The following is a 115,343-nucleotide window of genomic DNA, read 5'->3' as shown; positions in this document are numbered from 1 at the left end:
ATTGCAAGTATTTTGGAGTTTGGCGCAGAGGACAGGGATGTGGCTGCACATATTCTGATCGAGGTGGTTCCGGAGATTGCACGCAAGCTTGGCATCGACGCAGGTGGATTTCGTCTTGTGACGAATACGGGTGTGGATGGCGGGCAAACCGTCGGGCATCTGCACTTTCACATTCTCGGCGGACGTTCTCTAACGTGGCCGCCGGGCTAATATAAGAATGCATTAGGACAGTGTTATGTCACGTTATATTGTGATAAATACTGTCTTTTTTGTTTAAGTTCCATTGAAACAAAACGATATTAATTGTATAAGATAGAATAGTGTGTCAATATTGATGGGAGGTGTTAGTGATGGTAGAACGTGTTGCGCGCGTAATGCGAACAAAGTCCCTGCGGTTCGATAATGAAGAACTTTTTGAACGGAAAAGAGGATTTGAGGAGCGCGAGCAGGACGAAGCTTTTGCTTCTATTTTCGAAGATGAGCTCGAAAAGAAAAAGAGGAGATCATCGGAAAATGATCCCTCGAGTCGGGCGTATCAACTCGATGTTGGCCGTCCGACACAGTCTCTTTTCTATCAAGGGAAAGTTGATATTTCCGATATGAAGGGAAAACTGCCCCATGCCGGATGATGTGATTGGAATGCGTCTGGCACTGGCAGAAGCAGAGCGTGCGTATGCGCTTGGCGAAATTCCAATTGGTGCCGTTATCTTGAATGATGCGGGAGAAGTCATCGCGAGCGGATATAATCTGCGCGAAACGGAACATGACGCAACTGCTCATGCAGAGCTGATCGCCATTCGACGTGCCTGTCAGGTCCTTGATCGGTGGCGTTTGACGGGACTGACGCTTTATGTCACCATCGAGCCATGTCCGATGTGTGCAGGTGCGATTGTGATGAGCCGTATTAGCCGTGTGGTATATGGAGGAACAGACGCAAAGGCAGGAGCCTGTGAGTCTCTCTTTAACATCATAGGCTGTCCGGCATTGAACCATCAGCCGGAAATGCGCGCAGGCGTATTGGAAGATGAATGCTCCGCGATTATCAAACAGTTTTTTCAAGAACGACGAAAAAATAGAGCCGCACACATATAAAGACATCCACCGCAATATGCGATGGATGTCTTTATATGTGTGCGGAAAATTACTGCAGAGCTTCCTTCAATACCTTCATATTAGCTTTCATCGTATCAATGTACGCATTCTTTGCCTGAGGAGTTGCCTCGCCGGTCACAACCGGGTCGAGCGTATAGATCTTGGCTCCCGTCTCACGTGCGATGGTCTCAGCGGCAGCAGGGGAGTACTGCGGCTCTGTAAAAAGCACCTTGGTCGGAAGAGAGTTGACCTGCTCGATGGTTTCCTGCAGTTCCGTCGGTGTCGGCTCCGTCCCCGGCTCGCGCTCTACTACGCCGATGATGTTCAGGTTAAATTCCTTTGCAAAGTAGGGGAATGCCTCGTGGAACGTAACGATATCCTTGTGCGGAACATTGTCGAGCGCCGCGTGCATTTCTGTTTTGAGTGCCGTGAGCTTTTCGATGTATGCTGCAGCATTCTTCTCATAAGCATCTGCGTGTGCAGGATCGGCTTCCTTCAGCTGATCGGCAATATTGCGCACCTGCGCAATAGCCTCCGTAACGCTCAGCCAGACATGCGGGTTATCTCCCTCTTCGTCGTGGATGAGTTCGATTCCGCGCGAGGCATCAATGACCTTCAGCTTCTTCTGCTGTTCGGTCACCTTTTCCATGAAGTCCTCCATACCCGCACCGTTGATGACAAATGCATCCGCCTTTTCCAGCGTTTTCATATCCTCTGTCATCAGCTGATAGTCGTGCAGACAGCCTGTTTGGGGCTTTGTCATATTGTAAACCTCTACACCGTCAACGCCATCCGTAATGTTGATGGTTGCAACGTACATTGGGTAGAATGAAGTCACAATACGGAATGGCTCCGCTGTTTTCTTTTCCGCAGCCTTATCCGCTCCACCGCATCCGACAAGGGCAATAGAGAGGACAAGGAGGAGAAGTGATAGAACTTTGCTTGTTGTACGCATGGGTAAATGATCTCCTTCGTGAATAATACATTTTGTGAACTGGGTTAGGTTTCACAAATGGAATCATAGCGCATATTGAGATGTATTGTCAACATAAAAATAGAATTTTTTTATTATTCAATCTAATATATAAATAGATGTTCAATTCAACATTTCCTTTTATGTTTACAAGAGCAGATAAATCATTGTTACTCAACAGAACAGGCGGCAATAAACACACATAAAAATATGACCTTACTCTTGTTGTTCACGAGGTAAGGTCATATCATTTGTCCCGCTATCAAAGCGTAAGATTTTTACTTGTTCTGGTCAATGAGCGCCTGAACTTCGGCAGCCTTGCCGTCGGAACCAAGAACCTCTTTGATCTTGTGCGAAACGAGCTCCTTGATATAGCTGCGGCCATCGGTCAGATACTGGCGCGGGTCGAAGTGTCCCGGCTCCTTATTGAAGTGTTCGCGGATACCAGCTGTCATTGCAAGACGGAGATCGGAGTCAATGTTGATCTTGCAGACGGAGGACTTTGCCGCACGGCGCAGCTGATCCTCAGGGATACCGACCGCATCTGGCATATGTCCGCCATTCTCGTTGATGATCTTTACATACTTCGGAATGACGGAGGAAGCGCCGTGCAGAACGATGGGGAAGCCAGGAATGCGCTTCTCGATCTCTTCGAGGATATCAAAGCGGAGCGGCGGCGGTACAAGAACACCGTCTGCATTGCGCATGCACTGATCCGGTGTAAACTTGAACGCGCCGTGCGAAGTACCGATCGCAATTGCGAGGGAGTCGACGCCCGTCTTTTCGACAAAGTCCTGCACTTCTTCGGGCTTCGTATAGGATGCATCCTCAGCAGAGACGTTGACATCGTCTTCAATGCCTGCAAGCTGACCGAGCTCCGCCTCGACGGCAACACCATGTGCATGTGCGTACTCGGCAACGCGCTTTGCGAGCGCGACATTCTCAGCATACGGCAGGTGGGAGCCATCGATCATGACGGATGTAAAGCCGCCGTCGATGCAGGATTTGCAAATATCAAAGTCTGCACCATGATCGAGATGCAGAGCAATGGGGATATCATTGATTTCAAGAGCTGCCTTAACAAGGTGGACGAGATACTCATGACGAGCATACTTGCGGGCACCTGCAGAGACCTGGAGAATCAGCGGGGATTGAAGCTCTCCAGCGGCATCCGTAATGCCCTGAACGATCTCCATGTTGTTGACGTTGAAAGCGCCAATGGCATAGCCGCCATCATAAGCCTTCTTAAACATTTCCTTTGTTCCGACAAGTGGCATATGATTACCCCCTATTGAAATTAAAATTATATCACGAACATTTTCATTATAGCATAGTTTATTTATAGAAGATACCGTTTTTTGAAATTTCCCATCCGTTCTGTTATAATGAGTGAACTAATTTGTAAAGGCAGGTGCGTTGCGTGCAGTTAAAGCGCTTGGAAGCGTATGGATTCAAGTCATTCGCCGAGCGGATTGTCGTTCAATTCGATCAGGGAATCACGGCTGTCGTCGGACCAAACGGGAGCGGAAAAAGTAATATCACGGACGCCGTTCGCTGGGTTCTTGGCGAACAGAATATCCGTATGCTGCGCGGTCTGCGTTCCGAGGACATCATCTTCGCAGGCTCTGCCGTACGACGTGCGCTCAGCGTTGCCGAAGTAGTACTTGTTTTTGACAATACGGACAAGAAACTTCCCATTGACTACGATGAAGTCGTTGTCAAACGTCGTCTCTATCGAAACGGTGACAGTGAAGTATATCTGAATGACTCACGCTGCCGTATCAAGGATATCTATCAGCTTTTTGCAGATACGGGGATCGGGCACGACGGTATGAGCATCATCGGACAGAATCGACTGAATGATATCCTTGACAGTCGACCAGAAGATCGCCGTGTATTTTTTGAGGAAACTGCAGGCATCACGAAATATCGGACGCGTAAGCAGGAAGCGATGCGAAAGCTGAGAGAAAACGAGAGTGATCTCGTGCGTCTGAATGATATTATGTATGCGCATGCGGCAGAACTCGAACCGCTGGCTGCCCAGTCAGAAAAGACGCTGCAGTTTCGTGCACTCGATGCGGAACGCCGGTCGTATCAACTGACGGCGCTGGTGCAGCAATATGACAGCCTCACCAAGGAGCAGGAAAGTGTGAATCAAACCCTGCAAACGCATCGTGATCAAGAGGCAAGTGAAATACGGGTGCGTGCGGAGGCTGAGGGCAAAAAAGAGGAAATTGAGGCTGACATTGCGGTCATTGACCGCAGTATCCAGGCGGAGGAGCAGGAACGTCGGCGTCTGTCAACGGAATTGGACGCACTGCGGCAGGAGAAATCACGCATCAACGGATGGCAGGATCAGCGGAAACAACGCAAAGCGGATTTTGATGGAATGCGTATGTCTGCATCCGCAAAAAAAGAAGCCACGAGACAGGAGATTGCCCAGATCGATGCCCTCTTACAGAAAAAGGGGGCACAGAGTGATGCGAAACAAGAGGAACAGGCGCGTGTTCGGGATGACTCCGAGCGTTTGCGGCTTCAGCTTTCAGATGAAGAAAGAGAGATGGCGCGGCAGGATTCTGCACGTGCTGCCGTACAGCGTGTACTGGCGCGTCTGAGAGAGCAGCTTGCCGTTGCTCGGAACGCTGCACAGCAGGGGGATGAAGGCAAGGCGGAACATGCGGCAGAAATGGAGCGCCGCCGTGCACTCCTTGCATCGATCGAAAATGAACTTGAGGACAAGCGCCAAGAAATTATCCTTGCGGAACAGAATATGCAGGGCATATCGCAGGCACGCGATCGACTATATAGTGAAGCCGAAGAACTGCGCCGAGCAATCGAGGGTGATGAGGTACAGTCGCGTAAATCGGAGGCGGAACTCCTTCGCATCCGTCAGAGTCTCGATTTTCAGCGGCGTGTGCAGGACAGCTATGAGGGCTTTGGACGGGATGTACAGATTGTCCTGCAGGCGTCGGAGGGGTGGCGCAGAGGTGTTGCCGGAACGGTCGCTGATCTCATCCGTATTCCAGAGCGCTATCTTACAGCCATCGATGTTGCGCTCGGCGGGAGCGTGCGGAATGTTGTCACAGAGGATACGGATACGGCAAAGGCTGCTATATCCTATTTGAAGCACAAAAACGGCGGACGTGTCACATTCCTTCCACTGACAACAATTACAGTGCGTCAGCCGCGTGAAATCAATCTTGGCCGCTATCGCGGTGTGATCGGCTGGGCAAATTCGCTCGTTCAGACCGAGGCTAGATTTCGAAAGGTCGCAGATCATCTGCTCTCTCAGACGCTCGTGATGGAAACTCTGGACGAGGCTCTGATCGCGGCGAAACAGGAGAACTACCGTCTCCGCATCGTGACGCTGACAGGAGAATTGCTGAATCCGGGCGGATCGCTCTCCGGCGGCGGACGCAAGAAACAGCAGTCCTCACTGCTGAATCGGCATATGGAAATTGATACGCTAGAAAAAAAACTTAGCACACAGGAGCATGCACATGAAGAAATAAATGCTTCCTTACAGCAGAAAAGGAAGCTTCTCAAGGAGACAAACGAGCACCATGCGGCTCAGAAGGATGCGGCCGAGCGGTTGGCGAAGGAACTCGTCGAAGTACGTGGGAAATGTGATGTCCTGCAGGAGCGTATCGAAGATCAGACAAATGCCCTTCGTACGATGGAGCGTACGGAGGAGGAGCGCCGCGCCCAAGGCGCAAAGCTGCTCCAGAAACGCATGCGCCTCGAGCGCTATATCGCTCAGTGTGAGCAATATGAGGAGAAGTTCACGAAGGCGACTGCGCAGCTGAATGAACGCTGTGTGGGGCTTCGCAATGCGGGCAAAGAACAGGAAGGACACCTGCACGAACTGGACATTGAGCTCACTGCCCTGACTACGGAGATCCAAACGATGACGCGAAACCGTCAATCCCGTGTGCTCGAATATGCAGAAGCGGAAAAAACACTGCAGGATATTACAAAGCAGGATACGCAGCTTGCGGATGAACTGCAAAAGGATATGGCGCGCCTTTCTGAGTTGGAACAGGAAATCGCGCAGCGGGATGCCCTGTTCCAAACACACGAAAAGAACGCTGCCGTACTGAAGGATCAGCGTTTGGCGCACGAGGCAGAGAGCCGTGTGCTGGACGGTGCCGTCAAGAGCGCTGTTGCGCGTCTGGAATCCATCCGTGCAAACCAGAATGAGTGCGATAAGACACTGCAGCGCATCCATATGCGAATGGGCGATTGTCGTGACAGTCTCCTGTCTAACTTCGGTCTGACACCGGAGGCAGCCGCAATAGAGGCACAGGATGTTGCCCCCGATATTCTGGAGGAGCGTCTGCGTGCATTGGAGGATTCCATTCAGTCGCTCGGCTTAGTGAACCCCAACGCTGTTGAGGAATACGCAGAAAAGAAGGAACGATACGAAGAGGAAGAGAAGCAGATTGCGGATCTGAAAGCTGCGAAGCAGGACATCGAGCAGATCATCCAGAAGATCGATCAGGATATGACACGCACCTTTCGTGACGCATTCCATCAGATTCAAGAGTACTTCAATGAAATCTTTGTGCGGCTCTTTGGTGGCGGCATTGCAGAATTGCGCCTGACGGACAAAGAGGATATACTAAGCAGTGGCGTTGAGATCCTTGTGACACTGCCGGATAAGAAGCGGCAGAATCTGTCTGCATTGTCTGGCGGTGAGCGGGCACTCACGGTCATAGCCCTGCTCTTTTCATTCCTGCGCTATCGCCCCTCGCCATTCTCTATTCTGGATGAGATCGACGCACCGCTCGATGAGGCGAATGTATCGCGATTCGGTGATTTCCTGAAAGAATTCGCACGCAACACACAGTTCATCGTTGTTACGCACCGAAAGGGAACCATGCGTGCGGCGGATACCATGTATGGCGTTACCGTTGAGGATGCAGGGGTTTCTAAGGTTCTTTCCATTCGCATGAAGGATTATGACACAGAACAGAGTGCCTGATGTATTGGGCGGAAAGGAGTTATCGTGGGATTCTTTGATCGGCTCAAAAAGGGCTTGACAAAAACGCGGGAAAATTTCACCCATAATATTGAACGACTTATTATCGGATATGCCGATATTGACGATGAACTGATTGATGATCTGGAGGAGACTCTGCTGATGGCGGATGTCGGCGTCAAGACGACAGAGACGTTGATTGCTGCCGTACGCAAGGGGATCAAGCAAAAGGAGATTCGTACGCCCGAGGATCTGATTCCATTTTTGGAAAAAGAGATTGTATCCATTCTCGAAGCGGGCGAAAATACATTTCAGATGGCAGAGAATGGACCAACGGTACTGCTCGTTGTCGGTACGAACGGCGTCGGCAAGACGACGACCATCGGGAAGCTGAGCGCCTACTATCGCAGACAGGGGAAATCGGTTCTCTTGGCGGCAGCCGATACCTTTCGTGCCGCTGCCATCGATCAGCTTGAGATCTGGGGAAAACGCGCCGATGCACAGGTGATCAAACACGGTGAGGGGGCAGATCCCGCTGCTGTTGTTTTCGATGCAATGCAGGCGGCAAAGGCGCGCAATATCGACATCGTTATCGTTGATACGGCGGGGAGGCTTCAGACAAAGTCCAACCTCATGCAGGAACTCGAGAAAATCTACCGTGTGATCGGGCGCGAGATTCCAGAAGCACCGCATGAGACCCTGCTCGTCCTCGATGCCGGTACGGGGCAGAATGCAATCAGTCAGGCAGAGCTCTTTACACAGGCAGCACCTGTGACAGGCGTTGTCCTTACGAAACTGGACGGAACGGCAAAGGGCGGTGTAACCATTGGGATTAAGTCACAGCTTTCGATTCCGATTAAATGGATTGGAGTAGGAGAGGGCATAGACGATCTGCGTCCGTTCCATGCAGAGGATTTTGTGAGTGCCTTGTTTGTAAAACGTGAGGACGAAGAGCAGGAATAAGGCGATGTGTGTGTTCGGTGATAGGAGGATCCACGATGTATGAGGATCTTGTAGAAGTAAAACGCAGCAGTGAGAATATCTTTGACGGAACATTGCTCCATGTGCGTCGCGATATGGTGCGTCTGCCCAATGGGAAGGAATCGGTGCGTGAGTGGATTCACCATCCGGGAGCGGCGGCGGTGCTGCCCCTCCTGCCAAACGGGAATGTAATTCTGGTGCGCCAGTTTCGCTATCCCATCGGGCAGGTGACACTCGAGGTGCCTGCTGGGAAGCTTGATGTGGAGGGGGAGGATCCCCTGCACTGTGCGCGTCGTGAACTGTCAGAGGAAACCGGCTATACGGCGGAACAATATGAAAAACTGACAACGATTGCAACGACGGTAGGCTTTTCCAACGAGTATATTCATCTGTACCTTGCCCGGAACCTATCGGTCGGAAAACAGCATACCGATGAGGACGAGTTTGTCAATGTGGTTCAAATGCCGTTTTCCGATGCGCTGGCAATGGTAAAGTCGGGGGAGATTATAGACTCGAAGACGATTATTTCGCTCATGATGGCACAAGAACATCTGAGCTGTTGATGCACAGGAGATAAAGATGTTCGGATTTAATTTTGAAGAGATGCTGCTCGGAATCCCGGGACTCATCATTGCTATGACCTTTCACGAGTATGCGCACGCGCGAGCCGCTGTGTCGCTCGGAGATTTTACGCCGCGCTTGATGGGCAGACTGACGATTGATCCGCGTGCGCATATCGATCCCATCGGACTGATCATGCTCTTTCTCGTACGCTTTGGGTGGGCAAAACCAGTCATAGTCAACCCGAGTAATTTCCGTCAGCCGAAACGGGATGATATATTGGTGTCTGTTGCTGGACCTGCAATGAACCTCGTCCTTGGCTTTATTGCTTTTTATGCGATCCTCTTCATCCGCTCACACAATCTAGATGTTTCTCCGATTACCTACGGAATTATTCAGATGATCTTCGTCTATAACGTCAACTTTGCAATCTTCAATATGCTCCCGATTCCTCCGCTTGACGGATCGCATATTTTGAGAAACCTTCTGCCGCCTGACCTTGCTTATCGCTACCAATCCATTGAGCGATACAGTTTGCTGATCATGATTGTGTTCATCGCCACGCCGTTGCTCAGCGTTGTTTTAATGCCGCTCTTTCAGTTGGTATATGGGATCTACAAGATCATCGGCAGCATTCTCCTGTTCTAAGGATACTTCATGGCAGCAGATTATCTTGTGAAATTGGATGCGTTTGAGGGGCCGATGGATCTCCTCATGCATTTAATTGAAAAAAACAAAATTGATCTCTACGATATTCCCATTGCCGATTTGACACGACAATATCTTGACCATATCGATACGCTGTACAAGTTCGATATTGAATACGCGAGTGAATTTTTGGTGATGGCGACGGCACTGCTGCGAATCAAGTCACGTATGCTTCTGCCGAAAAGTGACGTGGAAGAAGAGCATGAAGAAGATCCGCGGATGGAGCTTGTGGAGCGTCTGCTCGAATATCGACGCTTCAAAGAGGTATCGTCCATTCTCTTTTCCTTGAATGATGCACAGAGTCCGTATGTGGAGCGGGCGCCGATACCGCTTCCTGCACACAGGCTTCCCGTTACAGGACTGTCGGCAGAGACTCTTATGCGTATCTTTTCGGATGTACAACGCATACGGAAGGAACCCGTCATACCGGCTGTTGTTGTGTCGGCAGAGGAATATCGCGTGCAGGATAAGATGACGGACATCCTCACGCTTCTTCGGCACAGGAATGGCAGGATCAAGCTCAACGACGCCTTCCCTACGGGAACGCGTGAAGAACTTCTCTCGACATTTTTAGCCTTGTTGGAACTTGCAAAAATGCAGATGGTCTATCTCTCACAAGAACATCTCTACTATGAAATCATTATTTCGGAAAAGGAGGGGAGCCGTGCAGTCTCTCAGTAGGGCAAGTATTTTGGAAGCCGTCTTATTCGCTGCCGGTCTCCCGCTCTCCGTCCCCAAACTCTCCGAAATCATAGAGGCTCCCGAATGGGAAGTACAGGAAGCTCTGACACAGCTGGAACATATCCTGTCGGAGCGGGGGAGCGGTATATTTCTGCGCAGATCCGCAGGCGGCTATCAGCTGGTGACCCATCCGAATGCCTTTCCGTGGGTGAAGAAACTCTCGGAGACAGTGCAGCCGACACTCTCCGCTTCTGCGATGGAGACGCTTTCGATCATTGCTTACAAGCAGCCCATTACAAAACAGGAAGTGGAGCATATCCGCGGCGTTCGGGCGGAGCGCTCGATTGGCCGCTTGTTGGAGTTGGAGCTGATTTGCGAAATGGGGCGCAAGCAGGTTGTCGGACGGCCGATTCTCTACGGAACGACGGACTTGTTTCTGCGTGCATTTGGACTCGATCAGATAGACGATCTGCCGGCGCTCCCAGATATGGATGATGTAAAGGATACGCTGGATGATGACCAGCTGCGGCTGTTCGAGGAGATGCGTGCAGCTGTAGATGCGATTGAACATGATAATGTGACTGCCGATATCGGAGCAGAGAGGCCAAATGCTTTGATGTCTTCACACGATACAAAGGATTGAATTCATTGGTGGAATTACTCGCTCCTGCAGGGACGAAGGAAGCCTTTCTCGCCGCTGTTGAAAACGGAGCAAATGCTGTCTATCTTGCCGGTAAGATGTTTGGCGCACGTGCCTATGCCTCGAATTTCGATGAGGATGAACTGGCTGACATAATTCGACATGCACATCTAAAAGATGTGCAGGTACACGTCGCCGTCAATACGATTATCGACCGCGATGAACTCCCGCAATTAAAACAATATCTGTCGTTTCTCTACGATGCGGGAGCAGATGCCGTCCTCTTGCAGGATCTCGGTGCCGTTCGGCTGGCGAAGGAGGTTGTGCCGCAGCTTCCGCTTCATGCGAGCACACAAATGACGGTACATAACCTTGCCGGTGTTCAAGCACTAACGGAACTCGGCTTTTCGCGCATTGTGTTAGCGCGCGAACTCTCCATTGCGGAGATCCGTCATATCTGTGCCAACAGCCGCGTGGAGATTGAGTCTTTTGTGCATGGGGCACTCTGTGTCTGCTATTCCGGTCAATGCTTGATGAGCAGCATGATCGGTGGACGCAGCGGGAATCGTGGGCGCTGTGCACAGCCCTGCCGTCTGCCCTATACATTGGTCGATGCACAGGGGAATGATGCGCTTGGTGAGACGGCGGGTAACTTTCTCCTTTCACCGCGCGATCTGAATGCGATCGAACTCATCCCTCAACTGCTTGATGCGGGCATTGACTCCCTTAAAATCGAAGGGCGCATGAAGCGGCCGGAATACGTTGCGACGATTGTGCATACGTATCGTAAAGCGATTGACCATCATCTTGATGCCCAGCGAGAAGCAATTGATGATTCTGACCGCACCCATCTGGCGCAGGTCTTCAACCGCGACTTTACAACCGCATATATGGAAAAGCGGCAGGGCAGATATATGATGAGTGACCGTCGCCCAAACAATCGCGGTCTTCTGATCGGACGAGTCACGTTTTATGACCGTATCTCCAACATGGTCACGGTGAAGCTGTCCGGAGGACTTGCCGCGCGTGATCAGGTGGATTTCTGGGTGAAGGTCGGCGGTCGTGTCAGTGCTGAGATCGAGTGCCTGTATGACGCACACGGTCAGGAATGCTTTGAGGCAGTCGCCGGAGATACCGTTTCCTTTGCCATTCGCGGAAAGGTACACATACACGATCGTGTCTTCAAGGTCTATGATGCGAAACTCATGGAGGCAGCAAGACACTCTTATGATGAGGAATCCTGCGACCGGATTCCTCTTCGTGCTGTTCTCCACGCAAGACTCGGACAGAGATTGCGTCTCCACGTCGAAGACGACGAGGGGAATCAAGCGGATGCAGAAAGCGACTACGTGGTCGTCTCAGCAAACAATCGTCCGCTTACGGCAGAAACCGCTGAAAAGCAGATGGGGCGCCTTGGTACGACGTTATTTTCCCTTGCGGAACTCTCGTGTGATATGGATGATGCTGTGATGGTTCCGGTCAGTGAACTCAATCATCTGCGACGCTCCGCCATTGCTGCACTGGAAGATTTGCGCACACAGCGCTTTCAAAACAAACGTGTCTCCACCGCACGTTTTACGCAGGCAAATACAGCAACGTCGACGTTCAGTACACCGGATATTTCTTCTCCGCGACCGGCAAGACTCATGGTCGCTGTAGACGACATAGAGGCGATGAAGGCGGCTGTTGCCGCAGGGGCGGACGGGATTTTGTTCGGTGGAGAGTCCTTTCGAGGAACAATGCTCCAATCGAAAGACTATGCAGCGGCATGGGACTATGCGGAGGACTGCGGTATTCGCATCGACTATAACACGCCGCGCATTGTTCGAGGAGATGAGCAGGGGGCGCTGATGCGTCTGTTTGATGGCTTTGGAGAGAAACTGCCTGCAGCCTTGCACGTCCATCACATTGGAACAGCATATCTTGCGCATGAACGCGTGCCCGTGACACTTCATGCGGATTATTCGATGATCTCCTATAATCCGTCCACCCTTGATTTTTTGCATGCACATGGATTCGGTGAGGCAACCCTGTCACCGGAACTCAACGGCAAGCAGATGGAGAGTCTTGTAAAAACAACTCCAATTCCATTGACTGTACTCGTCAGCGGGCGTCTTCCGCTCATGATTTCGGAGTACTGTGTCCTAGGCAGCTTTCTGGGGGATCTGGATACAGGGAAATGTTCCATGCCATGCCGAAAGCGGACATTCTTTCTTCGTGACCGCAAGAATGTGGACTTCCCTGTAGTGACCGATCAGTTCTGCCGTATGCACATACTCAACAGCAAGCAACTGTCGCTGCTGCCCTATGTGCATCAGCTTTTGGGGATGGGGATAGCGACGCTGCGGATCGAGGGGCGCGGGCTTTCGATCAAGGAATTGCAAAGCGTTGTCCAAATGTATCGGAAGGCGATGGCGTATAAAACGCCGCTGAAGGAAGAAGATGAACAATACCTTCGCATGCAGGAGGGCAATGATATTACGCGCGGGCATTATTTCCGCGGAATTTTATAAGAGGTACGTATGGACACTGAGTCATTCAAGGTTTTGGAATACGGAAAAATCGCAAATTGGCTTGCAGCATTTGCCGCCTCCGTGCAGGGCAAAGAACGCTGCCGCAGTGTCGTTCCTTCTGGAGATTACGATGAGGTCGTACGGCTTCATCAGGAGACGGCCGAGGCGGTGCAGATTCTGCAGGTGCAGGCACCGCCGTTCGGTGGAGTCTATGATCTGCGGGATATATTGAAAGCAGCAGCAAGGGGATCCATCCTCGAAATTGATGAACTGCGCTCTGTCATGAGTACGATGGGCGGCATGCGGAATGTGAAGTATTTCTTCCGTGATCTCACGTTGGATGTCCCCCTGCTTAAGGAGCAGGCAAAGCCCATTGAAATCCTCGGCATGGTGGAGCGTCATTTGAAGGATACCATTGACGAGCATGGGAATTTCCGCGATGATGCCAGTCCGGAACTGCGCAGGATTACGCGTGAACTGCATACGGCACAGGCGCATGTGAAGGATCGTCTGTCCGCAATCCTGCATGATGCAGCGAATCAGAAATACTTTCAGGAAGCGATTGTCACTGTACGTGACGAGCGCTATGTCATCCCGGTCAAGCAGGAATACCGAAACTATTTCCCCGGTGTCATTCATGATCAGTCCGCCAGCGGCGCAACCCTTTTTATCGAGCCGCTCGCAACGGTAGAACTGAATAATACGGTGCGGCAGATGGCGCTTGCACGTGAGCAGGAGATCCAGCGGATCCTGCAGAAACTTTCGGCAGAGATTGCCGTGAATGGCTCCATTCTTGCGGCAAACTGCGAGATACTCGCGGCGATCGATCTCATCTTTGCACGCGCAGGACTTGCACGGGAGATGGAGGCGTATCCGCCGACACTGAATCGGGATGGATACGTTCACTTGAAGCGGGCAAGACATCCGCTGCTCCCGAAGGATAAGGTTGTTCCGATCGACATAGAACTTGGGAAGACGTTTTCTATTCTTTTGGTTACAGGACCGAATACGGGCGGCAAGACGGTGAGTATGAAGACGCTGGGGCTGTTGGCGCTTTTGTCACAGATTGGCTGTTTTCTGCCGACTGCCCCAAATTCGGAGCTTCCCGTCTATCGCAATATCTATGCAGACATCGGTGATGAACAGAGCATTGAGCAGAGTCTCTCCACCTTTTCGGCGCATACGCGGAACATTGTCCGCATCATCGAAAAGGCAGAGGAGGGCGATCTCATTCTGCTGGATGAGGTCGGGGCAGGCACCGATCCGGATGAGGGAGCTGCTCTTGCACGCAGCATCATCGAGCATTTTTTACGTCGCAACATATCTGTTGTTGCGACCACGCATTACGCTGCCCTTAAAACCTATGCCTACACCCAGGCGGGCGTGGAGAATGCCTCGGTTGAGTTTGATATGAAGACGCTGCGTCCAACCTATCGTCTTCTGATCGGCATACCAGGGGCGAGCAATGCCTTCTCGATCAGCCGTCAGCTTGGTCTGCCGCAGGATATTGTCGCGCGCGCCGAAATCTATGTCAACGAGGAACATACACATTTTGAGAGGATTGTCAATGAACTCGAACAGGAAAAGAAGGACTACGAAGCAAGGAATCGTGCACTTCATAACAGAGAGTCAGAGATAACAGCCATCGAGACACGTCTGCGCAGTGAACGCGAAGCACTCACTGCATCGCGTCAGGAACTTCTGCACAAGGCGCGTGAGGAGGCAAACAACATTGTCCGAGAGGCGCGGCGCAGTGCAGAGGAGACAATCAAATCCCTCAAGGAGCAGTTTGACGATCACGGTATGAAGGAACGCCGCAAGGCGATTCAGGACGCCAGAAATCGTCTGGATGAAGCATACGTTCAAGGGGGACTCCCAAAGAATGAGGTTGTTGGAGACCCCGTTCGTCCGAATAGTATTCAGGTGGGTGACATCGTCTACATCAAGAGTCTTGCACAGGAGGGCACGGTACTTGCCGTTCAGGATAATGAGCTGACTATTCAAGTCGGCGGACTGCGTACGATTGTCAAGATGAATGCCTGTACTTTCGTGGGACGAAAAAAACATAAGAAGAGCACGAAAGTTCATGTTGGGACTTCGATTTCCAGGAAATCGGCAGAAATAAGACCACAGATCGATGTGCGCGGCATGACCGTCCTTGAGGCCGAAGATGTGATTGGAAAATTTATCGATGATGCCGTATTTACGGGACTCTCCAAGATTCTGGTAATTCATGGAAAAGGGACGGGTGCGCTGCGTCAGGGTCTGCAGAAGTATTTGAAGCAGCATAGATACGTTCTGTCTTTTTCATTTGCCGATATTTCCGAAGGAGGAACGGGAGCTACTGTGGTGGAATTGAAATGAGTTTCATCAATGCAGCCATTTTTGATAAAATTACCTTACAAATTTCCAAGTTTGTGATAAAATAAGGAAATTGGATGATAGAATGACCCGGAGGAGAAGGCTCGAGACAGGAAGGTGTCCATGCAGAAAAGTGAGAAGCAAACGACAAAGAAGGTAAAAAAAAGAACCGTTCTTGGAAAAACAATTCTTGTGGTAGGTCTGATACTGTTTGTTATGATTATTGGTGTTGGTTGTGGTTTTCTTACAGCAAGTCTCAATACTCGGCCAAATTTAGCGGAGGACATTGTTCCACCAGCATCATCACAAATCTACGACATTCATGGTAATGAGATTGCCAATATTCATGCGGCTGAAAATCGACGGCCTGTTGCCATTAATGATATCCCCAGAAATCTTCAAAATGCATTTATTGCAGTGGAAGATAATCGCTTTTATGAACATATTGGAATTGATCCACGCGGAATTGTTCGTGCTGTATGGGCGAATATCCGCGGACGTACAGTCACTGAGGGTGGCTCTACGATTACACAACAGCTGGCAAAGAATGCTTATCTGACACAGGATCGGACAATGAAACGTAAGATTCAGGAGGTATTTCTTGCGCTTCAGTTGGAACGCCAATATACAAAGCAGGAAATTCTTGAACTCTATATGAATCAGATCTACTTTGGTCAGGGTGCCTATGGCGTTCAAGCAGCAGCACGTACCTATTTTGGTAAGGATGTCAAAGATCTGACGCTGAATGAATGCGCCATGCTGGCAGGAATTCCGAAGAGTCCGAACTACTATTCCCCTCTTAATAACATGGAGGCTGCGACACAGCGCAAATCCGTTGTTCTTGATCAGATGGTCAAATATGGCTATATCAGTGAAGGGGAGGCAAACACTGCCAAGAAGGAAGAACTGTCGATCACAAAAATAACAAATGATGGTGTAAAGGGACCTTCGTATTTTGTTGATTATGTACTCCAGCAGATGGCAGAGAAATATGGAGATGATGCTATCTATAAGGATGGTTTAAAGATCTATACGACCATCGATATGGATTTACAAGCAGCTGCAGAAAATGCAATGCAGTATCTCCCAACCTATTTTACTGATGCAAACGGTATTGTGCAGCCACAGGGCGCATTGGTTGCCATTGATCCTCATACCGGATATATTCGTGCAATGGTCGGCGGGCGTGGAACAGATCAGTTCAATCGTGCAGTGCTGGCAGTACGCCAACCTGGCTCGGCGTTTAAACCGTTCGTTTTTGTCGCTGCACTTGAGAACAAATACACACCTGATTCTGTTATTGATGATAAACCCTTAAAGGTCGGTGGATGGGAGCCACAGAATTACAGTCGTAATTTTTCTGGGAAAGTTCGGCTGCGCGATGTCGTACGTTGGTCGTTGAATGTTCCGACCGTCCGCATTGCGCAGGATATCGGCATCGACAAGGCAATTTACTATGCACAGGAGATGGGGATATCGACCTTTGTTCTCGACGGGGCGACAAGCGATCGAAATCTTGCCATCGCGCTTGGCGGCATGACGCGCGGCGTCACACCGCTGGAACTCACGAGTGCATACGGTACCTTTGCAAATCGCGGCATTCACGTCGAACCAGTTGCTATCATCCGTGTTATCTCTCGTACGGGTAAGGTGCTGGAGGAAGTGCAGCGGAAGGAAAAAAGTGTGATTTCTGCCGCAAATGCAGCCACTATGACCGCAATGATGGAGGAGGTCATCCGACGCGGTACGGGAACACGTGCCAACATTGGAAGACCGGCAGCGGGAAAGACGGGAACTACCAGCGACTATCATGATGCATGGTTTGTCGGGTATACTCCAGATCTGGTAGCTGGTGTCTGGATTGGAAATGATAGTGTAAGTGACCTGCATGGTATGGCAGGTGGGATGACTCCGGCTGTGATATGGCAATCTTTCATGCTAAAAGCGCATGCAGGTCTTCCTGTTCGCCATTTTGAGGGATCTCCTGCCTTTGCTGCCTCATCGGATGATCCAATTGAAGATCCAGAGAAAGACAAGGATGGAAAGAAAAAAACGGAGGAAAAAGGGACAGAGTCAGGAAAACCAGCAGGTGCATCAAGTACTAGCAAGGCTGGAGCCGATTCAAATGCTGTCCCATCGCGTGCTCCATCTTCCGTTTCAGAAGAAGCCCCCGAACCTGGAATGGGGGTAGAAAAAGGACAGAATTAAGAAAGAGGTAGCGTATTGAATGCCATTGATATACTGAAGGAACGTGGATTTCTCGCACAGTGTACCGATGAAGCAGGGCTTCGTGAACTTCTCAGCCAGGAGAATGTTTCCTTTTATACCGGTTTTGATCCTACGGCGGACAGTCTTCATGCAGGCCATCTGATTGCGTTGATGGCAATGTCTCATCTGCAGAGAGCAGGCCACCGTCCCATCTGCCTCGTCGGCGGCGGAACTGGAACAGTTGGCGATCCCTCGGGACGCACGGATATGCGCAAGGTCATGACCGATGAGACCATTCGTCATAATTGTGACTGTTTCCGCGCACAGATTTCTCGCTTCATTGACTTCACAAATGACCGTGCGATCATGGTGGATAACGGGGACTGGCTGCGTAAGCTCAACTATATCGACTTGCTTCGAGATATCGGAGCACATTTTACCGTCAACCGCATGCTTGCCGCTGAGAGCTATAAACAGCGCTGGGAGAAAGGGCTTACCTTCCTAGAGTTCAACTATATGATCATGCAGGCGTATGATTTCATGGAGCTCAATAAGCGTTATGGATGTAAACTGGAGATGGGCGGGGACGACCAGTGGTCCAATATCATTGCAGGCGTAGAACTCTGCCGACGCAAGAAGAATATTACGGTATTTGGTCTTACGAATAAACTGCTGACGAAGAGTGACGGTACGAAAATGGGCAAGACGGCAGGCGGTGCGCTCTGGCTCGATGCCGAAAAAACATCGCCCTATGACTTTTACCAATATTGGCGCAATATCGATGACGCCGATGTCGAGACCTGCCTCTCTCTGCTCACTTATCTCCCGATGGATGAGGTTCGTCGCCTTGCCGCTGCCGAGGGGAATGAGATCAATCGCTCCAAGGAGATTCTCGCATATGAAGCGACGAAGATCGTTCATGGAGAGCAGGAGGCACAGAAAGCACAGGAGACGGCAAAAGCACTCTTTAGCGGCGGCATGTCGGCAGAGCTTCCACAGATTCGTGCTGCTGTGGGGGAAAAACTGGTCGACGTACTTACACAGGGCAACGTTTTTGCTTCGAAAGGTGAAGCGCGCCGCCTGATTCAGCAAGGCGGACTCACGCTCAATGATGTGCGTGTCTCCGATGAGCATTATGTCTTGCAGGAAACGGATTTTCCAGAGGGGTCTGCGCTCATCAAAAAGGGAAAGAAAAAACACTACCGGCTTGTATATTGAGAGGCTGTTCTATCGGGAGCAGATCGGGAAGGAGATCACAGGATGTCAGGACATTCAAAATGGGCAAATATCAAACGTAAGAAGGGCGCGAATGATGCGATTCGCGGCAAGATTACAACGAAGATCGGACGTGAGATCACAATTGCCGTTCGCATGGGTGGTGCTGATCCGACCGGCAATATGCGGCTGAAGCTTGCGCTTTCCAAGGCAAAGGCAAACAATATTCCGAAGGACAATATCAATCGTGCAATTCAGAAGGGACTTGGCGCCACTGAGGGCAGCAATTACGAAGAACTTTTTTATGAAGGTTATGGCCCCGGTGGTACAGCTGTTATGCTCGATATTCTGACCGACAACCGCAATCGTACGGCGGCGGATGTCCGTCATCTCTTTTCAAAGTACGGCGGCAATCTTGGGCAGGATGGCTGTGTTGCATGGATGTTTAAGAAGAAGGCTGTTTTCATCGTAGAGCGCGAGGCTTTTGATGATGAGGATGCTCTTCTTGAGATTGTCCTGGAGGCCGGTGCAGAGGATATGCGTTCGGAGGACGATGTCTTTGAGATTGTTGCCGAACCGGAAGCTTTTGAGGCGATTGAGGCGGTTCTCGGAGAAAAGGGAATCGAAACAGCATCTGCCGAGGTAACGATGGTTCCGGATACAACGGTTCATCTTGTCGACAAGGATGCCGAAAAGATGCAGACACTGATCGATGCGCTCGAGGACAATGACGACGTTCAGAATGTCTACAGCAACTATGAAATGGATGAATAAACGGAGGATCACCGATTGGAGTGCAGACGGAAAGTCTGCACTTTTTTAGGGAAACAAGATGTTAGTACTCGGTATCGACCCAGGGACTGCAATATGCGGCTATGGCTTTGTGGAGCTGTCAGGGTCGCATCTGCGCCCGCACGCCTATGGTGCGATTACAACACCATCGAAAATGGCGGTAGAAAAACGTCTTTTGAAAATACATACGGAACTTACATTGCTCATTGAAAAACATTCTCCCGATGCCATGGGCGTGGAGCAGCTTTTCTTCAATCGAAATGTGACAACGGCAATTCCGGTCGGACAGGCACGCGGCATTGTGCTCCTTGCTGCAGCACAGAACAATATTCCTATCGTGGAGCGGACGCCACTGCAGGTCAAGCAGTCTGTGACGGGCTATGGGAAGGCGACAAAAGAACAAGTCATATATATGGTGACGAAGCTATTGAACCTTCCAGAGCCTCCTCACCCGGATGATACTGCGGATGCCCTCGCCGTTGCCATCAGCGCAGCACATTGTGTAGACAGTATTGCATGGCGCAATCGAATATAGATGGGGAGCATAGAGTAGATGATTGGATTCTTGCGTGGAAAAGTTGCATATACCTTTCCGGATTATTGTTTTTTAGATGTCCACGATGTTGGATATCGTGTGTTTGTCTCCCATCAGACGCGCAATCACATTGGTGTCGGCGAAGAAGTCATGCTCTATATTCATACGCATATACGTGAGGATGCCATGCTCCTCTATGGCTTCTTTTCACAGGAAGAGTATGATCTCTTTCAGCATTTGATCGGTATATCAGGAATCGGCCCAAAGGTTGCACAGGGGATTCTTTCGGCAGCTACGGCAAATGAGTTTTATCGACTGATCCATCAAAAAGATGTCAAGGCAATTACGAAGCTCCCGGGGATTGGAAAAAAAACGGCAGAACGGATTATCTTGGAACTGAAGGATAAACTCGCATCCACCTCTTTTGATGATGATTCCTTTGCAGATCATGCAGCTGATTTTTCTGATGGTATGGGAGATAAGATTGCTGAGGCGACAGAGGCGCTCCTCAATCTTGGTTTTGGACAGGGGGAAATTCAGTCCGTGCTGAAGAAAAAGGCCGATTGGGAAAGTACGGAAGAGGTTATTCGGTACGCGTTGGCTGAGCTGCAGCGATTCTGAGAAAGGAGGGATTCGACGTTGGATATGTATGAGGATGAGGAAATTGTTTCTTTCGAGGAACAGACGTCGGACGGCTGGCAGTACAGCCTTCGCCCGCGTCGACTGAATGAGTACATCGGACAGGATAAGGTAAAGTCGAATCTGTCCAAATTCATACAGGCAGCGCTTTCTCGAAACGAGGCGCTGGATCATGTCCTCCTCTATGGACCACCCGGACTTGGTAAGACAACGCTTGCAGCGATCATTGCGAATGAGATGGGCGCCAATTTTCGCCAGACCTCGGCGCCTGCCATCGAACGGCAGGGGGATCTTGCCTCCCTTCTCACGAATCTGCAGGAGCATGATGTCCTCTTTATTGATGAGATTCATCGCCTTTCACATCATGTCGAGGAGATTCTCTATTCCGCGATGGAGGATCATGCCATTGACATCATCATTGGAAAGGGACCCAGTGCCCGCTCCCTGCGTCTCGACCTTGCGCCGTTCACTCTTGTTGGTGCAACGACCAAGACAGGCGCGCTTTCGGCGCCGCTGCGCGATCGCTTCGGTATCCAGTCGCGTTTGGAATACTATACACCGGAAGCGCTTCTGCTCATCATTGAACGTACGGCAGAGATCCTTTCCGTACAGATTGAGAGAGAGGGGGCGCTCGAGATCGCACGTCGCTCTCGAGGAACGCCGCGTGTTGCAAACCGTATCTTAAAGCGTGTTCGAGATATTGCACAGGTGGCTGGTGAGAGCACAATATCGAAGGCTGTCACGATTGAGGCACTGGAGGCACTTGAGGTCGATGCCAAGGGCTTGGAGAACAAGGATCGCTACATGCTGGAAGTTATGATTCAAAAGTTCTCCGGCGGACCTGTCGGCTTAAAAACGTTGGCTGCAGCGCTCAGTGAGATGGTGGAGACCATCGAGGATGTCTACGAACCATATCTGATCCAGCTGGGCTTTATTGCGCGTACGGCACGCGGGCGGATTGTGACGCGTGGTGGATATGAGCATATGGGGATTCCGTTTCCGCAAAACGAAACTAGACAAGGAGAACTACTCTGAGATGAACTTGCTTATGCACATGTGTTGTGGACCATGTTCCTGTTACCCTCTGAAAAAATTGCGTGCCGACGGCATCGAGCCCACAGGATATTTCTTCAACCCGAATATCCATCCTTACAAGGAATGGGAGGAACGTCTGCAGAATGCAAGGAAATTTGCGGAGCTCATGCAGATGAATTTTGTTGCGGATGAGGCGTATGCTATGCGTGATTTCCTGAAAAAAGCCCTTCCGGCAGAGGGAACAAAGAAGGGGCGCTGCCGTATGTGTTATACATGGCGTCTGGAAGAAACAGCGCGGTATGCGGCAGAACACGGATTTGACAGCTTTACCTCGACGCTTTTTTACAGCATCTATCAGCAGCATGACCTCATGCGCTCCGTTGCGGAACGCTTTGCAAAGACCTATGGAATTTCCTTTTACTACGAGGATTTTCGTGTCGGCTGGCAGGAGGGGATTGATCTCAGCAAAGATCTGGATCTCTATCGTCAATCTTACTGCGGTTGTGTGTTCAGCGAGGAAGAGCGCTACAGTCGTGCGCTTCGAAAGCTTCAGCGCAAGGAAAACAAAGAGAAAAAACGTATGCGCCTTATGGCATAATTGAGAATGAGGGCATTGTAATGAAACGTTGTCTTTGGCTATGCTGCTCTTTTTTGTTCGTCGTGATTGCGGTTCTGCCTATACGGGTATTTGCTTCATGGCAGCCGGAAATAACCGTTGGACTAAGTCAGGGTGTATCTGAGGTTCGGATCGCAGCAACTACGGGATCACTCCATGTTTATGAAGATCCAGATAAAAAGCAGCTTTTAGAAGTTCCACCAGGGAAAGAAATTGACATTCGTATACTGCAGGCGCAGTTTCTTGTGAATGGACAGAAAATCAAGGGTGATCGTCTGGTCATCCAGCCGGATGACACAGGATTTGTCAAAGTCAATGGGGCACCGTATCGTGGATACATTACGCTTCTGAAAAAGAATGGATTCACGATCATCAACAACGTACAGGTCGAGGACTATCTCTATGGTGTTGTGCCAAAAGAAATGCCGCCGAATTGGCCGGTGGAGGCATTGCAGGCACAGAGCGTTGCAGCACGTACCTTTGCGCTGAAAAACCGCAAGCGCCACAGTACAGAGGGGTTCGACCTCTGCAATACGTCACATTGTCAGGTCTATGAAGGAATGGCGGCAGAGACAAGAACCACCACAGATGCTGTCAATCATACAAGAGGAGAGGTGATCTTCTACAAAGGAAGTATTATTGACGCACTGTTTCATACGGATTCCGGAGGCATGACGGAATCGAATGAGAATGTGTGGGGGAGTTCTGTACCCTATCTGCATGCTGTGACAGAGGTACAAATGCAGACACAGCCATGGAGCCGCACGGTTTCAGTAGAATCTTTTGTGCAGAGTGTTGAGCAAGATGGAAGAAGTCTTCTTGGAACACTCAAGGAAATTCGGCTCTCTCCTCTCACTGTAGGAAAGGGAAGCGGAGATCGAACTCCGTCTGGACGAGTGCGTTCAGCAGAGTTCGTTGGAACCAAGGGGCGTGTCGTTCTTTCAGGCAATGAATTGCGCTCTATGTTCTCCCTGCCAAGTACACTGTTTTCCGTACGGTTCGACAGGGCAGAAGTTGTCATCAGCGGATATGGTTCCGGTCACGGACTGGGGCTTTCTCAATGGGGCGCGAAGGCTTTTGCAGATAAGGCAAAAAGCTACAAGGAAATCCTCTTTCATTACTATACAGGCGTTACGCTTGAAAAGTTATATTAAGTAAGGTGCACATTTTAGATGAATATTTTGGATTTTGATTATGAACTTCCGGAAGAGCGAATTGCTCAACTTCCTGTCGAACCTCGAGACTCCTCCCGCCTTATGGTACTACACCCAAAGGATCATACGATTGAGCATCATCACTTTCATCAACTGGGAGAGTTCCTAGAAAAAGGAGATGTGCTGATTTTCAACGATACACGTGTCATCCCCGCACGTCTTATTGGAGCACGGGAGAATACAGGTGGGAAGGTGGAGATTTTCCTCCTGCGTCAGATGGATAAACATCAATGGGAGGCACTTGTCAAACCCGGAAAAAAAGTTCGTGTCGGTTCCATCATACGGTTCAGTGAGGAACTGGTCTGTGAGATCATTGATCATACCGATTTTGGCGGGCGTATTGTACGTTTTATCTATGATGGTGTGTTTGAGGAAATTCTAGATCGCTTGGGCAGCATGCCTCTTCCCCCCTATATTCATGAAAAACTCGAAGATCAGGAGCGATATCAGACGATATACAGTCGAGTAAAAGGATCGGCAGCGGCTCCAACGGCAGGGCTTCATTTTACAGAGAGACTCATGGAACGACTTCGTTCAAAAGGGATTCAATTTGGCTTTATCACACTTCATGTCGGACTTGGCACATTTCGTCCCGTTCATGTTGAGACTATTGAAGATCATGTTATGCACCGTGAATTTTATTCCGTTCCTGCTGAGACAGCAAAACTCATTCAAAGAGCGAGAAATGATGGACGCCGTGTTGTTGCCGTTGGAACAACATCCATTCGCACGCTAGAAGCATCGGCCATGCGTACAGGAAACGTCGAAGCAGGATCTGGATGGACGGATATATTTATCTATCCCGGATATCAATTCAATGTTGTCGACGCTGTCGTCACAAACTTTCATCTGCCGCAATCTACACTAATCATGCTGATCAGCGCATTTGCCGGACGTGAGTTTACACTGGCAGCCTATCGAACCGCGGTGGAAGAACAGTATCGCTTTTTTTCTTTTGGAGATGCCATGCTCATTCGATCAAGAGAATAAAAAAACAACGCGATAGATGATCGCGTTGTTTCTATAACTATGGAAGTTCTTGAAAAAGATCACGGTGTTCATTGATAACTTCTGCCATCATACGCTTTCCGTCAATGTCGGGATGTAGTCCATCGGTTGAGAGTCGTGGATTTAGGATTTGCTTTTGTGGATCATAAAAATATGGTTCTACATCGACATAATATTCTTGAGTTCGAATCCACGCATTGACGACAGTCATCTTCCATCGCCACGAGATATCCGTATCTGAATGAAAGGCGAGTGAGATGCGCTCCGGATTAAGTGGCAGAAGCGTTAGGAATATTGGGCGGATATCATGAGCAAGACATTTTTTTTGTAATTCATCCAGATCCTGAATGATCTCCTGCGCCGTTATGCCAGTTGCCCGCAGACTGTTTGATCCCGTTAGTATTAGAAGATTTGCTGGATGCAGAGGCAGCACGTCCTGTTCGAAGCGTTCCAGCGTTGTATGAGAGGTATCGCCACTGCGACCAAGGTTGAGGCAGTCAAACGGCAGATAGGTTGTGTAGCTGTATTCGAGGAATGCGGGAGAATTCGAGATTGCTCCACCTCCGTGCGTGATACTATCCCCGAGTGCTGCCGCATAGAGGCGATTTTCCGATGGAAAATCAACAGTAAACGAGGCGAGATCCGACCATGTTCCTATTGTATTGTTTTCGTCATTCAGTGCACGCACCCGCCAGTAATAGATCCCAGCATAGGGGCGTGCATATTCGTCGTAGATGGCATTGGTGGCGGTAACCGTCTGTGCCCATGCGCGCTTTCGGTCCGGCGCTGTTCCGTGCTCCTCATCGGGAGGCTCCGTGAGCAGTTCCACCTCGTAATGCGTGATACCGTTGAGTGGAATCCATTGATACACAGGATAGAGCGGCTGATGGAAATTCATCACATGATCGAAGGTGTTTGGAATCGGTCGATTGGGAAATGATGCGGATTTATCCAGATACAGCGGTTCGGCCTCTGAAAACTCTCCGATGGGTTCATGGTTGAGCCCAAGGGCGCGTACGCGCCAATATAGCTTTTCATAGGTCGGATACATACGCAGATCTGCCTGCCATCCATTCGTGAAAATATTCCGTGTGCTCATCAGATGATTTGTCGGAGAAAGTTCCGTACCACCTTCTTTTGCCGGAGGTGCAGAGAGAATTTCAACCTCGTATAGTACTGCGTTCGGAATGCTATGCCATACGAGGAAGGGCATGAGGCTGGAAGGGTGTTCCTCTGTATAACGGTAGATTGGAATGGGAGCTTTTGCCATGAAGAACGGTGTTGGAATTGGTGATGAAGGGACTGTTACTGCCCCGAACATTCCATAAGCCGTAATCCGATAATAAAATGGGATGGGGGCGGAGGAGACCTGACAGGAAGGTGTGGCAGTGAACTCTGTCTTTATATGTTCATAGACGGGCTCTCCGGAGATGGTTCCCGTTGTCTTGATATACGTATCAATACGATAATAGCAGGGGTAAGGAGGGGATTCCCACATAAGCGTCGGGATGCCGTTATTCTCGCGAACCTCGGCGGTGATGTCGATCATTCTCAGATTCAGAAGATCGATCTTTTCGATGGTGAAAATACAACCAAGGACGGCAAGAAAAATGATTGCCGTGAAAAAAAAATAATGTTTCATTCATACACCTAATATACTTAGAAAGTTGAGGAACACTATGGAAAACAAAGGGCTCATTATTGTTCATACAGGTGACGGAAAGGGGAAGACAACGGCAGCTCTTGGGATGGCGATACGCGCTTGGGGGAATGACCTGCACGTACTTATCCTGCAATTCATCAAGGGAAGCTGGAATTATGGAGAACTCAAGGCAATCGACGCGCTTGCATCGCTCAATGCCTGCATTGAGATTCGTCAGGGCGGGCTCGGGTTCTCACAGAGAGGCGCAAAAGCTGAGGAGGAACATCAACGCGCCGCCGCAGAACTTTTACAAACCGCTATGGACGAACTTCAGAGTGAGGTGTGGGATATGGTCATCCTCGATGAGTTTAATTATGCCTACTCGTTCGGATTCATCTCTGCGGGGGATTTGGAAAGACTGTTCTCCGCGCGTCCAGATGGCACGCATCTAATTTTTACGGGGCGGAACGCCTCGCAGGAACTCATCGATCGTGCGGATCTTGTCACGGAGATGCATCTTATCAAGCATCCCTTTCAACGGGGGATCAAAGCCCAGAAAGGCGTTGAGTTTTAATCCAATTATAGCATATTCAACCATTGTATGCTATGTAAGATAAACTCTCTTTTGTTAGGCTATTGAAAAAAATTGTGGAATGCGCTAAAATCTCTGTCATGTCTTTGTAAATTATGCCTTTGTTTATGAATGCGTGTATCTTTCATAAACAGTAGTAGATTGGGAGAGTTTTTATGAGAAGTGATGTTGTAAAAAAGGGAGCAACACGCTGTGCACATCGCTCGCTTTTTCATGCAAATGGATATGGTTCTGAGGATCTTAAAAAACCATTGATCGGTGTCTGCAACTCGTTTAATGAGATTATTCCGGGACATTTTCATCTGAACACAATTGCAGAAGCCGTCAAACTTGGTGTAGCTGCCGCAGGTGGAACGCCGATTGAGTTTCCGTCCATCGGTGTCTGCGACGGAATTGCCATGGGGCATACGGGGATGAAATACTCTCTCGCAAGTCGTGAACTGATCGCGGACTCCATCGAGGCTGTTACCATGGCGTCTGGATTCGATGGACTTGTTCTCATTCCGAACTGCGATAAGGTTGTACCCGGAATGCTCATGGCGGCGGCACGCCTCAATATTCCTGCGATTCTCGTCAGCGGCGGCCCCATGCTTGCCGGACGCCATCGCGGACGAGACATCAGTGTCAGTCAGGCTTTCGAGGCAGCCGGGATGTTTGCTGCAGGAAAAATGGATGCCCGTGAGATGACTGCAATCGAGGAGCACGCTTGTCCTAGCTGCGGTTCGTGCTCCGGTCTATTCACAGCAAATACGATGAATTCTCTGACCGAGGTGCTCGGCATGGGACTTCCCGGCAACGGAACGATTCCAGCGCCCTATACTGGTGAGCGCCGTCTACTCGCAAAGCAGGCAGGTACAGTCATTCTCGATCTCGTTGAAAAGAATATATGCCCGCGCGATATCATGACACGTGAGGCATTCGAGAATGCGATCACGGTTGATATGGGGATCGGCGGTTCGTCGAACACGGTTCTGCACCTCACGGCGATTGCCCACGAGGCCGGAATCGAACTCCCACCGCCGCTCTTCGATGAGATCAGTAGGAGAACACCATACATTACGAAATTGAGTCCGGCAGGAACACATCATATGCAGGATCTGAATGAGGCTGGCGGTATCTCAGCCGTAATGAAGGAACTGTCAAAGAAGAATTTGCTGCATTTGGATGCGCTGACCGTTACGGGAACGGTAAGGGACCGTATCGCCAACGCAGAGACTCTGGATCCTACGGTGATTCACAATGTCGAGAATCCCTATCGTCCCGAGGGAGGGCTTGCTATTCTGCGCGGCAACCTCGCACCAGACTGCGCCGTTGTCAAGGCATCGGCGGTTGCCGATGATATGCTTACCTATCACGGTACGGCGCGGTGCTTTAACTCGGAAGAGGACGGTGTCAATGCCATTATGGAGGGGAAGATCCATGATGGGGATGTGGTTGTCATTCGCTATGAGGGACCAAAGGGCGGTCCCGGGATGCAGGAGATGCTCAATCCGACGGCGGTTATCACAGGGATGGGTCTGAAAGTCGGTCTGATTACAGATGGTCGCTTCAGCGGCGCCAGTCAGGGTGCTTGCGTTGGCCATGTGTCGCCAGAGGCAATGTCAGGCGGTCCTATTGCTCTGATCGAGGACGGCGATATGATTACGATTGACATTCCGAATCGTAAACTCGAACTTGAGATCAGTGATGAGGAGCTCGAGAAGCGACGTGCAAATTGGGTTCAGCCAGAACCTAAAATCAAAACAGGTTATCTTGCGCGTTATGCAAAACTGACAACATCTGCAAATGCAGGTGCAGTTTTGCAATAAGAAGAACAATCTCACAGCCCACGGGAGTTTCTGCTTCTGTGGGTTGTTTTTATGCCTGTAATTCGCTATAATGGCGTTGCATTATTTCTGTAATAGAGTGGAGGTTCATACTACATGCACATCGTTCTGGTCGAGCCGGAAATTCCCGGAAACACGGGAAACATTGCACGCCTGTGTGCCGGAACGGGGATTGACCTCCATCTTGTTCGGCCGCTTGGATTTTCAACGGACGATAGACATTTGAAGCGTGCGGGACTGGACTATTGGCATCTTGTCAAGATACATTATCATGACAGTTTCGCTGATGTTCAAAAGCAGTATAAAGGATATCCTTTCTATTTCTGTACAACCAAGGCAGCACATGCCTACTCTGATATTGTTTATACATCGGATTCCTTTCTCGTTTTTGGGAAAGAGACAGCGGGATTACCGGAGGCCCTGCTGGCTGCCAATGAGAAATATACCATTCGCATTCCCATGCATGCGGGGGCGCGCTCTTTGAATCTATCGAATGCTGTTGCTGTTGTTGCATACGAAGCTCTGCGTCAGAACTCTTTTGCCAATTTACGTATAAACGGCTCGGGTTATCATGGGGGATCGGATACCAATGAATAAGGATTTTATTCGTGCTTGCGATGGGGAATTCGACGCAACGCGCCTCTTTGCAGACGCTCCCCTGCGCTTTCATACGACGTTTCGGATCGGCGGTCCTGCGGATCTGCTGTTTTATCCGAGGAATACGGATGAGGTGCAGAAGATTATTTGCATGGCAAAGGAGTACGGGGAACCGATCACTCTACTGGGCAATGGTTCCAATATACTGGTTCGTGACGGTGGCATACGCGGTCTTGTCATACGCTTTGGTCGAAAGATGGCAGACATTAGACGTGAGGGAACGGATATCATCGTTGGTGCAGGAGCACTCCTTCGAGATGTTGCTGCGTTCGCACAAAAGAATAGTCTTTCAGGGCTTGAGTTCGCCTGTGGGATTCCAGGGAGTATTGGCGGCGCCATCTTCATGAATGCCGGAGCCTATGATGATGAGATGAAATCTGTCGTCGTTTCGGTAAAGACCGTTTCTCCAGACGGAGATATTCGCCTTTATTTCTCTGATGAACTCGATTTTGGCTATCGTCACAGTATTTTCCAGAACAGTGATCATGCGATCTGTGAAACACGGCTGCACTTGCGGGCAGCAGACAGGAATACGATCCTGGAACGCATGGAAGATTTGAATTATCGTCGGGAAAGCAAGCAGCCCTTGGCTTATCCAAGCGCAGGAAGCACATTTAAGCGTCCCCCCGGATATTTTGCCGGCACGCTGATTGAGCAAACAGGGCTAAAGGGGCTTACTGTTGGTGGTGCACAGGTTTCGCAGAAACATGCAGGCTTTATCATCAATATTGGAAATGCAACGGCACAGGATGTACAGCAGCTCATAACGGCTGTGCAGAAACGTGTTTCAACCAAACACGGCGTGCAGCTCTTCCCGGAGCTGCGTATCATCGGAGAGCCGTAGTCGAAAACAGGTAGGTTTTTAGGAGAATGCTTCTTCCTTATGGAAAAACATAAAGAGCTTACTGATTTTGTATCAAAGTATCCAAATATCGTAATTGCGCTCGGAATGTTTGATGGTCTTCATATCGGGCATCAGGAGATCATTCGGACGGCTGTACGAAAAGCGCAGGAAATCAAAGGGACTGCGCTTGTTTTTTCGTTTGCAAATCATCCGCGTGCCGTCATTGCTCCGAACGTTGCGCCACATCGTATTTCAAGTGATTCCATACGCCTTCACGTCTTGAGGAATCTTGGTGTGGATGTCTTGGTCGAAATTCCTTTTACCACTGAGTTCGCAGCGACCAGTGCCGATGATTTTATCGGACTCATGCAGCGGTATTTTTTTCCGAAGTATATTGTCGTGGGGGAGAATTATACCTTTGGCAGAGGAGGGGAGGGAACTCCCTGGCTTTTGCGGGAGCGTTCCGAGGTATTTGACTTTCGCCTGATCGTATGCCCCTCCATCATGTGTGATGGAGCAACGGTAAGCAGCACCCGGATTCGCACCTTGATTGCACAGGGAGCGCTGACCAAAGTAAATGAATATCTCGGCTATCCATTTACCATTAAGGGCATTGTGATTCATGGACAGGAACGCGGCCGTAAGCTCGGTTTTCCCACGGCGAATCTTGCGCTACGTGAAGAGTTTGAGCATCTGCCGAACGGTGTCTATGCCGTAACTGTTCTTTATCAGAAAGATCTTTACCGTGCAGTGGCCAACATTGGAAACAATCCTACATTTGGTGTGTGCGACCGACGGTTAGAAGTTCATATCATGGACTTTTCGGGCGATCTTTATGGGAAAGAAATCATGATTTCTTTTTATAAAAAAATACGGAATGAAGAGCGGTTTTCATCTGCCGATGAATTGATTCAGCAGATCGCAGCAGATAAGGATGCGGCCGTAGATGCACTCGAAGAAACTTTTCATTTACAAGAAAATATTTCTATGGTAATATGATGGACACTAACACAACCTTGACTCAGATTACGAGTAATCCGACGTTTTCTTGGTCAGAGGTGCAAATTATGAGGAGGATTCTATATGCTCACACAAGAAAAGAAACAGGAAATTATCAAGGCACATGCAGTACATGACGGGGATACGGGGTCTCCAGAGGTCCAGATCGCTGTTCTTACGGCACGTATCCAGTATCTTACGGAACATCTGAAAGAACATAAAAAAGATCATCACTCACGCCGTGGGCTTTTAAAGATGGTTGGGCATCGTCGTCGCCTTCTGAGTTATCTGTATCAGACAGACATTGAGCGTTATCGCTCGATTATCACGAAGCTCAATCTGCGTAAGTAATATTTCAAGCACAGAGAGAAAAGAGCGGGGGCTTCCCCGCTTTTTTGCTATCGGGACAAGGATTCCAGGATATTTTGTCGAATGCTTTTGTCATATGGAACGAGTAGAAGTAGAGGAACCTAGGAGGATATGTATGCAGTGTTTCGAGATTGAACTGGGCGGACGAAAGCTAACCATAGAACACGGAAAGATGGCAAAACAGGCAAACGGAGCTGTTTTGGTTCGTTATGGCGATACCGTTGTCTTGGTTACGGCAACTGCTTCAAGTGCACCGCGTGAGGGCGTCGATTTCTTCCCTCTGACGGTGGATTACGAAGAAAAAATGTATGCTGCCGGAAAGATCCCCGGTGGATTTATTAAGAGAGAAGGACGTCCAAGCAACGATGCTGTGCTGTGCGCACGGCTGATTGACCGTCCCATCCGACCTCTTTTTCCTGATGGTTTTCGGAATGATGTCCAAATCGTTGCGACCGTTCTTTCGGTTGAACAGGACAATCCGGCGGAGATCGCCGCAATGATCGGTGCCTCCTGTGCACTCACTGTATCCGATATCCCCTTTATGGGACCGATTGCAGGCGTGCGTGTCGGCTATGTCGATGGAGCATTCGTCATCAATCCGACGGAGCAGCAGCGTGCCGTTTCGGATCTGAACCTCACTGTAGCGGGATCCTATGATGCTGTTATGATGGTGGAAGCGGGCGCAAACGAACTTTCTGAAGAAATCATCCTTGATGCGATCTTATTTGGTCATGCCGAGATTCGTCGTCTTGTCGAGTTCCAGCAAAATATCCAAAGCACGTGTGGAAAAGAAAAGATTGTTCCCGCAATCTTCTCTGTTTCTGAGGAACTTGAGTCCAAAGTGCGTGCTTATGCCGAAGATCGTCTCGATGCAGCAACACGCAATAGCGATAAACTTGCGCGTGATGCAGATATCTCCTCCATCAAAGCAGAGACGGTAGAACATTTCGTCGAAGAGTATCCGGACGCCGCGAAGGAGATAGCGCAGATTCTCTACAAGATCGAAAAGGGCATTGTCCGCCACATGATCACGCACGAAAAAATTCGTCCGGATGGACGTGCGCTGGACGAGGTACGTCCTGTCAGCTGCGAGGTTGGAATTTTGCCACGTACGCATGGCTCGGGTCTCTTTACGAGAGGTCAGACGCAGGTACTTACTGTCACTACGCTTGGTTCCATCGGGGATGAGCAGATTATTGACGGTCTCGGTCCTGAAACGACGAAACACTATCTTCATCACTATAACTTCCCGGGCTATAGCGTTGGCGAGGCGCGTCCGATGCGCAGCCCCGGACGCCGCGAGATTGGGCATGGGGCGCTGGCAGAACGCGCTCTCTTTCCTATGATCCCGTCGATTGAGGACTTCCCCTATACGATTCGCCTTGTCTCGGAAATCCTTGAGTCGAATGGTTCTAGTTCGATGGGAAGTGTATGCGGGAGTACTCTATCCCTTATGTGTGCTGGTGTTCCAATCAAGCGTCCCGTTTCCGGCGTTGCAATGGGACTCGTGCGCGATGGGGATGATTACTCAATCCTGACGGATATTCAGGGAATGGAGGATGCTCTCGGAGACATGGACTTCAAGGTTGCCGGCACATCCAAGGGGATTACGGCAATTCAGATGGACATTAAGATTGCCGGGATTACACGGGACATTCTTGCATCTGCGCTGGCACAGGCAAAGCAGGGACGTGCGTTCATTCTTGGGAAGATGCTCGAATGCATTGACAAGCCGGCAGAGGAACTTTCTCCGTACGCACCGCGCGTAGAGACCATCACCATCGACATTGAGAAGATCCGTGATGTCATTGGAACGGGCGGCAAGGTCGTACGTAAGATCATCGATGAAACGGGCGTTGATATCGACATCCATGAGGATGGCAATATCTTCATTACATCGCCAAATACAGACGCAATGGATCGCGCCCGCAAGATGATCGAGGATATTGTGCGTGAGGTAGAGGTCGGAGAGGTCTATACGGGACGTGTCACGCGTTTCCTAAAATTTGGCGCGTTCGTTGAACTCCTGCCCGGAAAAGAAGGACTTTGTCATATCTCACAGCTTGCAAAACACCGCGTGGAAAGCGTCGAAGATGTTGTCAAGATCGGCGATCAACTCGAGGTCAAGGTCATCGAAATCGATGAGAAGGGACGCATCAACGTCAGCCACAAGGCACTCCTCTGATGATTCAGGTCTATACAGGGAACGGCAAGGGAAAGACAACGGCTGCAATTGGTCTTGCCATACGTGCTCTCGGAGCGGGACATCGTGTATTCATGATGCAGTTCATGAAGAGCCTGGCGTATAGTGAGCAGGACATCTTACGCGCAATGCCCAATATGATGCTCGAAACCAGCGGAAAGCCCTTCTTCGTTGCAGAAGAGGGGATGATGGATGAAAAAGCAAAGGAACTTCTAGGAGAGGATGTTGTCATTTTTCCCAAAGGGAAACCTCCTGCGGCTTATGTTACCTTACTTACGTCCGGATTCGAACGTGTGATGGATGTAGCCGCAAAAAAAGAGGCAGATCTCATCATTTTGGACGAGATCAATATTGCTCTTTCATTTGGACTCTTGCAGAGAGCGCAGATGGAAAATTTTCTGCAAATTCTTCCTGATGAAACAGAGCTTGTCTGCACAGGAAGAAATGCACCTGAATGGCTGCTCGAGCGCGCAGATCTTATCACGGAAATGCGTGAAGTGCGCCACTACTACGAACGTGGAATCGGTGCACGCAAAGGAATTGAAAATTAAGGGAGATTTTTATGGAATCAATGATTCGGGATATTAAACTTGCGCCATCCGGTCATGCAAAGATTGACTGGGTCAAGCGCTTTATGCCGGTGATGGCAGCAGCCGATAAGGAGTATTCGGTAACGAAGCCGTTTACTGGTATCAAGATGGTCATTACGCTGCATCTTGAAGCAAAGACTGCCTATATGGCGACGATCTTCAAGCATGCTGGTGCAGAGGTTGCTGTCACGGGAAGCAATCCCCTGTCTACCCAGGATGATGTTGCGGCTGCACTTGTGGAAGAGGGGATTCATGTCTTTGCATGGCATGGATGCACGGAGGAAGAATACTCTGTATTCCTCAACAAGGCGCTCGATATTCAGCCAGATATCGTCATTGATGACGGTGGTGACCTGGTTGATATGCTGCATACGACCCGCCGAGAACTTCTCCCGGCACTTATTGGCGGCTCGGAGGAAACGACAACGGGTGTGCATCGTCTCAAGGCGCTGGAGCGTCAGGGCAAGCTTGAATTTCCAATGATTGCCGCAAATGACGCATACTGCAAGTATCTCTTTGATAATCGCTACGGAACCGGTCAGTCCACATGGGATGGCATTATGCGTACGACGAATCTTGTCATCGCAGGCAAGACGGTCGTTATCGCTGGCTATGGCTGGTGCGGCAAGGGCGGTGCAATGCGTGCACGCGGACTCGGTGCCAATGTCATCATCACGGAAGTGGATCCGATCAAGGCAATCGAGGCGGTCTTTGACGGCTTCTATGTCATGCCGATGGACGAAGCTGCGAAGGTTGGCGATATCTTCCTGACACTTACAGGAAACAAGGACATCCTTTGCAAGCGGCATTTCGATGTGATGAAGGATGGCGCCATGATGGCGAACTCCGGTCATTTTGACGTTGAGATCAACATTCCGGAACTCACGGAGTGCTCCGTATCCAATGGAATAGTACGCGACAATATCAGAGAGTTCGTTCAGCCGGATAGACGTCGGCTCTATCTCTTGGCAGAAGGCCGACTGGTCAACCTTGCGGCAGGAGACGGGCATCCTGCAGAGATCATGGATCTTTCCTTTGGTGTACAGTTCTTCTCTGCGCTCCACCTTGTCCGACATGGAAAAGAGATGCAGAAGGGCGTTCATCTCATGCCGGATGAGATCAATGTCGAGATTGCGAATATCAAACTGAATTCCCTCGGTGTTTCCCTTGATGAGCTGAGTGCAGACCAGAAAGAATATCTTGGCTTGGCATAGGAGAGATTGTTTTGAATACGCTGATCACAAACGTAACCGCTCTTTTGCCCGATGGGACAACATCCGCTGCCGATATTGCCGTTACCGATGATCGGATCACGGCAGTGGGGACCGTTCCTGCCGACTTTCAACCAGATCATACGATTGATGGAACGGCACATCTTGCGATCCCCGGATTTGTCAATGCGCATACGCATGCGTCCATGACACTCCTGCGCAGCTATGCAGACGATATGAAATTGATGGATTGGCTGGAGCAGATGATCTGGCCGATCGAAGCAAAACTTCGCTCTGATGATATTTACTGGGGAGCTATGCTTGCTGCAGTCGAGATGATTCGCAGCGGAACGACGGCATTTGCCGATATGTACGGACCGGATATGGAACGTGTTGCTGAGGTCGTTGAGATTTCCGGTCTGCGCGGTGTGCTCTCAAGAGGTCTTATCGGCGTCGCGCCGGACAGCGAAAAAAAACTCGCAGAAAATGCAGCACTCTATGAGAATTTTCATGGAGCAGCACAGGGGCGTATCACCGTCATGTTTGGACCTCATGCCCTCTATACCTGTCCGCCGGACTACTTGAAGAAAGTCGCCGCGAAGGCACAAGCCCTTGGAGCAGAAATCCATATCCATATGTCGGAGACTGTGGGCGAGGTGGAGAACTGTATCAAGGAGTACGGAAAACGTCCATTTGCACATGTTGCCTCCACGGGGCTGTTTGAGAATGGAACGCTTGCCGCGCACTGCGTGCATTTGGACGATGAGGACCTCGATATCATCAAGAGGAATCATATTCGCGTTGCTCACAATCCGGGCAGCAATATGAAGCTCGCCAGCGGAACGGCTCCTGTGCCGCGCTTGCTGGAGGAGGGGATCTGTGTTGCCCTCGGTACGGATGGTACTTCCAGCAACAATAATCTGGATATGCTGGATGAGGTTCAGCTTGCCGCATTGCTGCATAAAGTACACACGCTCGACCCACTTGCCGTTCCGGCACTTACTGCGGTCAAGATGGGGACGGAGTATGGCGCGCAGGCACTTTCTCTCCATGATGTCGGACGTCTGCAGACGGGTGATAAGGCGGACATTGTACTTTTCTCCATGCATGGAGCAGCATGGACCCCGTGCTATAATCCGGTGTCACTCCTCGCATACTCTGCAAAGTCCTCGTCTGTTGATACGGTGATGGTGGACGGGAGAATCCTCATGGAGAATGGTGTAATCAAGACATTGGATGAAGAACGTATTCTGTTTGAAGCCCAAAAAGTTGCAGATCGGCTGACAAAATAGTATACTGCTGTATTGTAGACAAAGGTGATTTCATTTGCTATGCCTCCGCTCTCTTAGGGCGGGGGCATAATGTGATATGGAGGGATTGTTTTTGGGAAAGAAAAGTTCTGGCCGACGAACGTCGCGGTCTGTCTCTACCAAGCGGAGGAGTACGGCGCAAAACGGATCAGGACGGAAGTATGAACTCATCGGTCTTATCCTTCTTGCTTTTTCTCTGGTTTCGGCGGTTGGTATTCTAGGATTGAATGTCGGCTTTGTTGGCTTCTTTTTTGCGGATTTCTTTCGCTATTTGTTTGGCTGGGGGACTCCCTTCGCTCTTTTGATCATCGCGCTGATCAGCCTGCAATACATCATACATCATCAAGGTTTACTCTATACAAAAAAATTCTTTGGCGTCATTGGATTATTTGTTTCTCTTCTTGCTGTATGGCATCACATTGTTGTGCCCGTTGATGAGGAAATACTTCCGCAGAATCTTGTAGATGGTGGGGGACTTATCGGCGGAGGATTTCTCTTCTTATTACGGGCTTGCTTTGGAGTGGATGGCGCGATCATTCTGCTCAGCACAATCATCGTCGGCTCAGCTCTTTTGGCGACTACATGGTCACTTGCATCCGGCTATTTCAAAACCAAAGAACAGGCAAAGAGAGGGGCAAATGCCGCAGGTGCAGCACTCCAAACAACGCGCGAAAAAGTAAGCGCTACGGCAGAGAAGATTGAAGAGAAGACGCCGATGATCGTTCATGATGCGCTTCCTTTTGTTCCGTATAATCAGGCAAATGATCCGATGTTTGCAAATGAAAAAGAAGAGCATTCTCCATCCAACAAACGGGAGGAAGTTTCAGAAACGACCGCTTCTGAACCAGAAATACAATTTGTTTCAAACGAAGAAAATGAAGTGCCTGAAACAGAGCCTGCACATGAGATAAGTGAGACATTTGTCGCAGAAAAGGCGTCGATTCCTCTCAATGAAGAGGAAACTGCTTCTGTACAGTTCCCATTTAACTATGAAATAGCGTCAGAAACACAGAAATACGACGCAATTATTTCTCCTGTTATGTTGGATGAGCACATGCCTGAGGAGGAGAAATCAAGTGAAGATGTTCCACATAATGAGGATGACTCCATACCTTCCTCGACAGAAGAAAGTCTTCTCGTGCCGATCGCTCAACCCTCTGTGGATCCGATAGACTCCATTGCAGATGAATCGGGCGAGCGCCCCTATGAACTTCCCAAAGTTACGTACATTCTTTCCAAACACATCAAGAAAGAAAACGAGACCTTGGCTCAGGAAATCAAAGAAAATGCACATGTTTTACAACAGACACTCGAGAGCTTCCATGTGAATGCAAAGGTTATCAGCTTTTGTCATGGTCCTGCGGTTACGCGTTATGATCTGGAACCTGCACCAGGGGTAAAGGTGAGCAAGATTACAAATCTTGCAGAGGACATCGCCCTGCAGCTTGCAACCTCCTCGGTTCGCATTGAGCCGGTTCCTGGCAAAGCAGCAATCGGCATCGAGATTCCAAACCGTACATTGGAGAGTGTTCAACTTCGTGAGGTCTTGGAGAATCCTAAGTTTCAAGAGGCATCATCAAAACTCACCGTTGGTCTTGGCATGGATATCAGTGGACAGGCTATCTTTGCGGATATTGGGAAAATGCCACACCTTCTCGTGGCAGGTGCAACGGGTTCCGGTAAATCGGTATGCATCAATACGCTCATATCGAGTATTCTATTCAAGGCAACGCCGGATGAAGTGAAGTTCATCCTGATTGACCCCAAGATGGTCGAACTCTCGAATTACAACGGGATTCCACATTTGATGGTTCCTGTTGTGACCGATCCAAAGAAAGCGTCTTCCGTACTGAATTGGGCAGTGCAGGAGATGGAGAAACGTTATCTGATTTTCGCAAATCACGGTGTTCGTGATATCAAGTCGTTCAATCGTCGTTACCCGGAAGAAAAGATTCCGCTCATCGTCATTGTAATTGATGAGCTTGCTGACCTCATGATGGTTTCACCCAAGGATGTGGAGGATGCCATCTGTCGAATCCTGCAAAAAGCTCGTGCTGCAGGAATCCATATGATTCTTGCGACGCAGCGCCCATCGGTCAATGTTATCACGGGTATTATCAAAGCAAATCTGCCGTCGCGCATTTCCTTTGCTGTTTCCTCACAGGTGGATTCACGTACCATTCTGGATCGAGGCGGAGCAGAGACCTTGCTTGGGAAGGGCGATATGCTTTTCTCACCGCAAGGAGCCTCCAAGCCCATCCGTGTGCAGGGAGCATTTATCAGCGACGAGGAAGTGGAAATGCTTCTGGACTATATCCGTTCACAGGGACAGGAAATCAGTGAGAATGAAGAACTCATTGACTTCATGGAGAGCGAAGCGGCGGAAGATGAGAACGCGGAGGAAGATGCTGGACAGATCAAACAAGATCAGCTTCTCCCAGATGCGGTAGAAATTGTTATGTCTACGGGACAGGCGTCTACATCGAATATTCAACGCAGACTCGGTGTTGGGTATACAAGAGCCGCACGCTTGATCGATACGATGGAGGAACTGCATATCATTGGTGCCAGTGCTGGCGGCAATAAGCCGCGGGAAATCCTCATGACATCAGAACAGGCAAAAGAACTAATAAAAGGCCTTATGTAGTATGAGGAATAGCATCATGTATACCAATTCGAGGATCATAGATTCCTATATTTTTCCTTGATTTTATGCTATACTTACGCACACTCAGTTCCTTACGAACATGGCTTTAGGAGGGCGATTACGTTGAAGTATATGACCGGAAATGAACTGCGAGAAGCATATTTGCAGTTTTTTGCAGAAAAAAAAGATCACCTTCGTTTGTCCAGTTACTCCCTTGTTCCGGATAATGATCCTACACTTCTTTTGATTGGTGCCGGTATGGCACCTCTGAAGCCCTTTTTCACGGGCAAGATGAAACCGCCCAGAAACCGAATCGTAACTTGTCAGCGCTGTGTGCGTACAGGCGATATTGAGAATGTCGGGCGTACAGCGCGCCATCAGACCTTCTTTGAGATGCTGGGAAACTTTTCCTTCGGTGATTATTTTAAGAAGGAAGCGATTCCATGGGCGTGGGAATTTTTGACGGAGGTTGTCGAACTTCCCAAAGACAAACTCTGGGTTTCCATCTATCCGGAAGATGACGAGGCTCGTACCATCTGGCTGGAGCAGACCGATGTATTGCCGGATCATATCGTAGCTTTGGAGGATAACTTCTGGGAAATTGGTCCAGGTCCTTGCGGCCCGGATTCCGAGATCTACATTGATCTTGGTGAGGAGCGCGGCTGCGGTGAGCCGACGTGCGGTGTCGGCTGTGACTGTGACCGCTTTCTCGAAATATGGAATCTTGTCTTTACCCAGTATGATCGCACAGAGGACGGCGAGTACAATCTCCTTGCACACAAGAATATTGATACGGGCTGTGGCTTGGAGAGGCTTGCTTCTGTTGTGCAGAACAAGAAAACAAACTTCGAGACGGATCTTCTCTATCCGATCATCGAATACACATCCAAAATTTCGGGTGTGTCCTATGGTGCAGATCCGAAAAAGGACATTTCACTCAAGGTCATTGCAGACCATGCGCGTTCCGTTGCCATCATGATTATGGATGGAATCCTGCCGTCAAACGAAGGACGTGGATACGTTCTGCGCCGCACACTTCGCCGTGCAATTCGACATGGTCGTATGCTTGGGATAACCAAGCCCTTCCTTGACGGAGCTGTGGATGCAGTCGTTGAGATTTTCCGTGATGCGAAGGATTTCAGCGATATTCTTGCAAAACAGGACTATATCAAGCGTGTTATCCGTGTGGAGGAGGATCGTTTCGCTTCTACGCTGGCACAGGGAATCGAGCTTCTGAGTGATGAGGTTGCGAGTTTGAAGGCTGCCAACGAGACGGTACTCTGCGGCGCCGTCGGATTCAAGCTCTATGATACCTATGGCTTTCCGCGGGAGCTTACCGAGGAGATGCTTCATGAAAACGGAATTACCTTGGACGCTGAGGGCTTTCAGCAGGAGATGGAGAAGCAGCGTACACGTGCAAGAAGCGCACGTGCAGAAAATCAGGCTGTTTCTGTTCCTGATCTCTCAGGGGTGGATACCAGCAGTCTGACCGAAGATGCTGCGGCCACAAAGGCTGTGGTTGTTGCGATCTGGCGTGAAGGAGAACTCGTCGATTCGCTTCGTGATGGAGAAAGTGCCGGAATTATCCTGAGCACGACGCCATTTCATGCGGAAGGCGGCGGACAGGTCGGGGATGAGGGAGTCCTGCGCAGCGATCTTGGATATCTTTCCGTCAACAATACAAAGAGACTGCCCGATGGAACGGTCTATCATCTCGCATATGTTGAGGAGGGGCAGATACAGCGTGGCGACGCCGTAGAAATCTGCCTCGATACAATGAAGAAACTATCGTCTGCGCGGAACCACACGGCAACCCATCTCCTACATGCGGCACTACGGCGCGTTGTGGGGGATCACGTGCAGCAGGCGGGTTCTCTCGTTACACCGGAGCGGCTGCGCTTTGACTTTACGAATTTTGAGCCTGTGAGCGAGCAGCAGCTGCGCGATGTCGAGGAACTTGTCAATGAGGAAGTTTTGCGTTCGAGCGATCTTCATATCGCCACGATGCCGATAGACGAAGCGAAGGCGCTTGGCGCTATGGCACTTTTCGGAGAGAAGTATGGTGATGTTGTCCGTGTTGTCCGTGTTCCAGACTTCAGCATTGAGCTGTGCGGTGGTTCTCATGTGACAAACACCGGACAGATTGGTCTCTTCAAGATTGTCAGTGAATCGGGGGTTGCAGCAGGCGTGCGCCGTATTGAGGCGATTACCGGACGTGCTGCATGCGTGTATGCTGGCGAAATGGCACGGACTGTGCAGGAACTCTCACAGAAACTGAAGACAAGATCGGAAGATCTTGTTGCGCAGGTTGACAAATTCATGACCGAGAGAAAGTCCATGCAGGAACAGCTGCGCAGCTTTGCCGAGTTCCGTGACAAGGCAGATGCACAGAAGCTTCTTATGGGCGTTCAGGAAGTTGGGGAATTCCATGTGGTCGTCGGAAAAGCCAATGTCGATTCCATGGACGAACTGCGTAATATTGCGGATCTGACGTGTGAGAAACTGGATTCCGGAATCGTTGTTCTCGGGGCTGTTATCGATGATAAGGTCAGCCTGGTAGTCAAGGCAGATAAGGCAGCAGTAAAGCTGGGGGCTCATGCGGGCAATATCATCAAGGCAGCTGCAAAAGCAGTTGGCGGCGGCGGCGGCGGACGTCCTGATATGGCACAAGCCGGCGGAAAGAACCCGGAACAACTCCCTCAGGCTTTTGATGAGGCGGTTGCTGTCATACTTCAGCAGGCTTCTGCTTAAATCACGTATTGACCTATGGCTGTCACGTTGTTGACAGCCATATTTTTTTAGGGGGAAACCTATGGAAAACGATATTACAAAACTCCTAAAAAAGAGAATGTATTTATCCATCATCTTTTTTCTGGTCATCGTTTTTTGCGTTTCTTTTATCTTGCTTCATAGAACAGACCGATCGGATGATTTTACAGTAACAAATGCGTGCCTTGTCTATGAACAAAGCCAACTGCAGGCAGCCAATCCGCTGATTGTCCAAGAAATACATATAGAGGAAGGCGCACACGTGATGCAGGGAACGCTCCTCGTCACAGTGCAGAACGTATTTTTAGATGAAGAACTCGATCGTTTGCAAAAGAATGTCGAACTCGCAAAAAAAAATGTCGAACAAATACGATATGGAGCGGCGGTACCTCAGAACACCCCCTCACAAACAGGAGATCTGGATGCGGCTCGAGTACGTATGGAGCGCATGAACGAATTATATGAGATGGGGGCAGTCAGCGCAGCCAAAAGAAATGAGGCCGTTGCGGCATATGAACAAGAAAAAAATACGCTAGCTCGAGGGAGTGGACAGGATGTCAGAGTACAGGATCCAAAAATCATACAAGCGGCGGAAGAGCAGTTGAAAAAAGCGGAGGAGGCCTTGCTAAAGGCGTGTGATAACACAGGTACTATAGGTCTTTTTGCGTCCAGAGAAGGCAATGTGTCGCGGGTTTTTGTAAAAGAAGGGGAACACGTAGAGAACGGGGGTAATATTCTCTCTCTGGATATTGTGGAGAACTGCTGGATTGAGGCAGAAATCCCCGTCGAGGATGTGGATCTAGTTTATTTGGGGCAGATTGTCCGATATGAGCTGAATGGTCTGTCTGTGCAGGGGACAGTAGAGGATATCGTTGATGCTGACACAGAGAACGGTGATAAAAAAAGTGTTCGTATATCTGTTCCTCCTGACATAACAGCAAGGGAAGAGAAGAACATTGTGCTGCATTTTTCCTCTTGATTGATGTGTGTGTTTTCGTATATGCTATTCTGTGCTATACTGTGAACAAACAGACAAGGTAGGATGGGGCGTTCATGAGAGGGATCCGTATATGGTAAATCAGAAATTGAGAGATGATCTGACCGATCAATTGTGTCGTGCAATTCTTTCATTGGATACCATGGAAGAATGCTACCAATTCTTTGAAGATATCTGCACGGTCGGGGAGCTTCGTGCGATGGCACAGCGGCTTGACGTTGCCCGAATGCTATATGCAGGAAACACCTATGACGATATTGTTGCACGCACCGGAGCCAGTACCGCGACCATCAGTCGTGTCAAACGATGTTTGAACTACGGTGCGGACGGATATACGCTTGTGCTGGAAAAGGGTATTGCTGCGCCTCTGACCAACAAGGAGGATCACTGATGAAATCTGAAAAGCTTATTTTGGAAACACCATACGGAACACGAGATCTCCTGCCCGGAGATGCGGCAGAAATGCGCCACATGGAGGATATGTTGTCGCGTTTGTTTTGTACATGGGGGTATGATGAAGTCATTACTCCGACCATCGAGCATTTGGAAACCTTGGCACCACGCATTCCGGAGGAGAATTCTCTCTTCATGCTGCTTGGGAATAAGAATAAACTTCTTGCTCTTCGCAATGAAATGACAACGCCGATTGCAAGACTGGTCAGCAGCCGATTGAAGGATGCACCTGTTCCGCTCAAATTGTCTTATCTGGGTAATGTATTTCGTGTAGAACAGACGCAGATGGGACGTCAATGTGAATTCCATCAGGCGGGTGTCGAACTGATGGGGAGCGATACACCTGGCTCGGACGCTGAGATCATTTCGTTGGCAATCGAGTCCGTTCTTACATGCGGAATCAAGGATTTTCAGATACACATGGGACAAGTCGATTTCCTTGATGGTATGCTGGCATATTATGAGGTCGAGGATGAGCAGTGCAAGGAGTTCAAGTCCGCAATAGAACGTCATGATATTGTCTTCATGAATCAGCTGATTGACGCATTTCCTCTTTCGCTTGAGGATAGAGAAACACTGAAGATGCTGCCGGTGTTGAATGGAAGGGACGACCTTCTAAAACGACTCTATGATCTGCCTCTCAATCCGCAGAGTCGGTCTGCTGTTGACAATTTAGCTGAGATTTATACGCTGATCAAATCCTACGGTTATGAGGAGTATGTCCTCTTTGATCTTGGTACCATTCGAGATTTTAATTACTATACAGGAATGGTCTTTGAGGGTTACTCGATTGGTCTTGGCTTCCCTTTGTGCGGAGGCGGTCGTTACGATCATCTTTTGACCGAATATGGACATCCCATGCCGGCGACAGGATTTGCTCTCGGCATGGAGAGAATCTTGCTGGCTCTTGCACGTCAGGGCGGACAGATCCCACCTGCTTCCAAAAATGTATATATCGGATACGCAGATGCTTCCGTCGACGAGGCAATTCATAGGGCAATGAAATTGCGCCGGGAGGGAAAGACTGCAGAGATCGGAATGCAGGGGCAATCCCGTGAAGAAGCCGAACAATCTCGTGAAACACGAGGATACGAACAGCTTGAGTATTTCGGATGAAACAGCGCATTCATCAGTTTGTACGAGCCCTGTTTGGGCGACTCGATGCGAAAAGTCATATCTTTGTGCAGTCTTATCTCAGTCCTGCCGAGCAAAGGCTTTTCTATGATATGCACGAGGCAGATCAGTATCATGCCTTTCGTGTCGCGCTTACGGCAAAGGAACTATATACAAAGCTTGAATGTATGGATTCGGATACGTATATCCTGCTTATCCGCTGTGCATTGCTTCATGATATTGGTCGCGTGAAGGGGACAGCTGATGTCTGGGGGAAAGTGCTTGCCGTCCTTATGTATCGATTCTGTCCATCCGTGATCTCATCTTTCATTCGAATGAAAGATAGACACGATATTGGTGGAAGAATCGGAATGGCGCTCTACGTCTATGCAAGTCATCCATCTATTGGAGCAGACAAACTGCGCGCGATTGGAGATGCAAAAGAAGCTGAGATTATTCAATACCATCAAAAAAAACCAGCACCAGAGGATTCTCTGGTGCTGTCCATATTAAAGCAGGCAGATGCACAGAATTGAATCAATGCTCTTAGTATCCGCGCTGCTTGTCTACTACGTTGAGCATCCCGATACGCTGCGGGAAGATCTGCAAGTTGTTGCGAAAGATTTTGAGAGATCGATCCAAATACATAGGGGATATTGCCGAATGATGCGGTGTGATGAACAAATTTGGCACACTCCACAGCGGGGAGTCCTCGGGAAGCGGTTCTGTTGTAAAGACATCCAGAGAAGCCCCCCGTATGCGCTTCATCGTAAGAGCCTCCACCAAGTCAGATTCCTCGACCACATCTCCACGGGATACATTGATGAAAAACGCGTTTTCTTTCATCATATTGAATGTATCATGGTTAAATAATTTTTTTGTCTGAGGTGTCAATGGGAGCGTAACAATTACATAATCCGCACAGGAGAGCGCATCAGACAGGTGATCTATCGTGAACAGCTGATCTGCAAATGGCTCTGTGGATGGCTTTTGTTTTACAGCGACAATACGCATTCCCATATTTTTGAGATGTTTTGCAATCTCTCGGCCAATGCTGCCCAGACCGATGATGGCAGCAGTCTTGCCAAACAGCTCATCCGGTTCGGTCAGGCGCTTCCATGTACGTGCCTTTTGATTCTCCCATGCCTCAATGAGACACCGACTGGACGAAAGCATCGTTCCAAGCACATGTTCTGCCATCGGGATACCGTGGATGCCGCGCGAGTTGGTCAGCAATATATCGGATTGAGAGAAGGCGACGTTCGACAGGAGTTTCTCCACACCGGCACTATACGCGTGAATCCATTGGAGATGGGGCATTTGGGGAAGATACTTTTCCATATCCATTTGTGCATCATATCCCAAGAGAATATCCACATTGGAAAGGAAGTCACCGGCTTCTGTGGGGCGTATGCATCTGCACTGACAATGCGGATAGCTTTGATGGATCAGTTCTATTTGTTTATCGCTCAATTTCACAAATGATAATATCTGAAGTGTCATCTGCGACTCCTTTTTGCTCGGATTGATTTTTCATAATAGGACTATTCGCGATAAGAATCAAAAATCCTTTTTGATTGGTTGACCTATTATCTGGAACGTGGTAGTATACGGTCATATTAGTTCTTTAATTGACTAAAGGATAAGAGGGGATCACATGGAAAAATATACTGCGGATTATTTAACGATTGCATTGCCAAAAGGAAAGCTGTTCTCTCTGTCCGCACATTTATTTGAAAAAATTGGAATCACGGCAGATCACATGAGTGAAAAATCGCGTAAGCTGGTGATTTCAAATGATGAACTCAAGGTTCAGTTCATTATTTCGAAAACTTCAGATGTGCCTACGTATGTGGAATATGGTGCGGCGGATATCGGCATCATCGGTAAGGATGTACTCTTGGAATCCGGGCAGGATGTCTATGAGCTGCTGGATCTCGGTTTTGGAAAGTGCCGTCTGATGATGGCAGTTCCAGGCGAAGAGAAGCGTGCACACCTCATGGACTATGCACACACGAGAGTTGCGACCAAGTATCCGCATATTGCGGAGCAGTTCTTTGCACAACAGGGAATGCAGATGGAGTATATCAAGCTGAACGGATCGATTGAACTGGGGCCGATTGTAGGGCTTTCCGAGAGCATTGTCGATATCGTGGAAACAGGGACAACACTGGTCGAGAACGACTTGGAAGAGATTGCGCATATTATGGATGTCAGTGCCCGCCTTATTGTCAATCGCGTGAGCTTCAAGTTGAAATTCGATCGAATTTATAAAATTGTAAACGACCTGAAACAAGTGTTGGAAAGCGGGGAAGTTTGATGAATATCGTTTCTGTTGCAGATATCGGTATCGATGCCGCCGAACGTCTGCTCAAGAAAAAAGCATTTGATGAACTTACGCTGAGCGATCGCATTCGACAGAGCAATATGGAACTCTTCGGGGAGGATCTTTCTCCGACGGCGCTCGTTCATCGTATTGTTCAAGATGTACGATACAAAGGCGATGAGGCGCTTTTTCACTATACAAAGTTACTCGATCGCATTGATCTGACACCAGATAACCTGATGGTGTCCGAGGAGGAATTTCAGGAAGCCGAACGCAGTGCCGATCCCTATGTTGTTGCCTCACTCAAGAAGGCCGCTGACAATATCTTCTCCTATCATGAGGAGCAGAAGCCCCGTTCATGGATGACCTATCGTGCACATGGTTCGATTCTCGGGCAGTCGGTTCTTCCGCTTTCCCGTGTCGGTATCTATGTTCCGGGAGGAACAGCGGCATATCCGTCATCCGTCTTAATGAATGCGATTCCGGCTCTTGTTGCAGGGGTCGGAGAGATCATTATGTCTGTTCCGACTAAGGATGGAGTCATCAATCCCCACGTCCTTGTTGCTGCTCGTTTTCTCGGTATCCGTAAGATATTCAAAATAGGTGGAGCGCAGGCAATCGCAGCGATGGCGTATGGAACAGAATGCGTTCCGCGCGTCGATAAGATTACAGGACCCGGAAACATCTTTGTGACACTGGCGAAAAAAGAAGTATATGGTCATGTTGATATTGATATGCTTGCGGGACCAAGTGAGATTCTGATCCTAGCGGACGACAGTGCATCTCCTTCGTATATAGCGGCTGATCTGCTCAGTCAGGCGGAGCACGATCCACTTGCTTCAAGCATTCTCATCACCGACGACAGGTCATTGGCAGAGCAGTCTATGAATGAGGTGCAGCATCAGCTGAAAAGCCTTCCGCGCAAGGATATTGCAGGAGTCTCAATCGAAAAAAATGGTCGTATCATTGTGACGGAAAATATGGAGCAGGCAATCCACCTTGCAAACATATCGGGACCGGAGCACGTAGAGCTGCTCCTTAGAGATCCGTTCCATATTCTTCCTCAGATCAGATGTGCTGGTGCAGTCTTTATCGGAGAATATTCTCCGGAACCTCTCGGGGACTATTTTGCGGGACCGAACCATGTCCTGCCAACGGGCGGAACAGCACGCTTCTATTCTGTTTTGAACGTAGAGACCTTTATGAAACGTACGAGCATTATATCCTACACGCAGAAAGCACTCGAAGATGTCAGCGATGATATCATTCGTCTTGCTGAAACAGAAGGCCTTGAGGCGCACGCGCGCGCGATTCGGATGAGGAGGGGTGGGAATGCTGAACTATCGTGATGGATTGGCATCAATGCCGCGTTATGATACGAGCGAACAGGATTGGCATATCAAGGTAAATGCCAACGAGTCGAATATCGGGCTGCCACCGTTGGTAGAGGAACGGGTCATGACACGGTTGTCACGCGTCTCGTTTGCACGCTATCCGAATGAGGAATATAATCTGCTTTGTGAACAGATCGGAGCAGCGTATGGCTATCGTCAAGAAAACGTCATCATAGGAAATGGCTCAAGTGAGATTATAGAGAAAGTGTTTTATGCGTTTGGCGGTGATGATACGCATAAAATTGTCTATCCGACGCCATCGTTTTCCATGTACGGAATCTATGCTGCTGCGGCAGATGCTGCTGGCGTGCCAGTTCCGCTGAAAGACGACTATGCGCTTGATGCAGATGCGTTTATTCAGACGGTCAATCAGAATTCTGCATCCCTTGCGGTAATCTGCAATCCGAATAATCCAACGGGACAGCTTATGACAACGGCGGAGATCGAGTACATTGCCAAGCAAATATCCTGTGCATTTCTGATTGATGAGGCATATGCTGAGTTCAGTGAACACAGCGTTTTCCCGCTCCTGAAAAAATATCCGCATATGATGATTGCACGCACTTTTTCAAAGGCGTATGCGCTTGCCTCGTGCCGCGTCGGCTATATGTTGGCACATAGGGACGTCATCGATATGATTGCAAAGACCTACATGCCATATCATATGAATGTTCCCTCATTGGTTACAGCGGACACGGTTTTTCAGATGCGGTCAGAGTTTGACCCGCAGATTCGGATGATCTGTGAGGAGCGTGAGCGTATGCAGGAAAAGTATAAAACACTCGATGCTGTGACGGTTTATCCGTCTCATACGAACTTTATCCTGATTCATTATCCGCATGCAGAAGCGCTGAACAAAGAATTTGTCAAATATGGGATCGGGGTACGAAGTTTTGGAAAAACGACTCAGCTGGAAAATACGCTGCGTATTTCCATTGGCCGAGCGGATGAAAATGATGCGGTGTACCGCGTAATGAAGGCTTTTGTGGAGGGGAATCCATGAGTGAACGCTGTACGGAAATCCACAGAAAAACAAGAGAAACAGATATCTTTGTCTCTATTGATCTGGACGGCACGGGAAAATCCGAAATCGATACGGGGATTGGCTTCTTCGATCATATGCTGATACTTTTTTCCTCGCATGGGCGATTTGATCTGCGTGTGAAGTGCGATGGGGATATTGAGGTCGACGGACATCATTCCGTTGAAGACATCGGCATCACGATGGGGCAGGCATTCCTTTCCGCGCTTGGCGAAAAACATGGAATAACGAGATATGGTTCCTTCTATCTGCCGATGGATGAGACTCTCGTTTTAGTCTCTCTGGATATCAGCGGACGCCCATTCCTTGTCTACGATCCTGGAGATACTCCTATGACACCGATGATCGGTGCCTATGACACAGAACTTACAGAGGAGTTCCTTCGTGCTTTTGCTTTTCATGCCGGCATCACGCTCCATGTGAAGATCCTCTACGGAACGAACTCACATCATAAGGTAGAGGCTGTATTCAAGGCGCTTGCCCATGCACTGAGGATTGCCACAGAAAAAGACGCACGAGTGGGGGACGCAGTTCCATCGACCAAGGGGCTTCTGTAAGGAGTTCATATGATTACGATAATAAACTACGGAGCAGGAAATTTATTCAGTGTTGAAAAAGCATTTGCCGCGCTGGGAGCAGAGGTACGCGTCAGCTCCAACTCCGCAGATATTCTCTCCTCGGATAAAGTTGTATTGCCGGGTGTGGGGGCTTTTGGGGACTGCATGAGCCAACTGCGTGCATCCGGATTGATTCCTGCCATCAAAGAGAGCGTTGCAAAAGGAATTCCCTTGCTCGGCATCTGCGTTGGGCTTCAAATTCTTTTCGAGGGCAGTGAAGAATCCTCCGGCATAGAGGGACTCAATCTATTACGCGGTCGTGTACGAAAAATATCCGCACCACATGAAAAGATTCCGCATATGGGCTGGAACGCATTGGAGTTCGCTGAAAATCATAGGGAGAAGGGGTTATTTAAGGGAATTCCTCAATCTTCGTATGTTTATTTTGTCCACAGCTATTATGCAGTGCCTGAGGATATGTCTATCGTTTCGTCGAGCTGTTTTTATGGTGAGAAAATTACAGCGTCCATATCCACCGACAACATCATGGCGACGCAATTTCATCCAGAAAAATCCGGGGACATCGGACTAAACATCATTCAGAACTTTATTTATAACGGATCGGAGGGAAGCACATGATTATTCTCCCCGCAATTGATTTACGCGATGGGAAATGCGTCCGCCTGCTCAAGGGCGATTTTGCACAGGAAACCGTATACAGTACCGAGCCGGAGGAGGTTGCTCTCCGATGGGCGCGGGAAGGTGCGGAGTTTCTGCATGTGGTCGATCTTGATGGGGCCCTTGCAGGAAAGCCGCAAAATACCGAGGCAATCAAAAAAATCCTCAGCAGTATTCAAATTCCCGTGGAAGTTGGCGGTGGAATACGCACACTTAAAACCATAGATGCAGCCTTAGAGCTCGGTGTATCTCGCGTGATTCTCGGTTCTGCCGCCGTACAGAATCAAGCTCTTGTAAAGGATGCATGTCAGCGGTATGGCAATCGCATTGCTGTTGGAATTGATGCCAAGGATGGAATTGCTTCCATTGACGGATGGGGGGTATCGGGGGGGATTTCTGCCATTGACCTGGCAAAGGAACTTTCCTCGTATGGTTTAGAAACCATCATATACACTGATATATCTCGGGATGGAACGCTTTCCGGTGTTAATGTTGAGGCAACAGCCAAACTGGCATTGGAGTCCGGCGTCAATACCATTGCTTCCGGCGGTGTAAGATCGTTGAAGGATATTCACTCACTGAAAGCACGCGAAGCAGATGGAATCATTGGTGTGATTGCAGGAAAATCCATCTATGAAGGAACGCTTTCTTTACCCGAAGCAATTGCTGCTGCTCGCTGAAAATGCTGCGTTGGAAGGAGAGGTTCTAGTTTGAAGAAAACCTTTGCAAAACGTATTATACCTTGCCTCGATGTCAAAGATGGACGTGTTGTCAAGGGGACAAACTTTGTCGGATTAAGAGATGCTGGAAGTCCGACTGAATTAGCTGAACGCTATGACAAAGAGCGTGCAGACGAGCTTGTGTTTCTGGACATCACAGCTTCCAACGAAGAACGAAATACAATGATTGATGTTGTATCCGACTGCGCCTCAAAAGTGTTTATTCCGCTTACCGTTGGCGGTGGTATTCGGAGCACGAAGGATATGCACCGCATGCTGAATGCAGGAGCAGATAAGGTTTCTGTCAACACATCAGCAGTAAAAAACCCAGAGATTATTCGAGATGGGGCAATACGTTTCGGCAGCCAATGTATCGTTGTCGCAATCGATGCACGACGTAATGGTACAGACTCCTGGGAAGTCTATATTAACGGGGGACGAACACCTACTGGGCTGGACTGTATTTCATGGGCGAAGGATGTTGTCAAACTTGGCGCCGGGGAGATTTTGCTGACCAGTATGGATGCTGACGGTACAAAGAATGGTTATGACATTGCACTTACACGCGCGGTATCAGAAAACGTCAATGTGCCTGTCATTGCTTCCGGAGGTGCGGGCAGGCTAGAGCATTTCTATGATGTGCTTGCTGAAGGGAAAGCAGATGCAGTATTGGCTGCGTCCTTGTTTCATTATGGAGAGCTTTCAATAAAAGAAGTAAAGACTTACTTAAAATCACGAGGTCTGGAGGTACGATTCTAATGAATATTGACATCTCGATGATCCAATTTGATGAGCACGGGCTTGTACCTGTTGTCGTTCAGGAAGAAAACAATCAGGTTCTTATGCTTGCTTATATGAATCGTGAATCCCTTGAAAAAACGATTGATACGGGATTCGCATGGTACTACAGCCGCAGCCGAAAGAAGCTCTGGAAAAAAGGTGAAACCTCAGGGAATGTCCAGCGTGTCCAGGAACTTTCGTATGACTGCGATGGAGATACGATACTTCTCCGTGTTAAACAGACCGGTGTATCCTGTCACACTGGTTCGTATTCGTGTTTTAGCGGTCGAAAACTCTATCGTTCAAGCGAAAACAGTATTGTTCCTGTTGATGCTGGAGATGAGATGCCGCTTGCAGAGATTCTGTCTGATCTCTATCAGGTGATTCAGAGCCGTCGTCTGCATCCAGTCGAAGGTTCCTATACAAATTATCTCTTTGATAAAGGTCAAGACAAGATTTTGAAAAAACTTGGCGAAGAGACGGCGGAGACAATTATTGCCTCTAAAAATAACATCCGTGAGGATGTGCTTTATGAAATGGGAGATCTCTGGTATCATTGCTTGGTTCTGTTAGCTTATCATAATATGACACCGGAGGATTTGCTTGAAGAACTGAAACGCAGACACAACGGCAGCGGCTATCACAAGTTTGCCGGAAAAAACGGAATACGTCCGGATATGTAATTTTTCATAAATTCATCCCCCTCAACTATCCATAATTACCATTATGGATAGTTGAGGGGGTAAAACTCTTCTAGAAAAATGTCTAAAAATATGTGAATTTTATAACTTGTCATTGACAATGGTCATCTTTGAATCTATAATTTATATATTGATCTATATAATTTTTGATTATGTATTTTAATCAAGGAGAGTGTTCGTTTATGGCAAAGAACCCCGTCAAAATTACCGAGACCGTGCTTCGTGATGGTCACCAGTCATTGCTGGCAACCCGCATGAGAATCTCGGACATGCTTCCGCAGCTTGCAGCACTCGACGCCATTGGCTATAACGCTCTTGAAGCATGGGGCGGCGCTACGTTCGACACGTGTCTGCGCTTCCTTGATGAGGATCCATGGGAGCGCTTGGATATTCTGAAGAAAAACCTCAAGACGCCGATTCAGATGCTTCTCCGTGGACAAAATCTGCTTGGCTACAATCACTACTCCAACGACGTTGTGGAGAAGTTTGTGCAAAAGGCCTCCGAGCACGGTGTTGGTGTGTTCCGTATCTTTGATGCTCTCAATGATATTCGCAACCTCAAAGTCGCGATTGATTCGGCTCTCAAGTGTCCCGAAAAGCCACATGTTCAGGGGTGCTTGGTCTATACAATCAGCCCTGTTCATTCGAATGAGAGCTTTGTCGAACTGGCTGTCGAGCTTGAGAAGATGGGATGTCATTCCGTCTGTATCAAGGATATGTCAGGTCTCTTGAAGCCTTATGTTGCAGAGGATCTTGTCAAGAAGCTCAAAGCAGCCGTGAAGATTCCCATCGAACTCCACACGCACTGCACTTCCGGATTTGGTCACGCAACCTATCTGAAGGCAATCGAGGCTGGTGTCGATATCATTGATACAGCACTCGCACCCTTCTCCAGCGACACCTCGCAGCCCTGTACGGAGACGATGGTTGCAATGCTGGAAGGCGAGGAGCGTGACACAGGTCTTGATCGTCAGGCGATGACGCCGATTTCCAAGTACTTCCTCGGTGTCAAGCAGGATCTCATCCAGACTTTCAATCTCAAGGGCTACTTCGATGTGAACCCGAACGTGTTGGACTTCCAGATTCCTGGCGGTATGCTTTCCAACCTTGCGAATCAACTCAAGGAAGCGGGCATGGAAGACAAGTATCAGGATCTGCTGGATGAAATGCCGCGTGTTCGCAAGGATGTTGGCTATCCCCCGCTTGTTACGCCGTCCTCCCAGATTGTTGGTACGATGGCAACCTTCAATGTCATGAGCGGTGAGCGTTACAAAATGGTCCCGAACGAGTTCAAGGATCTTGCACGCGGTAAATTTGGTAAGACACCAGTTGATGTCGATCGCAAGTTCTTGACGGATACGCTCAAAATTGCTCCTGAAGACATCATTGATGATTGCTCCATCGAGGATGCAAAGGCAACGACGTTCGCAGAATTCAAAAAAGAACTCAAAAACAAGGGATATATCAATCCCTCGGATGAAGATGTTCTCTCCTATGCGCTCTTCCCGCAGGTTGCGGAAGAGTTCTTCCAGAAGCATTACAAGCCAATCACGGCATACGTCAAAGAATAAGATATGACCTAAATCTCCCTCACATGCATCAAAAAACCTCTCGATTCAAAGGAACCGAGAGGTTTTTCTTTTATATGTTCGCTAAACAGTTCTCCAAAGAATCCTACAAATTATTTATCAGACTCTTTGGAGTCTTGCTTCATATTTTATACAATCTTTTCATTAGAAACGATATGTCAGCTGCACACGCGCATAATCGCCGAGCTTGAAATCCTCGCTGCCAAAGAGCGTGGCGCGCTTCGCCGTTCCCTTGGCATCGAACGTATAGAAGAAGTCAACGCGCAGATTGTCGATGGGGACATAGCCCGCACCGAGCGTAAAGCTCCGGATGCCGTCGATGTAGCGGTCGGGCAGGGATTCCGTGCCGTTGCCGCCGAGGAAGGAGCCATGCGCGAAACGCTTGTAGTCGAAGAACGCGTTCCAGCTCCCCTTCGTCCAGCTGTCGGGCATCCCGTAGTCGAGACGCAGCACATGATAGGCAGGCGTCGCGCCGCCGTTCAGCCCCTTCGCAAAGCCCGAGGAGTTCTGCCCCCATTCATAGGAGAGCTTCGCCATCGCCCCCAGGCGCAGACTTGCACCGAGGCCGAACACCGAGGCAATTTTCCCGCCGTCAGCCGAATCCTGCAAAGACTTCATATAGTGCGCCTGCACCCCGAGATCGTTCGTCAGGAGATGCTTGACCTGCACATATCCCGCCGTCTTGACGGCAGGCGTCGTATCGCGCATGAGGAGCTGTCCGTCGGGGACAGGAATCACCTTCGGCCCCTTCGAGAGCGGCAGATACGATACGCCGTCCGGATTCCACGTGCTTGATAAATGGAAGAGCATATACCCGATTGTCGTGCTATACTCGCCGCGTTTTGACAAATTATTCGGATCGCCGTTGCTCAGACCATAGTCGGCGAACCAGCGGCGGAAATTCTCCGGCGTAAGATCCGCCGCATGAACGGGCGTATCCCTGCCGTCCTGCAAATAGAGAACGCCGCCATACTCCGCCATCGCTTTCTTTACCCTATTGAGGTATTCCGCACTGTTAAAATAGCTATCGAGATCCTTGGTCGGATCGAAGCTCTCCATACTGATGTTGTGTACGTAGCCGCTGCCAATTTTTGCGAAAAGCCCCGACATCAGTCTAAATCGGTGTTCCTCTTCTGTAACGGAAGGATCGATTTCCTTCAGCATCGTATAGAACTCACGCAGGACCTTCATGCGGTGCGCGACACTGCCGCCGCCCGCCGCTTTGTCCCGCTGCTGGGCATCGAGGAACTTCTGATGATAGTTCATCTTGTCCAGATTCGGCAGAATGATGCGATCGGCTACCGTATTCCCCTCCGAATCTTCAAATATCCACCCAAGCAGCTCGTCCTTCGTCGCACTGCGCAGGAACGCCAGAGGTGAGAGCTTTGTATACGCTGTATCCTTGATGCCCGTCGTATGCGAGAAATCGCCAACGCCTGCACGCACCTGCGTACGATCGCCCGTCCAGACGGCGCGTGCGCCGTCGTAGTCCTTCCCGAAGAAATACCCCGTAAGACCGATGCGCTCCTCCAACCGACCGAGTGAAACATCCACGGCTCCTGCTTGGTGACGCAGCTCTGCACGCTCGATACGCGCCTCATTCAGCCCTTGGCTCGGAGCGATGTCCTCCTGTCCGTCCATGCCGCCCGCCGCGCTGGCAGTAACCGTCGCTGACGTATGCGCACCGAGCCCTGCATCCGCACGCACGCGCAGTCGCTGCGCATAGCCATGTGCAGGATTGTCCTCAAGATTCTTCTGCGCATCGCCGACATCCCGCTTATCCGTGACGCGTACGCCGCTCCGCGCTTCGCCCGTATGACTGTCCTGCCGCAATCGGTAATCACCGGAAACGCGGAACTCTCCCGGGCGGAGCGTTTCCGTATCGCGCTGAATAAACCAATCGGAGCGCTCGGACGAGGAGAGCAGCGAAGCTCCCTCCGGATCCTCCCGCCGCGCCGCAGACCCGCCCGCGCTGTCAAAGGAGAAGTTCATGCCCAAACGATAGACGCGTCCCTGGAATGCACGGTCATCGTCGCGCTTCGCGAAGAGATTGTCCACGCCGATATATGCCATGGCGTCTGCGCCGAACTTCTTCTGCACCATGAGATTCCAGATGCCAAAGCTTTTGCGCTTATAATCTGCAGCGCGCTTTGCTTCCGCCTGCTTGGACATGTCCACAGAATTGCTGTCGAGCATACGCAGGTAGTAATCCGCCCACAGCGAACCGCTCCAGCCCGTCTTTTCATCCATATAGCGGATGCCGAGATCGATCTTGTGGCGCGGACGATCGAGAAGTTCGCGCGGCATGTGATTTTTCTCAGCGTCCTTGTTGATCGCGTGCAGATATGTATAGCCGAGCTTTGTCGACCAATGGCTGCTGATTGTATGATCGAGCTCCGCCTCCAGCCCCGTGATCGCGACATTCCCCAGATTGCGGAACGAGTAGAGCCGATCACGCGAGCTGGGATCGGGCGTGCCGATGCCCCCGGGCGTCGTGGGCGCATTCATCCGCAGATACAGATAATTCCCGCTGAAATAGTGCGTCAGATAGTCCTTGATGCGGTTGTGAAAGATGCTCATGCGCGCAAAGGTGTTCTTCGTTTCCCCCTCGAAGGACAGCGACAGATTTGCGGATTTCTCCGGCCTCAGATTCGCGTTGCCGATCCAGTACCAGCCGGGCGCATGTTCGCTCATCGCGGGATACATCTCCCAGTTGTAGTACAGCTCACCCATGCCCGGCTCTGCATAGCCCGTTCCCAGATTCACCTTGAAGCGGCGGTGGGGATTGCCGCCGACATTGTGCGTCATGCCGATGCCCGCCGTGACATGGCTGCCGAAAAGACTGCTGTGATCGAGGCGCACGATGGGCGTAAGAATGGTATTGCGGTCATACTGCCATGTATCCAGCAAATATGTATGCCATTTTTGGATCTGCGCCTTGCCGATGGTCAGCGTGTTCTGCCGGGCGTTGAACTCCTCCTTGTAGCCCAAGCCGTTGATGCGGGTAAGGTACTGACTTATCGGATTATCCCCGTATTTATAGGCGCCATATACACCGCCGACGCCCAGTGTCGTGAAAGGATCGGCGACTTCTGTCCCCGTCGCTTTGTCGATGACCGTGATATGATTGCCCGGCCGCAGCATATCGCTCGGCTGTACTTCCTTGTAGTTTTCCAGATTCGCCGTCCCACGGTACTCGTATGCCTCATCCCAGTACACATTGCCATTTTCATCGCGGTTGAACTTATAATCGTGGACGTAGGACTTCCCATCCGGAGAAATCAGCGCAGTGCCCGGCACCGATTGATGCCAAAGATTCGAGTCATAATCGTCCGGTCGGATTTTTTTCTTATACGACGTGGGGGCATCCTGAATGCGCGAGCCTTCGCCGCGCTCATCGGAGTAGCCAAATCCGATGGTCAGAAGATGGTCGTCATTGACCGCCGCATTGATTTTCGTGTTCAGATGCCACTGCTGATGTTCCACATCATTCAGGGAAAACAGCATATTGTATCCCGTATACTGCGTGCTCTTCGCCAAGGATAAAATACCGATGTCGTTCTCCGTGCGTTTCCCATAATTATAATCGACAGTCCAGTCATACTTTCCGTTTCGCCCCTGATAGGAAAGATTGTAGGCGTCGCGTGTGATCTTGCGACGTAGATGCTGCTCCGGCTCCTCCTCCTCCGCGCTGTATTTGACCTGCTTCTTCATATCCTCGATCTCTTTGCCCAGAGAGAAGCGGAGTGTCTGATCCCTGCCGAGATCGTACGCCCCTTGGAGACCGACATTCTTGATGCTGCCAAAATAGCGCAGCGACGAGCGAAAGTCCGAATTCCAGTTCGTCGCGACATCCCTCGCGGAATAAATCGGCAGAACGTCACGCTTGCTGCCCCATGCGGCAAGGCTCAGTCTGCCGACCGTCCCCGCATCGGCACGCAGGAAGAAATTGCTGAACGGCGTATTCTCCCTGCCGTCCTGTGCACGCAGCCCCTCCACATTGAGCGCGAGTGCAGGCTTCTCGCCGGCGGACTTCGTGATGATGTTGATGACGCCGCCGATCGCATCCGCGCCAAACTTTGCGCTCGCCGCCCCGCGAATGATCTCGATGCGCTCAATGTTCTCCGCGCCGAGCCGCATCACCTCGTCCCCCGCGCCGCGATACTTCGCGACATCGCCCAGAACCGGATGTCCGTCGACCATAATCAACGTATGACGCGGCTCCGCTCCGCGAATCGACACACCGACATTCCCCATCGCATCGACCGTGCGCGTCACGCCGACCTCGCTGAAGATAATGTCCTCGACCGACTTCGCCTGCTTCTTCGCAATGTCGTCTGCCGTAATGATTGTCGTCGACTGCGACTCATACTTTGCGTCTTCTTTGGCAGCATCAATCTCGACATTGATGTTTTCCGTCTGAACATCGAGCGTCTCCGTACGCTCATTTGCATGTACCGTGTAGAGAGGCATTGCAAAATGCAGTGCAACTGCGAACGCAAGCGCTCGTTCGGAGCTTCGGCGTATCACTTTTTTCATGCTGCGTCCTCCTTGAAGTCCATCCCTGAAAATGAAATTAAATATCTTTCTTAGTATAGCATAAGATAAGAGAAAATCCACTGTTTTCAGAAAAATTTTATGATACATTCATCTTTGCCATTCTAGAGTCCGCTGAAGAATTTCTTACAGTGGTTAGAACGATTGTTATAGAACGAAAAAAGGGATCTGCAGATCTCCCCTGGAGAGCGTATCTGTCGGAATCCCTTTGGTTTCAAGGTTTTCTATGTGCTTTTACTTTCACGTACGAGACAGCAGAACTACCGTCTCGACATGCGAAGTCTGTGGAAAGAGATCCACCGGCTGAACTTCCTGCGCAAGATAACCGAGTTCTTTCAGGATGGCGAGGTCGCGTGCTAGTGTTGCAGGGTTGCAGGAGACGTAGACGATGCGCTGCGGCTTCATATTTGCGAAGGTGCGCAGGACGGTTTCGGTGCAGCCGGCACGCGGCGGGTCGACGACGACAACATTGGGGCGAATGCCCTGCTTGTAGAGCGCAGGCATGACTGCGGTCGCATCGCCAACGATGAACTCGGCGTTCTTTATGTGGTTGTCGCGTGCATTTTTTCGCGCATCGAGGATGGCGGGCTGTACGATTTCGATGCCGTAGACCTTTCGCGCTTTTTGAGCAAGAAACAGCGTAATTGTTCCTGTGCCGCAATAGGCGTCGATGACAGTCTCTGTCCCATGCAGGTCGGCATAGGCGAGTGCCTGCTTGTAAAGGCGCTCTGCCTGTCTTGTATTGACCTGAAAGAAGGAACGCGGGGAGATGTGGAAGTTCAGCCACCCCAAAGAATCGATAATTGTCGGTCGTCCCCAGAGCAGCTGTGTGTCGCGTCCCATGATGACGTTGTTGTGATAGGTCTGGATATTCTGATGGACACTGACGAGGTTTGGCAGACGCTCGCGCATCATGCGAACAAAGTCCTTTGCGCGTGGGAGCTGCTTTGTTGCAGTGACAATGACCGCCATGAGATCGTTGCTGCGTCCGACGCGCCCGACAATGTGGCGCAGAACCCCCTTGTGTGTGTCCTCGTTATAGACCGGAATGTGGAGATGCTCTGCGATCGCACGCACAGCATTTGCAAGGTCGTTGTTCTCCGCACGTTGGATGTGGCAGTTTTCCGTATTGATAATCCTGTGACTGCCCTGTGCAAAGCAGCCAATCACGATCTTTCCGCTATTTCGTCCAATTGGAAACTGCATCTTGTTCCGATAGTTCCACGGTTCTTCTGCACGCAGCGTTTCCATCACGGGAATCTGCGGGAGCTTGCCGATATGGGTCAATGCGTCTACGACCTGTGCACGTTTTGCACGCAGCTGTACCTCATAGGAGAGGTGTTGGAGCTGACAGCCGCCGCATTCCTCGTAGAGTTCACAGAGGGGGGCAACACGATCGACACTCTCATGCAGGATCTGCTTGATGCGTCCGCGTGCATAGCTGTTCTTTACTTCTTCTATGATGACGGAGACGTTCTCGCCCGGGAGCGCATTCGGGACAAAGACAGTAAAGTTGTCATAGCGTCCGACTCCCTCACCGCTCGTTCCGAGGCGGTCAATTTGAAGTTCATAGGTTCGCCCTTTGCAGACGGGAATCGTCTGCGCGGCTTGCTTTATCGTTTTTCTATGTTTCATCGCTCTGCAAACGTCACCTTTTCAAATAGTTCCATCGGATGTGTCAGGAGAACATCTGCCCCATGTGCCACGAGTTCCTCCTCTGGTCGGAATCCCCAGAGAACGCCGACCGCAAACGCTCCTGCATTGCGTGCTGTGTCCATGTCTACGTCTGTATCGCCAAAATATGCGGTTTGCTCTCCCGTAACTCCCAAATTTCTCATGATCTGAAGCACCTTTTGCGGGTCGGGTTTACGCGGCAGTCCTTCCTGATCGCCGATGATTTCCTGAAAAATACCGTGCGGGAAAAGCGTCTTCACAATCATCTCTGCCGCAGACTGATGTTTGTTTGTGCAGACTGCTATCGGAATACCGCGTCTCCGCAGTTCCTCAAGCATCTCCATAATGCCGTCGTATGGCTTCGTCTTTTTGAGCAGATTCCGCGCATAGCGATCCTTGTACTTCGACATAAATTGCTCCACAAAGGTCATATCTGCAGCGTACTCCTGCGGGAGAATGCGTTCCATCAGCTTTCGTGTTCCGTCTCCGACAAAATAGCGATATGCCTCCACCTGATGCATGGGAAAGCTGTGTGCGCGAAGTGTGGCGTTGGCACTGTCCGCCAGATCGTCCAGTGAGTTGACAAGTGTTCCGTCCAAATCAAATACAGCGGCTTTATAGTTCATGGAAATGCCCCCTTTGACAAAAACAGCCTTTCCCTTTCGGAAAAGGCTGTTTGTCTCAGCCGAGTTTTTTTGCCAAGAGTACGTTGACCATCTGTGGGTTCGCCTTACCCTTGGACTGCTTCATCACCTGTCCGACAAGTGCACCGATTGCCTTTTTGTTGCCGCCCTTATAGTCCTCAACGGCTTTTGTGTTCGCTGCGATGACCTGATCGACAATATCCTCGATCTCCTTTGTGTCGGTGATCTGGACAAGCCCCTTGTCCGCAACGATCTTTTCCGGTGCATTGGGCGATATCCACATCTCCTTGAATACGGTTTTGCCGATCTTCGAGGAAATCGTGCCCTTCGAGATGAGCAGGATCATCTCACCGAGACGCTTTGCATCAACGGGTGAATCCTCGATCGTCTTGCCCTCTGCATTGAGGTTCTTTGCGAGATCGCCCATCAGCCAGTTTGCCGCGAGTTTCGCGTCCGCGCCCGTCGCCGTAATGGCATCGTAGTATTCCGCCATCGCACGTGAGCTTGTAATGATGCCCGCATCGTAAGCGGAAAGCCCCGCTTCATCCATCAGACGAGCACGGCGAGCATCGGGCAGCTCGGGAAGCTCCTTGCGGATCGCCTCGATCTCCTCCGCGCTCGTCACAATCGGCGGCAGGTCAGGCTCCGGCATATAGCGGTAGTCATGTGCCTCCTCCTTGCTGCGCATGGAGAGGGTAATGCCGCGCTCTGGATCCCATGTGCGCGTTTCCTGAATGATATGACCGCCGTCCTCGAGCACCTCGGTCTGACGCTCGATTTCGTAGTTGATGGCATCCTCAAGTGCCTTGAAGGAGTTGATGTTCTTCATCTCCGTGCGTGTGCCCAGTTTATCCGAGCCGACGGGACGCAGAGAAACGTTGATGTCTGCGCGGAGATTCCCCTCCTCCATGCGGCAGTTGGAGACATCGATGTACTCCATGATCGTCTTGATCTTCTCCATGTAGGCACGTGCTTCTTCCGCCGAGGACATATCCGGCTCGGAGACGATTTCAAGCAGGGGCACGCCCGTACGGTTGTAATCCACGTTGGACGAGGAGGAATCCTTGATCGTCGTGCCGGAGTGCACGAGCTTCCCTGCATCCTCCTCCATGTGGATGCGGGTCAGACGGATGCGTTTCTTGCCCGCCTCCGTGTCAATATCCACCCAGCCGTGCTCAGCAATCGGGAGGTCGAACTGTGAGGTCTGGAAGTTCTTCGGAAGGTCGGGATAGTAATAGTTCTTGCGGTCGAACTTGCTGTACCCGTTGATTTCACAGTTGGTTGCAAGCCCTGCCTTGATGGCGTAGTTTACGACCTGACGATTGACGACGGGCAGGACACCGGGAAGCCCAAGGCAGACGGGACAGACATGCGTATTCTGATCTGCGCCGAAGCCCGTCGCACAGCCGCAGAAAATCTTGGTCTTTGTCTTGAGTTCACAGTGAATCTCAAGACCGATGACGGTTTCGTATTTCATGCCTTTCCTCCAATCGGCGCCATTTTTGTATGGAAATCATGTGCCTGCTCATAGGCATATGCCGCACGCAGGATCGTCTCCTCCGCGAGCGGACGTCCGATGATCTGCAGTCCGATGGGAAGGCCCGCTGCGGTAAAGCCACAGGGAACGGAGATACCGGGAAGGCCGGCGAGGTTGAGAGGCACGGTCGAGATGTCCTGCAGGTACATCTGCAGGGGGCTTGTCATCTCGCCAATCTTATACGCGGGGGTCGGCGCGGTCGGTGTCATGATAACATCGACCTCCTCAAAGGCACGTGTGAAGTCCTGCTGAATGAGTGTCCGCACCTTGAGTGCCTTGAGATAGTATGCGTCGTAGTAGCCCGCAGAAAGAGCATAGTTGCCGATGAGGATGCGGCGTTTGACCTCCGCACCGAATTTCTCCGTGCGCGTGCGCGTCATCATGTCGACGAGATCTTCCCCATCGACGCGTACACCGTAGCTGACACCGTCATAACGCTCGAGGTTGGTCGCCGCCTCTGCGGGTGCAATCAGATAGTAGGTCGAGACGGCATAGTCCGTGTGCGGGAGTGAAATCTCGCGCACTTCCGCTCCCATCGCTTCAACATCCGCAATCGCCATGCGGACAGAGGCTTCAACATCACTGTCCATTCCCGAGATGAAGTATTCCTTGGGCAGACCGATCTTGAGTCCCTTTACATCATTCTGCAATGCCTTCGTATAGTCCGGTACATCTGCCCTGCTTGCCGTCGAATCCATGACATCGTGCCCCGCAATGACATTCATGAGATGTGCGGCATCCGTGACATCGCGTGTGAGGGGGCCGATCTGATCAAGGGAGGAAGCATACGCCATAAGTCCGTAGCGGGAGACGCGCCCATAGGTCGGCTTCAGACCAACAATGCCGCAGAACGAGGCGGGCTGACGAATCGAGCCGCCCGTATCGCTGCCAAGCGCCCAGATCGCCGTCCCCGATGCAACCGCCGCCGCACTGCCGCCCGACGATCCGCCGGGGACACGCTCCGTGTCCCACGGATTATGGGTCGGGTGATAGGCAGAGTTCTCCGTCGAGCCGCCCATTGCAAACTCGTCAAGGTTTGCCTTGCCAAGGATGACAGCGTCCGCATCATGCAGTTTTGTCATAACCGTAGCATCATAGGGCGGAACAAAGCTCTCCAGAATCTTTGATCCTGCTGTCGTGCGCACGCCCTTCGTACAGATATTGTCCTTAATTGCGCCCGGAATGCCCGCGAGGAAATGAATCTCCTTCCCCGCTGCGATCTTCGCATCCACGCGATTCGCCTCGGCAATCGCCGTTTCACGCATTTCAAGAAGATACGCACCAACCTCATTTTCGACCGCATCTATACGGGAGAGTACATCTTCGGTCAGTTCGCGTGCGCTGATCTCCTTGCGCGTAAGCATATCATGCAGGATATGCGCCGGTTTTTCATATAGACTCAAAACAGTTCCTCCTTACCCCTCGAGTACTTTCGGTACTTTGAAATAGCCGTCCTCTGCAAGAGGGGCATTCGAGAGTGCCGCCTCATTGGAAAGGGACGGGCGCACCTCGTCGGCACGGAAGACATTCTCGATGGGCAGTGCATACGTCGTCGGATGCACATGCTCTGTATCGACATTGGAAAGGTTATCCACATACGTTAGAAAATCCCCCAATGTTTTGAGTGCTTCTTCTTTTTCTTCTGCAGGAATCGTAAGGCGCGAGAGATGCGCCGTTGTCGTGAGATCCTGTTCCGTTACCTTCATGCCTCCACCGTCTTTCTTTGTCATATCCGAATCATTATAACAAATCGCTCCGCAGGTATCAAACGAAATCCTCATACTGTTTGCGGGCGGATAAAATCTGACTCAAGTGCAAGGATCATCTCCCGCAGGAGCTTGAGTGCCGTCGCCGTCGATGTACCGCTCGGATCGAGCGGCGGCGAGAGTTCGACCATATCACAGGCAACGATATGACATCCACGAATCACGGAAAGGGCTGCCTTCATGAGTTCGACAAAGGTCACACCGCCCGCCTCGGGGGTTCCCGTCCCCGGAAATGCCGATGGGTCGAGCACATCGAGGTCTATGGTGAGATATACGGGACGATCCTTGACCTCTGCGATTGCTTCGGAGAGCCCTGCAAATGTAAAAGGGCGAAGATTCGTATGACCCTCGCGTGCCCACTGCCACTCCGCACGTTCACCGCTGCGAATGCCGAACTGATGAATGCGTCCGTCGCCGAGGAAATCCCAAACACGGCGGATAACCGTCGCATGGGAGAGGTGATTGCCGAGATATTCGTCTCTGAGATCCGTATGCGCGTCGAAATGAATCACGACAAGATCGGGGTGTTTTTCCGCCGCCGCCTTGATCGCGGGCAGACTCACAAGATGTTCGCCGCCAATCAGAAAGGGAAGCCGTCCGTCTGTCAAAATATTCTTCGTAAATGTATGGATCATATCCAGCGCACGCTTTGTATCTCCGAATGGGAGCTCCAAATCGCCGCCGTCAAATGCGTGTGCATCCTCAAGATCAAGATCCTGATAGGGGCTGTACGTCTCCAGTCCGTAGGACTCTGCCCGCATGGTACGCGCAGCAAAGCGTGTTCCAGGGCGATAGGATGTCGTCGAGTCAAACGGTGCGCCGAAGATCACGATATGGCTGTCCTCATACGTCCCGTCACATCCGAGAAACGTTTCAATGTTGCGGTTCCACATCTTCGAGTATCTCCTCCACATAGTTCGGCAGGGCAAATGCAGCTGCGTGCAGCTGTGTGTTGTAATAGCGTGTCTTTATGCCGAGCGACCTCCAACGTGCAAAGTCCACGCCATCCACGGGGCGGCGGTTCTTGGACGAGAATCCGAAGAGCCAATGTCCCGATGGATAAGTCGGTATATGTACCTGATACACACGACTGAATGGGAATGAGTGGACAATGCGCTGGTGCATACGCTGCATTGCATAGGCATCCTGCTCGTAAAACGGGCTCTCATGCTGATTGATCATGATGCCGTCCTCTTTGAGTGCCTTGAAGCAGTTCCCGTAGAACTCTTTTGTGAAAAGACCTTCCCCCGGTCCAAATGGATCCGTCGAGTCCACGATAATGAGGTCGTATGTGTCGATGGGTTTGCGTACAAAGCGAAGACCGTCCTCGTAGTGGATGTGAACGCGCTCATCCGAGAGACATGACGCCGTCGATGGCAGGTATTCACGGCAGACATCGACCACCATCTCATCGATCTCCACAAGGTCAATATGTCGTATGGAAGGATAGCGCAGAAGCTCGCGCACAGTTCCCCCATCGCCGCCGCCAATCACGAGGATGTTCTCTGCCTCCGGATGTACGCACATGGGAACGTGCGTAATCATCTCGTGATAGATGAACTCATCCTTCTCTGTCAGCATCATATAGCCGTCAAGCGTCAGAAATCGCCCGAACTCGGGCGACTCGAAGACATCAATGCGCTGGAATTCGCTCTGCCCGCTGTACAGCTGACGATTGACGCGAATTGAGAAACGCACATCCGGTGTATGTTGTTCTGTGTACCAAAATTCCATCGTTTAACACTCCGTCATCACATTGAGACGCCGTATGCTCATGTCCTCCGGTCCCGTAATCTGACAGCCCTTCTTCTTTGCATAGCGGATATAGGTCAAGATCTCCTCCGTGATCTGCTCTCCAGGCGCGAGAATGGGAATCCCAGGAGGATAGCACATAACAAATTCACTGCATATACGTCCGCATGTTTCTGCAATTGGCAGAGCCTCCTTCTCTCCATAGAAGGCATCCTGCGGGCCACAGATGACCGTTGGATCAATATATTCCATCTTGAGGGTTTTGGACGGATCCTTGCGGTAGTTCCGCCGTATCTCCGCGAGCGCTGCGACAAGGCGTTCGATGTCCTTCGGACGATCGCCGACAGACACATAGGCGAGCAGATTCGCAATGTCTCCGAACTCCGTCTGGATGTCGTAGTCATCACGCAGGATGTCGTAGACCTCAATGCCTGCAAGCCCGGTCGCCCGCGTGAAAACAGAAAGCTTTGTTGTGTCAAAATCGTAGACTGCAGAGCCGTCGATCAGCTCGCTCCCATAAGCATAGTAGTCGCCGATCGCATTGATCTCATCGCGAGCATAGGCAACGAGGTCAATGATCTTGTCAATGACCTCCCGCCCGCGCAGTGCCAGATTGCGGCGGCTGATGTCGAGGCTCGCAAGAAGCAGATAGGATGCGCTCGTCGTCTGTGTGATATTGATGATCTGATGGACGTAGCCGAGCGGCATCGAGTCCGAACAGAGCAGGAGCGAACTCTGGGTCAGCGAACCACCGGACTTATGCATGCTGATGGCTGCCATATCCGCACCTGCGTCCATCGCTGCAACGGGCAGACGATCACTGAAATAGAGATGTGTTCCATGTGCCTCGTCCACGAGTACCTTCATGCCGTGGGCGTGTGCGAGTTCTATAATCGCACGCAGATCGGAGCAGATGCCGTAATACGTCGGATTGTTGACAAAGACCGCCTTTGCATCCGGATGATGCGCGATCGCGGCAGCGACATCCTCCACGCGCATACCGAGCGCAATGCCGAGTATATCATCAATGCCGGGATTCACATAGATCGGAATTGCTCCGCAGAGAATCAGTGCGTTGATCGCGCTTCGATGGACATTGCGCGGCATGATAATCTTATCACCGCGCCCCACGGCTGAAAGCACCATCGCCTGCACGGAGCCGGTTGTCCCGCTCACCATGAAGAATGCATGTGCAGCGCGGAATGCCTCCGCCGCCAAAATCTCTGCATCCCGAATCACAGAGACCGGATGACAGAGATTATCGAGCATCTTCATAGAGTTTACATCGACATCAAGGCAGGAAGCGCCGAGAAATGCCGCAAGCTCCGGATTCCCGCGCCCACGCTTGTGTCCCGGCACATCAAAGGGGACAAGACGTGCGCGCTTCATCCGTTCCAATGCCTCCTGGATGGGAGCACTGGACTGGGAGAGGTACGGCATTACATCTCCTCCAACAGGAGTTTTGAGACAAGATCGTCGTAGCGGTAATCCCCCGCAAGATCCTTGCTCTTCACCCAGTGCACCGCTTCTTCTACGTCCTTCTCTGCCGGGAGTCCGGCAGGACGATAGGGTTTCAGTTCGAGGGCATCGCGTGCGGGTGCAGGAAATCCGCTCTTCTCCATCACGAGATCAATATATTCCGCACGCGGTGTATGATTCAGATACTCTACGGCTTTATTATAGGCACGGTACATCGCCCGTACAGACGCCGCCTTCTCCTGGATGGAGGCGTCCGAGAATACAATCACGCCCGGATTGATGCCAAGATCCCCCGACCCTGTCACATAGCGGCTTCCCGATGCCACAGCAACGCTTGCCATCGGCTCCGGCAGAACAGCCGCCGCTAGATTTCCGCTCTGCAGCATCTCCAGACGCACGGGAATCTGCGGGATAACGACCTTGGAGACATCCTGCTCACCCATACCGTTGACCGCAAGGATCTCGTCCGTTACATATTCGATGATCGTGTTGCGGGAGATGGCGATCTCCTTCCCGTGCAGATCTGCTGGAGAGGAAATGCCTGCATTTCCTCCCGCGATGAGATTGTAATTCCCATCTGTGTAGGAGGTCGCGTGCAGAGAAAAACCACCGGAGCGCGCAAAGATGACGGCAAGCAGGTCAGAGACGGCACCGTCGAGATTGCCGCTCTGCAGGGCCGCATCGCGCTCCATCGCACTCTTGAAGGGAACAAGTTCTACCTCGACGCCCTCCTCTGCAAAGTATCCGCGCTCTGCGGCGATGATGAACGGAATTGAGTCCGTATCAGGCATCAGTCCAATGATCAGCTTCGAGAGTTTTTCATCCTTTGGCGGCGTTTTCGTTCCGCAGCCCATCGTGAGAAGGAACAGCATGGAAAGTGCTGCGGCAAGTAATCGCTTCATCATACATCCCCCTCCCTCTCTGCTTCTTCGGCAGAAACAGCATGCTCCTTCGCCATATGTTCACACAGAAATCGCAATGTCCACAGTGTATTGTACGGAGTGATCGCCGATTTATATGTGACACGCGGAATACCTGCTTCCTCCATCGCTGAGAGAACCTTTGTCAGTCGCTTCCCACGAATATTCTCCAGCAGAATGAGGCGATGTGGAAAGTCAAAAATTTGTTCTTCTTGTGGCTGCACAGCCTTGAATCCCTTACTGCCAAGCAGATAGCCGACCTTCTCTCGCCATGCATTCGGGGGGAGAACCTGCATACGGATGCCGAGTGTGCGGAATACATCTTGTGCCGTATGGATTTGATCTTCGGGAAACTGATAGAGCAGGACGCGCTCTTCTTTTTTCATCACTGACGTTTCCTTTACTTCGCCGCAAGTCCGCGCATCAAGAGATAGGTTACGAGTTCGTCCAGAGATACCTCCTCCTCAAGCATTTTCTGCTCAAGCGAGGTGCGGAGTGTTTTTGGGAGACGTACTGTCAAGAAGCCGCTCATCGCTGGCGGTGGTGTGGGTTCGGCGGGGGAAGTGGGATTTTGCCCCTGCTTCTTCTTGATTTTTTCAGAAGGCTTTGCCGCCTCCTTTACCGGCTTATCCGGTACTTCCTTTTTCTTTCCGCCGACCGAGGTCTGCTTCTTCTGCTCCGATACCTTTGCCGTATGTTCCTCAGCAGGCTTCTGCTTTGGAGCTTTATCCTCGGATGACTTCTTCTTTGCCACAGGTTTCACCTCTCCGTTCTTTTCTGATTTCTTATTCTTTGTCATGTTCTTTTCGGACTTTGGCTCCGGTGGATAGACAAAAAAATCATTGTAAGCATTGCGCAGATCCTCACTTGCCTGCTTCGTCCCAACACCGATGATGTAGGACGGATCCTCGGCATTCAAGGAATTGGCAATGTGCACAAAATCTGAATCCGTCGTGATGATGAAATACTTGCGTACACCTTCCTGATAGAGCATCTGCGCCGAATCATAGAGTGCTGAATCCAGAGAGTTCTTCCCATAGAAGGTACGACTGATCTGACGAAAGGTCAGGTCAGGATATTCCATGAGACGGTCCCAACGCTTCTGCTCCGGGTGCGCTTCCCAGTCCGAGACCACAATTATACGTCCGGGCTCGTGGCGCAGAGCCTTATCAATCGTATATTGCAGCATTTCGATCGGTGCATTCTCTATGTCATAGAGAATCGCCACGGTATCATTGCTCGAATCGAGCATGCTCTCTCTCCTCACTCCATTTTATCACCAAATGATCGCTTGGCGCGCTGCACGAGAAACGATGCCTCCACCTCGAGGACTTCTGCTTGACGCAGGCTGTTCTCTGCACTGCGGATTGTGGCTGCATTCTTGTCCGTCATCCACGATGCATAGCCCTGTGCATAGGCAATGTGCAGATCACAGATCTTGAGGCGGAGTTGATGCAGGCTCTGCATGCTGCGGGGCACGGAAACATCCTCCAGCTCATTTTTGCGCTCCTGCCAGTCGATGAGGATGTTCTGCTCCATGATCTGGCGCGCCATATCGCGTGTTGCCTGGCTGCCAAGAGCTCCTGCCCCCAATACGGAGTAAAGCCTCAGTTGTGCAGCGCCGGATGTCTGATCGTGCCGTACCATAATCGCGTCTGTTTCCTGCAAATAGGACTCGATACGCAGGCGGCGTGCCTGCTCCAATACGACGGCATATTCATGCAGATTTTGAATGGAGACGACCTGCCAATCTCCTTCATCGGATGGAGAAAGGAGCACTTTGAAAGTGAAATCAGAGTCTGCCTCACCCTGATGTGCGACAACTTCTGCTTCCGCTGTCTGTGCTTCTTCATTGTGCGTCAGATTGGCAATCTCTCGAAACGTCAAATCACGCACGCCGATACGAGAGAGAATATTTTCGGTGTCTGCACCATCCTCCGCCGGATCTGCAGAGGGCCATTCCCCCGTTGTCATGCGCGTATGCACAGCATCTTTGAGCATCGTTATGAACGCGGGCTTGAGCATTTTGGAAAAATCCTCGAGTGCTGCTGATGTCTCACGTGAATGCCCAAATTCTGCGTCCATTGTTCCGCGCATAAAATCATCATACCCGGAGTCAAGTACGGCATCCAGGCGAACATAGCGCAGGAAGAGCGTCTCGTCGCGGCGCTCAAACGCATCCCCGATCGAGCGAATCGCATATTCCGGCGTCTTTGTGTAGATACGAAAATACCAAAAAAGGCCCGTAAGTAGCAGGAGTACCGCGAGTAGCGCTGCGAGGGCGACCTTCAGCTTCATGGTACGGCTCATCGTAATTCCCTCCCCTAAGATGAACAGCTCAGTCAATCACTTCGTCAATGATCCCGCCGCCAAGTACAACATCTCTCTCGTAAAACACAACAGATTGTCCCGGTGTCACGGCACGCTGCGGCTCTGCAAAACACACCCGTATACTCTCCGGGCCACACGGAATGATTCGCGCTGCTGCTTCCCGTTTGCCATAGCGAATCTTTGCCTGCACCGAACGCTCTTGATCGAGTCCATTCCACATCGTCCAAGTCAGATCCGAGGCAATGAATTCCCGTGCATGGACCTCGTCCGCTCCTCCCACAACAACTTGATTTTTCACTGCATCCAATGCTGTCACGTAGAGCGGCTGCGGTGCCGCAATGCCGAGCCCTCTTCGCTGACCAATGGTATAGAACGCAACACCTTCATGCATGCCGAGCACATTCCCTGTACGATCGACAATCTCTCCCGGACGTGCACATTCCGGCCGCTTTTCCAGCAAATAGGCCTTGTAGTCATCACGTGGAACAAAGCAGATTTCCTGACTCTCAGCCTTATGCGCAACGGGGAGATGATATGTCTCCGCCATGCGCCGCGTCTCGCTCTTGCTGAACCCGCCAAGCGGAAACAAAACATGCGGTAGTGTCTTTTGATTCAGATGATACAATACATAAGACTGATCCTTCTCGAGATCGAGCCCCTTACGCAGACGGTACACGTCCTCCTCGCTACGGTCGATGCACGCGTAGTGCCCTGTCGCAATATAGGAGGCACCAAGTTCACGAGCCTTCTTGAGCAGTCCCTCAAATTTGATATAACGATTGCAGGCAATGCATGGATTCGGCGTACGTCCGCGCAGATATTCATCGAAAAAATAGTCAATTACCGCGTGCTCAAAGGATTTCGTAAAGTCCATCACATAGTGAGGAACTCCCAGCACGTCGGCAACGTGCCGCGCGTCATCGACACTGCTGAGGGAGCAACAGCTGCGCCCGTCGGGTGCGATATCACGGTTCTCATCTGAAAGGCGCATAGTAATGCCCACAACATCATATCCCTGATCCAACAAAAGCGCAGCTGTCAATGAACTGTCTACCCCACCGCTCATGGCGACAACAACGCGCTCCTTGTTCATCTCCTGTCCCATTGTTCCTCAGCTTTCCTAAATTTTCGTTTAGTATAGCATTCGCGCCTTGAAAATACAAGGAATTGTATTTGTTTCACGACTCTATCCAAATCCTGTTTTTTTTGTTAAAATAGGATGGAAATATCTGTGGGGAGGATTGCTATGCAGGTCATTGGAATCATTGCCGAATACAATCCGTTTCACCATGGGCACCGCTTCCAGATCGACGCCGTGCGGCAGCGATTCCCAAACGCGCGTATCATTGCCGTCATGAGCGGCAGCTTTACCCAGCGTGGCGAGCCATGCATTCTTGATAAATGGACGAGGGCTCGTCATGCAGTATTGGGCGGTGTGGATCTCGTGCTTGAGCATCCCTTTGTGTTTGCCTGTCGCAGCGCACAAGATTTTGCACGCGGCAGCATCGTACTCCTCACGCGGTTGGGGATCATCACCCACCTTGCCTTTGGAACGGAAGCAGAGGTACTTTCTCCACTTGCAGAGCTTGCAGCCGCAATTGATTCCGAAGCCATTCAGATACGGCTGAGTGAAAAGCTCAGATCGGGGCATTCCTACGCCAGAGCGCTTACGAACGTGCTAACAGAGGAACGCAATGTACCTGAGGAAATGTTACGCGCACCGAACAATATCCTCGCCATCGAATATTTGCGTGCGCTGCACAGCCTTGCACCGCAGATCACCCCCATTGCCATCCGACGAGCGGCCGCACGGCATAATGATATGCGGCTGCAGCACGGCATTACCAGTGCCTCCTCCATTCGCAAGGCTCTCGGTGAGCCACGCCCCTCATGGACGAATCTGCGAGAGAGTGTGATGCTATCGGTACTAGATGACCTGCAAAGCGCACACACTACAGGTATTCCACGGGAGGACACACTCCTCACACTCCTGCACTATTTCCTGCTCGTAACGGATTCCTCTGCACTTGTGGAGATCTATGGCATTGCAGAGGGCATCGAGAACCGCCTCATTCGCAGCATAAAAACAGCGACAGATTACAGAGGATTTCTTCGTACAGTTGCCACCAAGCGTTATCCGCAGAGCCGGATCGCGCGCCTAATCATCCATCTGCTCCTGCACTTCACAAGACAGCAAGCGGAGTCCTTTGATACGGCCGGTGCTGCCTACATCCGCCCCCTCGCGTTCAATGCGTATGGACGGGCGCTCCTGCGCATGATCAAAGAGGAATCCACGCTGCCCATCATCACGCGCGTAGCAGAATATCTCTCGTCTGAGGAACGCGGAATAGCAGCAGGACATGTGCCGCTGCAGCAGATGCTTGCCTTCGACACCCGTGCAACGGAGCTGCGGTTGATGACGATGACGGCACATGACAAACAATACACGGATTTTGTTACGTCACCTAAAGTTCTTTCATGAAAGAGAGGATAGAATTATGAGCCAAAATCTCAAGCTTTCAACACTTTTCGTACTGAATACACTGGATCATGATCCAATTCTGAACTTCCTCACCTGGGATGATGACAATATGGAGATTCGTGCCGAGTGCACTGGATATCTCATCCGTGCAGCGGAGGATCTCGGGCTCAGCGGCAACCTGCTCTCCCGATATCTGCTTCACGTATTCACCCATAAGAGCAACCTTGTCTCGAAGACGATGGAGCGCACGGGCCTTCCACCGGGAAGTAGCCTGCGTCAGGCATTCTATGAGGACATCGAGCACCTCTATCCGCTGCTCACGCAACCGACCAGTGCTTTCCTCGGAGAAAAGCTGCTGGATAATTACGAGCCGACCCAGAACATCTATGATAAGACAGAGGACTTCCTCCTCCCGTGGATCGAAGCGGCACAAACTCCGCGAGACTACGCCGAGGCACTGCTCACTTTTTACGCGCGTTACGGCTACGGAGATATTGCATCATATGTCGTTTTCCGCTGGGATGATGCAGCAGATAGGATATGCGGTATCCCTCATTTCGAACGCACCCAGATGAAACATCTCATCGGTTACCAACGCCAAAAAGAGCAGCTGCTCCAAAATACACGTGCATTCGTTGACGGAAAACCCGCGAACCATGTTCTACTTGTTGGCGCACGCGGGACGGGCAAGTCTTCTGCAGTCAAGGCTCTCGTAAGTGAATACGAAGAGAGCCGCCTTCGTCTTGTGCAGGTCACAAAGGAACAGCTGCGCAAGCTGCCCGAGATCATGGATGCCCTGCGGAATTATGTCGGACGAAAATTCATCCTCTTCCTTGACGACATCTCATTCGAGGACTCCGACGCCGAATTCAAATCGGTCAAATCCGCCATCGAAGGCGGCGTCTCTGCCTGCCCACCGAACGTACGTCTCTACGCGACCTCCAACCGTCGCCATCTTGTGCGCGAGACGTGGCGTGACCGTGAACAGGACGAGATCTATCGCGACGACACGATCAATGAGACCGTCTCACTTTCGGATCGCTTCGGACTCATCATCCACTACCATACACCGGATCAGGACGAATACCTTGCAATCATCGACCACATGCTTTCGCAAAAGGGCATTCATCTCTCGCCCGAGGAACTGCGTATTGCAGGGCTGCGTTGGGAGATGACACACAGCGGACGCAGCGGACGCGCAGCACAGCAATTCGTCGCTCACTACCTTGGAATCCATTGAACAGGTTCAACAGTAGACAGAGAGCGCAAGCGGAAGCGTTCGCACATACAGGGGGAGCGGCGGTCCGCATTCTCCGTCAATGTCGCTGTGGAGCGCCTCCTCGGCATGAATCTTAAAGGATTTTGCCCGAATGTGCAGGATATTCTCACGATCCGTTACAGGTTTCCCCGAAAACAGGTCTGCCGCAACAGACATAAACTGCGGCAGACCTGTTTTTTTGACGGCGAGAAGATCCAGCATCCCGTCATCAATGGAGATGTCCTGCCCAATCTGCCTCATCCCCGCGACAACAGGACTGTTTGCGATGACGAAGAGAAATAGCTCCTCTTCGTAACAGACTTCATCTGCTGTAATCTGTACGGAGAAGGAGCGCAGACGAGGAATCTCACCGATTCCCTTCAGGTAGTAGGCGACCTTTCCCAATGCGTTCTTATAGGCAGACTTTACCTCATGGGCGATTCCTGTCAGCATACCGGCACTGACGACATTGACGAAGTACTGTCCATGCCCCTCGAGCAGCCCCAGATCTACACGACGGGATTCATCCGCCGCAATCCGTTCAACGTAGGCGTCCCAGTCCCCATGGATCCCCATATGCGTTGCGAAATCATTGGATGTACCACTGCCGAGAATGCCGAGTGGTATATCTGCATCGGACTCGATCATGGCATTCACAACAGCGTGCACCGTACCATCTCCGCCGGCAGCAAGCACCCCGTCCGGACAAATCTCGCAAAGAAAGCGGCCGAGATCATCCTCTCCCCCCCCGCGCGTACGATAGGGACAAAGCACAATGCCGTGCCGCTGAAACAAATCGATCAGAGGATCAAGTTTCGCCTTAAAGAGCGCATGACCTGAAACGGGGTTGTATATTAGCCCAAGTTTTTTCATGTCTTAAAAACTCCAATCCGCTGCAGAAACCGAATTCCAACCGCGCCGATCATCGGCAGACGGCGGAGGTCGTCTTCAATAAGTGCACGCAGGAGAATCATCGCGGCAACATAGACCACACAGCCGAAGAGTACTGCACCGAACGTGGAGATGGCAGCAATCCCCCACCATTCGAGTGTCCATGTGTAGAACAAGTAGACCGCTCCCGCCATGATCGCGGCAGCGCAGATCGTCTTGATGAGCTGGAGCAGTTCAATGCGGTAACCGATGAAACGGTAGATGAAATAGAGATTGATGAGCGCCGCAACGCCCATGTCCGCTGCAGTCGCCCATGCCGCTCCCATGATGCCGAGCCACGGGATCGCAGTCAGATGCCAGTTGAGAAATACCTTTGCCGCCGCTGCGAGCAGCATATTCACCATCGGAATGGTCGGATGTCCGAGTCCCTGCAGGATGCCTGTCGATACCTGATGAAGCCCCAGCAGAATAATGCTCACTGCCGAGATCATTACGGCAGGTCCCGCCCCCGGTGCATTGTAGATCAGAGCAGATATCGGTGTTGCCAGTATAAATACGATAACAAATGCGGGAAAGCAGACAAAATTCGAGATGCGAACGGACGCCGCTGTCTGATCAAAAACGCGCGTCTGATCGCCAAGTACCCGCGATTCGGAGATTGCCGGTACGATGCTCATCGCCATTGAGGCCGTCAGAATAGTTGCGAGATTGACGAGCGGCACCGCCATACCGTTCAGATAGCCGAAGAGCTCTGTCGCCTCGCTGATGCTGTAGCCTGCCGCCTCAAGGCGCTGCGGCACAATCATGAGGTCGAGATTCGACACGACGGGCAGCATGATGCTTGCCGCCGATACAGGAAGGGATAGCTTGAAGATCCGCTTGATGATCGAGCGCCGCGATTCATAGGCGGTACCTGGCAGAGGTTTCAGATCCGTACCGTAGTCACGTGCAATATCCCGCTCCAGCTTGATGTGGAAGTAGACGAGCACGATTAGTCCCGTCACGGCTCCGGCAAAGGCTCCGAGCGAGGCGCCCGCCGCCGCATAGTCGAGCCCCCACGGCATGAGGAGACTCGCGAGTACGATCATTGTCACCACACGGAAGATCTGCTCCACGATCTGCGACACCGCTGTCGGGGTCATGCGCTGCCAGCCTTGCAGATAGCCGCGCGAACTGGCGAGCAGGGTCACGAAAAAGACCGTTGGTGCAAGCACCACCACAGCCTTGTAGGCGCGCGCATCGCGGATCAGCTGCCAATCGATCAGCCAGTCCGCAGCCAGATAGGTCAGAATCGAAAAGAGCAGACCAGTCATCAGCATGAGCATCATTGAAATGCGAAAGACGCGCTTTGCGCCGTATATATCATTCAGAGCCACGCGCTCTGCCGTAATGATTGAGATGGCAACAGGCACACCTGCCTGTGAAACCGTCATGGCAAAAAAATAAATGGGAAAAGCCATCTGATAGAGACCAATTCCCTCACCGCCGAGGATGCGGGAAACGAAGATCCAGTTGAGCGAACCGATGACCTTGACGACAAAACCTGCAATCGTCAGGACGAAGGTTCCCTTGAGGAAGGATTCTCCCTTGCTGCTTTTCCCCTCAGCAACATCTATCTCACGAATGAGAAACACCGCCTCAATACGATACTTTGAACATATAATTCCTACAATGAATTATAACATATGCCAACCCTTCGAGCAATCGCACTTTTCTCAAAACGAAACCTCCTGCAAGCAGGATTTGCTTACAGGAGGTATGTTAACACGATTCAGCTGCGTGATTTCTTCACCGCAGCAAAGCCCTTCTCGGCAGCGGCAATCGTGCGCTCAATATCCTCTGCCGCATGTGCGCCGGAGAGGAAGAGCGTCTCGAACTGCGAAGGTGCAAGGTAAATTCCCTCATCCAACATGGTATCGAACCAAATGCGAAATGCCTCCTGATCGGCTGCCTCTGCGTCCGTATAGTCATAGACCTCGCGATCGATGAAGAAAATGCCGAACATGGAGCCCGCCTGATGGGCACAGATGGAAACACCGGAATCCTTTGCCGCACGCTGCCATCCGAGCAGTAGTTCCTTTGTCTTGATTGTCAGCTCACGGCTGTAGTCTGCCTTTCCCTCCTCAGGTTCTGCCGTGAGGATTTTCAGCGTTTCAATGCCTGCCGTCATCGCAAGGGGATTGCCAGAAAGCGTTCCCGCCTGATAGACGGGACCCGAGGGAGATACACGCTCCATGATCTCACGTCGGCCGCCGTATGCCGCGACGGGCAGTCCCCCGCCGATGATCTTGCCGAGACAGGTGAGATCCGGACGAATGCCGTAGGCAGCCTGTGCACCGCCGAGAGATGCGCGGAAACCGCACATGACCTCGTCGAAGATGAGCAGTGCACCGTGCTTGGCTGTGAGGTCGCGCAGCAGAGAGAGATACCCCTGACGCGGAAGAACGAGCCCCATATTGCCCGCGACCGGCTCCACAATGACCGCTGCGATGGTGTCTCCTTCTCGTTCCATGACTGCGCGGATGGCATCTGCATCGTTGTACGGCACAGCAATTGTGTCCGCCGCAGTTCCCTTCGTCACACCAGGCGAACTTGGCACGCCGAACGTCGCAAGCCCCGATCCTGCGCTCACAAGCAGGCTGTCACTGTGCCCGTGATAACAGCCGATGAATTTTACAATCTTGTCACGCCCCGTATAGCCGCGTGCCAAACGAAGGGCGCTCATCGTCGCCTCCGTTCCGGAGTTCACCATGCGGATGACTTCGATGGACGGATATACGCTCTGGACCAGTTTTGCAAGTTCAGTTTCGAGAAGTGTCGGTGCACCGTAGCTTGTGCCCCGCGTTACTGCTTCTTGAAGCGCCTTGACAACCTGCGGATGTGCATGACCGACGACCATCGGTCCCCACGATCCCACATAGTCAATGTATTCATTTCCGTCAATATCATAGATCTTCGCCCCCTCAGCACGCGCAATAAAGGGAGGATTTCCGCCCACATTGGCAAAGGAACGAACGGGGCTGTTCACTCCGCCCGGCATATGCTCTTTCGCCTCGGCAAAGGCGGCTCTCGACTGTTCCGTATTTCGCATAGCAGATCTCCTTAGGCACTGAGCCACTCTGCGGCATCTATTGCGTGATAGGTAATAATGATCTTTGCACCCGCGCGTTTCATACTCGTGAGCGTCTCCAGGACAATGCGCTGCTCGTCAATCCATCCGTTTGCAGCAGCAGCCTTCACCATCGCATACTCGCCGCTGACATTGTAGACTGCGATCGGGCGATCTGTGCGATCATAGACCTGACGAACTACATCCAAATATGCGAGCGCAGGCTTGACCATGATGATGTCTGCTCCCTCCTGTACGTCGAGCGCTGCTTCTTTCAGGGCTTCGCGTACATTTGCCGGATCCATCTGATACTGCCGGCGATCACCGAAGGCTGGCGCACTGTCCGCTGCATCACGGAAGGGTCCGTAGTATCCCGAGGCATATTTTACGGCATAGCTCATAATACTCGTATTGACGAAGCCTTCGGCATCGAGCCCCGCACGAATGGCAGCAATGCGTCCGTCCATCATATCGGAGGGGGCGATGATGTCTGCACCTGCACGCGCCTGAGAGACCGCTGTCTGAACGAGGTGCGGCAAGGTTGCGTCGTTGTCCACATAGTGATCGTTCAGCTCGCCGCAATGACCGTGTGTCGTGTACTGACAAAGGCAGACATCCCCGATGACGAGAAGCTGTGGAACAGCCTCCTTAATTGCCGTCATCGCACGCTGTACAGGACTCGTCATATCCCATGCGCTCGAACCGATCTCGTCCTTATACGCAGGCAGCCCAAACACTTCGACTGCGGGAATCCCCCGCGCTGCAATCTCACGTGCAAGATCTGCAACCTGATCCACAGAGTAGTGATAACAGCCGGGCATGCTTGGAATCTCTTCCTTGATACCCTCCCCCGGAACAACAAAGATCGGATATACGAAGTCGCGCGGTGAGAGTTCGGTCTCACGTACCAGATCGCGCATGCCCGATGAAATACGCAGGCGGCGCGGACGCTGGATCATATTCATTGTACATACTCCCTTATCGCATGGACCAAGCCGTCAATCGTATAGTTCTCTGCCACAATGTCAGGCTCAAGTGCAAAACTTCGTGCCGTTTCTGCCGTGACCGGTCCAATACAGGCAATCTTCGTATGCTGCAGCGGTGTAATATTGCCGAGCTGGCGTACGAGATTTTTGACCGTGGAGGAACTGGTGAATGTCACGACGTCGATTTCTCCGCGCATCAGCTGCTCAGCAAGCTCCTCCCCGCCTTCACGTTCCAGAACTGTCTCATAGGCAGGAATGACATCGACCGCTGCACCATGGCTGCGCAGAGACTCCGGCAGCACATCTCGTGCCTCCTGTGCACGCGCCAGGAGAATGCGTGCACGCGGCGGAAGGATGGGGACAAGCGCATCGACAAGAGCCTCGGCACGGAACTCCTCCGGGACGATATCTGCGTGAATGCCGAATGAACACAGCGCCTTCGCCGTTGCAGAACCGATTGCGGCGACCTTCGCATAACCGAGTGCACGCGAGTCCTTTCCTGCAGTGTGGAGACGCGAAAAGAAATGCTCTGCACCGTTGACACTGGTGAAGATCAGCCAATGGTAGGTGTGCAACTCCCCGATTGCTCGATCGAGTGCCGCATAGTTATCCGCAGGCGGTGCAATACGAATCACGGGGGCTTCAATGCAGGATGCACCTAGTGCTGTCAGCTTCTCCGTTAGAGCAGATGCCTGCGCACGGGCACGCGTGACAAGAATATTTTTCCCATGGAGAGGACGTATGTCTGCGCGGTCGAACCAGCGCAGCTGATCGCGCAGGTTCACGACTTCACCTACAATAAAGATGGCAGGCGGTCGAATGCCGTCGCGCTCCGCCATCGCGGCGGCCTCGCCCAGCGTCGTAACATAGGTCTCCTGATTTGGCCGCGTTCCCCAACGAATGATTGCTGCCGGCGTATCGGCAGGACGACCATACGCGATCAGATTCTTTGTGATGACGGGAAGATTGGCAACACCCATCAGAAAGACCAGTGTGTCGACGCCAGTTGCCAGATGTTTCCATTGAACATGTGACTCTGATTTCGTCGGATCCTCATGTCCCGTAATGACGGCAAAAGAAACCGCAACACCGCGATGGGTTACAGGAATGCCTGCATAGGCGGGGACGCTGATCGCCGAAGTTACTCCCGGCAATACCTCAAAGGGAATGCCGCGTGCGAGGAGAACGAGAGCCTCCTCGCCGCCGCGCCCGAATACAAAGGGATCGCCGCCCTTGAGCCGGACAACCGTCTTCCCCTCATCTGCCTTGTCTGCGAGAAGGACATTGATATCCTCCTGCTGCATCGTATGCTTGCGGGACTGCTTCCCAACATAGATACGCTCGGCTGTGGGCGGCACATAGGAGAGAATGCTTTCGTCCGCAAGGTGGTCATAGACGACGACATCCGCCTTCCGCAAACAGTTCATCGCGCCAACCGTCAAAAGACGCGGATCTCCGGGACCCGCGCCGACAAGAAATACTTTTCCGCTCATACTGCAATTCCAATCTCTTTCAAAATCTCTCGTCCACCGAGATCCAACAGTTCCTCTGCTAAAACAATCCCAAGCCTCTCCGCATCTGCAGGTGTTCCCATCGAGCGTGACCGACAGACGCGCATCCCATCGACCGATGCAATCATTGCCTCAACATGGAGCACGTCCCCCTCACCGACCTCAGCATATACGCCGACGGGAATCTGGCAGCCGCCCTCAACGCGGCGCAGAAAGGCGCGCTCTGCCATCGCTGCCGCCGTCATATGAGGATCGCGCAGAAAGTTAATCAGCTCCAGAATCCGCATGTCCTCTGCGCGGCATTCAATCGCAAGAGCTCCCTGCCCGACAGCAGGAAGAATCATGGCACGTGGGAGGATCATGCGAATGCGATCACCCAGTCCGAGGCGCTTCAGCCCTGCTGCCGCGAGGACGATTGCGTCGAACTCACCCGCATCGAGCTTTGCAAGTCGTGTATTGACATTTCCGCGAAGATCGAGAATCTTGAGATCGGGGCGCACAGCAAGCAGCTGTGCACGCCGCCGAAGGCTCGATGTACCGACCCTCGCTCCATTGGGCAGGTCTTCCATCGTCCGATAGTGAACACTGACGAATGCATCTCCGGGATCGAGCCGCTCGGTAATTGCCCCGATGACAAGACCTTCCGGAACTTCCGTCGGCATATCCTTCAGGCTGTGCACGGCAAGATCAATCATGCCGTCGAGCATGGCCTGCTCAAGCTCCTTTGTGAAGAGCCCCTTCCCCCCGATTTTTGCAAGCGGTGCATCGAGAATACGGTCCCCCTTCGTCGTCATCTTTTTCAGTTCCACATGACAGTGGGGATGATGCTTTTCGAGCTCTCCCGCGATATACTCCGCCTGCCAAAGGGCCAGCTTACTTGCCCGCGTACCGATAGTGATTGTGCCGCTGTTCACTTGTTCCCGTCTCTCCTATTGCATCCAACTTAAAGAGGGCTCGCATTGCCTCAATGTAGAACGCCTCGTCTTTCGTACCCGCTGAAGCACGGATCTTCATCATGGGCGTACGCAGGATCTTGCGCACGATCATACGGCTCATATGTTCCACCTGTCGCCGCTCATCCTCGGAGAGCTCCGGCAGTTTTGCACTGACACGCTTGATCTCGCGTTCGCGTATACGTTCACAACGCCCTGAAAGGAGTGCCATGAGGGGCTGGAACGAGAGATATTTGAAGCGTTCCAGAAGCGATCCGACTTCCTCAGATACAAGTTCCTCGGCCTTGACTGCCTCCGCCTGCCGCTCACTAAGATGTTCATCCACAACAGCTTCAAGTGCGTCGATGTTGTAGAGCTCAATGCCCTTAATTCCAGCGACATCCGGGTCCACGTCACGCGGGACAGCAATGTCAATAAGGAATATTTTCCGCCCCTGCCGCCGCGCCATCAGACGGCGCGCCTCCCATGCCTTGATGACGTAGTGCGGAGCACCTGTTGACGTAACCACCACATCCACACAGGTTGCGTACTCCATCGCCCCATCAAAGGGGATCGCCTCCCCTCCGATCCGTTCTGCGAGGCGCCTTGCTCGTTCAATGTGACGATTCGCTACGAATATGGTTTCAATACCATGTGCACGCAGATGTTCCGCTGTCAGCTCCGCCATTTTACCGGCTCCGAAGATCAGAGCAGCACAGCCGCCGAGCCCTCCAAGCGATGCCGCCGCAAGCTCGACTGCCGCATAGCTCACCGATACCGAGCGATAGGCGATGCGCGTCTCCGTCCGCACGCGCTTGCCCGTCGCAATCGCACGATGAAAGAGCAGGTTGAGCACCGTACTCGTCGTCCCTGCTTCGCGCGCAACTGCATAGGCTTCCTTCACCTGAGAGAGAATCTGCCCCTCTCCGAGCACCAAAGAATCAAGGCTCGAAGCAACACGGAAGAGATGTTGGATCGCCGCATCATCAACGTAGGTATAGAGATATTCGTCCAGATCATCCCCGCCCTGCGCCAGGTCGTCAAGAAACTGCCGCAGTGCCTTGCCGCCGCATTCGTGATCATCCACGGATGCATAGAGCTCCGTGCGGTTGCATGTGGACAGCACCACCAGACCGCTAAGACCGTCATATTCTCCAAGACTCATCAGTCCCGAACGCAGTTCCTCGCGGGAAAATGAAACCCGCTCACGCACATCAATCGGAGCCGTCCGATGATTTAGCCCCAATGTCAAGAGCTGCATTACGTAACTCAACCTCTGCTTTCTCTAACTCCCCATCATGAACCATGTTCAAAATATAAGGGCGCAGTGCTATGCGCCAAAACGCAGTTCGCTCTCTGCTCGTTGACAGCATCGTTCGCATCTCACGACGCAGATGTGCAACACGTTCGAGCCATTGACCAAAAGCCTCCGGATAGAGCTGCTCAAGTTCCATCCGTATCGCACGCGAAAGCGCAGGACTTCTTCCGCCCGTTGAAACGGTGAGCAAAAAATCTCCGCGCCGCACAGTCGAAGGGATATGAAACGTGGAAGCGCGCGGGTCGTCAATCACATTGACGAGAATGCCACGCTTCTCTGCCTCGGCAGCAACAGAAGCATTGACCGCAGCAGAGTCTGTCGCAGCATAGACAAGAAACGCATCCGTAAGATCCCCGTTTGTATATTGCTCGCCGTGCCATGCAATTCGGCCACGATCAGCGAGCGCACGCAGCGCATCTGTAAGTGCGGGCGCAATGACACGTACAGATGCCTCAGAATCTGCTGCAAGAATTCCGCACACCTTACGTTCTGCTACCGTTCCGCCGCCGACAATGACAACACAACGTCCCGTGAGATCAACATTGAGCGGATACAGCACGCAGATACCCCCCAAGAAAAACATGAATCCTATTCACGTTCGATATTATACCGCAAATAAGCGTAAAATAAAAGAGGAGAAGCGGCAATCCGCTCTCTTTATAGTGATTATCAACGAGGAGAAATGCATCTGCCGCATTCTTCGAGCAGCTGATAATCCGTCATATCCACACCGACTGGCGTCACGGAGATCAGACCCTGCTCCACCGCATAGATGTCCGTTCCCGCTCCCTTGTCCGTATCCGACACCTCACCGGCCACCTTGTAATGAACACGCCCGTTTTTCTCAATGCGCTCAAATGCGTTGATATAGTCGCGCCCGCCCTGTCGGCAGCATATGAACTGCGGCTTGCCGTCCGCCAGTTCCTTGGGAAAGTTGATGTTGAGCAGGAACGGCTTCTCCATCACGCACAGAACGCGCTCCATAAATGGCTCGAAATACCTTGAAGCCTCTGCATATGAAATATGACTTCCTTCGATAAGCGAGAGTGCAAAAGACGGAATGCCGTGAAAGAATCCCTCAAATGCGGCACCGACCGTCCCAGAGTAGATCACATCCGTACCGAGATTTGAGCCGTGATTGATGCCAGAGAGCACGACATCCGGATACTCTTCTGCAATTGCATCCAGATAGAGCTTGCCGCAGTCCGTCGGCGTACCGTCAATTGCCCATGCCCGAATCTCATATACTGGATCAAAGTTTTCGTCGGCACGCACCTCGATCGCACGTCCGATCGTCAGTGCGTGCGATGTCCCACTCTGCTGATGCATGGGAGCGGCAACGGTGACCGTGTGGCTATGTGCCAGATGACGTGCCAGCGTCCGCAGGCCCTCAGCAGCAATGCCGTCATCGTTCAGGATCAGGATATTCACAAATGTGCCCCCTATTCTCAATATATGCAAAAAGCAGGTTGGGGGTACCAACCTGCTTTATAAAACCGTCAAGCGGATGAAATACACATGGTGACCCACCACGGAATCGAACCGTGAACCTACTGATTAAGAGTCAGTTGCTCTGCCAGTTGAGCTAGTGAGTCATATACGCTCCCTGAGCGCATAGCTATTATAGTAGAAGTATGGAGAAAATGTCAAGGGGGCAATGTTTCTCTCACGCAGGAATTATCTCTCTATGCCATAGAAAAAGGTCTTTACAGACCTGCTGCAAAGACCTTTCAGACGCTGGCAAAGAATTTACTTCAGTGCATCACCGAGCTGTTCATTGACCTCACGTGCCGCCTGGACGCTCTCGTCGAACTTCGCCTTCTCCTCGCCCTCGAGCACCACATCGACGACCTTCTCAAAGCCGCCCTTGCCGAGTACGATGGGAACACCAACGCAGAGATCCTTCTCGCCATACTCACCCTCGAGATAGACGCAGCAAGGAATGACCTTCTTCGAATCGAGTGCGATTGCCTCAACGAGCGTTGCTGCAGACGCACCCGGCGCATACCATGCAGACGTACCGAGAAGCCCCGTCAGCGTTGCGCCGCCGACCTTCGTCTTCTGAACAACATCTGCGAGCACTTCCTTCGAGAGGAGCTGGGTGACAGGGATGCCGCGAAGCGTCGCAATGCTGACGAGAGGAACCATTGTCTTGTCATTGTGACCACCGAGAACCATGCCATCCACATCGGACGGGGTTGCGGGATGTCCTGCCGCATTGAGCGCTTCAGAGAGATAATAACGGAACCGGCTGCTGTCGAGCATCCCCCCCATACCGATGACGCGGTTGCGCGGCAGCCCTGTGGCCTTCAGGGCAAGATAGGTCATCGCATCCATTGGGTTGGAGATGATGATAAAGATCGCATTCGGAGAATACTTGAGCGCCTGATCTACCACACTCTTAACAATCTTTGCGTTGACACCGACAAGCTCCTCACGTGTCATGCCAGGCTTGCGCGGCAGACCAGAGGTGACGACAACAACATCAGAGTTCGCCGTGGCAGCATAGTCATTCGTAACGCCCTTAACAGTCGTGTCGAAGTTCAGAGCGTGTGCACACTGCATAATGTCCATCGCCTTCCCCTCAGAGACACCTTCTTTAATGTCAATAAGGACGACTTCGCTTGCAAACTTCTTGAGCGCAATGACATTCGCTACGGTAGCACCTACGTTACCTGCGCCAATAACAGTTACCTTCATAGTATCTCCTCCTTAAAAATCTCCCGTCACCCGTCCCTAGCAATAAGTGACACAATTCAAAACAGGGTATGTCAATAGTTCTCAACTATGAAATCATTATAACATTTGCACTGAGAAAAATCAATCGAATTTCATTTTAGCTGAGGAATTTGCCAAAAACAATTAGAGCCCCTCTTCATTTCGTCCGTGATGCGGCTGACCACTAACAATCCGTATTGCACGCATCACCTCCGTCAGTATTTCGACTTCATATTGAAGTTCCATCCCCATTGCTCGTTGAAGGACATCTCCTTTGTGTGTAGAGACGTATCGTGGAGGTAAGTTATTCAGCGCGATCATCATCATATCTGTACGGCAGCGGTCGCACATACATGCCTCTGGATACTCTGGCGCGAGGCGGTTCAACATGTGCTCAACAGCATCCTCCATGTAGTTCTTAAAAGGCAAGTGTGACATCCCGGCACTCCTCTCCTATATGATATAGGTTATCCCAACCGAACAGTATAGATGGTTCCTTTGTAATTCTTTGCAGCGAGGCTCTTCTCCGAGGCGACCGTATACTCGATCGTATTAGGCGATTTCTTTCGAATGTAAACCCCAATCGTATCATCATCACTGACTTCATCATCGTCGATCATACAGCGAACCATGCGTACCTCTGCAGCCTTCATATGCCCCTTTAGTGCGCGTGGTTCCTGTGTATAGTACAGTTCGAACTCATCCTCATCGGCATAGGTGAAATACGTCCACACACCATAGTCAACGCGTGCATCGATATCAACTTTGAAGCAGCCACGCTCATTTAGGCTGCCAAGAAAGTAAGGAAAGAGAAGTTCATCACGTTCGTCTACATTTTTATTGATAATCTTAACATCCTTACCTCCTTTTCTGCATCGCAGAAGTCCAAATGCAACTCCGGTTTTTCCCGTACGCAGACGATCAAAGCCATCGTTGAGGATGTTTTTATCCTTGTCCCCATCTCCCATGCCAAGCGGGAGATAGAGTAAAAACGGAGCATCCTTTCGCTGTCCGGAGTCCCCCTTTACGGATATTTCTGATTTTCCTGCCTCTGCCTTATCCTTTCGATCTGCAGAGGCCCCCTGTGTCATATGCATCGCCTTGATCTGACGTTCAATATACTCATCAAAGAGTTTGCGCACCATGGGAGCTTTGCATGAATTACCAGCAAGAAAGATATGGATCTGACGCACATCACGCCCCTTAAAGGCCGTCGCCATCGCTTGGAAGAAATTCTCAACCCCGCGGCGAATACGATTCTCCAAGGTGCGCTCAAGCTTCTTCACATCAATGTGTAATCGAATCTCCGCACGGTTGCCTGCATTGCCAGTCTTCTCAGACGAGAAGAGCGTGATCTTCGTATCGAAGCTGTCCCCCGCCGCAAACTCCTCGTAGCCCTCGCGACGCTCCCAGAAAGGGCGTAGACGCTCAGCAAGGATCTTGTTGTTCAGATGGGACGCGGCGTCTCGCGTCTCACGTACGAGTGCCTCCGCCCCCGCAAAGGTTTCGCTCTCGGGCGGCAGTGCAAACGTGATCTTGTGCAGGCGCATCTCTGCGAGATTGTCCTTAAACACCTCGTAGGCGAGCAATTCCAGGATGTTCTCACCGCCAAGATACATATCACTGCCGAAGCCAAATTGCTCTATGACAAATTTTCTCCGCCCATTTTCTGGAATATATTCTACGCCGAAGTCAAAATCCGTTGTACCGCCGCCAAAGTCAAACACTCCATAGGCAACTTCATCACCCACGCGCTTCGGCTCGAGTCCATATGCCTCAAGCGCACTGATTGCATACGCCGCCGGCTCGTTTGCACCGTCGTATACACGAAAGCGACGCATCATCTCCGCATCGTCGAGCAGGGCCTTGGGGAGTGTCTTACGCAGCCCTCGTTCAAAGCTCATTCGGATATGTTCACGTACACTCTTTTCATATCCAACAGGGAAAGAAAGAATATAGTCGAGGTAGATATTACGGTGCATATTGTTGATGTAGAGACCAAGATAGTACGCATAGATCTCGATTGGGTCAAAACCACCCGCATCGAGAGGTTGCGTCTCCGCATACGGTTTGACCTCCTGAATGTAGCCGCGGCGATCTTTGAGGATTGGTGAGTTCGCCGTGTCTCGTGTCCATCGTTTCAGCTCACTAAATACGGAATAGTAGACAGCGATTCCCTCTGTAGATTGACGTGCAAAAATTGCGTCTGCCGCCTGATGCGATGCCGTCACCTGTGCCCATTCAGTATAGGGGCGTCCCTCACGCGCTCGATAGAGCTGCTTGAACTTCTCAATATCGATCAGCTCAATCGCCGTTGGATTCTCATAATCCTGAATAGTCGGCTCATTCTCATAGTCCCCCTTGCCGATACGCAGGAGACGTGCTTCACGGTCACGACATACAACGACGGTACTACGCGTACCAAAATCGATTGCACAGGTGCCATTCATGATTACATCCAGCTGCGGCGGGCGCGCCACGAGGAAGTCTGTCGGCGGCAAACGAAGACAGACACTATCTTCGCGCCCGTCCTCTGTCAGTTCCTCATAGAGATCCCAGTGCCCAAGACTCATATCCGTCAAAAGACGATCCGCATACGGCTGGATGTTTGCACGCACATGATCAGTATAAAGAAGCTGTTTCTTAAATGGCTCAATCGAAAAATCTAAAGCTACAGAACCTGTGTTAATTGCGGTTTCGATTACATTTTGTATGTCAAATGTCATGCCGAAGATGGTTTCCTTAAAGCGCCCTGCCACAACATCTTCTGCGAATCGATCATGATCGAATAGAAGTTGATCCTCCTCAATTCGAATGTAGGAGCGGATTTTCGGATACTCAGCAACCAAACGACGCAGACGCTCTTCTTGCTCATGAGATACGTCCTCCGCATTGAACTCATCGGCAATCCACTTCAGAAAGCTCTGAGCACCGCTTTTCTCCGTAGCAAGCGAAAACATATACTTCTTATTGACAATGGATGCTGTTTCATCCTTGAGTGCAGCAATATCTCTTCCTATTTGCCGACCAAAACGGAGAGAGCTCTCATAAAAAAATTGCCGAAATGCATCTTTTTTTAAATGTAAGCTGCGCATAAGCACCGGTCGTGCCGCCGCCTGCACCTCTTTTCGCGCCATTCATTCATCTCCTAACGAAAAAGCAATAATTCACTTAGAGTAAATATTCTTCACCATCAATCAAAATCCTTTTTCATATTTTCGCAAAGAAAAAGCCCCGTAGAAAATATCCACGGGGCAACGATACAAGATGGTGCGCTCGGCGGGAGTCGAACCCACGCTTTCAGCTCCGGAGGCTAACGTCCTATCCACTGGACTACGAGCGCATGCACAAGAAACAATACGTATTATAGTGCAAAATATACTATTTGTCGAGTTGTTTTTCCCTAGCTTCATCCGCCTCCTCTAAGCCCCCCTCTCGCACCGAAGAAACAGGCGCAAAATAGTTTCGAATGGTACTGACTTCATCGCCAATGAAAAGTGCGACCGGTGACTCACGCAGCATGACAAGTTCTAAGAGCCGTGCCTGCTCGGCTGGATTTTGGTCCTGAATCAATGCTGGATCTGCAGCAGCGCGCGTCAGAGTAATTGTTTTCTGCTCAGCCGCCACATACGCATTCGTCTTAGTCATAATGAGTGTGACTGGATCATAGATCCGATTGGAAAGTTCAGTTGAGGGAGCATTTTGTTGAATACGCATATATAGATCCTGTGTGTCCCGCTCAAGATCAATAAGACGTGCATATGTAATCTCAAGTTCACTCTCACCTTCTTTTGCATCGGCAAGAATTTGGTGATACCGCGTCCAGTTCCGATCAAGTTCAGCAATCTGTTTTTGATAGGTTCCCCACCACAATGTAAAGAGTTCCTGGTCATGAGCAATGACAGCTCGTTCCTCCGCCGACAAAGGCTCTGGCGTGCGTTCTGCAGAACGCATCTGAAAAACGATGCCGCCAAGCACAGCAAGCAATGTGACAAAGATAAAAAAAATACGTGTTGGTAAATAACGAAAGAGAATAAAAATCAGTAATATAACGAGGAATACCAGGAGATAAAGAAGCATAAAATCCTCCAATGGAAGCAGAAATTAGTCCCCAGCACGTTCCTGGAGGGCAATACGATCTAGAATACGAATACGCCCCCGAGAGGTCTCGACCAAGCCCTCTTGACTGAGCTCACGAATAAGGCGACTGACCACCTCACGGGCCGTCCCAAGATATTGTGCCGTCTCCTCATGCGTCAGATAAATTTCATCACCTGTCGTACGTTCTGACTCTGTGAGCAAAAAACGTGCAAGCCTGCGATCTGCAGAGGTTAAAAGCATCTGCTGAAATTTCAACAACATTTCACAAAGGCGCATAACCGCATACTCATAGACACGTGCACGTACAGAGATATTTGACGCAAGAAGATCTCGCACAACTGCAGTATCTGAAATGAAGAGCTTTGTATCCTTGGTTGCCTCAATTAAAATATTGGAAGAAACCGTACTAAGAAAGTCTGTACTTGCGAACGGCGTAATATCTCCATCGCGTAAAAAATACAGTGTAAAATCACGGCCTTCTTCAGAAAGAGTATACACGCGCAGAGCCCCAAATATAACGTGCAAAATCCCCACCATTTCCAATGGCCCACGAAAAAAAATATCCCCTTTTTTCGAGTGACTGAAGCGTGTATGGGAGACTAGCACCTCTCTCTCCTCACTGCTGAGTGCGTCCCACATATCAAATTGATCGATATAATCCCCAAAATGACGGCTTTCCGAAGGACTCCCCCGCATATAATCTCCCCCTTTTTTCAGCCTCTCTCTTATTGTCCACGCAGATAGCGAACGGCAGCAAGACCAGCCTCAGCCCCATCATAGCATGCCTTAACGATTTGCAAGAGCCCTCCTGTACAATCTCCTGCGGCATAAATACCTGAGACATTGGTTTCCATATGCTTACCGACAATAATTTTGCCATCATCCAACAAGACGCCAAGCTTGCGCGCAAGGTCCATACTCCCTGCTGTACCGACGGCCATAAAAATACCATCAACATTGATGCTTGTACCATCTGTAAAGAGAACCTGGCGAACACGACGCTCCCCCACAATACGCGAAATTTTCCGCGTATCCAGCACAACATCTTCTGGAACATCCACCAAGGGCGTCTCACCATTGGTCAGAAGCGACAGCTGCACAACATGCGGCAGTAAATACTGTGCCTCATGCAGTGCATAGTCCCCCGCTCCAATAACGGCAACTCGCTTGTTACGGTAAAAGAAAGCGTCACAGATGGCACAGTAGCTGATTCCCCGTCCTTCAAACTCTCTGACGCCCGGCACGGTGATCGTCTTGCGTTGTGTGCCTGCCGCAAGAACAACAGCTCCTCCTTTGTAATTTCTCTGGACACCTTCGACCAAAAAACCTGCTTCTGTATCCAACGGGCAGATTGACATGACAACATCTGTCTCGAATACAATACCGATACGTTTCGCACCAGCAATACCACGCTGCTCAAGTTCTGCTCCAGAAATAGGCTCCGCAAAACCATAGTAGTTTTCGATCTCTTCAGCAGAAGCAAGCGCGCCTTCACCTTTTGTTATGACTGTTACCGCAGCACCACCTCTGCGCGCATAGAGTGCTGCAGAGATGCCTGCGGGACCGGAACCAATGACAATAACGTGCATAGATGCTCCTACCATATATAGATAAAAAAGAGGCGCCCCATAGACGCCTCTTTCCTTGTCTGCGGGGAACTTGCTAGATTAATGATGGTTAAAAAGCAGGCTCACCGAACGATGGCTTTGAATCCGCACAATGACATCTGCAAGTGATTGCGCAAGAGAAAGTGTGACAAGTTTATCAGACTGCTTCTCTGGTGGAAGCGGGATAGAGTCCGTAATGACAAGCTGATCAATAACGGAAGAATTGAGACGTTCAATAGCAGGATCACTCAAAATAGCATGTGAACATGCAGCAAGAATTCGCTTTGAACCGCGTTCCTTGAGCGCCTTTGCTCCTTCACAGAGAGACCCTGCTGTATCGACAATATCATCGATAAGAAGAGCTGTTTTTCCTTCGACCTCTCCAATAAGATTCATGACCTCAGCACAGCCTGGGCATGGGCGCCGTTTCTCAATGATCGCGATCGGAGCATGAAGGAAGTCTGCCATAATGCGTGCACGTGTGACACCGCCAAGATCTGGAGACACCACAACAAGGTCCTCAATCTCCTGCTCACGAAAATAACTCGCAAGCACGGGAGCAGCGGCGAGATGATCGACAGGGATATCAAAGAACCCCTGAATCTGACCTGCATGAAGGTCGACCGTAACAACCCTGGTTACCCCCGATGTCGTCATAAGATTCGCAACAAGTTTTGCAGAGATCGGCTCACGCCCACGCGTCTTGCGATCCTGCCGCGCGTAAGCATAGTATGGAACAACCGCCGTAATACTATGCGCCGAGGCTCGCTTACAGGCATCCGTGAGAATCAACAGTTCCATAAGGTTGTCGTTCACGGGGAAACTTGTCGACTGAATGATGAAGATATCCTTCCCACGAATACTCTCTTCAATCATCACCTGAATTTCGCCGTTGTTGAATTGTCCGACGAAAGCCTCACAAAGCGGTATACCAATGCGATCCGCAATATCCTGTGCTAATTTCGGATTCGCATTGCCCGTTAGGATGCATACATTGTCGGTGGGAAAGCTCATTGCTCTGTTCCTCCTAAAAACCAGCTGCGTCAACTATAAATACAATACACAAATCTATGTCTAGTATAACACGCGCTGTTTATTTTGGAAAGAGCGTCCTCTTCCCTTTTGCACAGTGTTCAGAACTATGTAAGAGTCTCATTTTCGTTTGTCGTGCCATCCCTCGATCTCTTTCTGGCGCGCACGTGCAACAGCGAGTGTACCTGAGGGAACATCTCGTGTGATGGTGGAACCTGCTGCAACATAGGCATTCTCTCCTACCACAACAGGCGCAACAAGGTTAGAATTGCAACCGACAAAGGCATCGTTCCCTATGGAAGTACGATATTTATTCTTTCCGTCATAATTAACCGTGATGGTGCCGCACCCCATGTTGACATGCGCCCCCATGTCACAGTCACCGATGTAGGAAAGATGAGGCACTTTGGAGCACTCACCAATATTGGAGTTCTTAATCTCAACAAAGTTGCCGATCTTAACACCAGTTCCAATATGGCTGTCTGGACGGATATGATTAAACTGCCCGAGATCTGATCCACTTTCAACCTCAGCATCATGAGCATAGACATAATGTGCCTTCACGCCATCACCAATCACCATGTCTTGGAAGCGAACATGCGGGCCAATTATACAGTCCTCGCCAATAACTGTGACACCCTCCAAAATAGTAAATGGATATATGATCGTATCCATCCCTACACGAACCTCAGCATCAATAAAGGTCGTGTTCGGATCCATAATCGTAACGCCATCTGCCATCAGTTCCTCGACCTTACGCTTACGGAGAATACGTTCTGCTACGGCAAGTTGGCTACGTGAGTTAATCCCCAGCGTACTCTCATAGTTATCTGCGACGACAGCCCAGATTTTCTCACCCGCATCGCGCAGAATGCTGAGAACATCAGGAAGATAGTATTCCCCCTGTGCGTTGTCATTCGTCACCTTTGTGAGTGCCGAAAAAAGAGCCTCTGCATCAAAGCAGTAAATTCCCGCATTGACCTCGTGAATCTCACGCTCTTCGGGCGTCGCATCCTTGTGTTCAACAATTTTTAGAACTTCTCCGTTCTCACGACGGATGATACGCCCATACCCTTTTGCATTGGGCATAATTGCCGTAAGAACCGTTGCCTTTGCTCCTGCGTTTACATGCTCCTCATGGAAACGTGCCAGCAGCTCTGCTGTCAAGAGGGGGGTATCTCCACACAGCACCATGATCGTTCCGTGCTCACCCGAGAGCAAGTCCTTCGCTTGGAGAACTGCATGCCCCGTGCCCAACTGTTCACACTGCTCGACATATTCAACACTGTCTCCAATCGCGGTGCGCACTACATCTCCACCAAAGCCCGTTACAACAATATTGCGTCGTGCGCCCGCGGCATAAGCTGCATCGATAACGTGCTGCAGCATGGATTTTCCCGCAGCACGATGCAGAACCTTTGGCAGCTTTGACTTCATACGTGTTCCCTTGCCAGCCGCCAATATGACCGTAACAAAATCTAACATGATATTCCTCCGTTCTCTGGAAATATCTACTCGACGTCTTCCTTGTTCTTTTTCCCTTTTCGTTTTACAAGGCTTGTTCCTGTCTTTTTTTCTTGTTCTTCAATGGCATACAGCAATGTCTGTTCCGAGTTCTCCATATGTTTTGCACCAACCTTGCGTGCGTAGCGTGCATCTCCAGCTCCGATTGCATCCACAATTGCACGATGTTCCTCAAGAGTGGCTTTGAGGCGTCCAGGATGAGACATGGAGATGGTGCGGAACCGTGTAAGCTGTTCACGCAGATTACCGATGATCGTCAGCAGACGCTCATTGCGGGCCGCCTGATACAGCAGTTCATGGAACTCGATATCCGTCCGCACAATACGTTCCATATCATGCTCCTCAATGGCACGACCAATGGCAACGAGGAGGCGTTCCAGACGTTCCTGTTCCTCATCAGTAATGCGTTCTGCAGCAAGTTCACAGGCAAGTGCTTCAAGTGCTGCGCGAATTTCAAAGATCTCATTGATATCACGAATGGATACGCTTGCGACATAGGCACCACGGCGCGGCACCGTGACAACATATCCCTCCTGCTCAAGCTTTCGAATTGCTTCACGTACAGGCGTACGGCTGACGAGCAGCTCATCAGCGAGGTCATTCTCCTTGAGCCATTCTCCTGGCTTTAAGGTTCCGCCGCGAATGGCGTCACGCAATACTTCACAGACAATTTCCCGAAGCGGCTGATAACTGTTCACGACGACCGGCGATAGTTTTCCTTGCATATAAATCCCTCTGGCTCTCCTACTTACTCTTCGTATTTCCTTGACGTTTGTGTCAAATGTACTTCAGCCTCTGTTTCCCGACAGAAAATTTCTGCTGCATGTGCCGCAGTGGGCACATCCTCAAAAAGCCCAAACACCGTGGGTCCGCTGCCTGACATCATGGTACAGACAGCTCCCCCATTGCGCATGCGCTCACGATATTCGCTAACCACTGGATGCGCAGCTTCTGTCACTGGCTCAAGGACATTGAACATGTGCTGTATGCAACGCGCTCTGTCCCCGCGCGCCAAGGCATCTATAAACTCCGCATTATCGGGATGAAATTCCGGCGGATGCTCATCGTAGCTTCGATATGCCCACGGCGTAGATACTGCAACGGGCGGTTTCGCCAACAATACGACAGTCTCTGGAAAATCGGACAAGCGCTGCATGATTTCGCCGCGCCCTGTCGCAAGCACCGTCCCTCCTACAAGAGAAAAAGGAATATCTGAGCCGATCTGAGCGCCGAGCACACATAGCTCTGCATCAGAGAGTCCAAGTTCATAAAGATCATTCATACCGCGGAGCGTTGCTGCAGCATCAGCACTTCCGCCAGCAAGCCCCGCAGTAATGGGAATTCGCTTTACAATGTCGATATGAACCCCACCACGAATTCCACACTCCTTTGCAATAAGTGCGGCAGCACGATACGCAAGGTTTCGTTCATCCGACTCTAACCCCGGCCGATCGACAGTCAGGGTAATCCCCTCCTCCTTCCGCGTGAGTGTAATCGTATCCGCAAGAGAGAGTGACTGCATTACTGTTGCAATTTCATGATACCCATCATCCCGAAGCCCCAGAATATCGAGCGTAAGATTGATCTTTGCCCGTCCGAGAATCGTCACCATAGGATATCATTCCTCCATTGTCTTGGAAAAAGGTGTATACTGTACCGCACATCATCCATGTTTCCTTAGATCTCCAGATTAACAGGATTTGTAACTATATTCAATAGATTTTTCTATTATTTCTTAAAAAATAGCAATTGGGTCAATATCAATTGCAATATCATTGCGTAAATGAAGTTCTCGTGTTCGCAGATACTTCTGCACATTGGAAAGAGCATTCGTCTTGAGAAGGACGACAAATCGATATTCATCTCGCTCCTTCTCTATCAGAGCAGGCGATGGACCAATCGCAACATAGCCTGACTGCCCTGCATAGGTCTTTTGAAAGTCATCCACAAAAGCCTGTGCTTCCCCCCATATACGATCGCGATTCACTGCGTGAAAGAGCAGCTTTACAAGACGACTGAACGGCGGATAGAACAGCTCCCGACGCAGTTCGATCTCCCGTGCATAAAATGCATCATAGTCCTGCCGCATGGCGGTACGAACAGCATAGTGCTCCGGATTGTACGTCTGCACGATGACCTCGCCGCGTGCCCCATGCCGTCCCGCGCGTCCCGCCGTCTGTGTGATCAGCATAAAGCAACGCTCCGCCGCACGGAAATCCGGCAGGTTCAGGCTCGCGTCTGCACTGATGATGCCGACGGACTGGACACCGGGCAGGTCATGCCCCTTCGCTACCATCTGCGTGCCGAGGAGGATGTCGAAATCACGTCTGCGGAACTGCGTCAAAATCTCCGTATGCGCAAGTTTTCGCCCCGTCGTATCGCGATCCATGCGCACAAGACGCGCCTCAGGGAGGAGCTGAGACAGCTCCTCCTCGAGTTTTTCCGTACCCGAGCCGAAGTATTTGATGTAACGGCTCCCACATTTGGGGCAGACCTCCGGAACAGGAGCGCGCAGATCACAGTGATGGCAAAGGAGTGCGCCGTTGGCATGATAGACGAGCGGCAGTGAACACTCCTTGCACGTAATCACTGCGCCGCAGGAGCGACACATAATGAAGGTGGAATAACCGCGCCGGTTCAGCATGATGATTGCCTGCTCATGACGTGCAAGGGTCTCCGTCAGGAGTTCGCGCAGAGCAAGCGAGATAATCGTACGCCGTCCCCGCTGCAGCTCCTCGCGCATATCAACGGCGCGCACCTGCGGCAGCGGCTGACTGCCGATGCGTTCGGGCATCATAAGGAGCGTCAGCTCCCCCGTCTGGGCACGCGTGTATGACTCGAGCGACGGCGTTGCACTGCCGAGCACGAGGAGCGCCCCATGCCGCCGCGCAAGGATCTCCGCGACCACCCGCGCATGATAGCGCGGAGACTCATCCTGCTTGTAGGACATATCCTGTTCCTCGTCGAGGATGATCGCACCGACATCATGCGCAGGTGTGAAGAGTGCGGAGCGTGCACCGATGATGATGCCCGCCTCCCCGCGCCGCACACGAAAGATCGAATCATTGCGCTCCGCATGCGAGAGCTGGCTATGCAGGACGACAATGTCATCCGCGAATACCTCCTGAAATGCCGTGATGAGCTGACCCGTGAGCGCGATCTCAGGAACAAGCACGATAACCTGTCGTCCTGCCGCGCGCACGGCGCGCGCAGTCTCAATGTAGACGCGTGTCTTACCGCTGCCCGTCACACCGTGCAGCAGAAAGCCCCGAAAGCCGCCCGCCGCAATTCCTGCGCGCAGCGCATCAGCAGCCGTCTGCTGCGCCGCAGTCAGCTCCTCCGCACGCATGGTCTCCGTCCCTGCTCCATAGCTGGAACGAAGTTTGCGCCGCAGGTGCTCCGTCAGATACCCTGCTGCGACAAGATGCTTGATCGTCGCCAAGGAGACGCCCTTTTCATCAAACTCTGCGCGTGCATATTCATGCTTCTCCCGAAAGAGAACGAGTGCCCGTACCTGTGCAGGCTTGCGGGAAAGACCCGCGAGCAGTTCATCTGTAATCGCTCCCGCCGTATAGTATTTCTCATAGCGCGCGCGATCGCGTTTATCGGCGTGATACTCCTTGTGCACAAGATGGCAGCGCAGGAGTTTTTTCACTCCCTCCTCCACTGCCGTCTTCGGCAGAGCACGGCGCAGCTCCGCCATGCGCTTACTGCCATTCTCGCATAAATACTTGTAAACAGCACACGCATTCACATCAGAGAGGACAGGATGTGATGCGTCTGCATCCTCTGCCTCCGAATAGACCGGGAAAATACGCAGCCCACTCTTACCCGGCATAAAAAGGCGCATGATCTCAGCTGCCGAGCAGAGGTAAAAATCTGCGAGTTCCTGTGCAGCGGCAAGAAGTTCAGGCGAAAACCATGCCTCCTCATCCACCGCCTCAATGATCTCCTTCAGCGAATGGTTCCCGTCCCGCACAGGATCGTAAGGGCGCACACGAGTGACGAACCCCTCCTTGCGCACATTTCCGAATGGAACGAAGACCCGCCATCCTACACCAACCTGTGCCAACCTCTCCGGCAAAACATAAGTGAACTCCTGCTGTATGCTCTTGATCGGAATGTTGATATAGACATCCGCAACGGTCATATATTCACTTCTCACAAAAAAGCTGTTACACGAAAGCATTCGTGCAACAGCTCCTTTCCATACAATATCTGTTAGGCGATTGCCGCCTGATTCGCAAGGATCTCTTTACCAGCCTGACACGCAGGGCAGATGCAGGTATCTTCCCCCTGCTCCTTCGCCTGCTTTGCCGCAGCATTATACTCTCCTGCTCTCTGCGCGCTGAACAGCGCGACACCATCCGGCGACTCTGTGAAGCTGATGAGCTGATCAATTGTCAGCACATCACTCTTTATTTCATCAGTGAGTGCCCGAAATGCAGATTTCTCCTGCGGCGTGTCCACCGCTCTCAGGAACACCTCTGCTTTCGCCTTCAGTCCTTCGTAGACCGACGGCGCATCGACAAGCTTCTGCACCATATCTATCACAGCACTGCGATCCAACGCCATCCTCCTTTGTCCGATGCTCGAATCCCTAAAATAACCTGTTCACTATTATAGGACAAAGGTTCACGTTTGACAACTGAAAAAATTTTTGATTTCTCAAATTCCGAGTATTTCTCTCGGAATTGTGTCTTCGATCACATTCTTTTGTGTGCTGTCCGTGTATACTATGCACATAAATTCCAAAACACATAAGGAGGAAACAATATGGCAATCCTGAACAATATCCAGCACCAGCAGGCACTTCTGCTCAAAGATCAAGTCGCATACGCTGAGGGACAGGTCGTCAGCAAGACGCTCGTCCAGAACAAGGGGCTTGGTGTCACCCTCTTTGCCTTTGCAAAGGGCGAGGGCATCAGCACGCATGAGTCAAAGGGCGATGCACTCGTCACGGCTCTCGAAGGCGAGGGCATCATCACGATTGACGATGAGACGTACACTCTCAAGGCGGGTGAGAGCATCGTCATGCCCGCCAATCATCCGCATTCAGTCTATGCGGCAAAGGAAGCTCCTTTCAAAATGCTTCTCGTCGTTGCGTTTCCTGCAGTATAATTTTACAAAATAAAAAAGACGCTGCGTGAATTTATGTTCGTGCGGCGTCCTTTTTGTATGCTGTTTTACAGATTACTGCACACTCGTGAAGATATCCTTGAACTTGTCAAGCCATGCCTTCTTGTTCTTCTCGACCACCTGCTCCTCATCGTCAATGATCTTGATCTGATCCTTCGGCAGGAGACCGACAGGCGGATCCACATCGTCACGCACAGAGCGGCGATGCAGCTGCGTTGTAATAATACTCTGCGCGTCCTTGCTCGTAATGAAATCGATAAACTTCTTCGCATTTTCCATATTCTTTGCGTTCTTGATGATGTAGATGCCGTCTGGCTTGGAGATAACGCCTTCCTTCATGTAGACAAGTTTTACGGGTGCACCGTCCGCAACGTATTTTGCACCGCCCTCTTCGAAAGTCAGACCAACTGCATACTCACCGTCCGCAACTCCCATATACACGGCAGAGGAGCCGGAGAGAAGCTTGCCGTCGAGGTTGCGTGATAGGTTCTCCACATAATCCCATCCCTTGTCAGGATCACCGTTGCCCATTGCGTAGAGCATGTTGATGAGGTGCTCGTAGGACGAGGAGGACTTTGACGGATCAGCAAAAGCAATCTTTCCCTTAAGAGAGAGATTCAAAAGATCCTTATACCCCTCGACCTTGATGTCACCGAGAAGGTTCGTATTGACCATGATGACACTCGGAATATCCGTAAAGCGTGTCATCGAGCCTTCCTTGTTCTTAAATGCTGCCTGGATGTGACCCTCGTTCACTGAAATATAGTTCTCAAAGAGGTCAGCTTTCGGCTTCATCGTGTTAAGAGATCCACCCCAGAAAATATCACCAAACGGATTGGCCTTTTCAGACTCGACTCGTTTGAGAAGTTCGCCTGTTCCAGCCGCGATGACTTCTACCTTCATCCCCCTCTGTTTCTCAAACTCTTCAACAAGCGGGTTAATGAAAGCGCGCGGATGTGAACAGTAGATGACGAGCTGTTTATCATCACGTTCCGCCATCTTCTTCTCACCGCCCCAACCACAGGTGACGAATGCGCCGCCTAACATCAGCAAGGCTGCAAGGACGACAAGCATTTTCTTAAACTTCATGAACATACCTCCTTTTAACGGGAGTGTATAATAATTTGTGCAAAAGCCAAAAATTGTAGGAGGATTTCACCTGCAAATCCATCACAACAGAAAGGTCAAATTTACGTGTACTGGAACTCTACGAGAAAGGGGCAGAATACTGAATGATGCGCTGGATGCAATCATCTGAACATAGATGCGCATATCAAAAATTTCATGCAGCAATATGATGCCATTTACTGAAAAATCCTTTTGCACAAATTTCTTGACATACCCCGAAAAGTCGTGTGTGTCATATGCAGTCAATTCCACGGAATGGTGCTGATAATTGCCTGCACAGCTTCGATGGATATTGGTTCTTCAAATGAGAGAGAAAAAGTATAGCCACCACGCGACCAGAGGGCAAGACTGACAAGTTTTTCCGTTCCCTTGACACGAATATACTGACGTCCGACCTGTACAATCTGATTGACCTCATAGATGGTGCTGTCTCCGCTGATGTCCGCATCGCCCTTCGCCATACGGAATAGGATCTCCTTACCTGCATCATTGCGGTAAAAGATCTCAGCAAGACTTTTATCGATGACAATAATGTCCTTCTGTACATAGCCAACGGGCAAAAGTGTCGGTGTATAGACCGGAAGGCCAACAACCGCCCACGCGTCACGAACGCTTGTATACGTGACAAGCGGCGACGGCATTGCCTGCGTACTCCCTCCAATAAAAAGTACAGATATCGCAACAGTGGCAATAAAAATGTGCTTCATTCTATATTTCTTCACAAGAAACCTCCTATTTTCTCCCCTTTGATTTCTTTTGAAACGCCGCCTTCTTCTTCCCGGCACTCACAAGCATCTCGCGTGCGTTTGCCAGAGCGGCCTCCGTGACATCATCACCAGAGGCCATACGCGCGATCTCACGCACTCGCTCATCAGCAGAGAGTTCCTCCACTTGCGTCACTGTTGCCTCACCCTTCACGGATTTCGCAATGTAGAGATGTTCATCTGCCATACATGCAATCTGCGGCAGATGAGTAATACAGAGCACCTGCTTGTACTGAGCAACGAAAGCGATGCGCTCAGCAACCATCTGGGCAGTTCTCCCACCAATGCCCGTATCAATCTCGTCGAACACCATGCTCGCCCCGCCTATATCACGTGCGGCTGCAATGGATTTGACGGCGAGTGCAATACGCGAAAGCTCTCCGCCTGAGGCAATCTTCTCAAGAGGCTTCTCTTCCTCCCCAACATTGGCTGAAAAGAGCATAGTAAGTCTGTCAGCACCACGATTTGTGTATTTTTCCTCAGGTGTAACAACAATACGAAACCGTGCCCTTTCCATCCCAAGGTCCTGCAGCTCACGCTCGATACTCCCGGAGAGTACGGCACCGATCTCCTGCCGACGTACTGTAAGATCCGCCGCAAGTACTTTTAATTGTTCGTACAAGGCTGCAATCTCCGCCTCCAAACGCTCCATGTCAATATCATAGTTGTCGACGCTTTCCAGTTCATTGCGAATAACAAAGAGACGTTCAAATACGGCAGGAATCGATCCACCATACTTCTTTTTAAGGCGATCAATTGCATCCATACGTGTCTGTATCATATCGAGACGTGCCGGATCGGCATCGATGGAGTCAAGATAGTCACGCACCTCATAGGACGCCTCCTGGAGAGAAATATATGCCTCCTCTATCATAGAACGAGTATTCGACAGCCCATCGTCATAGCGTGCAATTTCATCGAGCGCATGCGTAACTCGTGAAAGTGCGGACAAAACCGAGAGACCTTCTTCTCCATCCTCACTGAGGAGATTGCTCACATCAGAAGCATTCTCGACTAGACGTTCCGAGTGAGAGAGACGGCGGATCTCAACCTCAAGCTCCTCATCCTCCCCCTCTGTCAGCTCTGCCTCAGCAATCTCCTTTTCCTGCCAGCGCAGCATATCCACGCGCTCTCCAATGTCTGCAATCTTCTCCGCACGCTCTTCACGCAAACGAGATTTCTCCCGCCATGCAGAATAGACCTCCGCGTAACGCATTAGAAGCTCGCAGAGGCTGCTGTCGCCGCCCTCGAGTAGACTACGCTGTGCATCCTCGTGCAGAAGCGCCAGATTCTGATTCTGGCCATGAATATCTACAAGATGCGGAGCAATCTTCCTAAGGAAAGTCAGTGTAACATGGGTGCCATTGATAAGAATGGTCCCCTTTCCCGTGCGCATGACTTTACGCAAAATGATGAGCTCATCCTCACATTCGATTTCCTGCTCCGTCAACAAGGTGCGCAGAGGCTTGTCGCTCGAATCAAGTGAAAAAACAGCCTGGACACGCAGAGCATCGGCACCGCTGCGTATCGCATCATTCGATATGCGATGTCCTAGGATTGCACCTAGGGCATCGATCAGGATAGATTTGCCAGCACCCGTCTCCCCCGTCAGAATATTAAGCCCCGAACCGAATTCGACGGCAACTTCCTCAAGTAGTGCAAAATTCCATACACGAAGGCTTAGCAGCATAATGTTACCTCCCTCTCAGTGAATAATCTCCTGAATACGGGCAACAATTTGCTCCGCGGCTTCCTTTGGTTTAACCAAGACAAAAATACTATCATCACCGGCAACAGTCCCAATGATCGCCTTCCAGTCGGAGGAGTCCAATACAGAAGCAACCGTCGCAGCAGCCCCGGGCATCGTCTTAACGAGAACTATATTTTCACTAAAATCGCAGCCAATCACATTATCTTTGAAAATACGCTTCATACGACTCTCAGAAAACCGAACGGCTTCATGCGGAGATATCGCGTAGCGATAGCGTCCGCCGCCTGCCGGAACCTTAATCAGAAAAAGTTCCTTAATATCACGTGATATTGTTGCCTGTGTAACACGCATATGACGTGAACGCAGAGCCTCAGCAAGGGCTTCCTGAGTTTCGATAATCTCCTCGTCTATAATCTTCTTGATGAGGTCATGGCGTCGACTTTTCATTCCGCTCTCTCCTAGCAGTTTCTCCAAAGTTTCGTACGCAGGATCTGATAGTAGTCCTTATCCTCGAATTTGATAATCCCCGCACGCACATCCGAACACCTGACCGTAACAATATTATCTGGATGAATCGGTGTCGTCTCCTGTCCATCAAGTGTTACGATGATACTCTGCCGTGTATCGATGAGGTTGATGTGCACGATGTCCTCTTCACGAATAATAAGAGGTCTGATGTTGAGTGTATGCGCACAGATTGGCGTAAGAAGAAGTCCTCTTACCATGGGGTTCATGATCGGGCCACCTGCCGAGAGGGAGTACGCCGTAGATCCTGTCGGAGAGGCAACAATAAAACCGTCTGCTTTACATTCAACAAGCGGCGTATCATTGACAGCAAGTCCGAGGGAGATGATGCGTGCAGCATCCCCCTTCATTACAACGATATCATTGATTGCATAGCCAAGAAAACGCTCCATACCATCCGACTGTGTCACATACCCTGCGAGAAAGCGTCTCCACTCGACGTGATAATCGCCCTGACATAGTTTTTCCAGGCGCTCCTCAAGTTCATTCTGCTCAATATCTGCCATAAATCCAAGTGTTCCCATATTAATCCCGCAGACAGGAACTGGATTTGAGGCATAACGACGACAGATACCGAGCAGCGTACCGTCCCCGCCAAGACTGAGGGCAAAATCTGCGGGCTGACGTTCAATATCGTCGACACCGCAGTCCTCCATCCCAAACTCAGCAGCACGTACACGCGGAAGGATAATGCGCGCCTCACGCGTAGCAAAGAACGCACGGATTCGCGTGAGAATGTCGCGCGTCTCCGGTTTGATCAGATTTGGAAAAACCGCTACCGTCTTCATAGAAATGTCAGCACCTCACCCATCCAACGTATGATGTGCCTCTGTGACAATATCGTGCACAGAAACCTCATCGATCCGCTGTTCCCCATCCCCTTGCAGCTTGAGATACAGGAGGTATTCAATATTCCCCTTGGGTCCCTTAACCGGTGAAAATGTCAGCCCCGCAACAAAAAATCCCTGCTCCTCTGCCACAGCGAGAACCTGCTGAATGACATCTTCGTGCACCGCCGGATCACGGACAACACCATTCTTCCCTACGCGCTCCTTCCCCGCCTCGAATTGAGGCTTAATCAGCGCGATCACTTCTCCGCTCTCCACAAGCAGTGTCCGCACAACAGGAAGAACCTTGTCCAATGAGATAAACGCCACATCGATCGAGGCGAAATCAATCATTTGTCCCAACATCTTCACCGTCATGTTGCGTATATTCGTACGTTCCATATTGACAACGCGTGCATCCGTTCGCAGCTTCCAGTCCAGCTGTCCGTAGCCAACATCGATCGCATAGACCTTTGCTGCACCGTTTTGGAGCATACAGTCCGTAAAGCCGCCTGTCGAGGCACCGATATCTGCCGCCGTCTTTCCCGCGAGCACGGTGCCAAATACCGCAATTCCCTTTTCCAGCTTCAGCCCGCCGCGGCTGACATAGGGCAGATCCTCCCCCACAACGCGCAGCACTGCGTCCATTGGTACCGTCGTCCCTGCCTTGTCAATGCGCTGCTCGTCTGCGAGTACCTGCCCCGCCATGATGAGGCGCTTCGCGCGCTCCCGACTGGGGGCAAGCCCCTGCTCCACAAGAAGGACATCCAACCGCTCTTTTTTCAAGATATCCCCTACTGCTTCCGATTCACAAGATAGCCAACAAGCTCACGCAGGAACGCAGCCCGTTCTCCAAAGATATAGAGAGCCGACTCTGCCTCCTGTACCGTACGACGTGCGAGATCCTGCGCGTCCTCAAGCGATGTCAGCGACACATAGGTCGACTTGTGATTCTTTTCATCGCTGCCGACAGGTTTGCCGATCTCTTCCGCCGTCCCGATAACGTCGAGAATGTCGTCCGTGATCTGGAAGGCAAGACCAAAGTGGTTGGCATACGCCGTCAACGCCTCCAACTGATCCTCCGCTGCGCCCGCGAGAATCGCACCGCTGCGCAGAGCCGCACGGAAGAGCGCCCCCGTCTTGCCCATGTGGACGCGGCGGAGTTCATCAATCGAGATCTGGCGGTTCTCCGCCTCAAGATCGAGCATCTGGCCGCCGACCATCCCCTCGGCACCGGCAGCACGACTGATCTCGTCCACCACGCGCAAAAGAGCCTCCGCAGACACATCCTTCTGGCGCAGGATCACCGTGAATGCAAGCGTGAGGAGTGCGTCTCCCGCGAGAATCGCAGGCCCCTCGCCATACACCACATGATTCGTGGGCTTGCCACGCCGCAGCTCATCGTTATCCATCGCAGGAAGGTCATCGTGGATGAGCGAGTAGGTATGGATCATCTCGAGCGCGCATGCCACGGGCAGAAACCTCGTCCCATCCACACCGACAGCATCTGCCGCCGCCATCAGGAGGATGGGACGCAGGCGCTTCCCACCCGCCATAAGGCTGTATGCCATCGACTCACGCAGTTTTTCATCCAGTATGGCTGTATTTGCCAACTCTTCCTGCAGAGCACGTTCAACAAGCTCCTGACGTTTCTTCCAGAGTTCCTTCATCATCAGCCTCCAATCTGCAGCTTCTCTTCTGAAACGCCATTTGCCGTTTCCTTCACAAGAAGATCCATTGTCTCCTCGGCGCGTTTGAGAGATGTCATACAAACATCGGACAGCTTAATCCCTTCCGAGTACTTTGCCATGAGATCGGCAAGCGATAGTTCCCCTGTCTCGATCTCAGAAACAATTTGTTCCAATGCGCCAAGTGCCTCCTCAAACGCCAACTCTTTTTTACGCGCCATGCTGCTTCTCCTTTGCCTCAACCACAGCAGATATTTTTCCGTCCGCAAATGTAATATTCAGATGATCACCAACGGCAAGAACCTTTGATCGCGTCACCGCTTTCCCATCCTTCTCGACAACACTGAATCCACGATACAGAATATGCACGGGGTTTAGGAGTTCCAGACGCTTCAGCACGAGTTCCAAACGGTGACGCGCATGCGTGCGGCCATCCTTTGCCACACGGTGCAGCCGCTCCGTTACACGATCCGTGCGCTGCATGGCAGACGCAAGCAATAGTTTCGGATTCCGATACCATGGACGGTCGATCAGCGTCTTGAGACGTCCCCCGCGCTGCTCCATCTGACGCACACGAGCTGCATGGAGGCGCGTGAAGAGTCCTCCCACATACTGACGCAGTTCCGCCGCGTCAGGAACTGCGAGTTCCGCCGCCTGTGACGGGGTTGCCGCACGTCGATCACTGACGAAATCCGCGAGCGTTGTATCCGTCTCATGTCCGACTGCGGAAATAACGGGAATCCGTGACGCATAGATCGCACGTACGACCGGCTCCTCATTGAACGCCCAGAGATCCTCGGCAGAACCGCCGCCACGCCCCACAATTAGTACATCCACAGGATATTTCGCGTTGAAGAATTGAATTGCTCCCGCGATCTGCCCCGCCGCCTCCGTTCCCTGCACGAGAACGGGATGGAGAATAAGCTGAATCCCTGGCCAGCGGCGCTTGGTAACCTTGTGAATGTCGCGCAGAACGGCACCGGCAGACGATGTGACAATCCCAATCCGACGAGGGAAGCGCGGCAAGGGCTGCTTATGCGACTCATCAAAAAGCCCCTCGGTGTATAGTTTCTCCTTCAGCTGTTCAAAGGCAAGTGCAAGCGCCCCCGCCCCCTCCGGCGTCAGAGCATTCACATAGAGTTGATACACACCATCCCGCTCGTAGATGGACACACTGCCTCCTGCAATGACCTGCATCCCGTTCTCCGGTGTAAAACGCAAATTTCGTGCGGAACTATTGAACATGACACATTTCATGCTTGCTCCGGTGTCCTTCAGCGTGAAATAACAGTGACCGGATGGATAGCGTTTGAAATTGGAAACCTCACCGCGAATCAGGATATCTGATAGGATTGCCTCCCCCTCAAACATCCCCTTGATGTATCGCGTAACATCACTGACAGAGTGAACGGTCATAGCACACCTTTCCGCATTGATAAAAAAAGAACCATTGCACGAAACTCTCGCGCAACGGATTCTTTCTTCATCAGAGCATCCTTAAATTTGAACAGATTTTTGCATTGCAGCAAGGATCCCGTTTACGTAGCGGCTCGCTTCGGCCGAGCCATATTTTTTTGCGAGTTCAACCGCTTCATTGATCGCAACAGGAGGATCAATGCGCTCCTCCTGGTAGTGCATCTCGTAGTAAGCCATACGAATGAGATTACGATCCACAGCAGCCATACGATGGAGCTTCCACTCCTTCGCGAGGCGGGAAATTTCCGCATCAATGTCGGTCAGATGTGCGCACGTCCCCTGCACAAGGTTATGTGCATAGGGAAGATCATCCTCTGTGATTCCCTCAACCTCGTTGATGGCAAGCTCACTTGCACGTTCCGTGGAGGCATCATCTGCAGCAAACTCCGACTGAAACAGCGTCAGCAGCGCGGCTTCCCGCGCGTGCCTACGGCTCATGACATCCTCCGAAACAGGCGATTCAAAGCACTCGTATCAATCAGCTCTGCCCAACCGCCGGCACGCTCTGCCCGCAGACCAATATACATACCGATGCCTGCACAGAGAAGGATGAAGACAATGCTCCAAAATCCAAAGAGCAGGACGGATATCCCAAATACAGTCCCACACAGGAACCCCGCTGTACGGCCGCGATGATTCAGCCATTGATCCTGGAGGAAGAACAGTATATTTTCTTTCATACCGATCCCCCGTTATGACACAGCGCGCTTAGATGATGAACCTGCTGCATTCGAAATCTCTGTCACGCGGAGCATCACAGGGACATCTGCAATGCCAAGTACATCGTGGAGATTCTGACGTACCTGAGCGGTCATCTCCTCGGAGACCGCATTCAGACTCGTATGATCTGCAAGCGTAATCTTGATCTCCACCTGCATCGGTGTCGTGAGAGAATCCTTTGGTGCGTCATCCACAGAGATAACGGCATTCGCTGTACGTACTCCCTGCATCGAAAGAGCTACGCGCTCGACAATCCCGCATATGGCAGGAAGAGCAACCTGAACCGCTCCCGCCGGTGTGTCAACTACCATAAATTCGCCATGTGTCCGCGCAGTTTTCGATGTCCTAGAAAAGACGGCAAAGAACAACTTAAAGCTGACTAAGAAGAGAACTCCGCATACCGCCAATAGTTCCTGCTGTGCCAAAGCATAGCGCACCTCATTCAGCCATACATTCTCTGGAATAATACGCAAAGCCACACTGATCACGGCAAGAGACAGTGCCATCATAAACAGCACATAGGGCAGGAGCAACAGACGATTTATAATTCCCATCGTTTAGCTCCTCAATCGCATTCAGCGCACACGAGCTTCCTCGACCTTCGGCTCTTCTTCTGGAAAGCCGACACCCTGCACATGCACGTTGACTTCAATTACTGTAAGCCCTGTCATCGTCTCAATAGCACGCTTGACATTCTCCTGGGCTGCAAGTGCAACTTCAGGAATACGAATACCGTACTTGACAATGATGTAGAGATCAACAGCGGCTTCCTTCTCACCCACCTCGACCTTAACGCCCTTAGAGAAGTTCTTGCGTCCAAGAATCTCCGCAATACCGCCGGCAATGCCGCCGCTCATGCCAGCAACGCCTTCGACCTCCGTTGTCGCAAGGCCTGCAATGATGCTGACAACCTCATCTGCAACGCGAATAGTGCCGAGTCCATTTTCCTTTTTTACTGCATTCTTCTCATTATCCATGTCCATATCCTCCATTCTCACGAAAACATACTTATCCGCGCTCGATATAATTTCCCGTGCGCGTATCGATTCGAAGGACATCCCCCTCGTTAATGAAGAGAGGAACTCGAACCTCATAACCGGTCTCGACCTTCGCCATCTTCGTCGCTCCCGTTGCTGTATTGCCCTTAACACTCGGCTCACACTCGATTACCTTAAGGCTGACAGAGTTCGGAAGCTGAATACCAATGATGCGCTCCTTGAACTGTTGAACCGCAACCTCCATGTTCTCCATAAGATAGTTCAGTGCATCGCCGAGCTGCTCACGTGTGAGCTCAGTCTGTTCATAGGTCTCAGTGTTCATGAACGTATAGACGCCATCCGCTTCGTAGAGATACTGCATCGTATGCGTCTCAAGATGAGCCGCAGGCATTTTCTCATTCGGATTGAACGTACGCTCAATCACGGCCCCAGTCTCGACGTTCTTGATCTTCGTACGGACGAATGCAGCACCCTTTCCCGGCTTCACGTGCTGGAAATCGACAATCTGCCAGACGCCTCCATCGTATTCAATGGTAAGACCAGTGCGGAAATCGGTGCTGTTAATCATATCATTCGTTCCTCCATACAATACATTGTCTTTGCATATTATAGCGGTTTTACTGGCAGATTTCAATAAATTCTTTTGGTGCGTGTGTCAGGGGCTCTGCACCATCTGCCGTAATGAGCACCGTATCCTCAATGCGGATGCCGCCCCACCCCGGAATGTAGACACCAGGCTCATCTGTAATCAGCATATTCGGAAGAAGCCTCGTATGGCCTGCTTTCGAGAGGCGCGGCTCCTCGTGAATCTCAAGCCCCAGACTGTGCCCAAGTCCATGTCCGAAGTATTGATCAAGGTTCTTCTCCGCAAGAGATTTTCGCGCCACATGGTCCACCTCGACCCCCGTCACTCCAGGGTGGAGTGCAGCAAGGGCGCATTTCTGTGCGCTAAGCACTGCACCGTAGAGTTCACGCTGACGCTCATCCGCACGCCCTACACAAATCGTGCGCGTGATGTCCGAGTGATAGCCGCCACAGACTGCGCCAAAATCCATCGTCACAAGTTCTCCGCTCGTGATCACTTTGTCACTCGCCACACCGTGCGGCAGACTTCCACGCACGCCCGAGGCAATGATTGTCTGAAACGCGGGACGCTCCGAGCCAAGCCTGCGCATATGATGCTCAAGTTCCGCTGCAACCTCCACCTCCGTCATGCCCGGCTGAATATAAGCAATGATATGGTCAAATCCTTCGTCTGCAATGACGCACGCACGACGAATGAGCGCGATTTCGTCCGCATCTTTTACCTGACGGAGTGCATCAAGCGCGAGCGAAGTATCAAAGGAAATCTCTCCGAGCATCTCCTTTAGCTTCTCATACTGGTCACAGACAAGTGCAGCTCCCTCGTATCCAAGCGCAACGACGCCCGCCTCCGCCGCAAGCTCCGCGACTTTCTTATACAGCCCGTCCCGCTGCTCCACAATCTCATAGAGAGGGGCCTCTGCAGCTGCTTGTTCCTTATAGCGACTGTCCGTCACCAGTACAAGCCGCTCATGCATTACAAGAAGAGCTGTCGAATCCCCACGAAAGCCGCTGAAATAGTGGACGTTCTCCTCCTTTGTAATGAGAACAGCATCCACTATCTTCTCCGTGAGAAACGCCCGCAAACGCTCAATACGCCCATCCATATTCATCGCGTTCCTCCAATCCGGCAGATAATCGCCTCGAGTGCCGCCATATAGCTCTCCGCACCGAGTCCGGCAATCTGTCCAAGCACAACGGGGGCGATAACGGACTTGTGGCGAAAATCCTCACGCTGATGGATGTTTGATAAATGCACTTCAATGACGGGGACATCGACCGCCGCAATCGCATCGCGGATTGCAATGCTGTAATGCGTGAATGCGGCAGCGTTTAGGATGATGTAGTCCACCCTCCCGTGCGCCGCCTGAATCGCATCCACGAGCACCCCCTCGTGGTTTGACTGCAAGCATTCCATGTCCAAACCTGCCGCCTCGGCGCGGCGGCGCAGACGTTCATTGATATCCTCCAGGGTCAGGGAACCATATATCTCAGGCTCCCGCGTACCAAGCAAGTTGAGATTGGGTCCGTTCAGTACAAGTATCTTGCCCATAAGTGCTCCTAATATTTGATGGAAAAGTCACGCTCGCCGGATACAGGACCGCGCTCCTCAACATCCAAACGCTCCACACGGATGAAGTAATTGCCCGCACGCATGGCTTCAAAAGCCGCCTCGACTGCAGATGCAGCACCCTGCAGCTCCATCGTCACAGTTCCATCGGACATGTTCATCACCCAACCCGTGACATCGTTCATCACCGCCTGCTGACGGACGAACATACGGAAGCCCACACCCTGCACGCGCCCTGCGGCGCACGCATAGCGGCGAATCACATCTTCCATCATCGCATCTCCTTCTTCATAGGGATATCACGACGCAAAATACTGTTTGGCTCGACCGGCTGCTCCATTCGTATATAGATGAGCTGCTGCGGATGCGGCGCCGCCGTGATTTCCTGCCCCTCCGCATCCCACATTTCCGCAAGCTCCTGACGGAACAGAGCGCCTGCGGGCTGAAATACCTCGATTTCCTGTCCCAGCTTTATATGGTTGCGCTGCTCCACCGCAGCAAGCCGCGTTTCACTGTCATAGGAGCGTACAAGCCCCACAAAGTCCGAACTCTGCTCATAGGAGGACGAGGCGTAGATCTGATCCGCCGCCGTCGTCTTTCCGAAGAAAAATCCCGTCGTATAGGAACGGTGTGAGACCTTTCCCAGCTCAGACAACCACGCCTCCTGTGCAGCATAGGGAGTCCCCGCGAGACAGGCATCCAGCGCCATACGATATGCCTTGACCACACTCGCAACATAGTGGACACTCTTCATGCGCCCCTCGATCTTGAGACTGTCGACGCCGGAGTCCACAACCTCATCCAGATACGGCAGGAGACAGAGATCCTTTGAATTCATGATATAGGTACCGCGCTCATCTTCCTCAACGGGATAGTATTCCCCCGGACGTGATGCCTCCACGAGCGCATATTTCCAGCGACAGGACTGAGCACATCCGCCGCGATTCGCATCGCGTCCCGTGAAATAACTGCTCAGAAGGCAGCGCCCCGAGTAGGAAATACACATTGCTCCGTGCACAAAGAGTTCGAGTTCCACATCCGTATGCTGGCGAATCTCGCGGATCTCCTCACGCGAGAGTTCACGTGCGAGCACCACGCGCTCCGCACCGAGTTCCTGCCACGCACGCACCGTGCGCCAGTTCACATTATTTGCCTGTGTGCTGATGTGCATGGGCAAATTGGGCACCACTTCATGCGCAAGCGAAAAGACGCCGAGATCGGCAACGAGTACAGCATCCACGTCCGCGTCCGCAAGAAAGCGCAAATAATCCGGCAGGGATACGAGATCCTCATTATGCGGGAAGACATTGACCGTCACATAGATCTTCTTCCCTGCACCATGCGCCAACTGCACTGCCGACCGTATCTCGTCATTCGTAAAATTGCCGCCGAACGCACGCAGCCCAAACTGCTCGCCGCCAAGATACGCCGCATCTGCGCCATAGACGAGTGCCATCTGCAGCTTCTCCATCGTTCCTGCAGGTGCTAGCAGTTCAGGTTTCTTTCCCATTCATCAGCCTCCGCATACCTTAACGCACCCGATCCACGAGATCGAGATGGTCTGCATAATTCGTTGCATAGTAATTATTGCCGTTTCGATCAGCTACAAAATACAGATAGTTCGTATCTGCCGGATGAAGTACCGCCATCAGAGAAGCCGTACCGGGACTTGCAATGGGTCCCGGAGGCAGCCCGACATTCTGATAGGTATTGTAGGGCGACTCAATCTCCGTATCACGGTAAAGCAGATCCTCCTTCGGAGCATCCAACAGGTACTGTACCGTAGGATCCGCCTGCAGCGGCATACCGATCCGCAGCCGCTTCAGGAAAATCTGTGCAATGATCGGACGATCTTCCTCATGATACGCTTCCTTCTCCACAAGCGAAGCGAGGGTCACAAGCTCATAGATTGAGAGATCCATTTCCTTTGCACGTTCACGCATCTCCTTTGTCAGACGGCGATCAAAGTTTTCCGCCATGATCTCCATGATACGCGCTGCATCAAATTCTCCGTTGATCTCATAGGTATCTGGAAAGAGAAAGCCCTCTGCCGCATAGCGCACATGCTCATGCTTCTCGACGTAAGGATATGGGCGATATGTCTTCGCAAGTTCCATGAAGTCATCAGCCTTGCAGAGACCCGCTGCTTCAAGGCGCTTTGCAATATCGTACACGCTGAACCCCTCTGGTATCACAAAGCGGATCACAACTGTATTGCCATAGACGAGCGTCTCGAACACATCGCGCGGTGTCATACCGGTCTCGAGCGCAAAGGTACCACTCTTGACCTTGTTCTCAAAGCCGTTTAGCTTTGCTGTCCACCAAAACTTCGTCTCACTGTCAATGACACCACGCTCATGCAGCTCCTTCCCGATCTCACTGACACTCATACCAGGGCGAACTGTGAAGAAAATGGGCACCCCACGTTCGCCCGTATAGGAAGAAGAGCCAGACAGCGGAACGATCACGAGTGCCACGATCAAAAAAAATAAAATTCCAAGCACCGGAATCCCGAACACAATTTTTTTCTGGAGCGGCGTTCCCTTCCCGCAATAGACAGCGTTAAATGCCTGCCGCAATCCGTCGTTATTCAAGAAGTCCAAAATTTCCTTCAACGACTCCTTCAAGACGAATCCTCCCTCTTTTCATACAGTTCCCTATGAAAAAGCTGTCATCTCCCTCTGATGACAGCTCCCTTCTCTCTCGTCACTCATCCTCGTCTTCCAGAAGTTCGTATGCTTGACGCACTGCATCAAACTCCTCGTCCGTCGGATCAGTATAGATATCCTCACCATCCTCGTCCGTGACAATCTTCGCAATCGTCGCCTCATCCCCCTCCTCGGCGTTTTCGAGATCTTCCTCCGAGGAAGCCGTGAGAGCGATCAGGACAGCAAAGCGATCATCACCGATGGGGATGATCATTTCCTCACGGTAGTATCTCTCATCACCATCCTCATTCGTCATGACGACGATAACATCCTCATCGTGAAGTTCTTCATGTTCTGTCATTTTGTACTCCTTTATTTCACTGCTCAGACTTTACTTCAAATGCTGTTGTCGATCTAAAAACCCCTGCAGTATATAGACCGCTGCCATCTTGTCAATGACCTTACGTCGCTTCTTGCGAGAGACATCCCCCTCAAGGAGCGCACGCGAGGCAGCTACCGTCGAAAGACGCTCGTCCCAATAGTGTATCTCAATCGTTGGAAACCGCCCTGCGACATCCGCCATAAAAGCGCGGACAATTTGGCATCGCTCTCCTTCGTCTCCGTTCATATGCTTTGGCAGTCCCGCAACGAATGCCGCAGGCTCATACTCCTGAACG

The 115,343-nt window shown here is 51.1% G+C and carries 108 protein-coding genes and 2 tRNA genes (2 of these 110 cut by a window edge); 48 read left to right on the top strand and 62 right to left on the bottom strand.

Features of this window, described 5'->3' with window-relative positions:
- The 3 genes from HMPREF1992_RS01795 to tadA all read left to right on the top strand — a co-directional run.
- Nucleotides 1–210 carry the 3' portion of a histidine triad nucleotide-binding protein gene (locus tag HMPREF1992_RS01795; RefSeq protein WP_021684100.1) on the top strand. 138 nt of this gene lie to the left of the window's left edge, so the window shows 210 of its 348 coding nt (coding positions 139–348); the start codon falls outside the window, past its left edge; the stop codon is at nucleotides 208–210.
- 140 nt (nucleotides 211–350) lie between these two features.
- Entirely contained in the window at nucleotides 351–629 is a 279-nt protein-coding gene (locus tag HMPREF1992_RS01790; RefSeq protein ID WP_021684099.1) for a hypothetical protein, read from the top strand.
- Nucleotides 619–1,092: a tRNA adenosine(34) deaminase TadA gene (gene tadA / locus HMPREF1992_RS01785; RefSeq protein ID WP_021684098.1), complete on the top strand. Its 474-nt coding sequence runs from the start codon at nucleotides 619–621 to the stop codon at nucleotides 1,090–1,092. Before HMPREF1992_RS01790 ends, tadA begins: the two co-directional genes overlap by 11 nt.
- 49 nt (nucleotides 1,093–1,141) lie before the next feature.
- On the opposite strand, the gene HMPREF1992_RS01780 is transcribed toward tadA, so the two are convergent.
- Entirely contained in the window at nucleotides 1,142–2,047 is a 906-nt protein-coding gene (locus HMPREF1992_RS01780) for a metal ABC transporter solute-binding protein, Zn/Mn family (RefSeq protein ID WP_021684097.1), read from the bottom strand.
- A 296-nt stretch (nucleotides 2,048–2,343) separates the two neighbouring features.
- The gene (fba, locus tag HMPREF1992_RS01775) at nucleotides 2,344–3,342 is read right to left on the bottom strand and encodes a class II fructose-1,6-bisphosphate aldolase (protein ID WP_021684096.1); all 999 of its coding nucleotides are present in this window, start codon (nucleotides 3,340–3,342) and stop codon (nucleotides 2,344–2,346) included.
- Nucleotides 3,343–3,485: 143 nt separating this feature from the next.
- Here fba and smc point away from each other — a divergent pair, with 143 nt between their 5' ends.
- The 17 genes from smc (at nucleotide 3,486) to queA (ending at nucleotide 24,735) form a co-directional block, all read left to right on the top strand.
- Nucleotides 3,486–7,049, top strand: coding sequence for a chromosome segregation protein SMC (gene smc, locus HMPREF1992_RS01770; protein WP_021684095.1), 3,564 nt, complete (start codon nucleotides 3,486–3,488; stop codon nucleotides 7,047–7,049).
- 24 nt (nucleotides 7,050–7,073) lie between these two features.
- Nucleotides 7,074–8,009, top strand: coding sequence for a signal recognition particle-docking protein FtsY (ftsY, locus tag HMPREF1992_RS01765; RefSeq protein WP_021684094.1), 936 nt, complete (start codon nucleotides 7,074–7,076; stop codon nucleotides 8,007–8,009).
- A 35-nt stretch (nucleotides 8,010–8,044) separates the two neighbouring features.
- Nucleotides 8,045–8,590 (top strand): NUDIX domain-containing protein, encoded by a 546-nt coding sequence (locus HMPREF1992_RS01760; protein ID WP_021684093.1) that lies wholly within the window; start codon nucleotides 8,045–8,047, stop codon nucleotides 8,588–8,590.
- A 16-nt stretch (nucleotides 8,591–8,606) separates the two neighbouring features.
- A complete protein-coding gene (locus HMPREF1992_RS01755) occupies nucleotides 8,607–9,236 on the top strand; it encodes a site-2 protease family protein (RefSeq protein WP_021684092.1) in 630 nt (209 codons plus the stop codon).
- Nucleotides 9,237–9,245: 9 nt separating this feature from the next.
- A complete protein-coding gene (locus HMPREF1992_RS01750) occupies nucleotides 9,246–9,977 on the top strand; it encodes a ScpA family protein (RefSeq protein ID WP_021684091.1) in 732 nt (243 codons plus the stop codon).
- Nucleotides 9,961–10,620, top strand: a complete 660-nt coding sequence (gene scpB / locus HMPREF1992_RS01745) for an SMC-Scp complex subunit ScpB (protein ID WP_021684090.1) — start codon at nucleotides 9,961–9,963, stop codon at nucleotides 10,618–10,620. Before HMPREF1992_RS01750 ends, scpB begins: the two co-directional genes overlap by 17 nt.
- Before the next feature lie 5 nt (nucleotides 10,621–10,625).
- On the top strand, nucleotides 10,626–13,130 hold the full coding sequence (locus tag HMPREF1992_RS01740) for a DUF3656 domain-containing protein (RefSeq protein WP_037358009.1): 2,505 nt from the start codon (nucleotides 10,626–10,628) through the stop codon (nucleotides 13,128–13,130).
- A gap of 9 nt (nucleotides 13,131–13,139) precedes the next feature.
- The gene (locus HMPREF1992_RS01735; protein ID WP_021684088.1) at nucleotides 13,140–15,494 is read left to right on the top strand and encodes an endonuclease MutS2; all 2,355 of its coding nucleotides are present in this window, start codon (nucleotides 13,140–13,142) and stop codon (nucleotides 15,492–15,494) included.
- A 120-nt stretch (nucleotides 15,495–15,614) separates the two neighbouring features.
- Nucleotides 15,615–17,699, top strand: coding sequence for a transglycosylase domain-containing protein (locus HMPREF1992_RS01730; protein WP_021684087.1), 2,085 nt, complete (start codon nucleotides 15,615–15,617; stop codon nucleotides 17,697–17,699).
- A 15-nt stretch (nucleotides 17,700–17,714) separates the two neighbouring features.
- Complete coding sequence (gene tyrS / locus HMPREF1992_RS01725) at nucleotides 17,715–18,917, top strand: tyrosine--tRNA ligase (protein ID WP_021684086.1); 1,203 nt, start codon at nucleotides 17,715–17,717, stop codon at nucleotides 18,915–18,917.
- A 42-nt stretch (nucleotides 18,918–18,959) separates the two neighbouring features.
- Nucleotides 18,960–19,688 (top strand): YebC/PmpR family DNA-binding transcriptional regulator, encoded by a 729-nt coding sequence (locus tag HMPREF1992_RS01720; protein ID WP_021684085.1) that lies wholly within the window; start codon nucleotides 18,960–18,962, stop codon nucleotides 19,686–19,688.
- Nucleotides 19,689–19,746: 58 nt separating this feature from the next.
- Complete coding sequence (ruvC, locus tag HMPREF1992_RS01715; RefSeq protein WP_021684084.1) at nucleotides 19,747–20,241, top strand: crossover junction endodeoxyribonuclease RuvC; 495 nt, start codon at nucleotides 19,747–19,749, stop codon at nucleotides 20,239–20,241.
- 18 nt (nucleotides 20,242–20,259) lie between these two features.
- Nucleotides 20,260–20,862: a Holliday junction branch migration protein RuvA gene (gene ruvA, locus HMPREF1992_RS01710; protein ID WP_021684083.1), complete on the top strand. Its 603-nt coding sequence runs from the start codon at nucleotides 20,260–20,262 to the stop codon at nucleotides 20,860–20,862.
- A gap of 24 nt (nucleotides 20,863–20,886) precedes the next feature.
- Nucleotides 20,887–21,915 carry a Holliday junction branch migration DNA helicase RuvB gene (gene ruvB, locus HMPREF1992_RS01705; RefSeq protein WP_021684082.1) on the top strand — a complete coding sequence of 343 codons (1,029 nt, stop codon included), beginning with the start codon at nucleotides 20,887–20,889 and terminating at the stop codon, nucleotides 21,913–21,915.
- A 1-nt stretch (nucleotide 21,916) separates the two neighbouring features.
- Nucleotides 21,917–22,513 (top strand): epoxyqueuosine reductase QueH, encoded by a 597-nt coding sequence (locus tag HMPREF1992_RS01700; protein ID WP_037358006.1) that lies wholly within the window; start codon nucleotides 21,917–21,919, stop codon nucleotides 22,511–22,513.
- Between the two features lie 20 nt (nucleotides 22,514–22,533).
- Nucleotides 22,534–23,685 carry a SpoIID/LytB domain-containing protein gene (locus HMPREF1992_RS01695; protein ID WP_037358004.1) on the top strand — a complete coding sequence of 384 codons (1,152 nt, stop codon included), beginning with the start codon at nucleotides 22,534–22,536 and terminating at the stop codon, nucleotides 23,683–23,685.
- An 18-nt stretch (nucleotides 23,686–23,703) separates the two neighbouring features.
- Nucleotides 23,704–24,735, top strand: a complete 1,032-nt coding sequence (gene queA, locus HMPREF1992_RS01690; RefSeq protein WP_021684079.1) for a tRNA preQ1(34) S-adenosylmethionine ribosyltransferase-isomerase QueA — start codon at nucleotides 23,704–23,706, stop codon at nucleotides 24,733–24,735.
- A gap of 37 nt (nucleotides 24,736–24,772) precedes the next feature.
- On the opposite strand, the gene HMPREF1992_RS01685 is transcribed toward queA, so the two are convergent.
- Nucleotides 24,773–26,395 carry a GDSL-type esterase/lipase family protein gene (locus HMPREF1992_RS01685; protein WP_021684078.1) on the bottom strand — a complete coding sequence of 541 codons (1,623 nt, stop codon included), beginning with the start codon at nucleotides 26,393–26,395 and terminating at the stop codon, nucleotides 24,773–24,775.
- Between the two features lie 25 nt (nucleotides 26,396–26,420).
- On the opposite strand from HMPREF1992_RS01685, the gene cobO reads away from it, so the two are divergent.
- The 16 genes from cobO (at nucleotide 26,421) to HMPREF1992_RS01605 (ending at nucleotide 45,511) form a co-directional block, all read left to right on the top strand.
- Complete coding sequence (gene cobO, locus HMPREF1992_RS01680; RefSeq protein WP_255346835.1) at nucleotides 26,421–26,969, top strand: cob(I)yrinic acid a,c-diamide adenosyltransferase; 549 nt, start codon at nucleotides 26,421–26,423, stop codon at nucleotides 26,967–26,969.
- A 173-nt stretch (nucleotides 26,970–27,142) separates the two neighbouring features.
- Nucleotides 27,143–28,795: a dihydroxy-acid dehydratase gene (ilvD, locus tag HMPREF1992_RS01675; RefSeq protein WP_037358002.1), complete on the top strand. Its 1,653-nt coding sequence runs from the start codon at nucleotides 27,143–27,145 to the stop codon at nucleotides 28,793–28,795.
- A 114-nt stretch (nucleotides 28,796–28,909) separates the two neighbouring features.
- Entirely contained in the window at nucleotides 28,910–29,410 is a 501-nt protein-coding gene (locus tag HMPREF1992_RS01670) for a tRNA (cytidine(34)-2'-O)-methyltransferase (RefSeq protein WP_021684075.1), read from the top strand.
- A complete protein-coding gene (gene murB, locus HMPREF1992_RS01665) occupies nucleotides 29,403–30,314 on the top strand; it encodes a UDP-N-acetylmuramate dehydrogenase (protein WP_021684074.1) in 912 nt (303 codons plus the stop codon). The genes HMPREF1992_RS01670 and murB overlap by 8 nt, the downstream gene beginning before the upstream one ends.
- Nucleotides 30,315–30,353: 39 nt before the next feature.
- Complete coding sequence (locus tag HMPREF1992_RS01660) at nucleotides 30,354–31,313, top strand: bifunctional riboflavin kinase/FAD synthetase (RefSeq protein WP_021684073.1); 960 nt, start codon at nucleotides 30,354–30,356, stop codon at nucleotides 31,311–31,313.
- 84 nt (nucleotides 31,314–31,397) lie between these two features.
- The gene (rpsO, locus tag HMPREF1992_RS01655; protein WP_021684072.1) at nucleotides 31,398–31,664 is read left to right on the top strand and encodes a 30S ribosomal protein S15; all 267 of its coding nucleotides are present in this window, start codon (nucleotides 31,398–31,400) and stop codon (nucleotides 31,662–31,664) included.
- A gap of 133 nt (nucleotides 31,665–31,797) precedes the next feature.
- Entirely contained in the window at nucleotides 31,798–33,867 is a 2,070-nt protein-coding gene (locus tag HMPREF1992_RS01650; protein WP_021684071.1) for a polyribonucleotide nucleotidyltransferase, read from the top strand.
- Nucleotides 33,867–34,436 carry a cob(I)yrinic acid a,c-diamide adenosyltransferase gene (locus HMPREF1992_RS01645; RefSeq protein WP_021684070.1) on the top strand — a complete coding sequence of 190 codons (570 nt, stop codon included), beginning with the start codon at nucleotides 33,867–33,869 and terminating at the stop codon, nucleotides 34,434–34,436. Before HMPREF1992_RS01650 ends, HMPREF1992_RS01645 begins: the two co-directional genes overlap by 1 nt.
- Before the next feature lie 11 nt (nucleotides 34,437–34,447).
- Nucleotides 34,448–35,689 carry an adenosylhomocysteinase gene (locus tag HMPREF1992_RS01640; RefSeq protein WP_021684069.1) on the top strand — a complete coding sequence of 414 codons (1,242 nt, stop codon included), beginning with the start codon at nucleotides 34,448–34,450 and terminating at the stop codon, nucleotides 35,687–35,689.
- Between the two features lie 11 nt (nucleotides 35,690–35,700).
- Nucleotides 35,701–36,978 (top strand): amidohydrolase, encoded by a 1,278-nt coding sequence (locus HMPREF1992_RS01635; RefSeq protein ID WP_021684068.1) that lies wholly within the window; start codon nucleotides 35,701–35,703, stop codon nucleotides 36,976–36,978.
- A 76-nt stretch (nucleotides 36,979–37,054) separates the two neighbouring features.
- Nucleotides 37,055–39,643 carry a DNA translocase FtsK gene (locus tag HMPREF1992_RS01630; protein WP_021684067.1) on the top strand — a complete coding sequence of 863 codons (2,589 nt, stop codon included), beginning with the start codon at nucleotides 37,055–37,057 and terminating at the stop codon, nucleotides 39,641–39,643.
- A gap of 132 nt (nucleotides 39,644–39,775) precedes the next feature.
- Nucleotides 39,776–42,394 carry an alanine--tRNA ligase gene (alaS, locus tag HMPREF1992_RS01625; RefSeq protein ID WP_021684066.1) on the top strand — a complete coding sequence of 873 codons (2,619 nt, stop codon included), beginning with the start codon at nucleotides 39,776–39,778 and terminating at the stop codon, nucleotides 42,392–42,394.
- A gap of 61 nt (nucleotides 42,395–42,455) precedes the next feature.
- Nucleotides 42,456–43,391: an HlyD family secretion protein gene (locus HMPREF1992_RS01620; protein ID WP_021684065.1), complete on the top strand. Its 936-nt coding sequence runs from the start codon at nucleotides 42,456–42,458 to the stop codon at nucleotides 43,389–43,391.
- Nucleotides 43,392–43,482: 91 nt separating this feature from the next.
- Entirely contained in the window at nucleotides 43,483–43,800 is a 318-nt protein-coding gene (locus tag HMPREF1992_RS01615; RefSeq protein WP_021684064.1) for a YerC/YecD family TrpR-related protein, read from the top strand.
- A complete protein-coding gene (hisZ, locus tag HMPREF1992_RS01610) occupies nucleotides 43,800–44,978 on the top strand; it encodes an ATP phosphoribosyltransferase regulatory subunit (protein ID WP_021684063.1) in 1,179 nt (392 codons plus the stop codon). The genes HMPREF1992_RS01615 and hisZ overlap by 1 nt, the downstream gene beginning before the upstream one ends.
- Entirely contained in the window at nucleotides 44,975–45,511 is a 537-nt protein-coding gene (locus HMPREF1992_RS01605; protein ID WP_021684062.1) for an HD domain-containing protein, read from the top strand. Before hisZ ends, HMPREF1992_RS01605 begins: the two co-directional genes overlap by 4 nt.
- A 10-nt stretch (nucleotides 45,512–45,521) precedes the next feature.
- On the opposite strand, the gene HMPREF1992_RS01600 is transcribed toward HMPREF1992_RS01605, so the two are convergent.
- On the bottom strand, nucleotides 45,522–46,478 hold the full coding sequence (locus tag HMPREF1992_RS01600; protein ID WP_021684061.1) for a D-2-hydroxyacid dehydrogenase: 957 nt from the start codon (nucleotides 46,476–46,478) through the stop codon (nucleotides 45,522–45,524).
- Between the two features lie 154 nt (nucleotides 46,479–46,632).
- Here HMPREF1992_RS01600 and hisG point away from each other — a divergent pair, with 154 nt between their 5' ends.
- The 9 genes from hisG (at nucleotide 46,633) to HMPREF1992_RS01555 (ending at nucleotide 54,743) form a co-directional block, all read left to right on the top strand.
- Nucleotides 46,633–47,295 carry an ATP phosphoribosyltransferase gene (hisG, locus tag HMPREF1992_RS01595; RefSeq protein ID WP_021684060.1) on the top strand — a complete coding sequence of 221 codons (663 nt, stop codon included), beginning with the start codon at nucleotides 46,633–46,635 and terminating at the stop codon, nucleotides 47,293–47,295.
- Entirely contained in the window at nucleotides 47,295–48,650 is a 1,356-nt protein-coding gene (gene hisD, locus HMPREF1992_RS01590) for a histidinol dehydrogenase (protein WP_021684059.1), read from the top strand. The genes hisG and hisD overlap by 1 nt, the downstream gene beginning before the upstream one ends.
- Nucleotides 48,634–49,698 carry a histidinol-phosphate transaminase gene (gene hisC, locus HMPREF1992_RS01585; protein ID WP_037357990.1) on the top strand — a complete coding sequence of 355 codons (1,065 nt, stop codon included), beginning with the start codon at nucleotides 48,634–48,636 and terminating at the stop codon, nucleotides 49,696–49,698. The genes hisD and hisC overlap by 17 nt, the downstream gene beginning before the upstream one ends.
- Nucleotides 49,695–50,294 carry an imidazoleglycerol-phosphate dehydratase HisB gene (hisB, locus tag HMPREF1992_RS01580; protein ID WP_021684057.1) on the top strand — a complete coding sequence of 200 codons (600 nt, stop codon included), beginning with the start codon at nucleotides 49,695–49,697 and terminating at the stop codon, nucleotides 50,292–50,294. The genes hisC and hisB overlap by 4 nt, the downstream gene beginning before the upstream one ends.
- Nucleotides 50,295–50,303: 9 nt before the next feature.
- Complete coding sequence (gene hisH, locus HMPREF1992_RS01575; RefSeq protein ID WP_021684056.1) at nucleotides 50,304–50,933, top strand: imidazole glycerol phosphate synthase subunit HisH; 630 nt, start codon at nucleotides 50,304–50,306, stop codon at nucleotides 50,931–50,933.
- Nucleotides 50,930–51,652, top strand: a complete 723-nt coding sequence (gene hisA / locus HMPREF1992_RS01570; RefSeq protein ID WP_021684055.1) for a 1-(5-phosphoribosyl)-5-[(5-phosphoribosylamino)methylideneamino]imidazole-4-carboxamide isomerase — start codon at nucleotides 50,930–50,932, stop codon at nucleotides 51,650–51,652. The genes hisH and hisA overlap by 4 nt, the downstream gene beginning before the upstream one ends.
- Before the next feature lie 30 nt (nucleotides 51,653–51,682).
- Nucleotides 51,683–52,450, top strand: coding sequence for an imidazole glycerol phosphate synthase subunit HisF (gene hisF / locus HMPREF1992_RS01565; RefSeq protein ID WP_021684054.1), 768 nt, complete (start codon nucleotides 51,683–51,685; stop codon nucleotides 52,448–52,450).
- Nucleotides 52,450–53,154: a bifunctional phosphoribosyl-AMP cyclohydrolase/phosphoribosyl-ATP diphosphatase HisIE gene (hisIE, locus tag HMPREF1992_RS01560; RefSeq protein WP_021684053.1), complete on the top strand. Its 705-nt coding sequence runs from the start codon at nucleotides 52,450–52,452 to the stop codon at nucleotides 53,152–53,154. Before hisF ends, hisIE begins: the two co-directional genes overlap by 1 nt.
- A 200-nt stretch (nucleotides 53,155–53,354) precedes the next feature.
- Nucleotides 53,355–54,743: a pyruvate carboxylase subunit B gene (locus HMPREF1992_RS01555; RefSeq protein WP_037357988.1), complete on the top strand. Its 1,389-nt coding sequence runs from the start codon at nucleotides 53,355–53,357 to the stop codon at nucleotides 54,741–54,743.
- A gap of 162 nt (nucleotides 54,744–54,905) precedes the next feature.
- On the opposite strand, the gene HMPREF1992_RS01550 is transcribed toward HMPREF1992_RS01555, so the two are convergent.
- From HMPREF1992_RS01550 to mnmA, 14 genes are all read right to left on the bottom strand, one after another.
- Nucleotides 54,906–59,300 (bottom strand): TonB-dependent siderophore receptor, encoded by a 4,395-nt coding sequence (locus HMPREF1992_RS01550; protein ID WP_037357985.1) that lies wholly within the window; start codon nucleotides 59,298–59,300, stop codon nucleotides 54,906–54,908.
- Between the two features lie 258 nt (nucleotides 59,301–59,558).
- Nucleotides 59,559–60,953 carry a 23S rRNA (uracil(1939)-C(5))-methyltransferase RlmD gene (gene rlmD, locus HMPREF1992_RS01545; RefSeq protein ID WP_021684050.1) on the bottom strand — a complete coding sequence of 465 codons (1,395 nt, stop codon included), beginning with the start codon at nucleotides 60,951–60,953 and terminating at the stop codon, nucleotides 59,559–59,561.
- Nucleotides 60,950–61,618, bottom strand: a complete 669-nt coding sequence (locus HMPREF1992_RS01540) for an HAD family hydrolase (RefSeq protein ID WP_021684049.1) — start codon at nucleotides 61,616–61,618, stop codon at nucleotides 60,950–60,952. Before HMPREF1992_RS01540 ends, rlmD begins: the two co-directional genes overlap by 4 nt.
- A gap of 55 nt (nucleotides 61,619–61,673) precedes the next feature.
- On the bottom strand, nucleotides 61,674–63,113 hold the full coding sequence (gene gatB, locus HMPREF1992_RS01535; protein WP_021684048.1) for an Asp-tRNA(Asn)/Glu-tRNA(Gln) amidotransferase subunit GatB: 1,440 nt from the start codon (nucleotides 63,111–63,113) through the stop codon (nucleotides 61,674–61,676).
- Nucleotides 63,110–64,576, bottom strand: coding sequence for an Asp-tRNA(Asn)/Glu-tRNA(Gln) amidotransferase subunit GatA (gene gatA, locus HMPREF1992_RS01530; protein WP_037357982.1), 1,467 nt, complete (start codon nucleotides 64,574–64,576; stop codon nucleotides 63,110–63,112). Before gatA ends, gatB begins: the two co-directional genes overlap by 4 nt.
- 12 nt (nucleotides 64,577–64,588) lie before the next feature.
- Nucleotides 64,589–64,879 (bottom strand): Asp-tRNA(Asn)/Glu-tRNA(Gln) amidotransferase subunit GatC, encoded by a 291-nt coding sequence (gene gatC / locus HMPREF1992_RS01525; RefSeq protein WP_037358146.1) that lies wholly within the window; start codon nucleotides 64,877–64,879, stop codon nucleotides 64,589–64,591.
- 71 nt (nucleotides 64,880–64,950) lie between these two features.
- The gene (gene speB / locus HMPREF1992_RS01520; RefSeq protein ID WP_021684045.1) at nucleotides 64,951–65,832 is read right to left on the bottom strand and encodes an agmatinase; all 882 of its coding nucleotides are present in this window, start codon (nucleotides 65,830–65,832) and stop codon (nucleotides 64,951–64,953) included.
- A complete protein-coding gene (gene speE, locus HMPREF1992_RS01515; RefSeq protein ID WP_021684044.1) occupies nucleotides 65,813–66,673 on the bottom strand; it encodes a polyamine aminopropyltransferase in 861 nt (286 codons plus the stop codon). The genes speB and speE overlap by 20 nt, the downstream gene beginning before the upstream one ends.
- 3 nt (nucleotides 66,674–66,676) lie before the next feature.
- On the bottom strand, nucleotides 66,677–68,131 hold the full coding sequence (locus HMPREF1992_RS01510; RefSeq protein ID WP_021684043.1) for an aminotransferase class I/II-fold pyridoxal phosphate-dependent enzyme: 1,455 nt from the start codon (nucleotides 68,129–68,131) through the stop codon (nucleotides 66,677–66,679).
- Nucleotides 68,131–69,072, bottom strand: coding sequence for an ABC transporter substrate-binding protein (locus tag HMPREF1992_RS01505; protein ID WP_037358143.1), 942 nt, complete (start codon nucleotides 69,070–69,072; stop codon nucleotides 68,131–68,133). Before HMPREF1992_RS01505 ends, HMPREF1992_RS01510 begins: the two co-directional genes overlap by 1 nt.
- Nucleotides 69,072–69,479: a DUF3783 domain-containing protein gene (locus tag HMPREF1992_RS01500; protein WP_037357979.1), complete on the bottom strand. Its 408-nt coding sequence runs from the start codon at nucleotides 69,477–69,479 to the stop codon at nucleotides 69,072–69,074. Before HMPREF1992_RS01500 ends, HMPREF1992_RS01505 begins: the two co-directional genes overlap by 1 nt.
- Before the next feature lie 11 nt (nucleotides 69,480–69,490).
- Nucleotides 69,491–70,342, bottom strand: a complete 852-nt coding sequence (locus HMPREF1992_RS01495) for an NYN domain-containing protein (protein WP_021684040.1) — start codon at nucleotides 70,340–70,342, stop codon at nucleotides 69,491–69,493.
- Between the two features lie 11 nt (nucleotides 70,343–70,353).
- A complete protein-coding gene (locus tag HMPREF1992_RS01490; RefSeq protein ID WP_037357976.1) occupies nucleotides 70,354–71,400 on the bottom strand; it encodes a hypothetical protein in 1,047 nt (348 codons plus the stop codon).
- A 28-nt stretch (nucleotides 71,401–71,428) separates the two neighbouring features.
- Nucleotides 71,429–72,526 (bottom strand): tRNA 2-thiouridine(34) synthase MnmA, encoded by a 1,098-nt coding sequence (gene mnmA, locus HMPREF1992_RS01485; protein ID WP_021684038.1) that lies wholly within the window; start codon nucleotides 72,524–72,526, stop codon nucleotides 71,429–71,431.
- Between the two features lie 141 nt (nucleotides 72,527–72,667).
- On the opposite strand from mnmA, the gene HMPREF1992_RS01480 reads away from it, so the two are divergent.
- Nucleotides 72,668–73,903 carry a nucleotidyltransferase family protein gene (locus tag HMPREF1992_RS01480; RefSeq protein WP_037357973.1) on the top strand — a complete coding sequence of 412 codons (1,236 nt, stop codon included), beginning with the start codon at nucleotides 72,668–72,670 and terminating at the stop codon, nucleotides 73,901–73,903.
- 16 nt (nucleotides 73,904–73,919) lie between these two features.
- Nucleotides 73,920–75,143 carry an ATP-binding protein gene (locus HMPREF1992_RS01475; protein ID WP_021684036.1) on the top strand — a complete coding sequence of 408 codons (1,224 nt, stop codon included), beginning with the start codon at nucleotides 73,920–73,922 and terminating at the stop codon, nucleotides 75,141–75,143.
- Nucleotides 75,144–75,149: 6 nt separating this feature from the next.
- Here HMPREF1992_RS01475 and HMPREF1992_RS01470 read toward each other — a convergent pair whose 3' ends face one another.
- The 23 genes from HMPREF1992_RS01470 to HMPREF1992_RS01360 form a co-directional block, all read right to left on the bottom strand.
- Nucleotides 75,150–76,034 carry a diacylglycerol kinase family protein gene (locus tag HMPREF1992_RS01470; RefSeq protein ID WP_021684035.1) on the bottom strand — a complete coding sequence of 295 codons (885 nt, stop codon included), beginning with the start codon at nucleotides 76,032–76,034 and terminating at the stop codon, nucleotides 75,150–75,152.
- Nucleotides 76,031–77,686 (bottom strand): polysaccharide biosynthesis protein, encoded by a 1,656-nt coding sequence (locus HMPREF1992_RS01465; RefSeq protein WP_021684034.1) that lies wholly within the window; start codon nucleotides 77,684–77,686, stop codon nucleotides 76,031–76,033. The genes HMPREF1992_RS01470 and HMPREF1992_RS01465 overlap by 4 nt, the downstream gene beginning before the upstream one ends.
- A gap of 137 nt (nucleotides 77,687–77,823) precedes the next feature.
- On the bottom strand, nucleotides 77,824–79,143 hold the full coding sequence (hemL, locus tag HMPREF1992_RS01460; protein WP_021684033.1) for a glutamate-1-semialdehyde 2,1-aminomutase: 1,320 nt from the start codon (nucleotides 79,141–79,143) through the stop codon (nucleotides 77,824–77,826).
- A gap of 11 nt (nucleotides 79,144–79,154) precedes the next feature.
- Nucleotides 79,155–80,126 (bottom strand): porphobilinogen synthase, encoded by a 972-nt coding sequence (gene hemB / locus HMPREF1992_RS01455; protein WP_021684032.1) that lies wholly within the window; start codon nucleotides 80,124–80,126, stop codon nucleotides 79,155–79,157.
- Nucleotides 80,123–81,640: a uroporphyrinogen-III C-methyltransferase gene (gene cobA, locus HMPREF1992_RS01450; protein WP_021684031.1), complete on the bottom strand. Its 1,518-nt coding sequence runs from the start codon at nucleotides 81,638–81,640 to the stop codon at nucleotides 80,123–80,125. The genes hemB and cobA overlap by 4 nt, the downstream gene beginning before the upstream one ends.
- Entirely contained in the window at nucleotides 81,637–82,572 is a 936-nt protein-coding gene (gene hemC / locus HMPREF1992_RS01445; protein ID WP_021684030.1) for a hydroxymethylbilane synthase, read from the bottom strand. The genes cobA and hemC overlap by 4 nt, the downstream gene beginning before the upstream one ends.
- Nucleotides 82,532–83,851, bottom strand: coding sequence for a glutamyl-tRNA reductase (hemA, locus tag HMPREF1992_RS01440; RefSeq protein WP_037357969.1), 1,320 nt, complete (start codon nucleotides 83,849–83,851; stop codon nucleotides 82,532–82,534). The genes hemC and hemA overlap by 41 nt, the downstream gene beginning before the upstream one ends.
- Nucleotides 83,805–84,467: a bifunctional precorrin-2 dehydrogenase/sirohydrochlorin ferrochelatase gene (locus HMPREF1992_RS01435; RefSeq protein ID WP_037357967.1), complete on the bottom strand. Its 663-nt coding sequence runs from the start codon at nucleotides 84,465–84,467 to the stop codon at nucleotides 83,805–83,807. The genes hemA and HMPREF1992_RS01435 overlap by 47 nt, the downstream gene beginning before the upstream one ends.
- 110 nt (nucleotides 84,468–84,577) lie before the next feature.
- Entirely contained in the window at nucleotides 84,578–85,339 is a 762-nt protein-coding gene (gene surE / locus HMPREF1992_RS01430; protein WP_021684027.1) for a 5'/3'-nucleotidase SurE, read from the bottom strand.
- An 88-nt stretch (nucleotides 85,340–85,427) separates the two neighbouring features.
- Nucleotides 85,428–85,503 (bottom strand) — tRNA-Lys (locus HMPREF1992_RS01425).
- Between the two features lie 154 nt (nucleotides 85,504–85,657).
- Nucleotides 85,658–86,608, bottom strand: a complete 951-nt coding sequence (mdh, locus tag HMPREF1992_RS01420) for a malate dehydrogenase (RefSeq protein WP_021684026.1) — start codon at nucleotides 86,606–86,608, stop codon at nucleotides 85,658–85,660.
- Nucleotides 86,609–86,770: 162 nt separating this feature from the next.
- Complete coding sequence (locus HMPREF1992_RS01415) at nucleotides 86,771–87,064, bottom strand: late competence development ComFB family protein (protein ID WP_021684025.1); 294 nt, start codon at nucleotides 87,062–87,064, stop codon at nucleotides 86,771–86,773.
- Between the two features lie 29 nt (nucleotides 87,065–87,093).
- Complete coding sequence (locus HMPREF1992_RS01410) at nucleotides 87,094–89,763, bottom strand: hypothetical protein (RefSeq protein ID WP_021684024.1); 2,670 nt, start codon at nucleotides 89,761–89,763, stop codon at nucleotides 87,094–87,096.
- Nucleotides 89,764–89,894: 131 nt separating this feature from the next.
- Nucleotides 89,895–89,969, bottom strand: a tRNA-Arg gene (locus tag HMPREF1992_RS01405).
- A gap of 38 nt (nucleotides 89,970–90,007) precedes the next feature.
- Nucleotides 90,008–90,706, bottom strand: coding sequence for a hypothetical protein (locus HMPREF1992_RS01400; RefSeq protein WP_021684023.1), 699 nt, complete (start codon nucleotides 90,704–90,706; stop codon nucleotides 90,008–90,010).
- Between the two features lie 24 nt (nucleotides 90,707–90,730).
- Nucleotides 90,731–91,423, bottom strand: coding sequence for a Crp/Fnr family transcriptional regulator (locus HMPREF1992_RS01395; RefSeq protein WP_021684022.1), 693 nt, complete (start codon nucleotides 91,421–91,423; stop codon nucleotides 90,731–90,733).
- Nucleotides 91,424–91,452: 29 nt separating this feature from the next.
- Nucleotides 91,453–92,316: an NAD(P)/FAD-dependent oxidoreductase gene (locus HMPREF1992_RS01390; protein ID WP_021684021.1), complete on the bottom strand. Its 864-nt coding sequence runs from the start codon at nucleotides 92,314–92,316 to the stop codon at nucleotides 91,453–91,455.
- Nucleotides 92,317–92,394: 78 nt separating this feature from the next.
- Nucleotides 92,395–93,348 carry a ribose-phosphate pyrophosphokinase gene (locus HMPREF1992_RS01385; RefSeq protein ID WP_021684020.1) on the bottom strand — a complete coding sequence of 318 codons (954 nt, stop codon included), beginning with the start codon at nucleotides 93,346–93,348 and terminating at the stop codon, nucleotides 92,395–92,397.
- 138 nt (nucleotides 93,349–93,486) lie between these two features.
- Nucleotides 93,487–94,851 (bottom strand): bifunctional UDP-N-acetylglucosamine diphosphorylase/glucosamine-1-phosphate N-acetyltransferase GlmU, encoded by a 1,365-nt coding sequence (glmU, locus tag HMPREF1992_RS01380; RefSeq protein WP_021684019.1) that lies wholly within the window; start codon nucleotides 94,849–94,851, stop codon nucleotides 93,487–93,489.
- A 26-nt stretch (nucleotides 94,852–94,877) separates the two neighbouring features.
- Nucleotides 94,878–95,615, bottom strand: a complete 738-nt coding sequence (locus HMPREF1992_RS01375) for a GntR family transcriptional regulator (protein WP_021684018.1) — start codon at nucleotides 95,613–95,615, stop codon at nucleotides 94,878–94,880.
- 23 nt (nucleotides 95,616–95,638) lie between these two features.
- Nucleotides 95,639–96,502 carry a 4-(cytidine 5'-diphospho)-2-C-methyl-D-erythritol kinase gene (gene ispE / locus HMPREF1992_RS01370; protein WP_021684017.1) on the bottom strand — a complete coding sequence of 288 codons (864 nt, stop codon included), beginning with the start codon at nucleotides 96,500–96,502 and terminating at the stop codon, nucleotides 95,639–95,641.
- A 123-nt stretch (nucleotides 96,503–96,625) separates the two neighbouring features.
- Nucleotides 96,626–99,040, bottom strand: coding sequence for a primosomal protein N' (priA, locus tag HMPREF1992_RS01365; protein ID WP_021684016.1), 2,415 nt, complete (start codon nucleotides 99,038–99,040; stop codon nucleotides 96,626–96,628).
- Nucleotides 99,041–99,111: 71 nt separating this feature from the next.
- The gene (locus HMPREF1992_RS01360; RefSeq protein ID WP_021684015.1) at nucleotides 99,112–99,465 is read right to left on the bottom strand and encodes a hypothetical protein; all 354 of its coding nucleotides are present in this window, start codon (nucleotides 99,463–99,465) and stop codon (nucleotides 99,112–99,114) included.
- Between the two features lie 201 nt (nucleotides 99,466–99,666).
- Between HMPREF1992_RS01360 and HMPREF1992_RS01355 the strand changes: the two genes are divergently transcribed.
- Entirely contained in the window at nucleotides 99,667–100,011 is a 345-nt protein-coding gene (locus tag HMPREF1992_RS01355; RefSeq protein WP_021684013.1) for a cupin domain-containing protein, read from the top strand.
- Nucleotides 100,012–100,083: 72 nt separating this feature from the next.
- Here the strand turns inward: HMPREF1992_RS01355 and HMPREF1992_RS01350 are convergent, their stop codons facing one another.
- From HMPREF1992_RS01350 to ruvX, 21 genes are all read right to left on the bottom strand, one after another.
- Nucleotides 100,084–101,118 (bottom strand): ABC transporter substrate-binding protein, encoded by a 1,035-nt coding sequence (locus HMPREF1992_RS01350; protein ID WP_037357962.1) that lies wholly within the window; start codon nucleotides 101,116–101,118, stop codon nucleotides 100,084–100,086.
- Between the two features lie 281 nt (nucleotides 101,119–101,399).
- Complete coding sequence (locus HMPREF1992_RS01345) at nucleotides 101,400–101,864, bottom strand: DUF4367 domain-containing protein (RefSeq protein WP_021684010.1); 465 nt, start codon at nucleotides 101,862–101,864, stop codon at nucleotides 101,400–101,402.
- Between the two features lie 25 nt (nucleotides 101,865–101,889).
- Nucleotides 101,890–103,611, bottom strand: a complete 1,722-nt coding sequence (gene recN / locus HMPREF1992_RS01340; protein WP_021684009.1) for a DNA repair protein RecN — start codon at nucleotides 103,609–103,611, stop codon at nucleotides 101,890–101,892.
- Nucleotides 103,612–103,626: 15 nt separating this feature from the next.
- Nucleotides 103,627–104,079: an arginine repressor gene (argR, locus tag HMPREF1992_RS01335; RefSeq protein WP_021684008.1), complete on the bottom strand. Its 453-nt coding sequence runs from the start codon at nucleotides 104,077–104,079 to the stop codon at nucleotides 103,627–103,629.
- Between the two features lie 11 nt (nucleotides 104,080–104,090).
- Nucleotides 104,091–104,945, bottom strand: a complete 855-nt coding sequence (locus HMPREF1992_RS01330) for an NAD(+)/NADH kinase (RefSeq protein ID WP_021684007.1) — start codon at nucleotides 104,943–104,945, stop codon at nucleotides 104,091–104,093.
- A gap of 15 nt (nucleotides 104,946–104,960) precedes the next feature.
- Entirely contained in the window at nucleotides 104,961–105,770 is an 810-nt protein-coding gene (locus tag HMPREF1992_RS01325) for a TlyA family RNA methyltransferase (protein WP_021684006.1), read from the bottom strand.
- Between the two features lie 8 nt (nucleotides 105,771–105,778).
- Entirely contained in the window at nucleotides 105,779–106,654 is an 876-nt protein-coding gene (locus HMPREF1992_RS01320) for a polyprenyl synthetase family protein (RefSeq protein ID WP_037357955.1), read from the bottom strand.
- 2 nt (nucleotides 106,655–106,656) lie between these two features.
- Nucleotides 106,657–106,893 (bottom strand): exodeoxyribonuclease VII small subunit, encoded by a 237-nt coding sequence (gene xseB, locus HMPREF1992_RS01315; protein WP_021684004.1) that lies wholly within the window; start codon nucleotides 106,891–106,893, stop codon nucleotides 106,657–106,659.
- Complete coding sequence (xseA, locus tag HMPREF1992_RS01310; RefSeq protein ID WP_021684003.1) at nucleotides 106,883–108,088, bottom strand: exodeoxyribonuclease VII large subunit; 1,206 nt, start codon at nucleotides 108,086–108,088, stop codon at nucleotides 106,883–106,885. Before xseA ends, xseB begins: the two co-directional genes overlap by 11 nt.
- 81 nt (nucleotides 108,089–108,169) lie before the next feature.
- Entirely contained in the window at nucleotides 108,170–108,586 is a 417-nt protein-coding gene (gene nusB, locus HMPREF1992_RS01305) for a transcription antitermination factor NusB (RefSeq protein ID WP_021684002.1), read from the bottom strand.
- Entirely contained in the window at nucleotides 108,583–108,828 is a 246-nt protein-coding gene (locus HMPREF1992_RS01300; protein WP_021684001.1) for a DUF2273 domain-containing protein, read from the bottom strand. Before HMPREF1992_RS01300 ends, nusB begins: the two co-directional genes overlap by 4 nt.
- 12 nt (nucleotides 108,829–108,840) lie before the next feature.
- Nucleotides 108,841–109,422 (bottom strand): alkaline shock response membrane anchor protein AmaP, encoded by a 582-nt coding sequence (gene amaP, locus HMPREF1992_RS01295; RefSeq protein WP_021684000.1) that lies wholly within the window; start codon nucleotides 109,420–109,422, stop codon nucleotides 108,841–108,843.
- Between the two features lie 21 nt (nucleotides 109,423–109,443).
- Entirely contained in the window at nucleotides 109,444–109,860 is a 417-nt protein-coding gene (locus HMPREF1992_RS01290; RefSeq protein ID WP_021683999.1) for an Asp23/Gls24 family envelope stress response protein, read from the bottom strand.
- Between the two features lie 16 nt (nucleotides 109,861–109,876).
- Complete coding sequence (gene efp / locus HMPREF1992_RS01285) at nucleotides 109,877–110,434, bottom strand: elongation factor P (protein WP_021683998.1); 558 nt, start codon at nucleotides 110,432–110,434, stop codon at nucleotides 109,877–109,879.
- Between the two features lie 49 nt (nucleotides 110,435–110,483).
- Nucleotides 110,484–111,560, bottom strand: coding sequence for a Xaa-Pro peptidase family protein (locus HMPREF1992_RS01280; protein ID WP_021683997.1), 1,077 nt, complete (start codon nucleotides 111,558–111,560; stop codon nucleotides 110,484–110,486).
- Entirely contained in the window at nucleotides 111,557–112,000 is a 444-nt protein-coding gene (gene aroQ, locus HMPREF1992_RS01275; protein WP_021683996.1) for a type II 3-dehydroquinate dehydratase, read from the bottom strand. Before aroQ ends, HMPREF1992_RS01280 begins: the two co-directional genes overlap by 4 nt.
- An 8-nt stretch (nucleotides 112,001–112,008) precedes the next feature.
- Nucleotides 112,009–112,290, bottom strand: coding sequence for an acylphosphatase (locus HMPREF1992_RS01270; protein WP_037357952.1), 282 nt, complete (start codon nucleotides 112,288–112,290; stop codon nucleotides 112,009–112,011).
- A complete protein-coding gene (locus tag HMPREF1992_RS01265) occupies nucleotides 112,290–113,528 on the bottom strand; it encodes a U32 family peptidase (protein ID WP_021683994.1) in 1,239 nt (412 codons plus the stop codon). Before HMPREF1992_RS01265 ends, HMPREF1992_RS01270 begins: the two co-directional genes overlap by 1 nt.
- 19 nt (nucleotides 113,529–113,547) lie before the next feature.
- Complete coding sequence (gene mltG / locus HMPREF1992_RS01260; protein ID WP_021683993.1) at nucleotides 113,548–114,645, bottom strand: endolytic transglycosylase MltG; 1,098 nt, start codon at nucleotides 114,643–114,645, stop codon at nucleotides 113,548–113,550.
- 79 nt (nucleotides 114,646–114,724) lie between these two features.
- On the bottom strand, nucleotides 114,725–115,027 hold the full coding sequence (locus tag HMPREF1992_RS01255; protein ID WP_021683992.1) for a DUF1292 domain-containing protein: 303 nt from the start codon (nucleotides 115,025–115,027) through the stop codon (nucleotides 114,725–114,727).
- 30 nt (nucleotides 115,028–115,057) lie between these two features.
- Nucleotides 115,058–115,343 carry the 3' portion of a Holliday junction resolvase RuvX gene (gene ruvX, locus HMPREF1992_RS01250; protein ID WP_021683991.1) on the bottom strand. It continues 140 nt past the right edge of the window, so only the last 286 of its 426 coding nucleotides appear in the window; the start codon falls outside the window, past its right edge — the gene reads right to left on this strand; its stop codon occupies nucleotides 115,058–115,060.

The organism is Selenomonas sp. oral taxon 892 str. F0426 (assembly GCF_000468035.1).
Classification (GTDB): Bacteria; Bacillota; Negativicutes; order Selenomonadales; family Selenomonadaceae; genus Centipeda.
Note: the sequence above shows the minus strand (reverse complement) of the source record. Positions and strands in the feature narration are given on the sequence as shown.

Bases quoted from the DNA above. Each gene is read 5' to 3' on its own strand.
- HMPREF1992_RS01790 (WP_021684099.1), top strand. From the start codon at position 351: ATGGTAGAACGTGTTGCGCGCGTAATGCGAACAAAGTCCCTGCGGTTC.
- tadA (WP_021684098.1), top strand. From the start codon at position 619: ATGCCGGATGATGTGATTGGAATGCGTCTGGCACTGGCAGAAGCAGAG.
- HMPREF1992_RS01780 (WP_021684097.1), bottom strand. From the start codon at position 2,047: ATGCGTACAACAAGCAAAGTTCTATCACTTCTCCTCCTTGTCCTCTCT.
- fba (WP_021684096.1), bottom strand. From the start codon at position 3,342: ATGCCACTTGTCGGAACAAAGGAAATGTTTAAGAAGGCTTATGATGGC.
- HMPREF1992_RS01760 (WP_021684093.1), top strand. From the start codon at position 8,045: ATGTATGAGGATCTTGTAGAAGTAAAACGCAGCAGTGAGAATATCTTT.
- HMPREF1992_RS01755 (WP_021684092.1), top strand. From the start codon at position 8,607: ATGTTCGGATTTAATTTTGAAGAGATGCTGCTCGGAATCCCGGGACTC.
- HMPREF1992_RS01750 (WP_021684091.1), top strand. From the start codon at position 9,246: ATGGCAGCAGATTATCTTGTGAAATTGGATGCGTTTGAGGGGCCGATG.
- HMPREF1992_RS01735 (WP_021684088.1), top strand. From the start codon at position 13,140: ATGGACACTGAGTCATTCAAGGTTTTGGAATACGGAAAAATCGCAAAT.
- HMPREF1992_RS01730 (WP_021684087.1), top strand. From the start codon at position 15,615: ATGCAGAAAAGTGAGAAGCAAACGACAAAGAAGGTAAAAAAAAGAACC.
- HMPREF1992_RS01720 (WP_021684085.1), top strand. From the start codon at position 18,960: ATGTCAGGACATTCAAAATGGGCAAATATCAAACGTAAGAAGGGCGCG.
- ruvC (WP_021684084.1), top strand. From the start codon at position 19,747: ATGTTAGTACTCGGTATCGACCCAGGGACTGCAATATGCGGCTATGGC.
- ruvA (WP_021684083.1), top strand. From the start codon at position 20,260: ATGATTGGATTCTTGCGTGGAAAAGTTGCATATACCTTTCCGGATTAT.
- ruvB (WP_021684082.1), top strand. From the start codon at position 20,887: ATGTATGAGGATGAGGAAATTGTTTCTTTCGAGGAACAGACGTCGGAC.
- HMPREF1992_RS01700 (WP_037358006.1), top strand. From the start codon at position 21,917: ATGAACTTGCTTATGCACATGTGTTGTGGACCATGTTCCTGTTACCCT.
- HMPREF1992_RS01695 (WP_037358004.1), top strand. From the start codon at position 22,534: ATGAAACGTTGTCTTTGGCTATGCTGCTCTTTTTTGTTCGTCGTGATT.
- queA (WP_021684079.1), top strand. From the start codon at position 23,704: ATGAATATTTTGGATTTTGATTATGAACTTCCGGAAGAGCGAATTGCT.
- HMPREF1992_RS01685 (WP_021684078.1), bottom strand. From the start codon at position 26,395: ATGAAACATTATTTTTTTTTCACGGCAATCATTTTTCTTGCCGTCCTT.
- ilvD (WP_037358002.1), top strand. From the start codon at position 27,143: ATGAGAAGTGATGTTGTAAAAAAGGGAGCAACACGCTGTGCACATCGC.
- HMPREF1992_RS01670 (WP_021684075.1), top strand. From the start codon at position 28,910: ATGCACATCGTTCTGGTCGAGCCGGAAATTCCCGGAAACACGGGAAAC.
- murB (WP_021684074.1), top strand. From the start codon at position 29,403: ATGAATAAGGATTTTATTCGTGCTTGCGATGGGGAATTCGACGCAACG.
- HMPREF1992_RS01660 (WP_021684073.1), top strand. From the start codon at position 30,354: ATGGAAAAACATAAAGAGCTTACTGATTTTGTATCAAAGTATCCAAAT.
- rpsO (WP_021684072.1), top strand. From the start codon at position 31,398: ATGCTCACACAAGAAAAGAAACAGGAAATTATCAAGGCACATGCAGTA.
- HMPREF1992_RS01650 (WP_021684071.1), top strand. From the start codon at position 31,798: ATGCAGTGTTTCGAGATTGAACTGGGCGGACGAAAGCTAACCATAGAA.
- HMPREF1992_RS01645 (WP_021684070.1), top strand. From the start codon at position 33,867: ATGATTCAGGTCTATACAGGGAACGGCAAGGGAAAGACAACGGCTGCA.
- HMPREF1992_RS01640 (WP_021684069.1), top strand. From the start codon at position 34,448: ATGGAATCAATGATTCGGGATATTAAACTTGCGCCATCCGGTCATGCA.
- HMPREF1992_RS01630 (WP_021684067.1), top strand. From the start codon at position 37,055: ATGGAGGGATTGTTTTTGGGAAAGAAAAGTTCTGGCCGACGAACGTCG.
- alaS (WP_021684066.1), top strand. From the start codon at position 39,776: ATGACCGGAAATGAACTGCGAGAAGCATATTTGCAGTTTTTTGCAGAA.
- HMPREF1992_RS01620 (WP_021684065.1), top strand. From the start codon at position 42,456: ATGGAAAACGATATTACAAAACTCCTAAAAAAGAGAATGTATTTATCC.
- HMPREF1992_RS01615 (WP_021684064.1), top strand. From the start codon at position 43,483: ATGGTAAATCAGAAATTGAGAGATGATCTGACCGATCAATTGTGTCGT.
- hisZ (WP_021684063.1), top strand. From the start codon at position 43,800: ATGAAATCTGAAAAGCTTATTTTGGAAACACCATACGGAACACGAGAT.
- HMPREF1992_RS01605 (WP_021684062.1), top strand. From the start codon at position 44,975: ATGAAACAGCGCATTCATCAGTTTGTACGAGCCCTGTTTGGGCGACTC.
- HMPREF1992_RS01600 (WP_021684061.1), bottom strand. From the start codon at position 46,478: ATGACACTTCAGATATTATCATTTGTGAAATTGAGCGATAAACAAATA.
- hisG (WP_021684060.1), top strand. From the start codon at position 46,633: ATGGAAAAATATACTGCGGATTATTTAACGATTGCATTGCCAAAAGGA.
- hisD (WP_021684059.1), top strand. From the start codon at position 47,295: ATGAATATCGTTTCTGTTGCAGATATCGGTATCGATGCCGCCGAACGT.
- hisC (WP_037357990.1), top strand. From the start codon at position 48,634: ATGCTGAACTATCGTGATGGATTGGCATCAATGCCGCGTTATGATACG.
- hisB (WP_021684057.1), top strand. From the start codon at position 49,695: ATGAGTGAACGCTGTACGGAAATCCACAGAAAAACAAGAGAAACAGAT.
- hisH (WP_021684056.1), top strand. From the start codon at position 50,304: ATGATTACGATAATAAACTACGGAGCAGGAAATTTATTCAGTGTTGAA.
- hisA (WP_021684055.1), top strand. From the start codon at position 50,930: ATGATTATTCTCCCCGCAATTGATTTACGCGATGGGAAATGCGTCCGC.
- hisIE (WP_021684053.1), top strand. From the start codon at position 52,450: ATGAATATTGACATCTCGATGATCCAATTTGATGAGCACGGGCTTGTA.
- HMPREF1992_RS01555 (WP_037357988.1), top strand. From the start codon at position 53,355: ATGGCAAAGAACCCCGTCAAAATTACCGAGACCGTGCTTCGTGATGGT.
- HMPREF1992_RS01550 (WP_037357985.1), bottom strand. From the start codon at position 59,300: ATGAAAAAAGTGATACGCCGAAGCTCCGAACGAGCGCTTGCGTTCGCA.
- rlmD (WP_021684050.1), bottom strand. From the start codon at position 60,953: ATGAAACATAGAAAAACGATAAAGCAAGCCGCGCAGACGATTCCCGTC.
- HMPREF1992_RS01540 (WP_021684049.1), bottom strand. From the start codon at position 61,618: ATGAACTATAAAGCCGCTGTATTTGATTTGGACGGAACACTTGTCAAC.
- gatB (WP_021684048.1), bottom strand. From the start codon at position 63,113: ATGAAATACGAAACCGTCATCGGTCTTGAGATTCACTGTGAACTCAAG.
- gatC (WP_037358146.1), bottom strand. From the start codon at position 64,879: ATGAAGGTAACGGAACAGGATCTCACGACAACGGCGCATCTCTCGCGC.
- speB (WP_021684045.1), bottom strand. From the start codon at position 65,832: ATGTGGAACCGCAACATTGAAACGTTTCTCGGATGTGACGGGACGTAT.
- speE (WP_021684044.1), bottom strand. From the start codon at position 66,673: ATGGAATTTTGGTACACAGAACAACATACACCGGATGTGCGTTTCTCA.
- HMPREF1992_RS01510 (WP_021684043.1), bottom strand. From the start codon at position 68,131: ATGCCGTACCTCTCCCAGTCCAGTGCTCCCATCCAGGAGGCATTGGAA.
- HMPREF1992_RS01505 (WP_037358143.1), bottom strand. From the start codon at position 69,072: ATGAAGCGATTACTTGCCGCAGCACTTTCCATGCTGTTCCTTCTCACG.
- HMPREF1992_RS01495 (WP_021684040.1), bottom strand. From the start codon at position 70,342: ATGCTCGATTCGAGCAATGATACCGTGGCGATTCTCTATGACATAGAG.
- HMPREF1992_RS01490 (WP_037357976.1), bottom strand. From the start codon at position 71,400: ATGAGCCGTACCATGAAGCTGAAGGTCGCCCTCGCAGCGCTACTCGCG.
- mnmA (WP_021684038.1), bottom strand. From the start codon at position 72,526: ATGGGACAGGAGATGAACAAGGAGCGCGTTGTTGTCGCCATGAGCGGT.
- HMPREF1992_RS01480 (WP_037357973.1), top strand. From the start codon at position 72,668: ATGCAGGTCATTGGAATCATTGCCGAATACAATCCGTTTCACCATGGG.
- HMPREF1992_RS01475 (WP_021684036.1), top strand. From the start codon at position 73,920: ATGAGCCAAAATCTCAAGCTTTCAACACTTTTCGTACTGAATACACTG.
- HMPREF1992_RS01470 (WP_021684035.1), bottom strand. From the start codon at position 76,034: ATGAAAAAACTTGGGCTAATATACAACCCCGTTTCAGGTCATGCGCTC.
- hemL (WP_021684033.1), bottom strand. From the start codon at position 79,143: ATGCGAAATACGGAACAGTCGAGAGCCGCCTTTGCCGAGGCGAAAGAG.
- hemB (WP_021684032.1), bottom strand. From the start codon at position 80,126: ATGAATATGATCCAGCGTCCGCGCCGCCTGCGTATTTCATCGGGCATG.
- cobA (WP_021684031.1), bottom strand. From the start codon at position 81,640: ATGAGCGGAAAAGTATTTCTTGTCGGCGCGGGTCCCGGAGATCCGCGT.
- hemA (WP_037357969.1), bottom strand. From the start codon at position 83,851: ATGCAGCTCTTGACATTGGGGCTAAATCATCGGACGGCTCCGATTGAT.
- mdh (WP_021684026.1), bottom strand. From the start codon at position 86,608: ATGAAGGTAACTGTTATTGGCGCAGGTAACGTAGGTGCTACCGTAGCG.
- HMPREF1992_RS01415 (WP_021684025.1), bottom strand. From the start codon at position 87,064: ATGTCACACTTGCCTTTTAAGAACTACATGGAGGATGCTGTTGAGCAC.
- HMPREF1992_RS01410 (WP_021684024.1), bottom strand. From the start codon at position 89,763: ATGGCGCGAAAAGAGGTGCAGGCGGCGGCACGACCGGTGCTTATGCGC.
- HMPREF1992_RS01400 (WP_021684023.1), bottom strand. From the start codon at position 90,706: ATGCTTCTTTATCTCCTGGTATTCCTCGTTATATTACTGATTTTTATT.
- HMPREF1992_RS01395 (WP_021684022.1), bottom strand. From the start codon at position 91,423: ATGCGGGGGAGTCCTTCGGAAAGCCGTCATTTTGGGGATTATATCGAT.
- HMPREF1992_RS01390 (WP_021684021.1), bottom strand. From the start codon at position 92,316: ATGCACGTTATTGTCATTGGTTCCGGTCCCGCAGGCATCTCTGCAGCA.
- HMPREF1992_RS01385 (WP_021684020.1), bottom strand. From the start codon at position 93,348: ATGAGCTTTCCCACCGACAATGTATGCATCCTAACGGGCAATGCGAAT.
- glmU (WP_021684019.1), bottom strand. From the start codon at position 94,851: ATGTTAGATTTTGTTACGGTCATATTGGCGGCTGGCAAGGGAACACGT.
- HMPREF1992_RS01375 (WP_021684018.1), bottom strand. From the start codon at position 95,615: ATGCAAGGAAAACTATCGCCGGTCGTCGTGAACAGTTATCAGCCGCTT.
- ispE (WP_021684017.1), bottom strand. From the start codon at position 96,502: ATGGTGACGATTCTCGGACGGGCAAAGATCAATCTTACGCTCGATATT.
- priA (WP_021684016.1), bottom strand. From the start codon at position 99,040: ATGACCGTTGCGGATGTCTATATCAACATTCCGATCAAGAGCATACAG.
- HMPREF1992_RS01360 (WP_021684015.1), bottom strand. From the start codon at position 99,465: ATGGCGTTGGATCGCAGTGCTGTGATAGATATGGTGCAGAAGCTTGTC.
- HMPREF1992_RS01355 (WP_021684013.1), top strand. From the start codon at position 99,667: ATGGCAATCCTGAACAATATCCAGCACCAGCAGGCACTTCTGCTCAAA.
- HMPREF1992_RS01350 (WP_037357962.1), bottom strand. From the start codon at position 101,118: ATGAAGTTTAAGAAAATGCTTGTCGTCCTTGCAGCCTTGCTGATGTTA.
- HMPREF1992_RS01345 (WP_021684010.1), bottom strand. From the start codon at position 101,864: ATGAAGCACATTTTTATTGCCACTGTTGCGATATCTGTACTTTTTATT.
- recN (WP_021684009.1), bottom strand. From the start codon at position 103,611: ATGCTGCTAAGCCTTCGTGTATGGAATTTTGCACTACTTGAGGAAGTT.
- argR (WP_021684008.1), bottom strand. From the start codon at position 104,079: ATGAAAAGTCGACGCCATGACCTCATCAAGAAGATTATAGACGAGGAG.
- HMPREF1992_RS01330 (WP_021684007.1), bottom strand. From the start codon at position 104,945: ATGAAGACGGTAGCGGTTTTTCCAAATCTGATCAAACCGGAGACGCGC.
- HMPREF1992_RS01320 (WP_037357955.1), bottom strand. From the start codon at position 106,654: ATGAAGGAACTCTGGAAGAAACGTCAGGAGCTTGTTGAACGTGCTCTG.
- xseB (WP_021684004.1), bottom strand. From the start codon at position 106,893: ATGGCGCGTAAAAAAGAGTTGGCGTTTGAGGAGGCACTTGGCGCATTG.
- xseA (WP_021684003.1), bottom strand. From the start codon at position 108,088: ATGACCGTTCACTCTGTCAGTGATGTTACGCGATACATCAAGGGGATG.
- nusB (WP_021684002.1), bottom strand. From the start codon at position 108,586: ATGAGCCGTAGGCACGCGCGGGAAGCCGCGCTGCTGACGCTGTTTCAG.
- HMPREF1992_RS01300 (WP_021684001.1), bottom strand. From the start codon at position 108,828: ATGAAAGAAAATATACTGTTCTTCCTCCAGGATCAATGGCTGAATCAT.
- amaP (WP_021684000.1), bottom strand. From the start codon at position 109,422: ATGGGAATTATAAATCGTCTGTTGCTCCTGCCCTATGTGCTGTTTATG.
- HMPREF1992_RS01290 (WP_021683999.1), bottom strand. From the start codon at position 109,860: ATGGAGGATATGGACATGGATAATGAGAAGAATGCAGTAAAAAAGGAA.
- efp (WP_021683998.1), bottom strand. From the start codon at position 110,434: ATGATTAACAGCACCGATTTCCGCACTGGTCTTACCATTGAATACGAT.
- HMPREF1992_RS01280 (WP_021683997.1), bottom strand. From the start codon at position 111,560: ATGAATATGGATGGGCGTATTGAGCGTTTGCGGGCGTTTCTCACGGAG.
- aroQ (WP_021683996.1), bottom strand. From the start codon at position 112,000: ATGGGCAAGATACTTGTACTGAACGGACCCAATCTCAACTTGCTTGGT.
- HMPREF1992_RS01270 (WP_037357952.1), bottom strand. From the start codon at position 112,290: ATGGAAGATGTGATTCGCCGCTATGCGTGCGCCGCAGGGCGCGTGCAG.
- HMPREF1992_RS01265 (WP_021683994.1), bottom strand. From the start codon at position 113,528: ATGGGAAAGAAACCTGAACTGCTAGCACCTGCAGGAACGATGGAGAAG.
- HMPREF1992_RS01255 (WP_021683992.1), bottom strand. From the start codon at position 115,027: ATGACAGAACATGAAGAACTTCACGATGAGGATGTTATCGTCGTCATG.